Annotated in this window: 42 protein-coding genes (1 of these 42 running past the window's edge); 21 read left to right on the top strand and 21 right to left on the bottom strand. The window is 65.8% G+C overall.

All coding sequences use genetic code 11. The annotated features are described in order from the left end of the window. Window positions 1-249: 249 nt before the first annotated feature. From EER27_RS12790 to EER27_RS12775, 4 genes are read right to left on the bottom strand one after another with little or no spacing between them, the layout of a single operon-like run. Window positions 250-903 (bottom strand): lysogenization protein HflD, encoded by a 654-nt coding sequence (locus EER27_RS12790; RefSeq protein WP_123088490.1) that lies wholly within the window; start codon window positions 901-903, stop codon window positions 250-252. Beyond that, window positions 900-2,030, bottom strand: a complete 1,131-nt coding sequence (gene mnmA / locus EER27_RS12785) for a tRNA 2-thiouridine(34) synthase MnmA (RefSeq protein ID WP_123088489.1) — start codon at window positions 2,028-2,030, stop codon at window positions 900-902. The genes EER27_RS12790 and mnmA overlap by 4 nt, the downstream gene beginning before the upstream one ends. Beyond that, a complete protein-coding gene (locus tag EER27_RS12780) occupies window positions 2,027-2,506 on the bottom strand; it encodes an NUDIX hydrolase (RefSeq protein WP_123088488.1) in 480 nt (159 codons plus the stop codon). The genes mnmA and EER27_RS12780 overlap by 4 nt, the downstream gene beginning before the upstream one ends. A gap of 1 nt (window position 2,507) precedes the next feature. Then, window positions 2,508-3,011 carry a hypothetical protein gene (locus EER27_RS12775; RefSeq protein WP_123088487.1) on the bottom strand — a complete coding sequence of 168 codons (504 nt, stop codon included), beginning with the start codon at window positions 3,009-3,011 and terminating at the stop codon, window positions 2,508-2,510. An 88-nt stretch (window positions 3,012-3,099) separates the two neighbouring features. Between EER27_RS12775 and clpS the strand changes: the two genes are divergently transcribed. Further along, window positions 3,100-3,420, top strand: coding sequence for an ATP-dependent Clp protease adapter ClpS (gene clpS / locus EER27_RS12770; RefSeq protein ID WP_123088486.1), 321 nt, complete (start codon window positions 3,100-3,102; stop codon window positions 3,418-3,420). Between the two features lie 142 nt (window positions 3,421-3,562). Beyond that, window positions 3,563-5,842 (top strand): ATP-dependent Clp protease ATP-binding subunit ClpA, encoded by a 2,280-nt coding sequence (gene clpA, locus EER27_RS12765; RefSeq protein ID WP_123088485.1) that lies wholly within the window; start codon window positions 3,563-3,565, stop codon window positions 5,840-5,842. Between the two features lie 174 nt (window positions 5,843-6,016). Here clpA and infA read toward each other — a convergent pair whose 3' ends face one another. The 4 genes from infA to trxB form a co-directional block, all read right to left on the bottom strand. Further along, window positions 6,017-6,235 carry a translation initiation factor IF-1 gene (gene infA, locus EER27_RS12760; protein WP_031372296.1) on the bottom strand — a complete coding sequence of 73 codons (219 nt, stop codon included), beginning with the start codon at window positions 6,233-6,235 and terminating at the stop codon, window positions 6,017-6,019. Between the two features lie 132 nt (window positions 6,236-6,367). Beyond that, on the bottom strand, window positions 6,368-7,102 hold the full coding sequence (gene aat / locus EER27_RS12755; RefSeq protein WP_123088484.1) for a leucyl/phenylalanyl-tRNA--protein transferase: 735 nt from the start codon (window positions 7,100-7,102) through the stop codon (window positions 6,368-6,370). Then, on the bottom strand, window positions 7,099-8,244 hold the full coding sequence (locus tag EER27_RS12750) for a GNAT family N-acetyltransferase (RefSeq protein WP_123088483.1): 1,146 nt from the start codon (window positions 8,242-8,244) through the stop codon (window positions 7,099-7,101). Before EER27_RS12750 ends, aat begins: the two co-directional genes overlap by 4 nt. Then, complete coding sequence (gene trxB, locus EER27_RS12745; protein ID WP_123088482.1) at window positions 8,244-9,197, bottom strand: thioredoxin-disulfide reductase; 954 nt, start codon at window positions 9,195-9,197, stop codon at window positions 8,244-8,246. Before trxB ends, EER27_RS12750 begins: the two co-directional genes overlap by 1 nt. 232 nt (window positions 9,198-9,429) lie before the next feature. Here trxB and EER27_RS12740 point away from each other — a divergent pair, with 232 nt between their 5' ends. The 6 genes from EER27_RS12740 to EER27_RS17625 all read left to right on the top strand — a co-directional run bounded on the left by EER27_RS12740 (window position 9,430) and on the right by EER27_RS17625 (window position 16,682). Then, window positions 9,430-10,500: an alanine dehydrogenase gene (locus EER27_RS12740; RefSeq protein WP_123088481.1), complete on the top strand. Its 1,071-nt coding sequence runs from the start codon at window positions 9,430-9,432 to the stop codon at window positions 10,498-10,500. A gap of 234 nt (window positions 10,501-10,734) precedes the next feature. After that, complete coding sequence (locus EER27_RS12735; RefSeq protein ID WP_223807317.1) at window positions 10,735-13,116, top strand: DNA translocase FtsK; 2,382 nt, start codon at window positions 10,735-10,737, stop codon at window positions 13,114-13,116. Between the two features lie 116 nt (window positions 13,117-13,232). Further along, window positions 13,233-13,862, top strand: a complete 630-nt coding sequence (lolA, locus tag EER27_RS12730) for an outer membrane lipoprotein periplasmic chaperone LolA (RefSeq protein ID WP_123088479.1) — start codon at window positions 13,233-13,235, stop codon at window positions 13,860-13,862. A 400-nt stretch (window positions 13,863-14,262) separates the two neighbouring features. Next, window positions 14,263-15,561, top strand: a complete 1,299-nt coding sequence (locus tag EER27_RS12725) for a replication-associated recombination protein A (protein WP_223807324.1) — start codon at window positions 14,263-14,265, stop codon at window positions 15,559-15,561. Window positions 15,562-15,628: 67 nt separating this feature from the next. Further along, complete coding sequence (gene crcB / locus EER27_RS12720; RefSeq protein ID WP_123088478.1) at window positions 15,629-16,042, top strand: fluoride efflux transporter CrcB; 414 nt, start codon at window positions 15,629-15,631, stop codon at window positions 16,040-16,042. Between the two features lie 151 nt (window positions 16,043-16,193). Then, on the top strand, window positions 16,194-16,682 hold the full coding sequence (locus EER27_RS17625; protein ID WP_123088477.1) for a DUF4124 domain-containing protein: 489 nt from the start codon (window positions 16,194-16,196) through the stop codon (window positions 16,680-16,682). Window positions 16,683-16,960: 278 nt separating this feature from the next. On the opposite strand, the gene EER27_RS12710 is transcribed toward EER27_RS17625, so the two are convergent. Continuing rightward, the gene (locus EER27_RS12710; RefSeq protein WP_190285784.1) at window positions 16,961-20,512 is read right to left on the bottom strand and encodes a patatin-like phospholipase family protein; all 3,552 of its coding nucleotides are present in this window, start codon (window positions 20,510-20,512) and stop codon (window positions 16,961-16,963) included. A 275-nt stretch (window positions 20,513-20,787) separates the two neighbouring features. Between EER27_RS12710 and ku the strand changes: the two genes are divergently transcribed. Next, window positions 20,788-21,795 (top strand): non-homologous end joining protein Ku, encoded by a 1,008-nt coding sequence (gene ku, locus EER27_RS12705; protein WP_123088475.1) that lies wholly within the window; start codon window positions 20,788-20,790, stop codon window positions 21,793-21,795. An 87-nt stretch (window positions 21,796-21,882) separates the two neighbouring features. After that, window positions 21,883-24,402: a DNA ligase D gene (ligD, locus tag EER27_RS12700; RefSeq protein WP_123088474.1), complete on the top strand. Its 2,520-nt coding sequence runs from the start codon at window positions 21,883-21,885 to the stop codon at window positions 24,400-24,402. 139 nt (window positions 24,403-24,541) lie between these two features. Here the strand turns inward: ligD and EER27_RS12695 are convergent, their stop codons facing one another. The 3 genes from EER27_RS12695 to EER27_RS12685 form a co-directional block, all read right to left on the bottom strand. Next, a complete protein-coding gene (locus tag EER27_RS12695) occupies window positions 24,542-25,183 on the bottom strand; it encodes a glutathione S-transferase family protein (RefSeq protein WP_123088473.1) in 642 nt (213 codons plus the stop codon). A 114-nt stretch (window positions 25,184-25,297) separates the two neighbouring features. Continuing rightward, window positions 25,298-26,665 (bottom strand): PQQ-dependent sugar dehydrogenase, encoded by a 1,368-nt coding sequence (locus EER27_RS12690; RefSeq protein WP_123088472.1) that lies wholly within the window; start codon window positions 26,663-26,665, stop codon window positions 25,298-25,300. Window positions 26,666-26,996: 331 nt separating this feature from the next. Then, the gene (locus EER27_RS12685; protein WP_123088471.1) at window positions 26,997-28,889 is read right to left on the bottom strand and encodes an esterase/lipase family protein; all 1,893 of its coding nucleotides are present in this window, start codon (window positions 28,887-28,889) and stop codon (window positions 26,997-26,999) included. A 351-nt stretch (window positions 28,890-29,240) separates the two neighbouring features. Here EER27_RS12685 and EER27_RS12680 point away from each other — a divergent pair, with 351 nt between their 5' ends. Then, the gene (locus tag EER27_RS12680) at window positions 29,241-29,660 is read left to right on the top strand and encodes a DUF4124 domain-containing protein (RefSeq protein ID WP_223807316.1); all 420 of its coding nucleotides are present in this window, start codon (window positions 29,241-29,243) and stop codon (window positions 29,658-29,660) included. 33 nt (window positions 29,661-29,693) lie between these two features. Here the strand turns inward: EER27_RS12680 and EER27_RS12675 are convergent, their stop codons facing one another. Further along, on the bottom strand, window positions 29,694-32,882 hold the full coding sequence (locus EER27_RS12675) for an ATP-binding protein (RefSeq protein WP_223807315.1): 3,189 nt from the start codon (window positions 32,880-32,882) through the stop codon (window positions 29,694-29,696). A gap of 305 nt (window positions 32,883-33,187) precedes the next feature. On the opposite strand from EER27_RS12675, the gene EER27_RS12670 reads away from it, so the two are divergent. From EER27_RS12670 to EER27_RS12645, 6 genes are all read left to right on the top strand, one after another. Next, window positions 33,188-33,997, top strand: coding sequence for a class I SAM-dependent methyltransferase (locus tag EER27_RS12670; protein WP_317843128.1), 810 nt, complete (start codon window positions 33,188-33,190; stop codon window positions 33,995-33,997). Between the two features lie 117 nt (window positions 33,998-34,114). Then, window positions 34,115-34,534, top strand: a complete 420-nt coding sequence (locus EER27_RS12665) for a hypothetical protein (protein WP_223807313.1) — start codon at window positions 34,115-34,117, stop codon at window positions 34,532-34,534. An 8-nt stretch (window positions 34,535-34,542) separates the two neighbouring features. After that, on the top strand, window positions 34,543-36,024 hold the full coding sequence (locus tag EER27_RS12660; RefSeq protein ID WP_263316935.1) for a DUF7125 family protein: 1,482 nt from the start codon (window positions 34,543-34,545) through the stop codon (window positions 36,022-36,024). An 11-nt stretch (window positions 36,025-36,035) separates the two neighbouring features. After that, on the top strand, window positions 36,036-37,682 hold the full coding sequence (locus EER27_RS12655) for a diguanylate cyclase domain-containing protein (protein WP_123088467.1): 1,647 nt from the start codon (window positions 36,036-36,038) through the stop codon (window positions 37,680-37,682). A gap of 118 nt (window positions 37,683-37,800) precedes the next feature. After that, window positions 37,801-39,063, top strand: coding sequence for a c-type cytochrome (locus EER27_RS12650; protein WP_123088466.1), 1,263 nt, complete (start codon window positions 37,801-37,803; stop codon window positions 39,061-39,063). 144 nt (window positions 39,064-39,207) lie between these two features. Beyond that, window positions 39,208-39,669 (top strand): hypothetical protein, encoded by a 462-nt coding sequence (locus EER27_RS12645; RefSeq protein WP_123088465.1) that lies wholly within the window; start codon window positions 39,208-39,210, stop codon window positions 39,667-39,669. 111 nt (window positions 39,670-39,780) lie between these two features. Here EER27_RS12645 and EER27_RS12640 read toward each other — a convergent pair whose 3' ends face one another. Then, window positions 39,781-49,350, bottom strand: coding sequence for a non-ribosomal peptide synthetase (locus tag EER27_RS12640; RefSeq protein WP_190285783.1), 9,570 nt, complete (start codon window positions 49,348-49,350; stop codon window positions 39,781-39,783). A 468-nt stretch (window positions 49,351-49,818) separates the two neighbouring features. Here EER27_RS12640 and EER27_RS12635 point away from each other — a divergent pair, with 468 nt between their 5' ends. Next, window positions 49,819-50,397, top strand: a complete 579-nt coding sequence (locus EER27_RS12635) for a peroxiredoxin (RefSeq protein WP_123088463.1) — start codon at window positions 49,819-49,821, stop codon at window positions 50,395-50,397. Window positions 50,398-50,416: 19 nt separating this feature from the next. Here the strand turns inward: EER27_RS12635 and EER27_RS12630 are convergent, their stop codons facing one another. From EER27_RS12630 to EER27_RS17150, 7 genes are all read right to left on the bottom strand, one after another. Then, the gene (locus EER27_RS12630; RefSeq protein WP_148041024.1) at window positions 50,417-51,346 is read right to left on the bottom strand and encodes a heme oxygenase-like domain-containing protein; all 930 of its coding nucleotides are present in this window, start codon (window positions 51,344-51,346) and stop codon (window positions 50,417-50,419) included. Beyond that, window positions 51,343-52,824 carry an aldehyde dehydrogenase family protein gene (locus EER27_RS12625; protein ID WP_190285782.1) on the bottom strand — a complete coding sequence of 494 codons (1,482 nt, stop codon included), beginning with the start codon at window positions 52,822-52,824 and terminating at the stop codon, window positions 51,343-51,345. The genes EER27_RS12630 and EER27_RS12625 overlap by 4 nt, the downstream gene beginning before the upstream one ends. Beyond that, on the bottom strand, window positions 52,821-54,317 hold the full coding sequence (locus tag EER27_RS12620; RefSeq protein WP_123088460.1) for an aminotransferase class III-fold pyridoxal phosphate-dependent enzyme: 1,497 nt from the start codon (window positions 54,315-54,317) through the stop codon (window positions 52,821-52,823). Before EER27_RS12620 ends, EER27_RS12625 begins: the two co-directional genes overlap by 4 nt. Further along, on the bottom strand, window positions 54,314-55,318 hold the full coding sequence (locus EER27_RS12615) for an iron-containing redox enzyme family protein (protein WP_123088459.1): 1,005 nt from the start codon (window positions 55,316-55,318) through the stop codon (window positions 54,314-54,316). Before EER27_RS12615 ends, EER27_RS12620 begins: the two co-directional genes overlap by 4 nt. Before the next feature lie 2 nt (window positions 55,319-55,320). Beyond that, window positions 55,321-56,343: a thiaminase II/PqqC family protein gene (locus EER27_RS12610; RefSeq protein WP_123088458.1), complete on the bottom strand. Its 1,023-nt coding sequence runs from the start codon at window positions 56,341-56,343 to the stop codon at window positions 55,321-55,323. Window positions 56,344-56,433: 90 nt separating this feature from the next. After that, a complete protein-coding gene (locus tag EER27_RS12605) occupies window positions 56,434-56,628 on the bottom strand; it encodes a hypothetical protein (RefSeq protein WP_123088457.1) in 195 nt (64 codons plus the stop codon). A gap of 561 nt (window positions 56,629-57,189) precedes the next feature. Beyond that, window positions 57,190-57,330: a hypothetical protein gene (locus EER27_RS17150; RefSeq protein WP_190285781.1), complete on the bottom strand. Its 141-nt coding sequence runs from the start codon at window positions 57,328-57,330 to the stop codon at window positions 57,190-57,192. Window positions 57,331-57,742: 412 nt separating this feature from the next. On the opposite strand from EER27_RS17150, the gene EER27_RS16955 reads away from it, so the two are divergent. From EER27_RS16955 to EER27_RS12590, 3 genes are all read left to right on the top strand, one after another. Beyond that, window positions 57,743-57,991 carry a hypothetical protein gene (locus EER27_RS16955; RefSeq protein WP_148041023.1) on the top strand — a complete coding sequence of 83 codons (249 nt, stop codon included), beginning with the start codon at window positions 57,743-57,745 and terminating at the stop codon, window positions 57,989-57,991. 616 nt (window positions 57,992-58,607) lie between these two features. Next, window positions 58,608-78,002 carry a non-ribosomal peptide synthetase gene (locus EER27_RS12595; RefSeq protein WP_190285780.1) on the top strand — a complete coding sequence of 6,465 codons (19,395 nt, stop codon included), beginning with the start codon at window positions 58,608-58,610 and terminating at the stop codon, window positions 78,000-78,002. After that, window positions 77,999-82,541: the 5' portion of an amino acid adenylation domain-containing protein gene (locus EER27_RS12590; protein ID WP_123088454.1), read on the top strand. It continues 2,786 nt past the right edge of the window; the window shows 4,543 of its 7,329 coding nt (coding positions 1-4,543); the start codon lies at window positions 77,999-78,001; its stop codon lies off the right edge, out of view. Before EER27_RS12595 ends, EER27_RS12590 begins: the two co-directional genes overlap by 4 nt.

Genomic DNA, 82,541 nt, shown 5'->3' with positions numbered 1-82,541 from the left:
CAGGGAGCTCATCTACGTTTCAGACTCGCAGTCTCAGGGCGCAAACAGTCTCTCCCTGCACCGATCCGAGTGCCCCCGGATCACCAGCCCATCGCTGGTGGGTTGAAGATACAAGGGCGCAATAACCGAAGGGCATTGCGCCGGATTCGTGGATGCCGAGGTGGATCTGCGTCGCGCGTCGCATCCGGCGCATTACGCCTTTGGCTAATGCGCCCTACGAGACCCGTGGCAACCGTGCCGTTGAGGAGCTCAGGCCAGGTGGGCGCGCACCGCCGCGTCCATTTCCCGCCTGCGCAGCAGGAAATCCCAGAGGCTGCCGCCGAGCTGGCGCCAGAGCACCGCCGAACGCACTGCCGCCAGCAGCACCGCGCGCACTTCCGCCACGACGCTGGCCTGTCCCAGGTAGTGCGGGTTGCCCTGCACCAGCACGCGAGGGCGCAGGTTGCTGAGGGTCCGGGCGTACAGCGCGCCGAGCGCCGAAAGCACTTCCGGGTGGGTGCTTCCCAGCCGCTGGGCCACCGCTGCCTGCGCCAGGATGCCGGCCTGCACCTGGCCGGCCATGGCGTCGTCGCGCACGAAGCGACGCTCCAGTTGCAGCACCGCCAGCGCCAGCCGCGGCAGTTGCTCGTCGCGGGTCTGTTTGCCGAAGTAGTCCCGAAGCAGCATCAGGCCCGAGCGCAGCGCTTCGGGCGTGCCGTAGATCGCTACCGGCGAATCCGCGTCGATGCAGAACACCGAATCCAGCGCGGTGCCCAGCACGGCCGCGTTGGCCTGGCCGGTATCGGCGATACGGCGCACTTGGGCGAGGGCCTGGACCAGCCCGGCCAACGCCAGCACGCGGTCGGACACCAGGCTGGCGCGAGGGGAGGGAGGCGGGGTTTCGGGGGTGCCGAGTTCGGTCATGCGGAAGCCTTGAGGCGTTGTTCGAGTGCGGCATCGGTGGCGGTGATCACGGCGCCACCAAGGCAGGCGTCGCCGTCGTACAGCACCAGCGACTGGCCCGGGGTGACCGCGCGTTGCGACCGTGAGAATTCCACTTTCAATGTTCCGTCGTCGCCAACCTCGACCTGGCAGGCTTCGTCTGCCTGCCGGTAGCGGGTCTGCGCCGTGCAGGTAAACCGCCGCGCCGGTGGCGAACCGGCCACCCAATGCGCCGCTTCCGTCCACAGAGCCCGGGACTGCAGCCAGGGGCTGTCGATGCCCTGGTCGACGTACAGCACGTTGCGCGCGACATCCTTGCCAACGACGTACCACGGCGCCGGTTCGAAGCCGCGCACGCCACCGATGTTGAGCCCCTCGCGTTGCCCCAGGGTGAAGAAGAACACCCCCGGATGCTCGCCGATGACATGGCCGGCGGGCGTTCGCATCTCGCCAGTTCGCGCGGGCAGGTAGCGCCCGAGGAACTCGCGGAAATCGCGCTCGCCGATGAAGCAGATGCCGGTGGAGTCCTTCTTGGCCGCCGTCGGCAGGCCGGCATCGCGCGCCATCTGGCGTACGTCGGTCTTGATCAGGTCGCCCAGTGGAAACCGGGTGGCCGCCAGCTGGGCCTGGCCGAGCTGGTGGAGGAAGTAGCTCTGGTCCTTGCTGCGGTCCACCGCGCGCAACAGGCGGTGACCGCCGTCGGCGTGCTCGACGCGGGCGTAATGCCCGGTGGCGATGAAGTCCGATCCCAGCGCGTGCGCCGCATCCAGGAAATGCTTGAACTTGATCTCGCGGTTGCACAGCACGTCGGGATTGGGCGTGCGGCCGGCCGCGTACTCGGCGAGAAAGTGCTCGAACACGCCTTTCCAGTACTCGCCCGAAAAATCACGGAAATGGATCGGGATGCCGAGCCGTCCGCTGACGGCCACCGCGTCGCGGCGATCGTCTTCGGACCGGCAGTCGCCGCTGCCGTCATCGGCCCAGTTCTGCATGAACAACCCGGCGATCGGCTCGCCGTCGCGGAGCAGGCGCAGTGCGGCGACCGAGGAATCGACCCCGCCGGACATGCCCACGATCGTGCGGGCGCCGTGGGCGGAGCCGGTGCTCATGCCAGGTGCTGCATCAGGTCCAGCGGCTGGCGTCGACCGGCGAGGAAGTCCGATGCCGTGCGCCACACCAGCGGACTGCGGTGGCGGGCGTGTTCGGCCTGCAGTTCCGACGGGGTCAGCCACAATGCCCGGACGATTCCCTCGTCGAGCGTGCGCGCCGGATCGTGGGCAAGCGGCTCGGCGGCAAAGGCGAAGCGCAGATAGTGCCGACCGCCGCTGCCGTCCGGGTTAACCGGTGCCTTCCATTGGTAGGCGCCGACGAAGGCCGTCAGGCGCACGTCCCAGCCGGTTTCTTCGCGGGTCTCGCGCAAGGCTGCTTCCAGCAGGCTCTCGTCGGGTTCGAGATGGCCCGCGGGCTGGTTCAGCACCAGCCGCCCGCCCACGCGTTCCTCGACCAGCAACAGCCGGCCGGCGTCGACCACGATGGTGGCGACGGTGACGTCGGGTTGCCAGAAGCGGCCTTCGCGGTAGCTCACGTCAGAAATCGTCCTTGCCGCCGGTCAGCGACGCTTCCAGCTTGTCGGCGGTGAACATGGCGTAGTTGATCGCGTCGTCGAGCTCGTCGGCGCTCGCGTCGGCGGCGATCTTGATCACCAGCACCGCCATGTCGTCCTGCTTCACCCAGGAGCCCATCTTTCCCGAGTGGCTCTCTTCGAGCAGCCGGTTGGCGATGTTGGCCGGGAACTGTCCCCCTTCCTGGCGATAGGCGGGGGACCAGATTTCGCGGATCTTGTTCGAACCGTACTCCTCGACCGAGGAGATGACGTACACCAATTGGGTGCGTTCGTCGTCGAGTTCGAAGGTCATCTTGAAGTCGCCGTCCTCGTCGACCTCGTAGTCGTAGTCCAGGCTATCGAGGATGCGCTTGACGCCAGCGTCCGGCGTCGTCGATCGCGCCACGGCGGTTTCGGCCGCCTGCGCATGCACTGCCGGCAAGGACGACAACAACAGCAACGCGAACAACGGGGCTGACAGGCGCATGCACGGGCCTCTGAAAGGACGGGAAGTGCCGTCATTCTGACGTGCCGACCTCGCGGTCGTCCATGGTGGCGCCGGTATAATCGCCGCCATGGCCAAACAGACCGAGCATGAGCACAGCCACGGCGTACTGGTGGAAACCGGGAGACCCGAGATCGCCCGTCCGCCGCTGTATTCGGTGTTGCTGCTCAACGACGATTACACACCGATGGATTTCGTGGTCGAGGTGCTGATGCGCTTCTTCCCGATGACCGCCGAGAAAGCCACCCAGATCATGCTGCACGTCCACACCCGTGGCCGCGGCGTCTGCGGCGTGTTCACCCGCGAGATCGCCGAGTCCAAGGTGGCGCAGGTGAACGAATTTTCAAGGCTGCACCAGCATCCCTTGCTCTGCACGATGGAAAAGGCCTAAAAGTCCATCAGACAACGTCTGAAGGTACAGGAGCGACAGAGCCGGCATTGGGCGTTAAGTTCGAGCGGCGGTGACGCGTCATGGAAAACCCACGGGGCGTCCCCATGTAGGACTGCATTGGCATTCCGGAGGGCTGTCCCCCATGTTCAGCAAGGATCTCGAGTACAGCATCGGCCAGTGCTACAAACGCGCCCGCGAGGCGCGCCACGAGTACATGACGGTCGAACACCTCCTTCTGGCGCTGCTCGACAACCCGTCGGCTGAAAGCGTCCTGAAGGCCTGCGGCGTCGACTCGCCGCGTTTGAGGGGTGACCTCGAGCAGGCAATCGCAACCTCGGTTTCGGTATTGCCCGAGGACGTCGATCGCGATACCCAACCGACGCTGGGCTTCCAGCGCGTCCTGCAACGCGCCGTCTATCACGTTCAATCCTCCGGGAAGAAGGAAGTCAGCGGCGCCAACGTGCTGGTGGCGATTTTCGGCGAGAAGGATTCGCACGCGGTCTACTACTTGAACCAGCAGGACGTCGCTCGCCTGGACGTCGTCAACTACCTCTCGCACGGCATCGCCAAGCAGGGCGACGACGAGCCGCACGAGTCCGGCAGCGACGAAGTCCGCCCGGCCGACAGCGGCGATGGCGAGGGCAAGGCCGACGCACTGGCCGAGTTCGCCGTCAACCTCAACCAACTCGCGCGCGACGGCAAGATCGACCCGCTGGTCGGTCGCGCTGACGAGGTCGAGCGCACCATCCAGGTGCTGTGCCGCAGGCGCAAGAACAACCCGCTGTACGTGGGCGAGGCCGGCGTCGGCAAGACCGCGATCGCCGAAGGCCTGGCCAAGCGCATCGTCGATGGCGAGGTGCCGGACGTGCTGTCCGACGCCACGATCTACGCGCTCGACCTGGGTGCCCTGGTCGCCGGCACCAAGTACCGCGGCGATTTCGAGAAGCGCCTCAAGGCCGTGCTGACGCAGATCCGCAAGCTGCCCGGCGCGGTGCTGTTCATCGATGAGATCCACACCATCATCGGTGCCGGTTCCGCCAGTGGCGGCACGATGGACGCCAGCAACCTGATCAAGCCGGCGTTGGCGTCGGGTGAGCTGCGTTGCATCGGCTCGACCACGTTCCAGGAATACCGCGGCATCTTCGAGAAGGACCGCGCACTGGCACGGCGCTTCCAGAAGATCGACATCGTCGAGCCGACCGTTGGCGAGACCGTCGAGATCCTGCACGGTCTCAAGCCACGCTACGAGGCGCACCACGGGGTGACCTACGCCGACGACGCGCTGCAGGCCGCGGTCGACCTGTCGGTCAAGCACATCGGTGACCGGCTGCTGCCGGACAAGGCGATCGACGTGATCGACGAGGCCGGCGCGCGCCAGCGCCTGCTGCCGGAAGGCATGCGCAAGGCAATGATCGATGTCGAGGAGATCGAGACGATCGTCGCCAAGATGGCGCGCATCCCGACAAAGCAGGTCTCGGCCAGCGACAAGGACGTGCTGCGCAACCTCGAACGCAACCTCAAGATGGTGATCTTCGGCCAGGATCCGGCCATCGACACGCTGACCTCGGCGATCAAGCTCGCCCGTTCCGGGTTGGGCAATCCCGACAAGCCGATCGGCAACTTCCTGTTTGCCGGCCCGACCGGCGTGGGCAAGACCGAGGTGACCAAACAGCTCGCGCTGCAGTTGGGAATCGAGCTGGTGCGTTTCGACATGTCCGAGTACATGGAACCGCATTCGGTCAGCCGCCTGATCGGTGCGCCCCCGGGCTACGTGGGGTTCGACCAGGGCGGCCTGCTGACCGAGAAGATCGTCAAGACGCCGCACTGCGTGCTGCTGCTCGACGAAGTGGAAAAGGCCCATCCGGACATCTTCAACATCCTGCTGCAGGTCATGGACCGCGGTGCGCTGACCGACACCAACGGCCGTGAGGCGAACTTCCGTAATGTCGTGCTGGTGATGACCACCAACGCGGGCGCGGCCCAGGCGGCACGCCGTTCGATCGGTTTCACCAAGCAGGACCACAGCACCGATGCGATGGAGGTGATCCGCAAGGGCTTCAGCCCCGAGTTCCGCAATCGACTGGACGCTGTCGTGCAGTTCCAGGCGTTGGGGTTCGAGCACATCCTGCGCGTGGTCGACAAGTTCCTGATCGAGCTGGAAGCGCAGTTGCACGAGAAGGGCGTGACGCTGTCGGCCACGCCGACCGCGCGCGACTGGCTGGCCCAGCACGGTTTCGATCCCCTGATGGGCGCACGACCGATGGCTCGGGTGATCCAGGAGAAGATCAAGCGTCCGCTCGCCGACGAGCTGCTGTTCGGCAAGCTGGTCGGTGGCGGCCGGGTCGGCGTCGACGTCCAGGACAACGAACTGGTGCTCGACGTGCAGGCCGAACCGGAACGACTGCTGCCGGCGACGGTGTAAGGGCCGCGGACCGATAGCCAGGTGGGCAGGGCGGAATGGGCCGCTCTGCCCGGCGACAGGAGCCGGGTATCGAGGATCTGGCGTCGAGGGGCTGGAATCGAGGATCTGGAATTCAAATCCAGGGAACGCAAAAGGCGGCCATTGGCCGCCTTTCTAATCAATGCGTTACCGCAATTACTTCATGCGGTAGGTGATGCGACCCTTGGTCAGGTCGTAGGGAGTCATCTCAACCTTCACCTTGTCGCCGGTCAGGATGCGGATGTAGTTCTTCCGCATGCGGCCGGAGATATGGGCAATGATCTCGTGCCCGTTTTCGAGGCGTACACGGAACATGGTGTTCGGAAGGGTTTCCGCCACCGTGCCCTCGAACTCGATCACGTCATCTTTTGCCATGTGTTTCCTGAGTGTTGCCAAAAGGCGGCCTTTCCTCGGCCGCGAAGCCGCGCATTGTGCCACGCACCGGGCGGCGGCGCAAAGAGGTTTATCGACGCCACGTACGCCGACGCGACGGCCTCGGCATCACGGTCACGCGAGATCTGCGGCAGGCAGCTCGCCGAACCAGCCGGTCCACGGCCCGATCAGCCCGCCCGGCTTGGCCACCAGCTCGCGCAGATGCGCCAGGAACTTCGAACGGGGCCAGGTCTGGGCGCCCAACGAGAGAAGGTGGCTGTTCTCGACCTGGGCGTCGATCAAGGGCCAGCCCATCGAACGCAGGCGCAGGGCAAGCGCCGCCAGGGCCACCTTGGACCCGCCCGATTCGCCACTGAACATGCTCTCGCCGAAGAACATGTTTCCGATCGCGACGCCGTAGATGCCGCCCACCAGTCGTTCGCCGGCGAACACCTCCACCGAATGCGCGTGGCCGAGGCGGTGCAGCCCGAGGTAGGCCGCGCGCATGTCGTCGGTGATCCAGGTTCCGCGCTGGCCCGGTCGATGTGCGGTAGCGCAGGCGTCGAGCACCTGGGCAAACGCGGTGTCGGCGCAGACGACCCAGTCGCTGTGGCGCAGGCCCCGGCGGAAGCGCGACGACAACCGCACCGCGTCGGTTGGGAACACCGTGCGTGGGTCGGGGCTCCACCACAGGATCGGCTGTCCCTCGGAGAACCAGGGAAACACGCCATGACGATAGGCGTTGAGCAGCCGTGGCGGCGACAGGTCGCCACCCACCGCCAGCAGGCCGTCGGGATCGCGCAAGGCCATCTCGGCCGGTGGGAACGGCGAGTCCGGGTGCGCCGCCAGCCAGGGCACCTTGAGGCTCATGGTGCCGACGCCTCGGCGACCACCGTCTTGAATGGCGTGTGCCTCAGCAGGTTCGTTCGATAGTGCTGCACCGATTCGGCCTCCTGGGTGCACCACTCACGCAGGGCTTCGCGAAACCGAAGGTCGGCGATCCAGTGGCGACTGCGCACCAGCGTCGGCAGGAAGCCGCGCGCCAGCTTGTGCTCGCCTTGGGCTCCCGGCTCGAAACGCGTCAGGCCTTCGCGCAGGCAGTAGTCGATGCCCTGGTAATAACAGGTTTCGAAATGCAGGCCGGGCAGGGATTCACTGCTGCCCCAGTAGCGCCCGTAGAGCGTATCGGCGCCGCGCAGGCACAGCGCGCCGGCGATCGCGACGCCATCGCGCTCGGCCAGCATCAGCACCAGCGCGTGCGGCATCGCGTCGGCCAGGTGTCGCAGGAAGGGCAGCGTCAGCGCCGGGTGGTTGCCGTACTCGGCGAAGGTGCGCAGGTAGAAGCCGTGCATCGCGGCGAGGTCGGCCTGGCTGGCCTGTGTACCGTCGACCACCCGGAACACCACGCCGGCACGCGCGACCTTGGCGCGCTCCTGGCGGATGTTCTTGCGGTGCTTGTGGTCGAGCGCGGCGAGGAAGCCGTCGAAATCCTGCCAGCCGGCGTCGTTGCACCAGTGGTACTGGACATCGATCCGTGCCAGCCAGGTGTCGTCGAAACTGGCCTGTTCGTCGGCTTCGTGGAAGTTGACGTGGGCCGAGGACAGGCTTTCGCGGCCGCACATTCCCGCCACGGCATCGAGCAGGGCGCGACGATGAACCGCGTCGCGCGCGAGCAGGCGCGGGCCGGTCACGGGGGAGTAGGGCACCGCCCCCAGCCATTTCGGAAAGTAGTCCAGCCCGTGCTGGGCGTAGGCGTGCGCCCACGCGTGGTCGAAAACGAACTCGCCGTGCGAGTTCTCCTTGACATAGCCCGGCGCCGCGGCGACCAGCGCGTCGGCGTCCCACAGGGTGAGGTGGTGCGGCGTCCAGCCCCATTCGGGGCGCAGGCACGCGTGCTGCTCCAGGCCGGCCAGGAATGCGTGCGCGACGAACGGGTTGCGACCGTCGTGCAACGCATCCCACTGCGCGGCAGGCACATCGGACAGCGCGCCAACGATGCGCGCCGTGGGCATCAGCCTTCCTTGTCGAGGTACTTCTCTGCGTCCAGCGCGGCCATGCAGCCAAAACCCGCCGATGTGATCGCCTGGCGGTAGACCTGGTCGGCGACGTCGCCTGCGGCGAACACGCCCTGCACCGAGGTCTGCGTGGCGTTGCCGTGCAGGCCGGTCTGGATGGTCAGGTAGCCGTTCTTCATTTCCAGCTGGCCCTCGAACAGGGTGGTGTTCGGGGTGTGGCCGATCGCCACGAACAGGCCGTGGATGTCCACCTCACGGGTCGAGCCGTCCTGCACCGACTTCAGGCGCACGCCGGTCACGCCGGCATCGTTGCCCAGCACCTCGTCGACCTGGTGGTGCCAGATCGCCTCGATCTTGCCGGCCTGGATCTTGGCCTGCAGCTTGTCCTGCATGATCTTCTCGGCGCGCAGGGTGTCGCGTCGGTGCACGAGGTAGACCTTGCGGCAGATGTTGGACAGGTACAGCGCCTCTTCGACCGCGGTATTGCCGCCGCCGATCACCGCCACGTCCTGTTCCTTGTAGAAGAAGCCGTCGCAGGTGGCGCAGGCGGACACGCCGCGGCCCTTGAATGTCTCTTCCGACGGCAGCCCCAGGTACTTGGCGGTCGCGCCGGTGGCGATGATCAGCGCATCGCACGTGTAGTCGCCGTTGTCGCCGCGCAGGCGGAACGGGCGCTGCGATACGTCGGCGGTGTGGATGTGGTCGAACACGGTTTCGGTGTCGAAACGCTCGGCGTGGGCCTGCATGCGCGCCATGAGGTCCGGCCCCATGAGCCCGTGCGCGTCGCCGGGCCAGTTATCGACCTCGGTGGTCGTCATCAGCTGGCCGCCCATCTGCAGGCCGGTGATCACCAGCGGGCGCAGGTTGGCACGCGCGGCGTAGACGGCTGCGGTCCAGCCGGCCGGACCGGAACCGAGGATGACGAGGCGGGAATGCTTGGTTGGGGTCATGGTTATAATCGGGCCCGAAACGGGGCGCGCGGCGTCGCGCGGAACGGGCCAGCGGTGCAGCGCACCCGGGCCCGACGAGCGTCATAGCTTGGCGGCGGCACCCCGGCAAAACAAGGCGCGACATGCTTCACCGTCGTGACGGAGCGTGGTCCCAGTTGCAACAACGCATACAACCTGGCCAGGAGGCGCCGCGATTGCGGCGTTTTTTCTGCGCCGCAACGGAGAGGCAGCAATGCGCATCGGTGTACCGAAGGAAACCAAGACCCTCGAGGGTCGCGTCGCACTGGTTCCGGCCGCGGCCGGCGATCTGGTGAAGCGTGGCCACGAGGTGTGGCTGGAGAAGGACGCAGGCATCAAGTCGGGCTTCAAGGACGAGCAGTACACCCAGCTCGGCGTGAAGATTGCCCCCGACGCGGCCGGGCTGTACGAAAAGGGCGAACTGATCGTCAAGGTCAAGGAGCCGATCGAAGGCGACCTGGCGCTGCTGCGCAAGGACCACCTGCTGTTCTGCTACCTGCACCTGGCCGCCGAGCCGGTGCTGACCCGTCGCCTGCTCGACATCGGCCTGACCGGTGTGGCGTTCGAGACCGTCGAGCTGCCCAACGGCGATCTGCCGTTGCTGGCGCCGATGTCGATCATCGCCGGCAAGATCGGCGTTCAGGTCGGTACCCACCTGCTGCACCAGCCCATGAGCGGCAAGGGCAAGCTGCTGGGTGGCCTGCCGTCGACCGAACGTGGCAAGGTGGTGGTGTTCGGTGCCGGCCAGGCCGGTGGTGCGTCCGCCGCGCTGGCCGCTTCGGGCGGTTCGAACGTGGTGGTGTTCGAGATGCGCCAGGATCGCATGGACCAGATGATGCGCCTGGGCAACAACGTGACCGCGCTCTATCCGTACGCCGACGTCGTGGCACGCGAAGTGGCCTCGGCCGATCTGGTCGTCGGCGCGGTGCTGGTCACCGGCGCCCGCGCGCCGCACGTGCTCAGCCGCGAGATGCTCAAGGGCATGGAAGACGGCAGCGTGGTGGTCGACATCTCGATCGACCAGGGCGGCTGCTTCGAAACCTCCCGCCCGACCACCTGGAAGGAACCGACCTACGTCGAAGAGGGCGTGACCCACTTCTGCGTGACCAACATGCCGGGCGCCGTGCCGCAGACCTCCTCGCAGGCGATCTGCGCGGCGATCCTGCCTTGGGTCAACAAGCTGGCCGGCGACGGCAGCTGGCGCAGCAACCAGGCGCTGGCGCGCGGCATCAACGTCGATGCCGGCAAGCTGGTGCACCCCGCGCTGCTGGACATGAAGGTCTGACCGCGGAATCCGGAAAAGCCGGCTGACAGGCGATGGGGCGGAGCCGTTCGGCGCCGCCCCGTTCCCAACCGGCTGCCGCGGGCTTCAGTGGATGGCGGGTGTGCGGCGGGCCATGGCAGGGGGCAGGGGCGCAATGCGTCCGGTATCCTCCAGCTTCGTCCAGTCGGCCTCATTTGCCCGCTTTTTCACGTATATTCAACGACTAACGGAATCTAGCTAAGGCAGCACATCACGGTGGCGCAAGCGTCCGCAGCAAGCCGCAAGAAAGCAGCGGCCCCCGAAACGAAGCGTCGGCCGGCGGCAGCACCGCCGTCACCGCGGCGCCAGCGGCTGATGCGCGACATCGCGATGATCCTGATCGCGCCGTTGCTGCTTTACCTGCTTGCCAGCCTGGTCACCTATTCGCCCAACGATCCGGGCTGGTCGCAATCGGCTGGCGTTACGGCGGCAATGCACAACGTGGGTGGCCGCGTCGGCGCCTGGATCGCCGACGTGCTGCTGTACCTGTGCGGCTACGTGGCGTTCCTGTTGCCGATCATGCTCGGCGCGATCGCGTGGATCGCGCTGTTCGGCATGGACGCGGACGGCGACGGCGATGCCGACCTCGGGCCGGCGTTGCGCCTGATTGGCATCGTGGGTTTCCTGGTTTCGGCCACCGGCCTGTTGCAATTGCGCATCGGCGTGGTTGCCGATTTCTCCGCTGGCGCCGGCGGCATCCTGGGCCGTCTGGTCGGCCGCTCGCTGTACACCGGCTTCGGCCCGGTCGGCGGCAACCTTTTCCTGCTGGCGTTGCTGCTGATCTCGATCACGCTGGCCACCGGCATTTCCTGGCTGGCGGTGATGGACCGCATCGGCCAGTGGGTGCTCGCGCTGGGTCCGTTGCTCAGCCGGCTGTTCCGGCGCGGCAGCCAGCAGGCCACCGAGTGGCAGCAGGCTCGCGAGCTGCGCCAGGAGCGCGAGGTAGTACGCAAGGTCGACAGCGAGTTGCGCGCCAAGCGCGAGCCGGTGCGCATCGAGGCGCCGCCTCCGGCAGCGGTGGTGATGGAGAAGAGCGAGCGCGCCAAGCGCGAGCAGCAGATCCCGCTGTTCCACGTCGGCGATGGCTCCGGCATCCCGCCGCTGGCCCTGCTCGACGACCCCCGACCGCAGCCGACCGGTCACAGCCCCGAGACGCTGGAAACGCTGTCGCGGCAGATCGAATTCAAGCTCAAGGATTTCCGCATCGACGCGCAGGTGGTCGGGGCCTACCCGGGCCCGGTCATCACCCGTTTCGAACTTGAGCCGGCGCCCGGCATCAAGGTCAGCCAGATCAGCTCGCTCGACAAGGACATCGCCCGTGGCCTGTCGGTCAAGTCGGTGCGCGTGGTCGACGTGATTCCCGGCAAGTCGGTGATCGGCCTAGAAACGCCGAACACCTCGCGCGAGATGATCTTCCTGTCCGAACTGCTGCGCTCGAAGGAGTACGACAAGTCGGCCAGTCCGCTGACCCTGGCGTTGGGCAAGGACATTGCAGGCCGGCCGACCGTCGCCGACCTGGCGCGCATGCCGCATCTTCTGGTGGCGGGCACGACCGGCTCGGGCAAGTCGGTCGCGGTCAACGCGATGGTGCTGAGCCTGCTGTACAAGGCCTCCGCATCGGACCTGCGGATGCTGATGATCGACCCGAAGATGCTGGAGCTCTCGGTCTACCAGGGCATTCCGCACCTGCTGGCGCCGGTGGTCACGGACATGAAGGAGGCCGCCAACGGCCTGCGCTGGTGCGTGGCGGAGATGGAACGCCGCTACAAGCTCATGAGCGCGGTTGGCGTGCGCAACCTGGCCGGCTTCAACAAGAAGATCAAGGATGCGCAGGACGCGGGCCAGCCGATGATGGACCCGCTGTTCAAGCCCAACGCCGAGCTTGGCGAAGCGCCACGCCCCCTGGAACCGCTGCCGTTCATCGTCATCTTCATCGACGAATTCGCCGACATGATGATGATCGTCGGCAAGAAGGTCGAAGAGCTCATCGCCCGCTTGGCGCAGAAGGCCCGCGCCGCCGGCATCCACCTGATCCTGGCCACGCAGCGCCCGTCGGTCGACGTCATCACCGGCCTCATCAAGGCCAACATCCCGACCCGCATTGCATTCCAGGTGTCGAGCAAGATCGACTCGCGCACCATCCTCGACCAGTCCGGTGCAGAAACGCTGCTGGGCCACGGCGACATGCTGTACATGCCGCCGGGCACCTCGATGCCCGAGCGAGTGCACGGTGCGTTCGTGTCGGACGAAGAAGTGCATCGCGTGGTCGAACACCTCAAGCAGGTCGGCGGCGGTCCGGATTACATCGCCGGCGTGCTGGACGAGGTGCAGACCATGGGCGACGGCGTGGTGGTCGGCGCGACCGGCCTGCCCGAATCCGGCGGTGGCGGCGACGAATCCGACCCGCTCTACGACGAGGCCGTGCGCATCGTCACCGAGACACGCCGGGCCTCGATTTCCGGCGTCCAGCGGCGCTTGAAGATCGGTTACAACCGTGCCGCACGTCTGGTCGAGGCGATGGAGGCCGCGGGCGTGGTGACGGCGCCGGAACACAACGGCGATCGCAGCGTGCTCGCGCCACCGCCCCCACGCGATTGACCCGCCGTCCCGACGGCTGAACCGCGTCGGGCTGGCCATGCCTCCGGTGATGTCCGCATGCCGCGCGATTCAGCCTGCGCCTTGCAGACTCGCCACAAACCTTCAGGAGTGACTCCATGATCCGCTTGCGCAAGATCGCGACGTTTTCGACTTTGACGCTGGCGCTGCTGGCCGGCAACGCCCTCGCCGGCGGCCGCGACGACCTCAACACCTTTACCCGTGGCCTGACCGGGCTGGATGGGCAGTTCTCGCAACAGGTGTTCGATGCCAGCGGCAAGCTCAAGGAATCCTCCAGCGGCAAGCTCGCGCTGTCCGCGCCGCGCCTGTTCCGCTGGGAGTACCAGCGCCCGTACCCGCAGCTGATCATCGCCGATGGCCGCAACGTCTGGGTGCACGAGCCCGACCTGCAGCAGGTGACCAAGCGCCCCCAGGGCGCCGAGGAGCAGAACAGCCCGCTGGCGGCGCTGATCGACCCGAGCAAGCTGGATGCACAGTACGTGGTTCGTGATGCCGGCAACGCCAATGGCCTGAACTGGCTCACCCTGGCGCCGAAGGAGGGCGGCGACGCCAGCTTCCGATCCGCGCGTCTCGGGTTCGCCAACGCGTCGCTGGTCAGGATGGACGTGGTGGATGCGCTGGGGCAGCGCACCGAGATCAGCTTCAGCGGCTGGCACCGAAATCCCAGCTTCCCGGCCGGAACCTTCCGTTACACGCCGGCCCGCGGCGTGGACGTGATCGGCGAGTGATCGCGATGCGTTGAGCGGGCGCCGTCTGGCGCCTTGACCCGCGAGCGTGACCCCGCGTGGTCGGGCTGGCGAAACGCTGCCGGGCAACCGGCGGTTTCGGTGACCTGACCAGCCGGAGATCGGTATCGACTGGTCCTGGAGATCCTCCCGTCGACCGGCCCATCGATCCGCTCCTTCACCACCCCTGAACCCCGCTCGGCCCGATGTGCTGGCGCGGAACGCGTTCTTGGGACGGCTTGCCAGCGGGCGGCGTCAGCACCTGCGTGCGCGCTCTTGCTATCGTGTTCCGCCCGATTTCGAGCAACCGCAAGCCGTGCCCAGGCGCCCCCCCGCACCCCCTTCCCAGTCCGACGATCTGCTCGGCGGTGACCGCGACGCCCTGCGGCCGCTGGCCGAACGCATGCGGCCACGCGCGCTGGACGAGATGGTCGGGCAACGCCGGCTGCTGGCGCCCGGGTCGGCGCTGCGGCGCGCGGTGGAATCCGGGCACGTCCATTCCATGATCCTGTGGGGCCCGCCGGGCTGCGGCAAGACCACGCTGGCGTTGCTGCTGGCGCACTACGCCGACGCCGAGTTCCGCGCCATTTCGGCGGTGCTGTCCGGGCTGCCCGAGGTTCGACAAGTGCTGGCCGAGGCCGCGCAGCGCTTTGCCGGGGGCCGCCGCACGGTGTTGTTCGTCGACGAGGTGCACCGGTTCAACAAGGTGCAGCAGGACGCCTTCCTGCCGCACATCGAGCGCGGCACGATCGTGTTCGTCGGCGCCACCACCGAGAACCCGTCGTTCGAGCTCAACTCGGCATTGCTGTCGCGCTGCCGCGTTCACGTGATGGAGGCCGTGTCGCCGTCGGACATTGCTGCCGCACTGCGCAGCGCGCTCGCCGACGATGTCCGCGGCCTGGGCGGACAGGGGCTGACGGTTTCCGACGAGGCACTGGCTCAGATCGGCACTGCCGCCGACGGGGATGTCCGACGTGGCCTGACCCTGCTGGAGATCGCCGCCGAACTTGCCGGCGACGAAGGCGGCGAGGTCACCGAAGCCACGCTGGCGCAGGTGCTGGCGGATCGCACCCGTCGCTTCGACAAGGGTGGAGAGCAGTTCTACGACCAGATTTCGGCGCTGCACAAGTCGGTGCGCAGCTCCAATCCCGATGCCGCGCTGTACTGGTTCGCCCGCATGCTCGATGGCGGCTGCGACCGCTCCTATCTGGCCCGGCGCCTGACCCGCATGGCGGTCGAAGACATCGGCCTGGCCGACCCACGCGCGCAGCAGATGGCGATCGACGCCTGGGAAAGCTACGACCGCCTCGGCAGCCCGGAAGGGGAGCTTGCTCTGGCGCAGTTGGTGATCTACCTGGCGAGCACGGCCAAGTCCAATGCCGCCTACGCGGCGTTCAACGCCGCCCGCCGTGATGTCGACGAGTACGGCACCCAGGACGTGCCGATGCATCTGCGCAACGCGCCGACCAAGTTGATGAAGTCGCTCGGCTACGCCAAGGGCTATCGCTACGACCACGACGCCGAGGGCGGCATCGCGCTCGACCAGACCGGTTTTCCCGATGCCATGGGCGAGCGCGTCTACTACCAGCCTGTCGATCGCGGCCTCGAGATCAAACTCAAGGACAAGCTCGACCGCCTGCGCGAGGCGCGCGATGCCGCTCGCGCAAGTCAAGGCGGCAAGGGCCGAGGGAAGGCAGGATGACGACGCGGCGTTGCCTGCCTGCCGGTGACCGGACGGGCATGGATGCGACCCGCGGAGTCCCTTCGCGATGAACGCTGCCGGCTTCTCGCTGTGGTGGCAGCAGGTGCTGCTGGTGATGGCGGGCGGCGCGCTCGGCGCCGTGGCGCGGCATGCGATAGGCGGCCTGATGCTGCGGCATGTGGGCACGGGGTTTCCCTGGGGCACGCTCGTGGTGAACCTGGTTGGGTCGTTTGCCGCCGGTTTCATCGCGGTCTGGCTGGAAGGGCGCGGCCCGTCCGCACTGTATTGGCGGGCGTTCCTGATCGTGGGCGTGCTTGGCGCGCTGACCACCTATTCGGCACTGATGCTTGAGTGCCTGCTCTTCGCACGGTCCGATCGCAGCAGCCTGATGCTGGGCTATCTCGCGCTGACGCTGGTGGCGGGACTGATGCTGGTGTGGGCCGGCGCGCGACTGGCGGCGGCGTTGCGCGTCACGGGTTGAACCATTGGTATCGGCTCCGCGAGCGGCTTCGCGGACAGACGCCGGTCCGCGCTGGAGTTTTGAGGCAAATTCCTACCTACAGTCGCGGCAACGGCTGATGCCGGACGTTGGACGCCAAAGCTAGAGTGACGTTCCCAAGGAAGGGAACACCATGAAGCGTGCCAAGACTCGCACTCCCACCAGATTTGCAGTTTCCACCACCACGATCGTCCTGCTCATGCTGGGGGCCGATGGCACCGCCCAGCACGTCTACCGGTGCGCCAATCCAAACGGCCACGTCGTCGCGTACCAGAGCACGCCCTGCAGCGCTGGAACGCGGGTGACGCGCACGTGGAGCGCCGTACCCGATCCACCACCCAGTCCGAGCCAGGCCGCCGCTCGGACGCGAGAGCAGCAACGTCGCGCAGCCGAGTCGCGCTACCTGTCGCGGCTGGCTGGTACTGATCGCCGACCAGGCAGGTCCGGCAGGTCGGGCAGTTCAGGCAAGGCAGCCGGCCCAGTGATTCGTGTCAGCGCACGCGGAGGATGCGAGGACGCGCGCCGACGTCGCGACGCGATGCTCTACGACTTGGGCAGTCGGCAGGTCTCCGTGCAGACCAGACGGCTGTTGCACGACCACGTCTATGAGGCCTGCAAGTAGCCGCGCCGGCCCGACGGTTCACCGTGGCGGCGGCGCGCGGCGCAAGTCACCGTAAAAGGCTCGGCCTGCGGCAATGGCGCCGTGGACGCGGGCGTGGCGGTTTCCTGTCGTTCGAGGCGGCTCCCAGTCTGTGATTGGCGGGCGCACTCCCGGCCGTCCTCGCCGCCGTCGTGATCGGCCCGCCAGGTAGGGCACTGTCGTGGGCTCGGCATGCAGCAATGGCCTTGCAGCTTGCAAGCGACTTCAAGCCGCCTAGGTGACTTGAGGTCGTGCCGGCGTCATGTCCCTGCCATCGATTTGGTCGCCGGGCGCGTCTTGGCTGGCGTGGAGGCTGCCTGCGGTTGCGCGAGCGGCGGCACCCAGAGTTCGATGACATCCGGTTTGCCCGAAAACGCCGGGGGCAGGGAAATCGCCTTGGTCCCGGCGAATCCGGGCCACTGGATCAGCCACCGCCTCAGCGCGATCGCGCAGGCAGATCCGCGGCCGCTGTACAGCAACGTCGGCTGGGGCCAGCGGAACGGCGGTGCACGGTTGTTGCGTCGCGCGGTGGCGTCCACGTCCTCGATATCCGGCGCGGCAATGCCCAGGGCACGGATGCCACCCAGCACTTCGTTGGCGTCGCGGCGGGTGGCTTCGTCATGGATCTGTGTGTAGACGGTGGAACGACCGTCGGCGTTCTCGCTGCATTGGCGTACGACGGCGTTCGCGGTGGCTTGCTCGGTAGCTTGCTCGGCGGCCTGCTTCGCAGCATCGCCACCATCGTGCATCGATTCAATTTGTGGGGTGCTGTTGGTTGCCTCACCGCCCGCCACGCTTCCGGGCGCAGGCGCTGGCGCGGACGCGGATGTGGTACCCGCGCTGTGTGTGGACCTGGTTCGCATGGCCGTGCGCAGGGCGCCGGAATCGAACAGCTTCGACACCGAAACGCTCGGCCACAACGCCGCGTAGTCGCGCATCGACCGGTGCCATCGGCTGTCCCCCCGTCGCGTCAGCTTCGACGTTGCCGAACGGCAGCGGTCCTGCTGGAGCTGCGGCACAGCGGCGCAGCGCTGCCAAAGTACCTCGGCCAGGCCCCGGAGGAGTTCGTGGTGTCGGGCGCGCTGGCGGTCGTCCAGTCCCGCCGCAAACAGTTGCAGCTCGGTATCCAGGGCCGGGTCGTACGGCTTGTCCGAGGCGTTGCGGACAATCTGTGCAGCCAGTTCGCGGCTGCCTTCGGCAAACAGCCGCTGCGACTCGATCGACTGCTTCGCCTGCGAATCCCAGACCTGCCAGACCGCCAGCACCAGCGTTGCAGCCGCGCCCAGGCCCACGGTCGATCGGACCACCGTCCCGAACCGATCCCGGCGCGTGCGCAGGCCGCGCTGCTCTTCGGGCGTGATCGCGCCTGTGCCCACCGGTGTTCCTGCATGCGCCCAGTCGGGCAGGGCGGCCAGCAAGTGCACATCGATCGGGTCCGCGATCACACGGCCCAGCTGGTAGTAGCTCTCCCATTGCGCTTCGTCGAAGAACTGGTCGATGGTGCCCTGCTGCGGAAAACCACGGTCGCGGTCGGCGTAGCCGGCGACATCCAGCGGCAACTGGGTATCGCAGCGCGGCTTGATCACCAGCAAGGTGCCATGTCGGGCAGGCTCACCCTTGCGATGGGGCTCGTAGTCGATCGTCGCCAGCAGCAGGTTTTCGGTGCCGGGGCAGGGCAGCACGCTGTCAGGGGTGCCGAAGCGCCCGCGCAGGCGCTCGGAAAGGTGATAACCGTCGATGCTGGCCGGATCGATGAAGCGGATGGTCGCGCCGTAGTCGATGCGCGCCTTGCGCACCAGGTTCTCGACGTCGGCGAACAGGCACTTGGGGTCCGCCCCGCAATCCACCATCACGATCAGTTGCAACTGGCGCTTGAGCAGCGCGTACACGCCGGTGTTGTCGAAATGGCCACCATCGGACACGTACCAGACCGGCGACTTCAGCCCGGGAAAGCGCGCCAGCATCTCCTGCAGCGTCGCGCGGTACTTGCCCAGCCATCGCCACGACCAGTGTATCCGGTCCACGCGGTTGGTCCACCAGTAGCCCAATCGCAAGCCGCTGAGGAACGACAGGATGGCGATGCCGGGTTTGGTCATCGAACCCACCCCCGAGCCCACCGCCGCGCCCGAGATCGCAACCCATTGCGCCAGCGTGGTCCGCTTCAGGCGATCGATGCTGGGGTCCGCGTCCAGGCGCGTTCCGGTCTCGATACCCAGCGAGCTGACCGTCAGGCACACGCCCTTGCGATCGGCGTTGAAGCTGCGCGTACGGTCGTCGATGGTCTGGTTGACGCAGCAGTTGATGAGGTGGATTGGACCGCCGTGCTCGTGCGGTCGGTAGTGGTTCATCGCAATGTCGTCGCCGGGGCTGAGCTGGGTCACCTTGCGCACCCACAGCGTCAGCTCGCGCAGATTGGGGGCCAGCGGCCAGGTCGGGAACCGGCGCTCGTTGGCCTGCGCCGGTTCCTGGGCGAAGTTGCCCACCGAAACGTAGGTACGCGCAAGGCGGGACCGATAGAACAGGTGAAGCGACGCGCGGTTGATCTGCTGAAGGTTCGCGCCGGAGGTGAGCACGTACAGCAGGGTCAGCCCGGCTACCGCCAGCCACACAGCGCCGGGCGCATCGGAGCGGAATACCAGGTACTGCCACAGCGCCAGCCAACCCACCAGCAGCACCAGCAGCGTCAACAGGCCAAACAGGTTGGCCAGAGTCAGCACCGGCAGCCGGATCGCACCGGGCTTCTCACCGCGGGACTGCAGCATCGGCAAGACCACCCGGGCCAGTGTCACCACGATCGCCAGCAAACCGCCCAGGCCGCCGATGCCGACGCCGGCCAACCCCGCCTGCGGCAGCACCACATCGGCCAGGAACCAACCGATGCGGTCAAGCAGGCCGATTGCCGCCAACGCCATCGCATAACCGAGCATGCGCGTGAGATGGCGGGTGAACATCACCCGGTCGCTTCCCTGCGAGCCCGGCGTGGTGTGCCACGCCGCGAACGCCTGCGACGCCGGGATGGCCGCGATGAAGGCCGCCGCGACCAGCCAGCCCGTAACCGCGCCGGCGGTGGCTTGCCGGAAGGCCCACCAGGCGGTCGCCGCCGACATCGCCGCCGCCAGGACGGTGGTCACCAGTCCGGCCTTGCGGCCGGTGTCTTCCTCGTCGCGTATCCACCAATAGCCAAGGGCCGCCACCACCGCGCCCCAGGCCATTGCCAGGCTGCACCAGAACCAGAAGTACGTGGCAATGCCACGCATCACCGGGTGCTGCACCCACACCTGCAGGCTCAAGTGCGGCGCGACGACCACGCACGACGCCAGCGCGAGCAGCACCGCCACTTCGAACTGGGTCGCCAGGAATCCGCGCGCCTGACCGGCCCATGCCTGGAACACGTCGCGCGAACCGGTGGGGATCAGGTAACGACCATTGCTGCGCAACCACCACATCAGCAGCGAGCCGTCGGTGTCGATGCCTTCTTCGATCTGGGCGGGCGTCGCGTGCGGCCCGAACAACCGGCCCAGCATCGCACCGATGTAACCGCCACCCGACACCGTCGACAGGTAGTCGAACTGGTGAAGCACGCGATTCTTGGCAAGCGCGCGGATCACTCCCAGGCAGAACGTGGCGCTGCGGATCCCGCCCCCCGACAGCGCCAGCCCGATCGATGGCGAGTCCTTCGGCAGGCCGACCTGTTCGTGGCGCCGCCGTATCAGCGCGTCTTCCTCGGCACGGCGTCCGTCGAGGGGGGCGGTGTGTTCTGTCGCGCGGGCGGTGTCGTCGACGCCCTGCGGAGTCTGGGTCGCCTTGTCCATGTCGCTCCCCATGCTTCCTTGCCCCATGCCTTTGGTGGCGATCGCGCGGTCCATCCGGAGCGTATGACCGCCCTGATCAAGGCAACGTAAGGGAAGGGATTGGCCCGGACACCCAGGGCCATCCCCGTCAGCGCTATCGCGCCGCCAGGCAGTCCTTCACGCGCGCTACACGCACAAGGCGTCGCGCGACGGTGCGCTCGTCGAGTTTCGACATGCACCTCACGCCTTGCGGCCGATAGTCAGGCCCCATGCAATTGCTGCCACGGGAGCCCGCCATGGCCCGTCCCATCTGGTCCGGCACGCTGTCGTTCGGCCTGCTCAACATCCCCGTGTCGCTGATGTCGGGTGAGCGCCGGACCGACATCTCCTTCCGCATGCTCGACGCGCGCGACAACTCGCCGATCCGCTACGAGCGCGTCAACGCCGAGACCGGCGAAGAGGTGGCGTGGAAGGACATCGTCAAGGCATTCGAGTACGACAAGGGCAGCTACGTCGTCCTCGATCCCGAGGACATCCGCTCGGCGGCACCGCAAAGCCACGACGCGATCGAGGTGGAGGCGTTTGTCGATGCCGACCAGATCGGCCCGCAGTACTTCGAGAAGCCCTACGTCCTCGTCCCGGCCCGGAAGGCGGAGAAGGGCTATGTGCTGTTGCGCGAAGCCTTGGCCTCGACCGGCCGGATCGGCGTGGCCCGGGTGGTCATCCGCACGCGAGAGCACCTGTGTGCAGTAATGCCCCAGGGCGATGCGCTGCTGTTGATGATGATGCGGTACCCACAGGAACTGGTCGACATCGACGAGTACAAGATCCCTTCGGGAAAGCACGGCGACTACCGCATCACCGCCAAGGAGCAGCAGTTCTCCGAGCAGTTGATCGAGACGATGTCGGGAGAGTGGAAGCCCGACAGCTATCGCGACGAGTTCCGCGAACGCCTGCACGACGTCGTAGGCAAGCGCATGAAGGCGCACGGCGTGGTGCGGCACGACGAGGAGGAGTCCGCCAGCCACGAGGATGCGGCGACCAATGTCGTCGACTTCATGTCGTTGCTGCAGCAGAGCATCGCCAGCAAGCGCCGTACGCCATCGCGCAGCGCCACGGCAAAGAAGGGCGCGACGGCGGCACCGGCGAAGAAGGCGGCAGGCAAGACCACGCGAAATCCTGCGGCCACGCCCGCGTCAGCGCGAAAGACCGCAACGAAGAAGGCCGCCGCCACCAAAGCGGTGCGCAAGAAGGCCGCGAAGGCAAAAGGCACGTCAGGGTCGGCGCGACGCAGTGCGGCATGACCCCGTGCCGCAGGACCCGGTGCGGCGTGATCACGCGCCGCGTGATCCGGTTTGCGCCTCACGCCACGGCAGCGGTGGGTCCTCGCCATGACCCTGACCGAGTACCGTCGCAAGCGGCAGTTCGCCAACACCCGTGAACCCGAACCCGGCAAGGCGTTGCCGCCGGGCGAACGCAGCCTTTTTGTCGTCCAGCTCCACCATGCCAGTCGTCGCCACTACGATTTTCGCCTGCAGATCGGCGATGCGCTCAAGTCCTGGGCCGTGCCGAAAGGTCCCAGTTTCGATCCGTCGGTCAAGCGCATGGCGGTCGAGGTCGAGGACCATCCGGTCGAATACGCCAAGTTCGAGGGCGACATCCCGAAGGGCCAGTACGGTGCTGGGCACGTCGCGCTTTTCGATACCGGTGTGTGGTCCACCGACGGCGATCCGGAAACGCAGCTCGCGAAGGGCCACCTGCGCTTCGAGCTGTTCGGCCAGCGGCTCAAGGGCGGTTGGCATCTGGTCCGTTCGGGCAAGTCCGCCCGGCAGCCGCAGTGGTTGCTGATCAAGGACAACGACGCGTGGGCCGGCCCGCACCAGGCGGACGATCTGCTGACGGGCGTGAGCGAGCCGTCGAACGCGGGTTCGCGCACGGCCCGTGCGAAGCGGCCGACCGCGGTGCCGGCAACGCCGTCGCCCCGCGCGCCGCGCAAGCGCGATTGGGCCGGCGCCGCGTCGCGGTTGGCCGGTTCGCGCAAGGCGACGTTGCAGGCCAGGCCGTTCGAGCTGCAGCTGGCCAAACCGGTCGGCGCCCCACCGGGCGGTGACGACTGGGTGCATGAGATCAAGTGGGACGGCTACCGCATGGGTGTCACGCTGGTCGCGGGTCGGGCGCACGTCTGGTCGCGCAACGGGCTGGACTGGACGCGCAAGCTGCCCGAGATCGCCACCGCGCTTGAACGGCTCGGCGTGCGCGACGCCGCGTTCGACGGCGAGCTGATCGCCGGCGGTGGAACCCGGGACGACTTCGGGCGCCTGCAGGCCATCCTGTCCGGACAGAAGCAGGGCGCGCTTCGTTACGTGCTGTTCGATCTACTGCATCTGGAGGGGCAGGCCATCGACGAGTCCCCTCTGACCGAACGCAAGCACCTGCTCGAACGCCTGCTGTCCGGTGCCGGTCCGCACCTGGCCTTCAGCTCGCACATCCCCGGCGATGGCGCCGCCGCTTTCGCGCTGGCAGACACGCAGGCGTTCGAGGGCATCGTGTCGAAACGCGGGGATCGGCCGTACCGGACCGGTCGCAGCGACGACTGGCGCAAGACGCGGCACGTGGCATCGGAAGATTTCGCGGTGGTGGGCTACATGCCGGGAAAAGGGGGGCGAGGTGGGCTGGGATCGCTGTTGTTGGCGCGCTCCGATCCGCGCCACGGTTGGCGCTATGCCGGGCGCGTCGGCTCGGGCTTCAGCGACGCGCAGGTGCGCGACCTGACCGCGCGCATCGGCAAGTCCGGTACCAGCAAGGCCAGCGTCTTGGTGGGCGAGCGCGAGGCACGCGAACTGCGCGGGGCCCGCTGGTTCGCGCCGATGTTCGTGGTCGAAGCGTTCCACCGGGGCATCTCGAGCTCGGGCCTGCTTCGCCAACCGTCCTTGAAGGCGGTGCGGCTGGACCGCGAGGTGGCCGAACTGGTCGAACGAAACCGCGCCAACCGCGATGCCGATGCCGATGCCGAAACAGCCAAACCCGCAGCACGCAGCGAGGCAACCGCCATGCGTCTGAGCAGCCCCGGAAAGATCGTCTATCCCGACCGCGGGTACACCAAGCGCGATGTGGTCGACTACTACACGAAGGTGATCGACTGGCTCTTGCCGGAGATCGTCGGGCGTCCGCTGTCGGTGGTGCGTTGCCCGGACGGTACGGGAAAGGCCTGCTTCTTCCAGAAGCACCACACGGCCGGAATGCAGCGCGTCGATCTGGTGCCATTGAAGGAAGACGCCGGCAACCAGGCCGACTATCTCGTGGTGCGCGACGCCGAGGGCCTGCTGGAGCTGGTGCAGTTCAACGCCGTGGAGTTTCATCCGTGGGGCGCCATGGCCGAGTCGCCCGATGTCGCCAATCGCGTGGTGTTCGATCTTGACCCCGGCAGCGGTGTGGCCTGGGGCGAGGTTCGCGATGCCGCCCGCCACGTGCGCGACCTGCTCGCCGGAGTCGGTTTGCAATCGTTCCTGCGGACCACCGGTGGCAAGGGCCTGCACGTGGTGGTTCCACTTAATCCCGGTTGCGACTGGGTGCTGGTGAAGCGGTTCGCGCACGGCTTCGCCGATGCGCTGGCGCAAGCGGATCCACGACGCTACATCGCCGTGTCCGCGTTGAAACGCCGGCACGGCCGGATCTTCGTCGACTACCTGCGCAACGGTCGCGGGGCCACCAGCATCGCCAGCTACTCCTTGCGTGCCCGGGAGGGGGCGCCGGTGGCGATGCCACTGGATTGGACACAGCTTTCGCGGTTGTCCCGGCCCGACGCCTACACCCTGGGCGACGTGCCCGCACGGCTGAAGCGACGGCGCAAGGACCCGTGGCAAGGCATCGACGAGATCCTGCAGGATCTGTCGCAATGGGCAACGCACTAGGCCGCATCCGGGCCGCCACCGATCATGGACGGCGCATTGGACGCCGCGAGAGTAAGAGGAAATTGAATCCCAGTCGGCACAGCGAGCCGGAGCTTTGCGGCGGAGGTGGCTTCGAGCGCGATTTGCCGACGATGACGATCTATCCCGCCTCGACCCGCGCGCAGTACGCCGCGATGGTCCGCTTCCACGCAGGCCGAGCCAGGCACCGATCCCGATAGGAGGCGACAGCCGGATACCGCGCGATCAAACCCTCGTCCTTGATGCCCGAGAGCACGTGCGCCATCAGGATGTCGGCGATGCTGAAACCTTGTGTCGCGACGAAATCGCGGTCGGCAAACCAGCGCTCCAGGTTCGTCAGTACCCGATTCGCCCAGCCGACCAGGAACTTGCGGTGCTTGCCGCAGCTGCCATCCGCCGTCCAGTCCAGCACCAGCAGACTGAGCAGCGGTGGCTCGACCGAGTTCATCGCGGCGAAGCACCAGCGCATCACCTGCGCCTCGCCGGCGGGGTCGCCGGGGATCAGGCGGCCGGACTTTTTCGCCAGGTAGACGAGGATGGCGGCGGATTCGGACAGCACCACCCCGTCGTCGTCGATCGATGGGATCTGTTCGAAGGGGCTGAGCTGGCGATAGGCCTCGGTGCTCAGGCCGTGTGCGGGGTGGTCCATGCCGACCAGCTCGAACGGCAGCTGCATCTCTTCGAGCGCCCACAGCACGCGCAGGTCGCGGGTGCGGCCTCGCGCGCCGGCGTTGACCTTCGAGAAGCCGTAGAGCTTGAGCATGGTGACGCTCCTTCGTTGACGCTTCCCTGCCGCGGAGCGCACCGACGCTCTGGTGTCAGCAGATCCTGGTTGATCTGGCCGCCGTCAATCGACGCACCGGCGCGATCAGTAGGGTCACCGCGATGCGTCTCCATCGCCGGTCGATGCAGCCGGCGCAGCGGGCGTCACGCGCCACACCACGTTGCCCACGTCGTCCGATACCAGCAGGGCGCCCTTGCCATCGATCGCCACGCCGACCGGTCGACCACGCGCATTGCCTGCGCCGTCGACGAAGTCATCCAGCACGTCCACTGGCGGGCCGGCGGGACGAGACCCGTCGAAGGGAACGAAGATGACCTTGTAGCCGCTGCGCGGTCGTCGGTTCCAGGAGCCGTGCTGGCCGATGAACATGCCGTTGCCGTAGGTTGATGGCAGCAGCCCGCCGCGGTGGAACGCCAATCCCAGCGACGCGGTGTGTGGCCCCAACGCGTAGTCGGGAACGATGGCGCTGGCGACCAGGTCCGGACGCGGCGGCGTAACGCGTGTGTCGACGTGCTGGCCGAAGTAGCTGTAGGGCCAGCCGTAGAACCCGCCATCGCGAACCGACGTCAGGTAGTCGGGCACCAGGTCGCTGCCGATCTCGTCACGCTCGTTGACCACCGTCCACAGCGATGCATCGGCCGGGTTCCACGCCATGCCGTTGGGATTGCGCAAGCCCGACGCGAACACGCGGTAGGTCCCGGCGCGTCGGTCGACCTCCAGGATCGCCGCGCGGTCCACTTCCTCGTCCATGCCGTGCTCGGCGACATTGCTGTTCGAGCCGACCGTCACGTACAGCTTCGTGCCGTCCGGGCTGGCGATGACGTTCTTGGTCCAGTGATGGTTGCGGGGTCCGCCCGGAAGCGGTGTCACCACCGCTGGTGCGGCGTCGATACGCGTCTGGCCGTCGCTGTACGGAAAGCGCACCAGCGCATCGGTGTTGGCGACGTAGAGCTGGCCGTCCACCAGCGCCATGCCGAACGGCGAGTTCAGACCCTGCAAGAAGGTCGATCGGAATTCGGCGCGGCCGTCGCCGTCGACATCGCGCAACAGGGTGATCCGGTTCGCGCTGGGTACGCCGGCGCCTGCGCGCTTCATCACCCTGCCCATGATCTTCGCCCTGAGTCCGCGCTGTTCCACGGGGCGATCAGGCGCGTTGCTTTCGGCGACCAGCACGTCGCCGTTGGGCAGCACGTGCAGCCAGCGCGGATGATCCAGGCCATCGGCAAAAGAACCCACCATCAGCCCTGCGGCGGGCGTCGGCATGACGCCGGCCGGCCAGCCCGTGGCAGGGGCGATGTTCACGGTCGGCAGGACGGTGCGATTGGGCGGCGGCAGCTTGGGATTCGTGCCGGTGCCATCGGCCACCGAGAGCGTTGCGTGCTCGACGCAACCCGACAGTCCCAGGGCCACGGCGATCGCTGCGGTGGAGGACACGAGTGCGGTGCGGTGCAGGAGCTTCATGGCGCTGCGTCCGGTTTCCGATCGATGGGGAAGGCCGGGCTGGCCGAGCCGCCTGTCGTATCGGGTCCGCCGGTGCAGACAGCAACCGGTGGTTGCCCGGACCGTACCGGCACGTCTGTCTACGCAGTGTCGCCGGGGCCTGCGTCGATCCGACGCGCCCGGTGGGGCGTTCAGTGTTGTGAGCACCTTGTCCATGCTGGCGTGTCAGCGCTTGCGCGCCGGTGCCCACCGGTGGCCACGCCCGCCGGGATCACTCGGGGCGTTGCCCACGTGGGAGGAGTCGGCAGCCGGAACGTGACACGCGCATCGTGGCCGCCGCCTGTCGTGCGCGTCAGTGGCCGGCGGCAGCCTGCTGCAAGTGCTCGGTCAGCACACGGCGAAGTTCCAGGATCGCCGCGGGGGTTTCCTGCACGCTGTGCCCGGAATGCACCACCAGCTCGGAGCCGGCGCCGTCCAGGTGCGCGCTGGCGTACGGCACCACGCCGTCGCTGGATTGCAGGAGCGGTACCGCCAGATCGTGCCGTCCGATGATGCTGTGGTAGCGGACACCGTGGGAAATCGGCAGGTCACGGGTCGCTCGGATGAACCGGCTCTTGTCGCTGAGCGTGCGGATACTGTTGAGTGCCACTGCCTGGCCGGTGTCGCCCGAGTCGACCTTGCCCATCTCGTCGATGATGTCCTCGTCCTGCACCAGCAGGTCGACGGGCAGGTGGACCAGCTTGGACACCATCCGACCGACCCAGCCATCGGCAAGCGGTGTGCCGCGGTGCGGCGAGGCCAGGAACACCACACGGCTGACCTGGGGCAGGGGATCGAAGCGGAGGAAGGGCGAGACTTCCTGCGCAAGCGCCCGGCCGTCGGGCGTGCTGTCGAGTTTGCTGGGCCAGAGCGTCCGCCACACATCGTCGCCGCTGGGGGCGACCAGCAGACGGGTGATCACGCCGCCCATGCTGTGCCCGACCAGCACCGCGTCCCGGGAGGCCCGCGCGGTTCCGTTGGGATCGAGCGCGGCGAACGTCTCGCGGATGCGCTGCTCGATGATGCGTCGGTTGTAGGGAACCGGCAGGTTGGTCGGGTAGTAGACCTGCCAGATCTGGTAGCCCTCGCGCAGTCGCGTGTCGCCCATGATCTCGTTGGCCAGGTTGACCCAGGCCTCGGGGCTGCTGGCCAGGCCATGCAGCAGGACCAGGACGCGGCGGTTGGGGTCGTAGGGTTGCATCAGCAGCACTTCGGCCTTGGAGCGCCCGCCAGGGCGACCGGCCAGCGAGCGCAGGGATTGCCTTGCATAGCCCGACCGCGCCAGCCACAGTCCGTACGGCGCCGTGAAATCGGCCGCCAGCGGGTAGTCCTTGCCCTCGACGCTTACCCGCTCGTTGCGCAGCGGATCCATGACCTCCAGCCACGCCTGTCTGTCGGTGCCGGCCGGCACCGCATCCGCGGATGCCACGTGGCGGGGAAACTTCAGCACCACAGTCACCGGCAGGTACCCGGGCGTGGCGTAGGACGCATCGGCGGCGGCGGCGGGAAGCACCGCCACGAACGCCGAGCCCAGGCCATCGCGCCGGTACTGCGAGCGGATGCCCTTGAAGCCCAGGGTCGGCGAGGGCAACAGCTCGGTCGCCACCACATCGCCGCGTGGATCTGCCGTGCGCGACAGATCGACGCCGATGCGCCAGCCGGCGCGTTCGACGTGGGTGGGTGGGGCGGCGCCGGTAGCCGGCTGTTGGGCGTACTGCGCGAACATCGCGCTGACGACGCGTCGCGTGGCCAGTTCGTAGATGAATTGCACGCGCGTCTGGCGCTGCTCGAATGCCCGCTCGCCGGGGCTGCGCCCCGTCAGGAACAGATAGGCATAGGCGTGACGCGCGGCGGTGAGAAGGGCATCGAAGCCGGCGTCGGTCAGCATCACGCCTTCGTCGCGGCCCTCGCGCGCGGCATCGGATTTCATCCACATCTCGGCCAGGGTTGCCAGCCGCCGTTCGAGTGGCAGCGCGTCGGTGCGCTCCAACTGCTCCACGCACTGTGCGAACTGCTGCTCGCAGGCATCGGCATGCAGCCCGATCACCCCCAGGCTTTCGCGCGCATCCGCGCTGAGATCGCCCTTGTCGCGATACGCACGCGCCTGGGCCGGTGCATCGGCATCGCGGGACTGGCTGACGCGCACCATCGCGCAGCCGCTGGAGAACAGCAGCAGCAACACGATGGCTGCCAGCCGCGGCAGCACGCCGCGGCGATTGGACCGGAACGGTGGAGGTACGGCGCGTCGTGTCGTTGGCATGGGCAAGGGTTCGCGATGGCGCCGCGGTACCTGGGCACAGGGCCCGGCGAGGCGGAGCGGGAAATTCGGGGCGAATCGATCGGCGCACACGGTACCGCATGCGCGCGTTCGGGGCCGTCGCGTGCACGGTGGCGCGTGGTCACTCGACACTCTTTCGCCGAGGCGAGCAGGCCCAGCGAACGTGCGGTGCGCGTGCACTGCGTGAACCGAACCCAAAGTCCGACAGCATGAGTGTCTTGCCGGCACTTCGGCCCGAGCGCGACAATCGCGCATCGACCGCCAGGACAGGAGGCCCTTGTGATCCGTTTCGTTGCCGTTGTGCTGATGTTGCTGCCTGCTGCTGCCAGTGCCCAGCAGGTCCACAAGTGTGTTGCCGCCAACGGTGCCACCAGCTATCAGAACGAGCCCTGTGCACCTACCGATCAGGTCGCCCGTTCCTGGATGGCCAAGTCCGATCCGATGCCCAGGTACGACGAACGACCGCGCGAATACGTCCCCCGCAATTACGACGCGGACAGTCGATACGCAAGTCGTTACGCAAGCACCGGTGGGCAGGCGCAAGGCGTGGCAGCGGTCATCCAGCAGGAGGAGCAGCCGTCGCGGTGCGGATTCTGGCGCGCCGAGCGCGATCGACGGCTTTACCAGAACCCTTCCGCCCAGGTGTCTCCCCGGACGCGCCACTGGCTGCACGAGCAGGTGTACCAGGCCTGCAAGTGATCGCAGCAGGCAATCTGCGCGACGCCATCGCGATCACGTGACAAACGCCCCGTGATGGGCGCCCATTGTTGCGGCGTGCTCGCCGGTGGTGACAGGTTGGTTGCTGGCGAGCGTGAAGCGGATCGTCGCTCCCTCGTCGATCGCGCCGGTCGCCCAGATGCGGCCCCGGTGACGGGAGATGACGCGATGGACCGTGGTCAGTCCGATGCCGGTGCCCTGGAACTGCGCTTCCGAATGCAGGCGCTGGAACGGCGCGAAGAGTTTCTGCGCGTCGGCCATGTCGAAGCCGGCTCCGTTGTCGCGAATGAAGAACGCAGATTCGACGCCCTGTCGCTCCACGCCGATCTCGATGCGCGCCCGGTCCCGCTTGGAGGTGAACTTCCAGGCGTTGCCGATGAGGTTCTCCAAGGCGATCTCGAGCAGGCGTGAATCGCCGCGCGTCGTCATTCCCTCAGCGATGTTCACATCGACCACCCGTTGCGGATCGTGCCTTCGCAGGTTCGACACAACCTTTTTCGCCAATTGGGTCATGTCGACGGCGTCATCGGCCAGCTCGACGTTCGAGACACGCGACAGGCTGAGCAGGTCATTGATGATCTCGCCCATCCGCCGGGTGGCATCGCACACGTGGCGCAGGCAATCCTGGGCGTCGGCGGGAAGCTCTGGTGCGTACTCGTCCAGGAGAATCTTGCTGAAGCCGTCGATCGCACGCAGCGGGCCGCGAAGGTCGTGGGAAACCGAGTAGCTGAAGGCTTCCAGTTCCTCGTTCTTGCGCTCGATGTCCTGCAGCAGCGCGGCACGTGTCTCGGCCAGGACCCGGGCGGTTTCCGTCGCGGCCCGGCGCACCCGCGCCAGCTCGAGATGGGTGCCCACCCGGCCGATCAGTTCGCGCGCAGAAAAGGGTTTGACCAGGTAATCGTCGGCACCCGTTTCCAGGCCCGCGACGATGGCTTCCTCGCCAGCCCGCGCCGACAGCAGCACCACCGGGACGGTCGACGTGCGCAGATCGTCGCGCAGCGCCCTGAGCAGGGAAACGCCGTCCATGCGCGGCATCATGACGTCGCTCAGCACCAGGTCCGGCGGCTGTCGCAGCGCGCTCGACAACGCCTCCACGCCGTCCACGACCGCCTCGACTTCCCACCGGGGTGACAACAGGCGCACGAGGTAGTCGCGCATGTCGGCGTTGTCATCGGCCACCAGCAGTCGCGCGCGATCTGTGCGCCCGCTGCCGGCTTGCGCAGGCGACGTCGCCGGTGCGGCGGCGTCCTCCGACGGAGGTTCGCCGATCCAATTTGTCGCTTCCAGAAGGTCCGATGTCGCCACGGTGTTGAACGTCAGGTGGTCGCCCGCGGTGATCTGGTCGACCGGAAGGTGCGCTGCCCCGCGGGGTACCGAAACGGTGAAGGTGCTTCCCTTCCCCAGGACGCTGCGTGCGTGGATCACGCCGCCGTGCTGCCTGACCAGCTCCTGGACCAGCGCAAGGCCGATCCCGGTACCTTCGAAGCTGCGACCTCGCGCGCCCTCGATGCGGTGGAACCGTTCGAAGATCCTGGGCATCTCATCGGCCGGGATACCTGTGCCGGTGTCGGTAACGGTCAGGATGGCATCGATGTCGGTCACCTGGAGTCGCACCACGATCTCGCCCGCGAACGTGAACTTGAACGCGTTGGAGATCAGGTTGAGCACGATCTTTTCCCACTGGGACCGATCGACGTAGATGGGCTCGGGCAGGTGCGCGCAGTCGACCACCAGCTTCAGGCCCACCGACTCCACCAGCGACTGGAACGAGCTGGCCAGCCCGGCGGTCAGCATCGACAGGTCGGTGGGCTCGAATGACGAAGTCAGCCGCCCGGCTTCGATCCGCGAGAAGTCCAGCAGGCTGTTGACCAAACGTAGCAACCGCAATGCGTTGCGATGCACGGACGCGAGCGCCTCGCCCTGCAGGGTCTTCGTCGGATCGCCCAGGGCGTCGGCGACCGGGCTGAGGATGAGTGTCAACGGTGTCCTGAACTCGTGGCTGACGTTGTTGAAGAACACGGTCTTCGCGCGATCCAGTTCGGCGAGTTTTTCGGCGCGTTCGCGCTGCTCCTCGTACGCCCGGGCATTGGATACCGCGGCAGCGACATGATTGGCGATCAGCTCGAAGAAGCGTCGGTACGCGTCATCGAAGATCCGCCGCGGGCTGATCGCCAGGACGAGTACGCCCGCGGGCACGGATGAGCCTGGCCGCGCAATCGGAACCAGCATCGCCTGTTGTGGTGCTTCTCCCCAGGGCGCCGATGGCAGGCTGTCGAACCGCTGCGCGAGGTCGATCAGCAGTATCGGTTGCCCGCTGCGGATGACTTCCATCAACGGCCAGGTGGCCGCGTCGAACTCCACCATCGGGACACAGGCAGGACCGGCCACTGTCCCCGGCTCCAGCCCCGCGCGTCCGGCGAGGTCCAGGCGATTGCCGGCGCGATTGAGCAGGTAGACGAGTCCGAAGGGTACGTCCCGCGCGTTGTCGGCCAGTACGTCCGCACAGCGTTGGGCGGCTTCCTCGGCGCTGCGCGCTTCGATGGTCATCTCGCGCAGCGCTTTCATGCGCCGCTCGCTCAGTACGCGTGCCGTGGTTTCGGTGCAGGCGTTGAAGATGCCGACGGGTTGGCCCGACTCGTCCCGAATCGGGCTGTAGGAGAAGGTGAAGTAAGTCTCCTCGAGATAGCCGTAGCGCAGCATCAGCAGGAACAGGTCTTCCGACCAGGTGGGTTCGCCGGTCTCCAGGACCTGGTCCATCATCGGGCCGATGACGTCCCAGATCTCTTCCCAGCACGCCTGACCGGAGGCGCCGAGAAACTGCGGATGCTTGGTTGCGCCCAGCATCGGGCGATACGCGTCGTTGTAGAACATCCAGCGTTCCGGTCCCCACCACAGAACGATCGGATGCCGCGACCCCAGGCAGATGCTGACGGCAGTGCGAAGGCTCTGCGGCCAGACTTCGATCGGACCCAGCGGCGTACTGGCCCAATCCCGATCACGAATGAGCGCGGCCATCTCGCTCGTCCCGGCAAACAACCGGGCAGCCAGACTCGGGCTTGGCGCGAACGTTCCCTCGTCGCTCATGTTCCCCTCCGTCCCTGCGAGCGCCAGAAACAAACAGGACATCCATGCACTGCGTCGAACTCGGGCGCAGTCGGTAGTCACCATACGCCCGGGCCATGCGCAAGTCAGCCCGGTCGGCATCGACGGGCCACGGGTGGGCGAAGCCGGGGGGCCGGAACGTGGCCCGCCCCACCGGATAGGGCGCATCTGGTGGGACGACCCGCCAGCGATGAGCGCGCCGTCGCGCGCCGCATCGGGTTGTCGCGGTGGCCGCCCGGATGCAGTAGCGCTGCACCATCTCGCCTGAGTCAAGCCCCGCGCCCGCTTGACTTAAAGTCGACTTGAAGTTGCACAGTACGGTCACCGCCACTTCAGCACCCGCCGCAGGAGAATCCATGGACATGACGAAGACCACCGACGACGAGCAGGCCCGACTGTGGAGGGGCGTGGCCGGGCAGGCCTGGGTCGAGGCGCAGGAGACGCTCGACCGGATGTTCCAGCCACTGGAAGACTTGCTGGTTGGCGCCGTCCCTGTCGGGTCCGCACACCGGGTACTCGATGTCGGCTGCGGCACGGGAAGTACCACACTGGCGATCGCCCGGCGACTCGGTGCCGGTGGCCACTGCACCGGCATCGACATCTCCGATCCGATGATCGCCATGGCCCGCACCCGCGCGGCGCGCGAGGGCGCCCTGGCGCGTTTCATCCGCGCCGATGCGCAGACCCATGCCTTCGAGCCATTCGGCTTCGACACGATCATCTCGCGCCTTGGGGTGATGTTCTTCGAGGATTCCGTCGCGGCCTTCGCCAACCTGCGGCGTGCGGCAGTGGACGGTGCCGAACTGCGGTTCGTGGCGTGGCGGGGGGCCGCGGAGAATCCGTTCATGACCACCGCCGAACGCGCCGCTGCGCACCTGCTGCCAAACCTGCCAGCGCGTCCCTCCAATGGGCCAGGACAATTCGCCTTCGCCGATCCGGACAACATCCACCACGTCCTCGAACACGGCGGCTGGGCCGACATCGATATCCGGCCCATCGACAGCGCCTGTGCGTTTCCCGAGCGCGAACTGGTGCGCTACCTGACGCGGCTCGGCCCCATCGGCCGGGTGCTACCCGACGTGGATGCGCAGACCCGCGCGCGGGTTGTCGAAACCGTCCGCGCGGCCTTCGAACCCTATGTGCATGGCGCGGCGGTCCGCTTCGATGCCGCGTGCTGGATGGTGAGTGCGCGGGCGCCGGTGTCGTCATCGGCCTGAATTGCTGAAGCAATGCTTCACCTGTTCCGGCCGGGTGCCCTACGGAACCCTTCGGCACCGGAAATCCCGAGGGCGTACTATCGAATCATCCGTAACCAACGACCAGTGGCGGATCCAGTGGAGAACGAAGAAGGCCAACGGATTGCCGTTGCTCTCGCGCATGGAGCACAGACTGCCGCGCAAGTCGCCGACACCATGGTCGCGACATGGCAGGAGGTCGACGCTGTCCTGAGTCCCGTCATCGGGCAGCGGGGCGTTGCCATGCTCTACAAACGCAGTTTGTTCCTGATTGGATCTGCTCACCCCTGGTTGGCGGGCATGCATCAAGGGGTTCAGCCGACCGTCGACCTGGAGGCGCTGAAATCCGCCTTCGCGCAACAAAGCAGCGCCAATGCCGCCACCGCTGGCGGCGACTTTCTGCAGACGTTCTACGAGTTGCTGACCAGTCTGGTCGGTCCATCGCTCACTGAGCGATTGCTTCGTCCCGTATGGGCCCACTTTCCAAGCGGCCCGCCCGCGCAGGACACCTCGCCATGACCACCAAAGTGACCATCAACCGCCTGTCCACCGGCGTGCCGGGCCTGGACGAAGTGTTGGGGGGTGGGTTGCCTGAATTCTCGTTCAATCTCATCGCGGGACCGCCAGGTTGCGGCAAGACCACGCTGGCGCACCAGATGATGTTCGCACTGGCGACGCCGGAGCGTCCGGCGCTCTATTTCACGGTGCTGGGCGAGCCGCCCCTGAAGATGCTGCGTTACCAGCAGCAGTTCGACTTTTTCGACAGCGAACTGGTCAATCGATCGGTCCATTTCATCAACCTGTCCGACGATGCCTCGGCGGGCGATCTGGACCAGGTGCTGCACCGTATCGTCGCCGAGGTGCAGAAGCACCATCCTGCGCTCGTCTTCGTGGACTCGTTCCGCGCTGTGGTGCACGCGAACAGGGGGGAGGGCAACCTGCAGCAGTTCGTCCAGCAGCTCGGGATGCTGATGACGAGCTGGCAGGCCACGACCTTCCTGATCGGCGAGTACCTCACAGCAACGGAGACCGACACCGAGGCCAACCCGGTCCTGACCGTGGCTGACGGACTGATCTGGCTGCGACAGAGCGTCCAGCGCAACTCCATGGTCCGCAAGATGGAGATCATGAAGATGCGCGGCCAGCCGACGCTGCCCGGGCTGCACACGTTCCGCATCAACAGTACCGGCCTTGAGGTGTTCGCACCCGCACGCGCAGTGCTTCCAATGCACTCCGGATCGAATGCGGAATCGCTCGGCCCGCGTCTGCTGATGGGCGTTCCGCGCCTGGACGACATGATGGGCGGTGGCTTGCCGCGCGGTTACTCGATTCTCGTGGCCGGACCTTCTGGTTCGGGCAAGAGCATCCTGGCCGCGGCGTTCCTGGCCGAGGGCGCACGTTGCGGCGAGACCGGCGTCATTGCGGTCTTTGAGCAGCGTCCCAGCCGATCGCGCAATCGCGTGCTCACCGAATTGATCGAAAGCGGCCGCGTGGGCCTGGTGGACAGTCGCGCTCCCGACCTCTCGATCGACGAAATCGTACAACTGCTGATCCACGAGATTCGCCGCCTGGATGCAAGCCGTGTGGTCATCGATTCGCTGTCGGCGTTCGAACTTGCCTTGGCACCGACGTTCAGGGAGGACTTCCGTGAGTCGCTGTTGCGTTTGGTCACCGCCCTGACCGGCGCTGGCGTGACCGTCCTGATGACATCCGAGCTGGAAGATCGTTACACCGACTTGCGCTTCAGTCCGTACGGCACGGCGTTCCTTACCGACGCGATCATCGTGCAGCGCTATATTGAGGTCGACAGTCGGCTGAGGCGCGTCATGGCAGTGGTCAAGGTGCGGGCCAGCGCGCATTCGGACGAGTTGCGCGAGTTCAGCATCGACGATCACGGCATCCACATTGGCGAGATGCTTCCCGACCAGGAAGGGCTGCTCGGAGGCAGGCCAACCAACAAGCGCGCTTCGGTTCGCCCCCTCCCGGTCGCCGGTGCTGACGATGGATGAGTCCAGCCACCATGAATAGAACCTCTAACGGCAAAGAGAGCGCGGCGACGAAAGCCGCGCGCGAACTTGCTCAGTTGCGGCAGCAAGCCGAACAGGCACGCTCAGCGCTGGCGCGCCTTCACCAGGATGTGATCGACGCCGAGAATAGCCTGGACAGCAACCAGTCGACCCAACTGCTCGAGGCCAACGAGCAGCTGACACTTGCCGCGCTGCATGCCCAGGGCGAGGCCGAGGCTGCCTCGCGGGCGCTAGACGAATTGTCGCAATCCGCCCAGGTGGACGGGCTGACCGGGCTGCCCAATCGCGTGCTGCTGCTCGACCGGTTTGCGGGCGCCATCGCCTTTGCCAAGCGTCACGGCACCCGGATTGCCCTGCTGTTCCTGGATCTCAACAAATTCAAGCAGATCAACGACACCCTCGGCCACGCGGTCGGTGATGAGGTGCTCAAACTGGCGGCGAAACGGTTTTCTGCCCTGGTTCGCGAAGAGGATACGGTCTGCCGTTATGGGGGCGACGAGTTCCTGATCCTGCTCACCGAGGTGTCCCACGCATCCGACTCGACCCTGGTCGCCGACAAGGTGATCGCAGCCCTCGCTGTCCCCAGCCGCGTGGGCGATCACGTGCTGCGCCTCACCGCGAGCATCGGCATCAGCGTTTACCCGGACGATGGCGAAGATGCCCAGACGCTCATCGACCATGCGGACGCCGCCATGTACCGCGCCAAACGGCTCGGGCTCGGCGGTTTCGTGTTTCACGGCGAAGAACCCCCAAGCGCGCGAAGCGTGCAGTTGCCGGCATTGGCGTCGCTGCAGCGTCCGTTTACGCATTACGAATCTGCTTCGGCCGAACACGAGCAGCACCACATGCAGCTGCGGGAAGCGAACGGCGAACTGGTGCTGGCCGCACTCAGCGCCCAGGAATTGCTTGCCGCAGCAGAACTGGCGCAGCAGAAGCAGAAGGAATTCCTGGCCGTGGTCGCGCACGAACTGCGCAACCCGTTGACGCCCATTCGCATTGCGGCCGAGATGCTGGGCCTGGTTGGCGCGGACGAAATGCCGCGCTATCAGGCCATCATCGAACAGGAGGTCGAGCACATGGCGCGCCTGGTGAGCGACCTGCTTGACGTCTCGCGCGCGAATACCGGCAAACTGAGGCTCGAACGCCAGGTGGTCGACTTGGCCAGCATCATCGACGAGGCAGTCGGTGCGTGCCGGCCGGCGATGGACACGCGCATGCAACGCTTCAGCGTCCAGGTGCCCCCGCGTGCTCTTGAAGTGGACGGAGACCCGGTCCGCCTGGCGCAGATCCTCAGGAACCTGCTCGATAACGCATCCAAATACACGCAGAAGGGTGGCGAGATCGGGCTTTCGGTCACGGTGGAAGGCGATGCCATCGCGGTGACCGTGTCCGACAGCGGGATTGGGATTACCGCCGACGCCCTGCGCAAGGTCTTCGAGCCATTTGTGCAGGAGCCACACGCCATTGGCTTCAGCGGAGCGGGTTTGGGCATCGGGCTCACGGTGGTGCGCGAGTTGGCCGAATCGCATGGCGGCGCCGTGGTCGCGCACAGTGCCGGCACCGGACTGGGCAGCAAGTTCGTCGTCACGCTGCCTTTGGTTGCACCCAAGCCGCCATCCAGATCGCGTCGAAGGAAGTAGAAGCAATGCGCGGGTGACCAGCTATCCGACGTGGATGCATAGGGAAGCTGACGGGCAGCACGCCACTCGTCACGTGGCGATAACAGATCGATTGGTGGCTTCTCGCCAGCGTCACGACATGCGGCAGAGCATTCAGGTCCACCACGGCTCATCCAGGTCTTGGTTGGAGAGCGCCATGTCGACGCCAAGACATTCTGTTCTGGCCATCGAAATTCTGGCCGCGACAGCCATCATTGGCCTGTTGAGCGGCTGCGGGAATGTCGTCGCCGACGATCGCAGCGCATCCGCCGCCGAGCGCGCGCAAGACCAATCCTTGTCGCCATCTCTCATCGCTGAAGGTCAGCGCATCTTTCGCTTTGACACCTTCGGTGACGAGCAGGTCTGGACCGACAAGCTGCGACTGCACGAGGTGATCGAAAAGAACGTCGATCCCACGACTGCGCTTTCAGTGGGTCTCAAGGTCGATTCCGAAGTACTGCCACCGGGCATCCTCGAGAAGGTGGATCTCAAGAGCCCGGCAACCACCGTCGCGTTGCTCAAGATGAACGCCATCGTGGGTGTGCAAGCTACCGTGGACGCGAACGATCACATCACCAAGCTCGGCGTGACGTGCGCGCTGTGCCATTCCACCGTCGACGATTCGGTGATGCCAGGCATCGGCCGCCGCCTGGACGGCTGGCCGAACCGCGATCTCAACGTCGGCGCGATCATTGCGTTGTCGCCAGCGCTTCCCGCAGACAAGAAGGCGATCTACAACGGGTGGGGCAAGGGCAAGTACGACCCGCGATTCAACATCGACGGCAAGAACACGCCGCTCGTGCTGCCGCCGGCGTACGGCCTGGCGAAGATCAAGAACGAGACCTACACTGCGGAAGGACCGATCTCGTACTGGAATGCCTATGTCGCTGTCACACAGATGGGCGGCCAGGGCAACTTCTCTGATCCGCGGCTCGGCATCGACATCAAACACTCTCCGGATCTGGTGACCTCCAAGTTGCCGGCGCTGCGTGCCTACCAGCACAGCCTGGCTTCACCGCCGCCACCGGCAGGCAGCTTCGACACTGCCGCTGCGACCCGGGGCAGGGCAGTGTTTGGTCGCCACTGCATGAGCTGTCACGTCGGAGCGAACGGCACCGACAACAACGGTGGCAAGTTGCATGCGCCGGAAGAAACCGGCATGGATGGCGCATACGCCTCGCGTACGACCAGCAACGCGTATCGCACGACGCCGTTGCGTGGCCTATGGCAGCACCCGCCGTACTTCCACGATGGCAGCGCCGCCACGCTTTCCGACGTGGTGACGCACTACAACCAGGCGCGCCAACTGCAGTTGAAGGCTGACCAGCAACGAGACCTCGTTGAGTACCTGAAATCACTCTAGCCTCAACGTGTTTGTGACGGCTGCGTCATTGGATGCTTAACGCTTCCATTGACAAGCCTGCGCAATTCACGCCCCCATCCGCGCAGCACACCTACTGTCGAGTGACCGATGCGGATTGGCGTCGGCCCCACAGGAGTAACCAGCATGAAAGATGTCAAAAAAGACCACAGCGTCGGTGCAGGCACCGGTGCAGTTGCGGGCGCGATCGCTGGCGCGGCAGTTGGTGCCGCCGGCGGTCCAGTTGGTAGCGCGGTCGGCGCAGTCGTCGGTGGCGTGATGGGTGCCAAGGCCGGTGATTCGATCGCAGAAGCGGTCAACCCGACCGAGTACACCACCCACTTCCAGGGTGAATACAAGAAGCTTCCGACGTACGTGGCCGGTCGCGAATGGAACGACTACGAGCCAGCCTACAAGTACGGCTATGACACCTACGGCCAGTACAGAGGCAAGACCTTCGACACCGTCGAAAGCGACCTGCAACGCAAGTGGGATGAAACCCGCTACGCCTCACGACTTCCGTGGGACGAGGCCAAGCACGCAGTGCGTGAGGGTTGGCATTACATCGAGCGCGCGATGCCGGGTGATGCCGATCGCGACGGTCGTTAAGAAAGCCAGAATCCAAGGGAGTGTGTTACTGCGGGGCCGCATGCGCGGCCCCGCTTTTGTTTGCCGGGGTTGAGCTTGCTGGCGGCGAACCAGCGTCTGCCCGTCTGCTGTCTAGGCGTCGCAGATCTCGCGATGCGTCGGTGGCGACCTGTCGCTGGCGGCTCGCGGAGGGACAGCACGATTGCGAATCCTCCATCCAACATACTTCTGCAGAAGCTCATCCGTGATCGAGGGGCATCGGGAACCCTCGCTCATAAGTTGCTCGACGGCGTTTCCAAGCTTCACTTCACCTTGAGTCGTCGAGACGCCGGGTTCGGTTGCGAGGTCTGCCGGCATGATCGACGCAATGTTCTTCGTGGATGTGCTTTCGGCGCATATGTCCAGCCATTCCCGATAGGAAACCGTTTTCATCGAGGCATCCATCGACAACATGCCGTCGGTGAGTTGCTTCAGCATGAAGGTGCGTGGATTCATCAGGTTGAGGCTTTTACCGATGACGTCGTCACGCAACGAAAGATCCACGATGCACTCGCTCATGTAATCCACGGGCAGCGAGTTCAGGCTGGCATCGACGTCTGGCACGCATCCATGCTGCAGGCATGCGTCCATGAACAGGCTCCAGGTATCAATGGGGTTGCTGGCACCGTCCCTGGTTGATCCCGAAATATGCGTTGGCCGGTAGACGGTGAAGGGTATTCCCCGTGAACCGCCGATGCGCAGGATCTTCTCGGCCACCCATTTGCTCTGGGCGTAACCGGACGCCAAGCCTTGCCAACACTCGAACAGCTCTTCCTCGGTACTGACAATTTCCTGCAATGCGTCGATGGGCGGGATCGTGCTCATCGTCGAGATGTAGTGCACATGCTTGAGCTTTCCGGAGCTTGCCAGCCGGAGAACTTCCTGGGTACCCAGGACATTGGATGCTTTCAACGTTTCGTACGTGTGCAGGGAATTGACCCAGGCGCCGTTGTGATAGATGACATCCATCAGCTCGGCCATGTCGGCAAACCGAGCTGGACTGAGGCCCAGCAGCGGCCTCGATAGATCCCCCGGCACGATGACGACGCGATTGCGGTCGTAATCGCCAAGCCCCAGCGATGCCAGGCTGGCTTCAAGCCTGCTCCGTCCTTTTTCCGCGCTGGCGCAGCGAATCAGACAATGCACGATCGCATCCGTCTTCTTCAGCAGGGATGACAACAAGAACACACCCAGAAATCCGGATGCGCCCGTAAGCAGGACATGCTTCGGCTTGGCTTGCGGCAGGAATGGCTGTGCCGCGTTGATGGTCGGATCCAGCTGCAACTCGGCGTTCAGATCAAGAACGCGAGGCAACGACGCGGACGCGGGCAGCAGGAGTTGGGCCATGTCCTTCAGTACCGGGTACCTGAAGATGTCGCGTACTGCCGCGTCCACGTTGAGCGCTTGGCGCACGCTGGCGATCAGGTGTACGGCGATGAGCGAATGTCCTCCAAGGTCGAAGAAGTGGTCGTTGCGGCCGACGCGTTCGATGCCGAGCAACGCCTGCCAGAGACGTGCCAGCGTGGTTTCGATCTCGCCCCGGGGCGCCTCGAAGGCGCGGCGGACGAAGGCGTCGCCATCGGGTGCGGGGAGCGCTTTGCGATCGAGCTTGCCGTGGGTGCTGAGCGGGAGAACGTCGAGAGCGACGAACGCTGCCGGAATCATGTAGTCCGGCAGGCGCGGGGCCAGGTGTGTTCGCAGTACGCCCGCCAGGTCGTCTCGCGCTGCGGCTTCGTCGGCCGGGACGACATAGGCCACGAGACGTGGCTCGCCGGAAACGTCTTCGCGAGCGAGGACCACGCACTCGCGCACCGCCGAATGCTCGGCCAGGCGGGCTTCAATCTCACCCAGTTCGATACGGAACCCACGAAGCTTGACCTGGTGGTCGTTGCGGCCGAGGAACACGAGGTTGCCATCCGGCAAGTAGCGCGCCAGATCGCCGCTGCGGTACATGCGCGCATCGGGATGCGGGCTGAAGGGATCGGCGAGAAAACGCTCGGCGGTCAGGTCGGGACGATTCAGGTACCCACGTGCGACGCCGGCACCACCGATGTACAACTCGCCCACCGCACCCAGCGGTACGGGTTGCCCATGGTCATCGAGCAGATAGAGGCGCGTGTTGGCGATCGGGCGGCCAATGGGGATGGAATCGCGTTCGCCCATCTTCCTGGGACTGGTCCATGCGGTCGCACAGACGGTGATCTCCGTCGGCCCATAGGCATTGATCACAGTCGCTCGCTCGCTCAACGTCCGCACCAGCGACGGGCTGGGAGCCTCGCCTCCCAACATCACCATGGGGCGCGTCGTGAGCTGCGGCAGGTCCGCGTGGCCGTGCAGGAACGCTGGCGGCAAGATCGTGTGAGTGATGGCATGCCGCGCCATGTAGGCCATGAACGCCGGTGCTGTCTGACGTTCTGCCTGCGTAGGCAGGAACAAGCTGGCGCCGGAGCACAACGCCATGACCACCTCAAAGACGCTGGCATCGAAGCCGAGCGAGGCGAACTGCGCCACGCGGCTTTGCGGGGAGATCTGAAACTGAGCCATCTGCGCGAAGGCCAGGTGGACCACGTTTCGATGCTCGACCATGACGCCCTTGGGCGTGCCGGTCGAACCGGACGTGTAGATGACATACGCGATGTGGTGAGAGGTGAGACCCAAGACCTGGGGATCGGAGTCGGGGTGCTCGGACCACGCCGGGTGGTTGGCTAGAAGATCCACAACGTTCAAGGATTCGAGCGCGGCTTCGCCCATGGCCTCGCGGCCTGCGGCATCACTCAGCACGAGGACGGGGGCCGCGTCGGTGAGGATCTGGGTGAGCCGTGCCGAGGAGTAGGCCGGATCGAACGGCACGTAAGCGCCGCCGGCTTTGAGGATGGCCAGCAGGCCGACGACCATGGCGAAGCTTCGCTCGGCACACAAGGCGATGCGGTCGTCGGGTTTGACGCCCAGCTCGACCAGGTAATGGGCCAGCCGGTTGGCTTGCGCGTTGAGCTGGCCGTAGGTCAGCGAGCCGTCGTCATGGACCAACGCGGTGGCATCAGGGCAACGCTGCACCTGCTGCTCGAACAACCCGTGGAGGCACAACTGCGTCGGATACGCCAACTCCGTCTGGTTCCAGGACTCCAGCAGCAGCGTGCGTTCGTCGGCGGCAAGCAGGTCGATCTGCGCCACCGGCTGCTGCACATCCGCCACCATCGCCTGAAGTACCGCGACCAGGTAATCGCGATGGCGCTCGACGGTGGTCGCATCGAACAACGCCGTCGCGTAGTTGAATCCACCCTGGATGGTGCCGTCCTTCTCGCTGAAGAACAGTTCCATGTCGAACTTGACCCATTCGAACGTGTACGGCTCCGGTTCCACCTGCAATCCGGGCAGATCGAGCACGCCTTCATCGTTGCTTTGCCAGGCGAACAGCACCTGGAACAGCGGTGTGTGATCGAGTCGTCGTGGCAGCTTCAGCGCTTCCACCACCTGCTCGAAAGGCAGGTCCTGGTGGGTCTGTGCATCCAGGGCGGTCTGCCGGACGCGGGCGAGCAGATCGGTCACGCGCGGTCCATCGGACAAGTCGATCCGCAGGGGCAGGGTATTGACGAAGAAACCGATGAGCGGCTCGACCTCGTGACGGCTACGGCCGGCCGTGGGCGTGCCGATGACCAGGTCGTCCTGGCCGGCCAAACGCGACAGGACCACGCTCCAGGCGGCGAGCAAGGTCATGAAGACGGTGGTGCCATGCTGCTGGCCGAGACGCTTCACGCCTTGGACAAGCTCGGCATCGAGCATCACCGGAAGGAACGCCGCGTCGAAGGACTGCTGCGGCGGCCGCGGCCGGTCGACGGGCAGAGCCAGTAGCGTCGGCGCATCGGCCAGCCTACGGCGCCAATAGTCGGCCTGTACCTGCAAACGCTCGCCGGCCAGCCACTGGCGCTGCCAGGCGGCGTAGTCGGGATACTGGATCGCCAGCGGCGAAAGGGGATCGGGACGCTCCTGGCTGTAGGCAGCGTAGAGGGCGCTGAGTTCGTCGACGAGGACACCGAGCGACCAGCCGTCGGAGACGATGTGGTGCATGGTGAGCAGGAAGACATGCTCCTGCTCGTCAAGGCGAATCAGACTCGCGCGGATCAGCGGGCCTTGGCTGAGATCGAAGGTGGTACCAATCTCTTCGGCGATCATGCGCGCCAGGACGGGCGATGCATGGGCGATCCCGCGCACGTCGTGCTCGATCAGCGGGAGGCTGGCGTCGGCCGGCAACAGTTTGACGTGAGGCTGGCCGTTCACCGAGACAAAGACGGTGCGCAGGCCTTCGTGCCGGGCGAACAAACGATCAAGGCTGCGGCGCAGCACGCTGGCATCCAGTGCACCGCGCAGACGCAGCGCCAGCGGGACGTGGTAGTTGGCGCTGGCGCCGTCGAGCTGGGCGAGGAACCACAGCCGTTGTTGAGCGAAGGAAAGCGGCAGCATGCCGTCGCGTGGAATCGAGGAGATGGCCTGCAACGCCGCGGCACTTCCGTGCGCCAGGTGCGCGGCGACGGTGGTTGCCAGCTCAGCAAGGATGGGCTGGGCGAACAAGGCGGCCAATGGCAGCTCGATGCTGAAGGTTCGGGTCACCCGGCTCAGCAAACGCACGGCGACAAGCGAATGCCCTCCCAGTTCAAAGAAGTGGTCATGGCGACCGACGCGCTCCACGCCGAGCAACTCTTGCCAGAGCTGGGCCAGTATGGTTTCGGTCTCGCCTTGAGGCGGGTCGTAGGTACGGCGAACGTACGCGTCGCCGTCCGGCACGGGCAGCGCATTGCGATCGAGCTTGCCGTTGGGGGTGATGGGAAGTACGTCCAGCATGACGAAGGCAGCCGGGACCATGTACTCCGGCAGGCGCATGCTTAGATGGCTTCGCAGCACAAGGGCCAGGTCGTCGCGTGATGCCACGCCGCCGACCTGGACAACATAGGCGACGAGGCGTGGCTCGCCTGGAACGTGCTCGCGGGCGAGCACGGCGCATTCGAGCACGCTCGGGTGATCGGACAGCTGGGCCTCGATCTCTCCCAGCTCGATACGGAAACCGCGCAGTTTGACCTGGTGATCGTTGCGGCCGAGGAATTCGAGGTTTCCGTCGGGCAGGTAACGGGCGAGATCGCCGGTGCGGTACATGCGCGCATCGGGGTGTGTACTGAACGGGTCAGTGAGGAAACGCTCGGCGGTGAGCTCGGGGCGATTGAGATAGCCGCGGGCGATGCCTGTGCCGCCGATGTGAAGCTCGCCGGCTGCGCCGAAGGGAACCGGCTGGCCATGGCCATCCAGCAGATAGGCGCGCGAGTTGGCGATCGGTCGGCCAATCGGCACATGAGTTGGCGCGTCCTGGATTCCGTCGCCGAGGACGAATGCGGTAACGACGTGCGTTTCGGTCGGACCGTAATGATTGTGAAGGCGGCAGTCCGGCAATTTCTGGAAGAAGCGTTTGATCTGCGGCGTCAAACGCAATTGCTCGCCTGCGACGATGACGTCGCGAAGCCCACGGCGCAGCTGATCCATCTGCGCGTCGCCGATGTCGTCGATCACCTCGGCCAGGCTCTGGGCAGCGATGTAGGGCAGATGGATTCGCTGGATGTTCTGCGTGCAGATCGTCTGGATGAGCTTCGCGAAATTCAGCCGTACCTGCGAATCGATCAGTACCAGTGACCCACCCGCGCACAGGGCGCAGAAGATTTCCTGGAACGCCACGTCGAAGCCCAACGCCGCAAACTGCAAGGTCCGTTGCGCCGGCCCCGCATGGGAAATCTGCCAGCCAATCAAGTTGACCAGCGGGCCATGCGACATGGCGACGCCCTTCGGAACGCCGGTCGAACCGGAGGTGTAGATGACGTAGGCGAGGTGCTCCGGAGTCAGGCCCAGTGGTTGTGGGTTGGAATGGGTTGCCGAGGAGTCGGCGCTGAGGCTTGCAAAGGCATCCAGGTCGAGCGTCTGCTGCCGGGCGGTGGCTGTTTCGCCCAGCGCACGGCGACCGACGGCATCGCTGAGAACGATCGCCGGTGCCGCATCGCCGAGTACCTGGGCCAGACGCTCGGTCGGATAGGTCGGATCCAGCGGCACGTAGGCCGCGCCGGCCTTCAGGACCGCCAGCAGGCCGATCACCATGGCGAAGCTGCGCTCGACGCACAACGCGACGCGGTCGTCGGGTCTGACCCCGACGTCGATCAGGTGATGGGCCAGCCGGTTGGCTTGCGCATTGAGCTGGGCATAGGAGAGCGACTGATCCTCGTGAACCAATGCAATGGCGTCTGGGCAACGCTGAACCTGCTGCTCGAACAGTTGATGGATGCACAGCTCGCTTGGATACACAGCGTCCGTCTGGTTCAAGGACTCAAGCAGCGAAGTGCGTTCGGCCGAAGCAAGCATCTCGATCTGCATTACCGGCGGCTGGACCTCCGCCGCCATCGCGTCCAGCACGGCGATCAGATAGCCGCGGTGGCGTTCCATCGTGGCCGCATCGAACAACGCCGTCGCATAGCCCAGCGTGCCAACGACGGTCTCTTCCGTCTCGTGCAGATGAAGTTCCAGGTCAAACCGGATCGCATCGAACGGCATCTGCGGCTCAACGCGCAGGCCGGGGAAGTCGAACAGCCCTTCCTCGTTGCTCTGCCAAGCGAACAGGACCTGGAACAAGGGCGTGTGATCCAGTCGCCGTGAGGGGCGTGCGATCTCCACCACTTGCTCGAAAGGCAGGTCCTGGTGCTCCTGGGCGGCCAGTGCGACATCGCGCACGCGTGTCAGTAGTTCGGCAACGCTGGGCTGGCCAGAAAGATCGATGCGCAACGGCAAGGCATTGACGAAGAACCCGATCAAGGGCTCGATCTCGCGCCGACTGCGATTGGCCGACGGCGTGCCGATCACCAGATCGTCCTGGCCGGACAGGCGTGCCAGCACCGTCGCCCAGGCCGCCATGAGGGTCATGAACAAGGTCGTGCCGTGGCGTTGACTCAGTCGCTTCAGGCGCTGCGTCAAGGCGACATCGAGCTGCACCGGCAGTGCGGCGGCGGCAAAGGACTGTTGCGGCGGACGCGGGCGATCGGTGGGCAGTGCCAGGACAGTAGGTGCCTCGGCCAGCGTGCGGCGCCAGAAATCGGCCTGGGGCTGCAGCCGTTCGCCGACGAGCCATGTCTGTTCCCAGGCGGCGTAGTCGGGATACTGGACGGCCAAAGGCGGAAGCGGATCGGGTTGGTGCTGGCAGAAGGCGGTGTACAAGGCGCTGAGTTCCCGCGCCAACAGGCTCATCGACCAGCCATCGCAGACGATGTGATGCTGGGTGATCACGAAGACATGCTCGCGATCGGCCAAGCGGATCAGGCGAGCGCGGATCAACGGGCCGTGGGCGAGGTCGAATGACGTCTGGGCGTCCTTGGCCGTGAGCTGCGCCAATGCGGTGGCGACGTCGGTCGCGTCGCGCAGGTCGTGCTCGATCAAGGGCAGGCCCGCATCAGCCGCAAGCAAGGCCACCTGCGGCTCTCCGTCAACCGCTCGAAAGACAGTACGCAGGCCCTCGTGACGGGCGAACAGGCGATCAAGACTGCGCCGCAGCGCCGCGGTGTCCAGCGGCCCATGCAGACGCAGCACCAAGGGCATGTTGTAGCTCGTGCTGACTCCATCGAGCTGGGCTAGGAACCACAGTCGTTGCTGGGCGAACGACAACGGCAACGCGTCTTCGCGTGAAACCGGGACGATCGGCGGCAAAGCGAGTACGCGCGCGTCCGTGCAACGGGAAGCGATCGCCGTCGCCAGCTCGGCCAGGGTGGGGCGAGCGAACAAGGTCGCCAGGGGTAGCGCGATATCGAAAGCCTCGCCCACGCGGCTGAGCAGACGCACCGCGACAAGCGAATGGCCGCCCATTTCGAAGAAGTGGTCGTGGCGGCCGACGCGTTCGATACCGAGCAGCGCTTGCCAGTGTTGGGCCAGCACGGTCTCGATCTCGCCTTGAGGCGCCTCAAAGGCGCGGCGGACGAAGGCCTCGCCATCGGGTGCGGGCAGCGCCGTGCGATCGAGCTTGCCGTTGGGAGTAAGGGGGAGTGCATCCAGTGCGACGAACGCCGCCGGGAGCATGTAGTCGGGCAGGCGCGTGCCCAGGTGTGTTCGCAGTACGCCCGCCAGGTCGTCTCGCGCTGCGGCATCGTCGGTCGGGACGATGTAAGCAACGAGCCGTGGCTCGCCGGGAACGTCTTCGCGAGCGAGTACGACGGATTCGCGCACTGCCGGATGCTCGGCCAGGCGAGCTTCGATCTCACCCAATTCAATACGGAAGCCGCGCAGCTTGACCTGGTGATCGTTGCGGCCGAGGAATACGAGGTTGCCATCCGGCAGGTACCGAGCCAGATCGCCGGTGCGGTACATGCGCGCACCCGGGTGCGGGCTGAAGGGATCGGTGACAAAACGCTCGGCGGTCAGGTCGGGACGATTCAGATAGCCGCGTGCGACGCCGGCACCTCCGATGTAGAGCTCGCCAACAGCGCCCAGCGGAACCGGCTGAGCCTGGTCATCGAGCAGGTAGATCCGTGTGTTGGCGATCGGTCGCCCGATCGGGACGCAGTCGAGTTCGTCCACGGCCGCCGGGCTGGTCCATGCGGTCGCACAGACCGTAATCTCGGTCGGCCCATAGGCATTGATCACAGTCGCTTGCGAGGCCAATGTTCGGACCAATGCGGGGCTGGGTGCCTCGCCGCCAAGGATGAGGACGGGCTGCGTGGTCAGCGTGTACGTATGCCCTTGCAGGAATGCGGGCGGCAGGAGCGCATGGGTGATGGCATGGCGGGTCAGGTACGCCATCAATGCCGGGCCGGTTTGACGATCCGCCGGCGCAGGCAGGTACAAGGCGGCGCCGGAGGTCAACGCCATCACCAGTTCAAAGACGCTGGCATCGAAGCCGAGCGAAGCGAACTGCACCACACGACTCTGCGGCGAAATCTGGAAGCGGGCGATGTGTGTGTGTGCCAGATGCACCACATTTCGATGCTCGACCATGACGCCCTTCGGCGTTCCGGTAGAACCGGACGTGTAGATGACGTAGGCGAGGTGGTGAGAGGCGAGGCCCGATACCTGGGGATCGCAGTCGGGTTGTCCGGACCACGAAGGCAGGTCGATCAGAAGATCCAGCACGATCATGGATTCGAGCGCCGCCTCCCCCAGGGCATTGCGTCCGGCGGCATCGCTGAGCAGCAGGACTGGGGCTGCGTCGGCGAGTACCTGCGCAAGGCGCGCGGAGGAGTAGGTCGGATCGAATGGCACATAGGCACCACCGGCCTTGAGGATGGCCAACAGGCCGACGACCATCGCAATGCCGCGCTCGACGCACAGTGCCACGCGGTCGTCTGGTTTCACCCCCAGCTCGATGAGGTGATGGGCCAGCCGGTTGGCCTGAGCATTGAGCTGGGCGTAGGAGAGGGACTGGTCTTCATGGACCAGCGCGATCGCATCAGGAGAACGTTGCGCCTGCCGTTCCATCAACTGGTGGAGGCACAACTCGCTGGGGTATCTGGATTCGGTCTGGTTCCAGGACTCCAGCAGCAGCGTGCGTTCGTCGGCAGCGAGCAGGCTGGGCTGCTCGGTGAGGTCGGTGGCCAACGCGTCGTGCGCCTGGATCTCAACGGTCGTCATGCCGTGAGCATCGGAGGTGTGATTCATTTCGTCTCGTCCTGAGGAGTCGCCATCGGAGTGCTTTGCGCATCGGATCCACGAAGGGTGCGATGAAGCTCGGAGACCTCTTGGCGTTGGGTTCCGTCCCGTTCGTTTCCGACTTGGAAAGTCAGAAGAGAGGGCAATGGCAGCCCCCACTCGGCGGGCGATCATACAGGCGCAGGAATACGGTCAGCTCCAGGACCATGTCGTTCTGGAAGCAAGTTCATTTTTTCGAATTGCCGGATCATGAAAGCAGTCCGAGCATGCTTCCGCGTAGCAAGAAGCATCCATTCGATCCGCGCCCAGGACAGTGTCATCACATGTCTGGAACGATGACTGCGCCGATGTCTTCGACGCATCAAAGCCTTCTACAATCGAACCATCGTCACTGCCGCCTGGGCGGCATCGGTTCCGGGTCTTTTGATTGGGCTCGGCGTGAAACTTCGAACGTTCTTGATCTCTGGGCCATCCAACATGCCTACCGTCAACGACCTGCTAAACCTTCCCGACGATCTGCCGTTGCCCGTGGACGACGGTGCGTGCGATCACCTGACCGGCATGCGCATCCCATCCATCGCACTGCCTGCGACGGACGGAACGAGCGTTGATCTGTCGGTGCTGCGCGGACGGAACGTGGTGTTCGCCTACCCGCGTACTGGACAGCCCGGGGTTCCCCCGCTGATCGCGAACTGGAACGAAGTGCCCGGTGCGCGCGGCTGCACGCCGCAGTCGTGCGGCTATCGGGATCTCTCGGCAGAATTCTCGGCGGTTGGATGCGGAATCTTCGGGCTCAGCACGCAGACCACCGAATATCAACGCGAAATGGTCGCGCGACTGGCGCTACCGTTCCCCGTGCTCAGCGATGCGAAGCTGGAACTCGTGCATGCGCTCTCGCTCCCGACCTTCCAGGCCGCGGGAGCGGTCCTGATGAAGCGAATGGCTTGGGTCATCGAAGACGGCCGCATCGTGAAGGTGTGGTATCCCGTCTTTCCACCCGACGAGAACGCCGCGCAGGTGCTGGGCTGGCTGACGGCACACTACGATCGCGCCTGAAACGGCTGGTCCGCCCCGATCATTCCTCGGCGATGGCCGACAGGTCGTCGAAGATCGCGCGAAACGCCGCCGCCGCTCCGCGGGCACCCCGGAGCGCCGATCGCACCCCTTCGGCATCGGGGCATCCACGGCTCCGTACGAGTCGTTCGAGCGCGATCTCCGCGTGTCCCAACTTGCAGTCGAGCCGGGCATGCTGACACACCGCATCGAACGCCGGCGTTGCGAACGGGTACAACGCTGCGAAGCGCTCGAACTGATGCACGAGTTGTTCTTCGCCGCGAACGGTCGACGGGGCGTGGAAGATCCCGTAGCACCCCAGGTACGCCATGGTGTCTGACGAGATGTCCACCATGTAGTCGATCAGGCGTCGCGTGGAACGCAGCGGACCATGCACAACGGCGCCGTCTCGGGCGAGGCCGCACTTGGCGAACCCTTTGAGCAGGATGGCGGCGTGGCCGAACTCCTCGCGGTAGTGCCGTTCCAGCAAGTCCCGGACTTCGGGATCGCCACAACGCTCTGCCGCGATCAGGTTGTGATGGTCTGCGCCGACGGTGCGGTGGTAGAGCTGGGCCAGGAACTGCATGACCTGGGTTCGCGATGCCTGACCGCGATGAAATGCATCCCAGAAGGGCGAGCGGAAGATGCCTTCGACCCAGTAGTCACAGATGGCGAAGAGCGTGGCCAGGAACGCGTCGGCGGTCCGCGGGTGAGGATCGAGCGTGGCCAGCAAGTCTTCCGCCGCGAGCGTCTGCAGGACCCTCGAGTGCGCCGATGGCATTTCTTCGCGCTGCACGATGCCCTGTTCGAGGGCCGCAAGCAGCCCGGACAACGTCGGCACACCAGGGCCGCTCAGGTGTATGACGGATTCGGGAGCTTCCAGGCGCAGCTGGCTGCTGGTGTGAGTCCACCGCACGTGCGGCGAGAGCATCAGTACCGCCGTCCCGCTCACGAAGCGCTTCCTGTACCCAGTCGGGGGAGTGCGAGGCCCGAAACGCGGACGCAGATCGTCTTGACCTCCGTGTACTGCTCCAAGCTCCATTTCCCACCCACACGGCCTATGCCGCTCTCCCGGCGCCCGCCGAACGGCGCGCGGATGTCACGGATGACCGGTGAGTTCACTCCCACGACGCCGCATCGAAGATGGCGCGCCAACGCGAGCCCGCGGGAACTGTCAGCAGACCAGATGGTGGCCGACAATCCGTAGTTCGTGTCGTTTGCGAGCGAAACCGCTTCTTCGTCGTCGCGGAAGGGGAATATGGCTGCCACGGGTCCGAAGACTTCTTCTTGTGCGATCTCCATCCCCGTATCCACGTCAGTCAACACGATGGGCGTCATGTAGTGCCCATGGGACAGCCCGGTGGGTCGCTGCCCGCCGCAGACCAACGTCGCGCCTTCGCCAACCGCCCGCTCTACGCTGGTACGCACGTGCTGCAGGTGCGCGGCGTCGATCAAGGGGCCCATCTCGGTACGCGGATCACGCGGATCCCCCACGCGGATCGCGCGAACCCGTTCGGCGAAGCGGCTGAGGAATTCGTTCTGAAGGCGCTCGTGGACCAGAATGCGCGAACCGGCCGTGCAGACCTCACCGTTGCTGGAGAACGCCGACAGCAAGGCGCCATCGACCGCGGCGTCGAGGTCGGCGTCAGCGAGCACGATCGTGGGCGACTTACCGCCCAGTTCGAAGATGTTCCTGCGGTGTATCGGCGCCCACCTCGAGATCGTCTTCGCCGTCTCGGTGCCACCGACAAAACATAGGCCGTCCACGCCTCCGGCGAATGCCAGCGCTTCGCCAGTGGGTTGTCCGCGGCCATGGATCACGTTGATCACGCCTGGAGGGAACTCGGCGGCTGCGAACAGTTTCGCAAGCAGGGACAGCGTTACCGGGGCGCGCTCGGAGCTCTTGAGGACCACCGTGTTGCCTACGGCGAGGGCGGCGGCCACGTTCATCGTCGCGACGGCCAGGGGCGCATTCCAAGGAGCGAGCACCGCTATCACGCCCAAGGGTTCGCGCTGGACGAGGTGAAAATAGGCGCCGTCCATGGGGATGCATTCCCCCGACATGCGCACGGCTTCTTCGGCGAAGAAGCGCAGGTGAGCGACCGCTCGCGGGAGGTGTCCCTGCGTGGTCATCTTCAAGGTCATGCCGGTGTCGGCCGTCTCGGCCTTCGCGAACGTCTCGAGATTCTCTTCCAGCAGGTCGGCGACCAGCCGGAGCTTGGAGGCCCGTTCCTGGACCGGGAGCATCGACCAGCTTCCATCGTCGAAGGCGCGACGGGCCGCGGCTACAGCCTTTGCCACCACTCCGGCGTCGGCCTCGGGTGCAAGGCCCAGCAGCTGCTCTGTCGCCGGATCGTAGGCGGCAATCTGCGGACCTCTCTCCGGGCTTTCGAGCGAACCATCCACGAGTTGGGCAAGGCGTTCGCTCACAAGGCATCTCCTTCCTTCTCCGCTTCCTCCACCCGGTCCACGGGTACGGAGCAACCCGCCACCAGCCGGAAACGGCTAGGGCAGGTCGGATCGGGACAGGTCGTGCCACAGCGCTCGGAAGACACCGTTGAGGGCAGTTCCGCTGGAGCGCGGAAGGAGGGAAGCTCCCGGACTCGCGCAAACGCCCGCTCGAAGCCGCCAATTGCCTCGTCCAGTAGAGGGCCATCGTGTGCGATCGACAGCCAGCCGTGACTCATGTGGCAGTCGACGCCCTCGAGCAACAGCGCTCGGCGCAAGGTGGCGTAGTCCGCCGCGCGCTCTCGAAGCAAGCGTATGGCCGCGGTACCGGGACTGATCGGGTCTCCTGCGTCGAGCGCACCGATGAGCAGATGAAAGATGGAGCTCTGGTGGATGGCGCGAACGTCTAGGTCCGCCGCTTCAGCGGCAGCGTTGATTCCCGCGACCAGGGTGCAGGTGACCCGCTCGGCCGTGGCTTGCGTCGTTCCGTCTGCGACGAGATCAAGCGTGGCAAGCGCGGCGGCGGCGCTGAGCGGGAAGCCGTTGAAGGTGCCCGCATGCACGACATGGACGGGCTCGTTCACCGCCGAAAGTCCGCCCGAAACGACCGAAAGAACCTCCCGTCTGCCGCCAACGAGGCCGCCGGGCATTCCACCCGCGGCAATCTTCGCAAGCACCGTAAGATCGGGGCGCACGCCTGCGAGTGCTTGCACGCCGCCTGGCGCATAGCGAAAGCCACTGATCACCTCGTCGAAGATGAGCAAGGCGCCGTGCAGGTCGGCAATGCGGCGAAGCGTTGCGAGGTACTGCGTAGACCAAGGCAGTGAACCCGCACTGCCTCCACCGGGTTCGAGAATGATCGCGGCTACGTCGCGTTCGGCGAGTTCATCCAACACGGCTCCCGTGTCGAGAGGCGGGACCAAGGTGATGAATTCATCGACACCGGGGTTCAGCCCGCTCTGCTTCTTTGGCAGCGCATGCGCCAATGCCTCGTCGTGCCACCCATGAAAGTGGCCGTCTACTCTCACGATCCGCGGGCGTCCGGTCCAGGCGCGGGCTACCCGGAGTGCCAACAGCGTGGCTTCGGTACCTGACGCGGTGAAGCGGATGTACTCGCAGGACGGCACCAGTTCCCGGATGCGCTCGGCCCACGCGTACTGCATCACGTGAGCGCCACCGAGATGCTGTCCCAGTTGCATCTGCTTCGCGACAGCTTCGACAACGGCTGGATGCGCATTTCCCAGCATCAGGGAACCATGGCCCATCCACAAATCGATGTAACGCCTCCCGGCGACGTCCCACTTCTCGCCGCCGCTACCGCGCGCAAACACGACAGGGAAGGGCGACATGCGCCAGCTGTGGTGGGCCACACCGCCGGCCAGTACGGGCTCGGCCTCTTCTCGTGGGCCGGCGCGCCGAAGCCCAGCGGTGTAGTCCGCTTCAATTCTGGCCTCGATCTCGGCCTGCCGTGTCACGCAGGCACTCCGGCCACCATGGGGCGACGGAGCGCGAAGTCCTCCTGTCTCCCGTACCAGTCCTGGATTCCCTCGAAGAAGAGCACGAAGTTCTCCGCGACGGTCTGCATCGCCAGACTCGCCCGTGCCCGCTCCGGTGGCGAGATGCCCTCGCGGCAGAGCAACGTGAAGGTTGTCTCCTCATGATGGAGGTCGACGTCGATTCGCGCATGCCGACGAAAGGCCTCGAACATCGGTGTCGCGAACGGATACAGGCGACTCAGAGTCCCATAGAACTCGTCCAGCGCTTCGATGGAAGGCTCGACGATGCCCGGTTGCATCACCGCAAAGGCGGCGGTGTAGGGGACCTCTCCCTCGATGGCGAGCTCCGCCAGGTTGTTGATCAGCGCCTGCGTGTGAGGCAGCGGCGGAGCGACCAGGATCGACGAGCGGTCGAGCCCGGAACGCTTGAGGCCCTCGAGAAAGATGACGCCGTGATCCATTTCCTGGATGTAGTGGCGCGCGATGGCCTCACGCAGATTCCGCTTGTTGCGCGTGTGCGCAATGCCGAGCGGCATGTAGAAGTTAGCTGCATCCACGAAGTGATAGAACTCGACGCCCCATCCCAGCACCTGGGCACGATTGAAGCGACCCGCGAGAAGGTCCTCCCAGAACGGCTGCTCGAAGACGCTTCGCGCCCAGAAGCGGGCTTCGCGCAGCATGGCTTCAACGGTGTCTGCGCCGTCCGAACTCTCTATTGCTGCATCGAGGTCGAGGAGCACCGCATCGTTCGCCAAAGTGACCAGGAGCGGCTCGAGTGCAGAGCCGTCCACGCCCTGCCGCGCTGCGAGCTCGGAAGGACATCCCTGCTCGCGCAGCCCCTCGAGGATGCGGGCATGCGCCTGTGGTTCGGATACCTGGAACCGGTACTCGTCTTCCCGAGTCAACATCACAAGCGTGTTCGCCTCCACGGAAACTCTGCAATGTGGCGATAGCAACGTGCGCCGGCGCATGAGCGACATGGTCAGATCTCCGCTCCGCGGTAGATCCGCGGTGCTGTGAGCGGTAGCGAGGAGGGGGCGGCGTAGTGCCGAAGGATGTCGCTCGACCACATCTCCAAGGTCTCGAACAGGCCGTAGGCACTCTGCACCGCTTGGCGGGCGCGCTCTCGGGAAATGCTTGAGAAGCAGTTGGCCGCATTCTCGACCACGGTGTCGTGGCCGTAGTCCTCATCGAGCGACACATGCTCGGCCATCGGCGTCACGGCGGCCCGATCCGGGGTGTCGTAGCGCATCGCCACATGATCAAAAAATGACCTGGCTGCTGCGCGATCGGCTCCCGTGGACTCGAGGAAACCCGAGCATGCCGCGTAACGCAGCGGATCTCGTCGGGCTGCAGCACGCATCCAGTGCAGAACTGCTCGCGTGCTTGGCAAGGGTTGTCCAACCTGCCGTTGCTCTGCGCCCACACCCAGCGCATCCAGCGTGCGCGTGAAGAAATGGAAGTGATCCCATTCTTCGGCGAAGTGGTGAGCGAAGACCGAGCGCAGCTTTGTGTTCTCGCTGCATGCCGTGGCCATCGGCAGTCGATCGAGCACACCTTCGATGAACCAATAGCTTTCGACCGCCCAGCCCACAAAGATGCGCCGATCCAGTGTCCCTTCGACCAGGCCACGCCAGAGGTCATGACTGAACAGTCGCGCCTTCCATGGCCCATACAGCGATCTACACAGATGAGCGAACTCGGACGGGTCCATCAATGAGTCGGCAGGGGATTCATTGCTGATCACACCCGCGGCCGAGAGATGCGCAAGCACGGTGTTGAGGCCGTCCATTGGAACGGCTACAAGCTTGCTCACGTCGGCAAGCGGGCGCACGCCGTTCAGGAGATTGAGCGCTTGTGCGAGCGGCCGCGACTCAAGGCCGGATAAGGTGAAGACCTCGTCCTCGATCTCGATCTCCACCTTGCGTTCGTCAGCGATACGCACAATGGCGTCCGCGCGCAAAACAGGGCAATCGGACAACACTACGTGCGGCTGCGGCTGCATAAGCGTCCCTTCCGTAGGAACTGCAGGCGAGACACTCCCTACCCGCACGTCGTGCAGGCAGGGAGGACACAAAGCGCTACGTTCGTTTCCTTACTTGACGATGACGCCCAGAACCGGAATCACACCAGGGCGGCGGTTCTTGCTGACTTGAACCGTGATTTCCGTGTTGAGAGTGGGCGCATCGGCCTCGACTACTCGTACGTTGCCGGCGGTCCCCTTGGGGACGTGAATGACTACTTCGTTCTCTTTCAAGGGCTTCCGGATGGTTTCGGCTTTCGTTTCCATGTGATCGGACTCCTTCCTTGGGGCACCCAGCAGTCGCAGACCGCATGTGCCCATGCAGCTGAAGTGGATGGTAGGAACTTCCCTTTGAGACTCTGAAGAAAGTCTCGCGGCGTATTTATCGGTGTGCCGCCATCACGTCAAGCTGGCAGAACGCGCAGCCACGTCATGCTTTCATGTCTTCGTATCGAAACGTTCACGCGTTGATTACGCAGCTTATGGATGGCCAAACTTCATGACGCGATGAACTGGTGTGGCTGGATGCGTCACAACCGGTAGAGCAGGGGGCACACCCATGTCGGCGCCGCCTGCTGATGTTGGCAAGCGCAAGCAAACCCGGCATGCGATCTTCCTGGCGGATTGGATCCGGTGATGTCGTAGTGCAGGTGACTTGCGACGATCGAGTCCGCTGCACATGGCGGGGGAATTGCGGCCGCGCCGCATGCATTCTGGAGAAGATGCTGCGCATCGTTGCCGCGCATCAAGACGTCGTACGACTACGAGAACTGGCGGTTCCGCGCAAAGCGCTTTGCGTGCTACGGGTCGGCCCGGATCGTTGTTCGGTCAACTGTCACTATCGCCAGTTTCGACACTCGCGGACAAGGCGATACGGTCCGACGCCGTGTTGCCGGCGACTACCGCGGCGCTGTCGATGTCATGCGCTTTTAGAAGAGGCTCGGCATGACTGATGTCGATGGTGCTCATCGAGAATTCTTGTCGACCGACACGGAGTCGCTGCAGATCACAGTGTTCCAACATTGCGGTCTGGTCTCTGATGCCGCGCGGTGCCACGATCTCTTCGCACTTGCTCTCAGCGATGTGCATCAACGCGCTTGGCTCACCGTGGCAAAGCGCGCTTCGCTAAGCAATGCGAAGTCGAGTGAGTGCACCTCATTGATGAACGCAGAAGTTGAACGTCGAAAAAGTTTGACGAGTTGCACGAACTCAAACCTTCGCCGTTTCGTGTAACAAGAGTTCAATGTATAGATGCGTAGTCTCGCTACAGAAGTAGAGAGAGTTGTTGTCTCAACGACGTGAAGTTCGACTTCAAGGATGGAGTTCATGCAGCAGGAAGCTGTCGTTGTTTCTCGGGCCGAAGTGGCCGCCACACCTCTACGTGGCAACAGATTCCACCAATGTGATCGGCCTGGTGATGTCGACCGGCGTTGTCGGCGCGTTCGCGGGTTCGATGCTGGTTGCGGCTTCCATCAATCAAGCGCGCCTGATGTTGTGGTCATTGATCTGCGACGCGATCCAATCCGCGTTGCGGCTTGTTCGTGAGCGCTCTGGCTTTGGCCAGTCGCACGTTGCGGCAGTTGGAGATCCTGGTGCCCGAGCGATCGGATTGATCGGGACTACCTGTTAGGTACGGCAGCGCATTCGCCAGATTCCGCCCGCTCTCACGCGTGGGTGGTGGGTAGTAGCGCGCCGTGTCTGGCTCGAACCATCGACAAGGAAGGTCTCACGCCTATGAGCACCGAAGTTCTGCATCCGTTGAGTTCGCCCCAGCAAGCAGTGCTGGATCAACCGCCCGCTCTGAAATCGCCTAGCTAGGCGCGCTCGACCTCGATCGCTTCGAGGCCGTCATCAAGCATGTTCTCCACACCAACGACGCCTTACGCATCGTTCTGGAGCGGAGCGAAAGCGATCGCATGCAGTGATTGCGGACGACGTTGGATCGTGGTTGCACCGGCTCGATCTCTGCCTCTTGGACGACGCGGAACAGGCGTTGATCCACAAGAGATCTTTCGCACGCCATCTGATTTGTAGCGCTGATGCAGGCGGAGTTGGTTACTCGTCTGCAGCAACACCCACGCTGACGCCGAGCGAGGGTTCGACCTCATCGAGATGTCCTACATCCCACGCGACGACACAGTTCCAACAACGGCCTGTCCTGGATGGAGTTTGCGCAGCGATGCCGCAGACGGCCGACGACTGTTGCCAGACGCCTGGGCGGTTGGGATAACCAAAAGGATTTTGGAATGAACAAGTACGAAGCCAGCCCCGAAGAAATCTCGTCGAACGCGCCGAGCTGCATCCACGAGTTGTTCGAGCGTCAGGCCGCGGCGACGCCGCAGGCCATCGCCTTGGAGCACGAGGGTCGGCAGCTGAGCTATCAGGAGCTCAACGAGCGCGCCAACCGACTAGCTCACCATCTTCGCGACCTCGGCGTCGGCCAGGACGAGCGCGTGGGCATCTGTCTGCAGCGCAACGTCGACATGGTGGTGGCGATCCTCGCGGTGCTTAAAGCCGGTGGGGCATACGTGCCGCTCGACCCGGCGTACCCGCGCGAGCGACTGGCGTACATGCTTAACGACAGCCAGCCGCGCGTGGTGCTCACGCAAGTCGACCTGGCAGTTGCACGCGATATCGGAGCCGGAGCGAAGGTTCTGGAACTCGATGGTCCTCAGCGGCCTTGGGAGGCGTTGTCGGCTGACAACCTCGCGGTAGCCAATCTCGGTCTCACGTCGAGCCATCTGGCCTATGTGATCTACACGTCCGGTTCCACCGGCCAGCCGAAGGGCGTGATGATCGAGCACGCCAACGCGGTCAACTTCATTCACTGGGCGCGGCAGTCGTTCTCGGTGGAAGAGTTGCAGCACACACTGTTCTCGACCTCGTTGAACTTCGACCTGGCCGTCTTCGAATGCTTCGCACCCTTGAGCTGCGGCGGCTGCGTGCATCTGATCGACAACATTCTCGCGCTCGCTACGCGGGCGTTGCCGGTGTCATTGATCAACACGGTGCCGTCGGCCCTGCAGGCGATCGTGAGTCAGCAAGCCGTGCCACCGAGCGTGCTCGTCATCAATGTCGCGGGTGAGCCGCTGAAGCGTCAGCTGGTGGAGGAAGTGTTCGAGACGACCGCGGTTGCCAACGTCTGCAATCTCTACGGCCCCTCGGAGACCACGACGTACTCCACCTGGATCCGCATGGCCCGCGCCGACGGATTCGACCCATCGATCGGGCGGCCGGTAGCCAACACCACGATCCATCTGCTCGATGAACTCGGCCAACTGGTGTCTCGCGGCGAGATCGGCGAGATCTTCATCGGCGGCGCTGGCGTAGCCCGCGGCTATCTGAATCAACCGGAGTTGACCCGCGAACGCTTCGTGGCCGATCCGTTCGCGGCGGAACCCTCGTCGCGCCTGTACAAGACCGGTGACCTGGGCCGCTGGCGTGCGGATGGCACGCTGGAATACGTCGGCCGCAACGATCATCAGGTGAAGATCCGCGGTTTCCGCATCGAGCTGGGCGAGATCGAAGCCAAGCTGCTGGGGCAGCCCGCTGTGCGCGAAGCGCTCGTGCTGGCGCGGGAAGACGTACCGGGCGAGAAGTACCTGGCCGCCTATGTGGTCGGCGCAACGGACGCTGAACTCGACCCGCAGGCCTTGCGCGACGCGCTCGCGCAAACGTTGCCGGACTACATGGTGCCAGCCGCGTGGGTGCTTCTGCCGACCTTGCCATTGACACCGAACGGCAAGGTCGATCGCAACGCCTTGCCTGCGCCCGCGGCGTCTGGCATCCCGCAGCGCGCTTACGAGCCCCCGCAAGGGGACACCGAAAGCACGCTGGCGCAGATCTGGAGCGAGCTGCTACGCGTCGAGCGTATCGGCCGGAACGACCACTTCTTCGAGATCGGCGGTCATTCGCTGCTGGCCGCGCAGATGGGTTCGCGGGTGCGCCAGCGGCTGGGCCTGGAGGTGGCGCTGTCCAGCCTCTTTGCGCACCCGGTGCTTCATGACCTCGCCACGGCTTTGGCCGAGCAAACGCAATCCGGGAGACTGCCCGCGCTCGTATCGGGCAAGCGTTCGGGAGTCTTGCCGCTGTCGTTCGCGCAGCAGCGCCTGTGGTTCATCTCGCGCATGGGAACGCAGGCCAGTGCCGCCTATATCCTTTCGTACGCGCTGAGCCTACGCGGATCGCTGGATGAGGCCGCGTTGCAGGCTGCGTTGGATCGTATCGTGCAGCGTCACGAAGCGCTGCGCACGCACTTCGCGCTGGTGGACGGCCAGCCGGCGCAATCCATCGTCGAAGCGGCCACCTTTGCGCTCACACGACAGGATTTGACCGTTGATGGTCGGCCGCGTGCGGACGCGGTCGACGACTGGCGCCGCATCGAGGCCAGTACGCCGTTCGACCTCGCGCAAGGGCCGCTGATCCGTGGGCGCCTGCTGCGCCTGGATGCGCAAGAGCATGTGTTGCTGCTGACGATGCACCACATCGTCTCCGACGGCTGGTCTCTGGATGTTCTGGCGCGCGAACTCGGCGCGTTGTATCGCGGCTATGCGGTGGAGGGCGTGGCTCTCGCGACCGACCCGCTGCCGGGGCTGCCCGTGCAGTACGCCGATTACGCGGTGTGGCAGCGCGATTGGCTCAGCGGTGAAGTGCAACAGCAGCAACTGGCCTACTGGCGCGCGCAACTCGCCAACGCGCCGACGCTGGTCAGCTTGCCGACCGACAAGCCGCGCCCCGCGGTGCAGGACTACAAGGGCCAGTGCCTGCCGATCGAGTTCGATCGCGAGTTGACAGCGGCGCTGAAGGCGCTGTCGCGGCGTCATGGCGCGACCTTGTACATGACGCTGCTCGCGGCGTGGGGCGCCGTGGTGACGCGCCTGGCGGGACAAGACGAGGTGGTGATCGGCACGCCGATCGCCAATCGCAGCTGCGTCGAAGTGGAGCCGCTGATCGGATTCTTCGTCAACACCTTGGCGTTGCGCCTGGATTTCAGCGATCGCCCGAGCGTGTCGCAGTTGCTTTCGCAAGTTCGCGAGCGCGCGTTGCAGGCACAAAGCCATCAGGACGTGCCGTTCGAACAGGTGGTGGAAGCGCTCAATCCGCAGCGCACGATGGCGCACAGTCCCATCTTCCAGCTCATGTTCGCCTGGCAGAACGTGCCGCAGACGGCGTTCGAACTGGACGGCCTTGGCGTGGAACAGCTTGCGCCCCAGGCGACTGACGCCAAGTTCGACCTGACCCTGGAGCTGCAGGAAGCCCAGGAACGCATCGTCGGTACGTTGAACTTCGCGAGCGCCTTGTTCGAGCCCGCGACGATGCAGCGTCACCTCGGCTATCTGGAGGCGGTGCTACGCGGCATGGTGCGCGACGACGCGCAAGCGGTGGATGCGATTGCGATCGTCGGCGAGGCGGAGCGTCGCCAGGTTGTGACGACGTGGAACGACACTGCCCGTGCGTACCCGCAGGGTCTGTACGTGCATGAGCTGTTCGAACGGCAGGTGGCGCGGACGCCGCAGGCCGTGGCGATCGAATACGAAGGCCAGCGCCTGAGCTATCAGGCGCTGGACGAGGGCGCAAACCGCTTGGCGCATCAACTGCGTGCGCTGGGTGTCGATGCCGAAGAGCGGGTGGCTCTGTGCCTACGGCGCGGACCGGACCTGGTGATGGCGATGCTGGCCGTGCTGAAGGCCGGTGGTGCCTATGTGCCGCTGGATCCGACATCGCCACCGGAGCGGCTGCGCGACATGCTCGGCGACAGCGCGCCCCGCGTCGTGCTGACCCAGGCCGATCTGACGTTTAGCGGGAATCTGTCGGGCGACTGGACCGTGATCGAGGTGGACGCTGCGCAGCGCCCATGGGATGCGCAGCCGGCCACCGCGGTGCCCGTTTGCGAGGCAACTGCGGACCCGAGTCACCTGGCCTACGTGATCTACACCTCCGGTTCGACCGGACGCCCGAATGGCGTGATGGTGGAGCACCGGCATCTGGCCAATCTGATCGGCTGGCACGGCGAGACGTTCCCGCTCGCCCCGGGCGAACGCAGCTCGAGCACGGCTGGCGTCGCCTTCGACGCCTGCACGTGGGAGGTGTGGCCCGCGCTGTGCCAGGGCGCGACGCTGGCGTTGCCACCTTCGGCATCGGCGGGTGATCCGTCGGCGTTGTTGTCGTGGTGGGAAGGACAGGACCTGCAGACCAGCTTCCTGGTGACCGCGCTGGCCGACACGGCCTTGGCGCGAGGGCAGGGCAAGCGCCAAGGCCTGCGCACGCTGCTGACCGGCGGCGATCGTTTGAGTCGCTTGCCGACGGCGGACCTGCCGTTCGCGTTGGTGAACAACTACGGCCCCACCGAAGCGACGGTGGTGGCGACATCGGGCCTGACTCGTCACGACGACGCCGTCATCCACATCGGTCGGCCGATCGCGAACACCCAGATCTACCTGCTGGACCGTCACGGCCAGCCGGTGCCGGCGGGCGCACCGGGCGAGATCCACATCGGCGGCGCACAGGTGGCGCGCGGCTATCTGAATCGTCCGGAGCTCACCGCCGAACGTTTCGTCGAAGACCCGTTCGCGACGCAGCCCGATGCGCGGATGTACAAGACCGGCGATCTGGGCCGCTGGCGATCGGACGGCACGATCGAGTACCTCGGACGCAACGACCATCAGGTGAAGATCCGCGGCTTGCGTATCGAGCCGGGCGAGATCGAAGCGCAGCTGGCCAGCCAACCCGGCGTGCGTGAGGTCGCGGTGTTGGCGCGCGAGGATGCACCCGGTGAAGTGCGCCTGGTGGCCTACATCGTGTCCGCGGACGATACGAAGCCCGAAGCGCACGTCCTGCGCGAAGCATTGGCGCAGGTGTTGCCCGATTACATGGTGCCGGCGGCCTACGTGGTGCTGGAGGCGCTGCCGCTGACGCCAAACGGCAAGCTCGATCGCAAGGCACTGCCGGCGCCCGATGGCGCGGCGTTCGCGCAACGCGTCTACGAGGCACCGCAAGGCGAGGTCGAGACCACGCTGGCGCAGATCTGGAGCGAGCTGCTGCGCGTGGAGAAGGTGGGGCGTCATGACAACTTCTTCGAACTCGGCGGGCACTCGCTTCTGGCGGTGCAACTGATGGAACGCCTGCGGCGCGACGGTCTGCAGGCCGACATCAGTGCTCTGTTCTCGCGACCGACGCTGGCTGCGCTGGCGCAAGGCGTGGAACAGGCCTCACGTGCTGGTCGGCACCCAGTGACGGTGCCGGCCAATGCCATCCCGCCGGGCTGCGAGGCGATCACGCCGCAGATGCTGCCACTGATCGATCTGGATGCGGCGCAGATCGCGCGCATCGTCGATGCAGTGCCTGGCGGTGCTGCCAACGTACAAGACATCTATCCGCTGGCTCCGCTGCAGGAAGGCATCCTGTTCCACCACCTGCTGCAGCAGGACCGCGATCCCTACTTGCTGTCGATTACCCTGGGCTTCGATGCGCGCGCGCAGCTCGACGACTTCGTGCAGGCCCTGCAGCAGGTCATCGACCGCCACGACGTCCTGCGCACCGCGGTGCTGTGGGAGGGCCTGGACGCGCCGGTCCAGGTGGTGTGGCGCGAGGCACGACTCGACGTGCAGACGCTGGAACTCGACGAGAACGACGTCGCAGCCGCACTGGATCGTCACGACGGTGCGCGCCGAATCGACCTGCAGCAGGCGCCGCTGATCCGCGGCCTTGCCGCATTCGATCGGCGCGGCCAGCGCTGGCTGCTGCGCCTGGTCCATCACCACATGGTGCTTGATCACACCGCGCTGGACGTGTCGCTGCACGAGATCGGCCTGATCCTGTCCGATCGTGCGCAGGAACTGCCGGATCCGGTGCCGTTCCGCAACTTCGTGGTCCAGGCGCGGGAAAGCGTGAGCGCGCAAGAGCACGAGGCGTTCTTCCGCGAGATGCTCGGCGATGTGGACGAGCCGACCGCGCCGTTCGGATTGCTGCAAGTACACGGTGGCGGTGAGAACGCGCACGAAGCCGAGCTGATGCTGCCGTCAGCACTGTCGCAGCGTCTGCGGCATCAGGCTCGCGCTCTGGGCGTGAGCGCGGCCAGCTTGTTCCACTGGGCCTGGGCACAGGTGCTGGCCAAGACCACCGGTCGCGACGACGTGGTGTTCGGCACGGTGCTGTTCGGCCGTCTACAAGGCGGTGCCGGCACCGATCGCGCAGTGGGGCTCTTCATCAACACGCTGCCGATGCGCGTGCGCCTGGGCGACATCGGTCTGCAGGACGGCATTCGCCAGACCCACGCCACACTGTCGGGACTGGTCGGACATGAGCACGCCTCGCTGGCACTGGCGCAGCGCTGCAGCGCGCTGCCCGCAAGCACGCCGTTGTTCACCGCCATGCTGAACTATCGCCACAGCGCCGATGAACAGGATTCGTGGGAATGGGTGCCTGGCGCGTCCCTCGTGTCCGTGCAGGAGCGTTCCAGCTATCCCATCGACCTGTCGGTGGACGACTTTGGCGATGGCTTCAAGTTGACCGCGCAGGCGGTAGCACCGGTCGAGCCGCAGCGGGTGTGCGCGTACATGCACAACGCCCTGGAGCATCTGGCCCTGACGCTGGAGCGCGCACCGCAGACTCCGTCCTGGCAGATCAACGTGCTGGGCGAGGCCGAGCGCCATCAGGTACTGGTGGCCTGGAACGACAAACCGCATAGCGCGCCGAATGCCGATGTCTGCATCCACGAGCTGTTCGAGCGTCAGGCAGTAGCCGCACCGCATGCCATCGCGGTGGAGCAGGGCGATGAGCGGCTGAGCTACCAGGAACTCAACGAGCGCGCCAACCGGCTGGCCCGCCATCTGCGCGAGCTGGGCGTCGTTCCGGAGGAGCGCGTGGCGATCTGCCTGCAGCGCAGCGCGGAGATGCTGGTAGCGATCCTCGCCGTTCTCAAAGCCGGTGGCGCTTACGTGCCGCTGGATCCTTCGTATCCGCAGGAACGCCTGGACTACATGCTGCAAGACAGCCAGCCGCGGGTGCTGCTCACCCAGGCCGGGTTGGAGGTCGCACGCAAGCTGGCCTCCGTCATGACGGTGGTGGACCTGGATGGTCCGCAACGCCCCTGGGAGTCGCTGCCGGCCGCCAATCTCGCCACGGCAGATCTCGGCCTGGCCGGCGACCGTCTCGCCTACGTGATCTACACCTCCGGTTCTACCGGCCAGCCCAAGGGCGTCGCGGTCGAACACGGGCCGCTGTGCCGCCGCATCCAGGCACTGACCAAGCGTTACGGTTTCCTGTCCACGGACCGGATACTGCAGTTCACCTCGATCAATTTCGATGTGTCGATCGAAGAGATCATGGGCGCGCTGACCATCGGCGCAACCCTTGTGCTGCGAACCCAGGAATGGCAGAGCGGCGCCGTGCAGTTCTGGAAGCTGTGCGCCGAATCACGCATCACGGTTGCGGAACTACCGACCAAGTTCTGGCAGTACGTCACGGCCGATCGTGCTGTCGCAATGCCGGACAACGTGCGCATCGTGGTCATCGGCAGCGAGGCTGTCGAGGCCAAGGCGATACAGGACTGGGTTGCCCGCGGCGGCCACAGGCCACGCCTTTTCAACGCCTATGGCCCTACCGAGGCCGTCATCACGGCGACCGTGCAGGAGGTCACGTCTGGCGACGACGTGCACATCGGACAGCCGATGGCCGATATCGCGATCTACCTGCTGGATCGCCGCGGCCAGCCGGTGCCGATGGGAATTCCAGGCGAGATCCACCTCGGTGGCACCGGCCTGGCGCGCGGCTATCTCAACCGACCGGAGTTGACGCGCGAGCGCTTCGTTGCCGATCCGTTCGCGATGCGGGCCGGTGCGCGCATGTACAAGACCGGCGACCTGGGGCGCTGGCTGCCGGGCGGGACGCTGGAGTACCTGGGCCGCAACGACGAGCAGGTCAAGATCCGCGGCTTCCGCATCGAGCTGGGCGAAATCGAGGTGCAGCTCCGTCGACAGCCGGGCATCCGCGAGGCGGTGGTACTGGCCCGCGCGGACGCACCGGGCGAGCAGCGGCTGGTGGCCTATCTCGTGGCGGAGCCGAACGCCGAACTCGATCCGCAGGCCTCGCGTCAGGCCCTGGCACAGACGCTGCCGGACCATATGGTGCCGGCGGCGTACGTGGTGCTGGACGCGCTCCCGCTGATGCCGAACGGAAAAGTCGACCGCCGTTCGTTGCCAGCACCCGACGGGGAGGCATTCGCGCAGCGCGCTTATGAAGCGCCGCAAGGCGAAGTGGAAATGGTACTGGCGCAGATCTGGAGCGAACTGCTGCGCGTGGAGAAGGTCGGGCGCAACGACAACTTCTTCGAACTCGGAGGTCATTCGCTGCTGGCCGTGCAACTGATGGAGCGTCTGCGGCGCGAAGGATTGCACGCCGATATCCGCGCCCTGTTCGCCAAGCCCACACTGGCCGTGCTGGCGCAAGCCGTTCAAGAAGCCCAGCGTGCCGGTTGGCGCGGTGTGACCGTGCCTGCCAACGGGATCCCGCAGGGCTGCGAGGCGATCACGCCGAAGATGCTGCCGCTGGTGAGCCTGGATCCGGCGCAAATCGCTCGCATCGTGGCCGCCGTTCCGGGCGGCGCGGCCAACGTGCAGGACATCTATCCGCTCGCTCCGCTGCAGGACGGCATCCTGTTCCACCATCTCTTGCAGACCCGCGGCGACCCCTACCTGCTGTCGACCCTGCTGTCGTTCGAGTCTCGCGCAGGTCTGGACGAGTTCGTGCAGGCCTTGCAGCAAGTCGTCGATCGTCACGACGTGCTGCGCACTGCGGTGCACTGGGAAGGCTTGCCCGAACCGGTGCAGGTCGTATGGCGACAGGCGCGGCTCGATGTGGACACGCTTGAGCTGGCCGACGGCGACGCAGCCGCGCGGCTGGCCGAGCTGGCCGATCCGCGCTACGCGCGAATGGACGTGCGCCAGGCGCCGTTGATGCGAGGCACCGCGGCGTTCGACCAAGGCAGCCAGCGCTGGCTGTTGCTGCTTCTGCAGCATCACCTCGCGATGGACCATGTGGCCGTCGAGTTGATCTACGAGGAGATCGGCCTCATCCGCACCGGCCGTTCGGACCATCTGGCGGAGCCGGTGCCGTTCCGCAACTTCGTGGCGCAGACGCGGTTGGGTGTGAGCGCGCAGGAGCACGAAGCCTTCTTCCGCCAGATGCTGGGCGATGTCGACGAGCCGACCGCACCGTTCGGAATGCTGGAAGTGCATGGCGACGGCGAGAACGTGCACGAGGCCGAGCTGGCACTGCCACGCACCTTGTCGAAACGCCTGCGTCATCAGGCCCGGGCCTTGGGCGTGAGCACGGCCAGCCTGTTCCATTGGGCCTGGGCACAGGTGCTGGCGAAGGCCACCGGTCGCGAGGACGTGGTGTTCGGCACGGTGCTGTTCGGACGCCTGCAAGGCGGTGCGGGCGCTGACCGTGCAGCGGGCTTGTTCATGAACTCCTTGCCGATGCGCGTGCACCTGGGCGAGCTCAGCGTGCAGGACGGCATCCGCCAGACCCACGCCACGCTGTCGGGCCTGGTCGGCCACGAGCACGCGCCGCTGGCGCTCGCCCAACGCTGCAGCGCGCTGGCGGCGAACACGCCGTTGTTCTCGGCCTTGTTGAACTATCGCCACACGACGCCGGCCGGCGACACCACGCCGGATTGGGCGCACGGCGTGGAGATGCTGTCGGTGCGCGAACGCACCAATTACTCGTTCACGCTGTCGGTGGACGACCTGGGCGAGGACTTCGAACTCAGGGCGCAGATCGAGGAGCCGGTCGAGCCGCAGCGAGTGTGCGCGTACATGCACAACGCGCTGGATCGCCTGGTCGAGGCGCTGGAACACGCACCGCAGACGCCCTCCTGGCAGATCGAGGTGCTCGGCGAAGGCGAGCGTCAGCAAATGCTGGGGCAGTGGAACGCGACCGAACGCGCGTATCCGCAAGTCTGCGTGCACACGCAGTTCGAGGCACAGGCGGCACGCACGCCCAAAGCCGTGGCGTTGCGCTTCGAAGACCAAGCACTGACCTACGCGCAGCTCAATGCCAAGGCCGATCGACTGGCGCACTACCTGCTCGATGCGGGCGTCACGCTCGGCGCGCGCGTGGGCATCTACCTGTCGCGTTCGCCCGAGCTGCTGATCGCCGTGCTGGGCGCGCTCAAGGCAGGTGCTGCGTACGTCCCGCTGGAGCCGAAGCTGCCGAAGGAGCGCCTGGGCTACATGGTGCAGGACGCCGGGATCGGCTGGGCCCTGCTGGAAGCAGGGACGATCGACGAGCTGCCGTTGCAGGGCGTTGACGTGGTGCTGATGGACGGCGCGGCCAGCGACGACCACTGGCTGGAGGACTACGCGCAAGGTGATCTGCCAAGTGTGGCGCTGTTCGATGTGGCCTACGTGATGTACACCTCCGGTTCGACCGGCCAGCCCAAGGGCGTGATGGTCGAGCACGGCGGGCTGAGCAACTATCTGGCGCATGCGGTGGCGTCGTATCTGCCGGGCCTGGCCGGCTCGGTGGTGAGCTCGCCGCTGTGCTTCGACGCCACCCTGACGACGCTGCTGCCACCGCTGCTGGCGGGCAAGCCGGTGTGGTTGCTGCCCGACGAGACGCATACGCAGACGTTGGCGCGGTTGTCGGAGCGCTTGTTCGCGCCCGGCGAGGGCTGGCTGTTCAAGATCACGCCGGCGCATCTGGAGGCCTTGTCGTACCTGGAGCGCGACGTCGCTGCGGGTGACGCACCGCACTGCATCGTGGTCGGCGGTGAGCAACTGCCGTCGGCAACGCTGCGTCGCTGGAAGGGCGAACTGCTGCCGCAAGCCAGCTTCGTCAACGAGTACGGCCCGACCGAGACGGTGGTTGGCTGCAGCGTGTGGACGCTGGCAACGCAAGAAGAGCCGGCGCAGCTGGCCGGCTCGGCAGCCACGCCGATCGGGCGCCCGATCGGCAACACCCGGTTGTACGTGCTCGGTGCGAACCAGCAGTTGCAGCCGATCGGTAGCGTGGGCGAGCTCTACATCGGTGGCGCGGGTGTCGCGCGCGGCTATTTGAACCGACCGGAGCTGACCGAGGAGCGCTTCATCGCCAATCCGTTCGGCCCGGGCCGGCTGTACAAGACCGGCGACCTGGTGCGCTACCTGGGCGAGGGCGATCTGGAGTTCCTCGGCCGCATCGACCATCAAGTGAAGATCCGCGGCTTCCGCATCGAGCTGGGCGAGATCGAAGCCGAGCTCCTGCGCCAACCCGGCGTGCGCGAAGCGGCCGTGCTGGCACGCGAGGACGAGCCGGGCGACAAGCGGCTGGTCGCATACCTGGTTGCCGCGGCAGATGGCGCCTCACCCAATGCACATGCCCTGCGCGAAGCCTTGGCGCAGACCTTGCCGGACTACATGGTGCCGGCGGCCTACATGGTGCTGGAGGCACTGCCACTGACCGGCAACGGCAAGATCGACCGCCGCGCGTTGCCGGCTCCCGGTGGCTCGGCCTCGACGCAGCGCGACTATGTCGCGCCGCAAGGTCCGCTGGAGACCGCGCTGGCAGGAATCTGGAGCGAGATTCTGCAAGTCGAGCGAGTGGGGCGGTACGCCAGCTTCTTCGAGCTCGGCGGGCAATCGTTGCTGGTGGTGCGGATGATCTCCCGCGTGCGCCAGACCCTGGGGCTGAACCTGGCCTTGTCGAGCGTGTTTGCCCATCCGGTGCTGCACGACTTCGCGAGTGTGGCGAGCCAGACGCAAACCGAAGCGTTGCCCGCGCTCGTGCCCGTCGCGCGTCCGGACGACATGCCCCTGTCGTTCGCGCAGCAACGCTTGTGGCTGGCCGCGCAGTTCGGCGAGGACGCGAGCGCCGCCTATCACATGCCCATTGGCCTGCGGCTACGCGGCCGACTGGACCAGCCGGCGTTGCAGGCGGCGCTGGATCGCATCGTGCTGCGTCACGAGGCGTTGCGCACCCACTTCGAGCTTGTCGACGACCAGCCGGTGCAGCGCATCAGTGCCGCGGCGCCATTCGAACTGACATACCAGGATCTGCACCTCGACGCCGACGACCGTGACGCCGCGATCGAATACTGGAGCGGGTTGGAGGCGCGCGAGCCCTTCGATCTCAACCGCGGTCCGCTGTTCCGTGGCCGCCTGCTGCGGTTGGACGAGCAGGACCATGTGCTGCTGTTGACGCTGCACCACATCGTCTCCGACGGCTGGTCGCTCGGCGTGCTGGCCGACGAGCTCAGCGCGCTCTACCGCGGCTATGCGATCGAAGGCGTGGCACATTCGCGCGACCCTTTGCCACCGCTCCCGGTGCAGTACGCGGACTACGCCTTGTGGCAACGGCAATGTCTGGATGCCTCCACGCAGGAGCACCTGCTCGCGTACTGGCGTGGCCAACTCGCTGGCAGCCCGCAACTGTCGACGTTGCCGACCGATCATCCGCGTCCGCCGACCAAGGGATTCGTCGGCGGCATGGTCCACGCGCAGATACCGCAAGCGACGACCGTCGCCCTCAACGAGCTGGCCGCGAGCCATTCCAGCACCTTGTTCATGGTGCTGATGGCCGCCTTCAACGTCGTGCTATCGCGCTACAACGGGCAGTCCGATCTCAACGTCGGCACCGTGGTGGCCAATCGCAGCCGTGCCGAAGTCGAGCCGCTGATCGGTTTGTTCCTCGACACGCAGGCGATACGCACCCGGCTCGACCCGGCCCAGAGCTTCGAATCGCTGCTGCAGCAGGTGCGCGCCACCCTGATCCAGGCCTACCTGCATCAGGATCTGCCGTTCGACAAACTCCTGGAAGAACTCAAGCCGGTGCGTCTCCCCGGCGTGCCGCCCGTGTTCCAGGTCATGGTGCAGATGCAGAGCGTGCCCGATCCGGTCGTGCACCTGCCCGAACTGAGCCTGGAGGAACTGCCGCTGACCGAGCACACGGTCAAGTTCGATCTCACGCTGTACGTGAACGAACGCGACGGCGCGATCGACGTGGCCTACGAGTACGACGCTGCCTTGTTCGAAGCCTCAACCATCGAGCGCCTGGCCGCACGCTTCGCGCGGTTGCTCGATGCCGTTGCGGTCGCGCCAGAAACACGCATCGATGAGTTGGGCATGCCGGAAGCCTTGCCCGGAATCAAGCACGAGATCATGGCGGTGCAAGACAACGGAGCGCGCCGCGGTTTGTCGCCGCAACAGCAGCGGCTGTGGTCCGCCGACGCTTCCGAAGCCGGACGCGTCGACGATGCCGCGCCGACGTATCACAACCTTCCCTTGTTGCTGGAGTTCGAAGGCGCGGTGTCGTTCGCGCATCTGGAAGCGGCGCTGAACGTCGTGATCGAACGCCATGATGCGTTGCGTACGCGCTTCGTCGATGACGGCCCGTCCGTCTGGCAGAACGTGGATCCCCACATGCCGCTGCCGCTGGCACAGTTCGAGCTTGACGGCGGACAAACGCTGCTGGCGTGCGCTTTGGCCGAGGTGGAACGGCCATTCCGGATCGACCGGGACCGGCTCATTCGCGCCACGCTGCTGCGCGACGCGGATGCCCGCGCGTGGCTGTGCATCGTCGTCCATCGCATCGTGGCCGACCGCCGCTCCTTGCAGTTGCTCGCGCAGGAACTGGTGACCGCGTATGCGGCGCTCGTGGCAGGGCAGACACCGGCGTTGCCGATGCTTCCGCTGAGCTTCGGCGACCATGTGCGCTGGCAATCGACGCTCGGGGTCGACACGCTCGAGCCTTTGTCGATGTTCTGGAAGCAGCAGTTGCGTGGCCGCCTGGCAGTACTGGAACTGCCGTCGAACCGGCCGCGCTCGGCGCTGCAAAGGTTCATTGCCGGCCGTCACGGCTTCGCCATCGATGCCGGACTGCGCGAGCGCCTGCAAGGCTTCGCGCAAGACCGTGCGCTGGCAATCGAGGACACGTTGCTTGCCGGCTTCGTGGCCTTGCTCAGGCGCTATACGCGGCACGATGAAATCGTCATCGGCAGTAGCGTTGCGGGTCGAGATCCGTCCGGACTGGACGGCGTGGTGGGTTCGCTGTCCAACCTGCTGCCGCTGCGCACCATCGTGCCCGCGGAATGCGATTTCGAAACGTTGTTGACGGACGTGTCGCGCACGCTCAAGCGCGCCGTGCAGCATGGCGACATACCGTTCGACCTGCTGACGGATCAGCTCGATCTCGAGCAGGAAGCGAGCCGCTCGGCGCTGTTCGACGTCGTGTTCGAGTACGACGCGCAGGCAGGGCAAGTCGTGCGCAGCGGCGATATCGTGGCCCGGCCGGTGGAAACCAACCTGGGCCACGGCAAGTACGATCTGCACCTGTGCGTGTACCCGCACGATGGCGGCTTCGAAGCGCGGCTGGTCTACAACGCCGAGCTCTTCGACGATTGGTTGATGACGCAGATGATGGGACACTTCGCGCGCTTGTTGCATGAAATGACCGAGCGTCCGAAGCAACTTGTCGATGAGTCGCCGCTGCTCGACGCTACCGAACAAACGCGCTTGTGCGTGGACTGGAACGCGACCGAACGCGCGTATCCGCAAGTCTGCGTGCACACGCAGTTCGAGGCACAGGCGGCACGCACGCCCGAAGCCGTGGCGTTGCGCTTCGAAGACCAAGCACTGACCTACGCGCAGCTCAATGCCAAGGCCGATCGACTGGCGCACTACCTGCTCGATGCGGGCGTCACGCTCGGCGCGCGCGTGGGCATCTACCTGTCGCGTTCGCCCGAGCTGCTGATCGCCGTGCTGGGCGCGCTCAAGGCAGGTGCTGCGTACGTCCCGCTGGAGCCGAAGCTGCCGAAGGAGCGCCTGGGCTACATGGTGCAGGACGCCGGGATCGGCTGGGCCCTGCTGGAAGCAGGGACGATCGACGAGCTGCCGTTGCAGGGCGTCGACGTGGTGCTGATGGACGGCGCGGCCAGCGACGACAACTGGCTGGAGGACTACGCGCAAGGCGATCTACCAAGTGTGGCGCTGTCCGATGTGGCCTACGTGATGTACACCTCCGGTTCGACCGGCCAGCCCAAGGGCGTGATGGTCGAGCACGGCGGACTGAGCAACTACGTGGCGCACGCGGTGGCGTCGTATCTGCCGGGCCTGGCCGGCTCGGTGGTGAGCTCGCCCCTGTGCTTCGACGCCACCCTGACGACCCTGCTGCCACCGCTGCTGGCGGGCAAGCCGGTGTGGTTGCTGCCCGACGAGACGCATACGCAGACGCTGGCGCGGTTGTCGGAGCGGCTGTTCGCGCCGGGCGAGGGCTGGCTGTTCAAGATCACGCCGGCGCATCTGGAGGCCTTGTCGTACCTGGAGCGCGACGTCGCTTCGGGCCAAGCACCGCACTGCATCGTGGTCGGTGGCGAGCAACTGCCGTCGGCAACGTTGCGACGCTGGAAGGGCGAACTGCTGCCGCAGGCGAGCTTCATCAACGAGTACGGCCCGACCGAAACCGTGGTCGGCTGCAGCGTGTGGACGCTGGCAACGCAAGAAGAGCTGGCGCAGCTGGCCGGCTCGGCAGCCACGCCGATCGGGCGCCCGATCGGCAACACCCGGTTGTACGTGCTCGGTGCGAACCAGCAGCTGCAGCCGATCGGTAGCGTGGGCGAGCTCTACATCGGTGGCGCCGGTGTCGCTCGCGGCTACTTGAACCGACCGGAGCTGACCGAGGAACGCTTCATCGCCAATCCGTTCGGCCCGGGCCGGCTGTACAAGACCGGCGATCTGGTGCGCTACCTGGGCGAGGGCGATCTGGAGTTCCTCGGCCGCATCGACCATCAAGTGAAGATCCGCGGCTTCCGCATCGAGTTGGGCGAGATCGAAGCCGAGCTCCTGCGCCAACCCGGCGTGCGCGAAGCGGCCGTGCTGGCGCGCGAGGACGAGCCGGGCGACAAGCGGCTGGTCGCATACCTGGTTGCCGCTGCCGATGGCGCCGCACCCAATGCACATGGCCTGCGCGAAGCCTTGGCGCAGACCTTGCCGGACTACATGGTGCCGGCGGCCTACATGGTGCTGGAGGCGCTGCCACTGACCGGCAACGGCAAGATCGACCGCCGCGCGTTGCCGGCTCCAGGAGATGTGGCGTTCGCACAGCGCGACTTCGAAGCTCCGCAGGGCGCGGTCGAGACCATGCTGGCCGCGATCTGGAGCGAGCTGCTGGGCGTCGAGCAGGTGGGGCGGCACGACAACTTCTTCGAGCTCGGCGGTCATTCGTTGCTGGCTGTGCGCTTGATGGGCAGCCTGCGGCGCGAACAGCTGCATGTCGATATCCGAGCCTTGTTCGCTCAGCCGACGCTGGCCGGACTGGCGGTAGCGGTGGAGAACGCAAGACGCACCGGCTCTGGCGACGTGACGGTGCCCGCCAATGGCATCCCGTCGGGTTGCGAAGCGATCACCCCGCAGATGCTGACGCTGGTCGATCTCGATCCGGCGCAGGTCGCGCGCATCGTCGACGCCGTGCCCGGCGGCGCGGCCAACGTGCAGGACATCTATCCGCTGGCTCCGTTGCAGGAAGGCATCCTGTTCCATCACCTGATGCAAGCGCAGGGCGACGCGTATCTGTTGTCGACCACCTTGTCGTTCGACTCGCGCGCACGCCTGGACGGCTTCATGCGTGCGCTGCAGCAGGTCATCGACCGCCATGACGTCTTGCGTACCGCTGTGCTGTGGGAGGGCTTGACCGAACCGGTACAGGTAGTGTGGCGCGAGGCCCGATTCGAAGTGGGAACGCCGAACCTGCCTGAAGGCGATGTGGCGACCCGATTGGCTGAGTTGGCCGATCCGCTGCACACCCGGATGGACGTGCACCAAGCGCCGTTGATGCGCGGCCACGTCGCGTTTGACGAACGCGGCGAGCGCTGGCTGCTGCAACTGGTGCATCACCACCTGGTGCTGGATCACACCGCGCTGGACGTGCTGTTGCACGAGATCGGCCTGATCGTGACCGACCGGGCGCAGGAACTGCCGGAGCCGGTGCCGTTCCGCAACTTCGTGGCGCAGGCGCGGCTAGGTGTGAGCGCGCAGGAGCACGAAGCCTTCTTCAGCCAGATGCTCGGCGATGTGGACGAGCCGACGGCGCCGTTCGGCATGCTGAAGGTGCAGGGCGAGGGCGAGAACGTACAGGAAGCGCAGCTGCCACTCCCGCGTGCGTTGTCGCAACGTTTGCGCCATCAGGCCCGCACCTTGGGCGTGAGCACGGCGAGCCTGTTCCATTGGGCTTGGGCACAGGTGTTGGCCAAGACCACCGGGCGCGACGACGTGGTGCTAGGCACGGTGCTGTTCGGCCGACTCCAGGGCGGTGCGGGCGCAGAACGCGCGATGGGCTTGTTCATCAACACCTTGCCGATGCGCGTACGACTGGGCGAGATCGGCGTGCAGGACGGCATCCGCCAAACTCACGCCACGCTGTCGGGCCTGCTCGGCCATGAGCACGCCTCCCTGGCCCTGGCCCAGCGCTGCAGCGACTTGCCGGCGAGCACGCCCTTGTTCTCGGCGGTGATGAACTATCGTCACAGCATCGAAGCCGGCGACGAAGCCGACACACCGGCCTGGGCGCAGGGCGTGGAAGTGCTGTCGGCTGTCGAGCGCACGAACCACGTGCCGTTCATCCTGGCGGTGGACGACCTCGGCGAAGACTTCGAGTTGAAGGCGCTGATCGAGCGCCCGATCGACCCGCATCGGATGTGCACGTATATGCACCGCGCGCTCGAATGCCTGGTCGAGGCACTGGAGCACGCGCCGCAGACGCCGTCCTGGCAGATCGAAGTGCTGGGCCAGGCCGAGCGTCATCAAGTGTTGGTGGCGTGGAACGACACGCAACAGAACTGGCCGCATCCGGACGACTGCATCCACGAGCTGTTCGAGCGACAGGCGCAGGCCACGCCGCAGGCCATCGCGCTGGAGCAGGGCGATGAGCGGCTGAGTTACCAGGAACTCAACGAGCGCGCCAACCGCTTGGCGCGCCATCTGCACGTGCTTGGCGTGAAGCCGGACGACAAGGTGGCGATCTGCCTGCAGCGCAGCGTGGAGATGGTGGTCGCGATGCTGGCGGTGTTCAAGGCAGGCGGTGCCTACGTGCCGCTGGATCCGTCGTACCCGCAGGCACGGTTGGACTACATGTTGCGTGACAGTCGGCCGCGAGTCCTGGTGACCACGGCCGCGCTGCAGGATCAACTGCCGGCCAGTCCCATCCTCTGGCGCACGCCGGTGGTGGACATGACCGAGGCCGCGCAGTGGCAACAGCTTCCGCACGACAACCTCGAACCGGGAACGCTGGGCCTGAATCCATCGCATCTGGCCTACGTCATCTACACCTCGGGTTCGACCGGTGTACCCAAGGGCGTCATGGCCACGCATCGCGGCCTGTGCAACCTGGCGCAGGCGCAGATCGCCGGCTTTGGCGTCGAACGCGACAGCCGCGTGGTGCAGTTCGCCTCCTTCAGCTTCGACGCGTGCGTCTCGGAGGTGGTGATGGCGCTGTTGTCCGGCGCCAGCCTGCATCTGCCGCCGCCCGGCGTGCTGGCCGGAGTCGAACTCGTGGAGTGGCTAGATGCAAACCGCATCACCCATGCCACGCTGCCGCCGGCGTTGATGGTGAGCTTGCCCGCCGATGCCGCGCTACCGCAGTTGCATACGCTGATTCTGGCGGGCGAGGCGACCAGCGCTGCGCAGGTGCAGCGGTGGGCTCCGGGCCGGCGACTGATCAATGCCTATGGCCCGACCGAAGCCACGGTATGCGCCAGCATGCACGACTGCGACGCGGCCGCGACCACCGCGCCGCCGATCGGCAAGCCGATCGCCAACGGCCGGCTCTACATCCTCGACGCCCACGGTCGGCCTGCGCCAATCGGCGTGGCCGGCGAGTTGCACATCGCCGGCGTGCAGGTCGCCCGTGGCTACCTCAACAAACCCGAGATCACCGAGGAGCGATTCGTCTCCGATCCATTCGTCGAAAATTCCGACGAGCGCATGTACCGCACCGGCGATCTGGCCCGTTGGCGTCCCGACGGCACGATCGACTTCCTCGGTCGCAACGACCACCAGATCAAGGTCCGCGGCTACCGCATCGAGTTGGGCGAGATCGAGGCCAAGCTCCTCGCTCAACCCGGCGTCCGCGAAGCCTTGGTGCTGGCACGGGAAGACGCTTCGGGCGACAAGCAGCTGGTCGCCTATGTCGCAGACGCCGCAGACGCGGAACTCGACGCGCAGGCCTTGCGCCGCGCGCTCGCCCAAGCGTTGCCGGACTACATGGTGCCGGCCGCGTGGGTGGTGTTGCATACCTTGCCGGTGACGCCCAACGGCAAGATCGATCGCAAGGCCTTGCCGCTGCCCATGACGGCCGGCCTGATCCAGAACGCCTATGAAGCGCCGGAGGGAGAGACCGAAACCGCGCTGGCGCAAATCTGGAGCGAGCTGCTCGGCATCGAACGCATCGGCCGCCAGGAACACTTCTTCGAACTGGGCGGGCACTCGTTGCTGGCGACCCGCTTGATTTCGAGAGTCCGCAGCGAGTGGGACATAGAAATTTCCCTGGTGACGGTCTTCTCGAATCCTCGTCTCTCGGAATTCTCCGAAGCCATCGTCGACTGCCAACTTTCGCAATTCGATGCCGACGACATCGAATCGATCGTTGCCCAGCACAGAGGTCTGGTTGAATGAACAATGCAACTCTGAAGAACATGACGCTCGCCGAGCGCGAGGCAGTGCTTCAGGCGGCCAAGGCCGCCCGCACGAAGACGAAGCCTTCGGCGCGCCCAACGGGCATTCCGGTGCGTACGGCCGCACGCCAGCATTGGCCGCTGTCGTTCGCTCAACAGCGCCTGTGGTTCATCGCGCAGATGTGGCCCACCGCGCACTCGCTCTCGTTCGGCTTGAGCTTGCGCGGACCGCTGGACAAAGAGGCGCTGCAGGCAGCATTGGATCGCATCGTGCAGCGTCACGAAGCGCTGCGCACGCGTTTCGAAGTGGCGAACGATCAACCGGTGCAGTGCATCGCCGAAACAGCGGGCTTCACCCTGCTGCATCACGATCTGGCTGACGGACACGAGACGGTTGATCACTGGCAGCGCATCGAGGCCAACACGCCGATCGACCTCGAGCACGGGCCGATGATCCGCGGTCGGTTGTTGCGCCTGGACGAACAGGATCACGTGCTGCTGCTGGCGATGCACCACATCGTCTCCGACGGCTGGTCCATGGGCATATTGGCCAGCGAGCTCGATGAGTTGTATCGGGCCTACGCGGTGCAGGGGCTGTCGCCGACCATCGATCCGCTGCCGGCGCTGCCGATCCAGTACGCGGACTACGCCGTGTGGCAGCGCGATTGGCTTACCGATGAGGTGCAGCAGCGGCAAGCGGCATTCTGGCGCGAGCAACTGGCCGGCGCGCCGGCACTTGTCAGCCTGCAGACCGACCGGCCGCGTCCGCCCGTGCAGGACTATCGCGGCGAGATCCTGCCGATCGTGTTCGATCGCGAGTTGACTGCCGGACTCAAGGCACTGTCGCAGCGTCACGGCACGACCTTGTACATGACCCTGCTGGCGGCGTGGGGCGCGCTGGTAGGGCGGCTGGCGGGACAGGACCAGGTCGTGATTGGTTCGCCGGTGGCCAATCGCACGCGCCAGGAAATGGAGCCGCTGATCGGTTTCTTCGTCAACACTCTCGCGCTGCACCTGGACTTGAGCGATCAACCCAGCGTGGCGCAGTTGCTGGGTCAGGTGCGCGAGCGCGTGCTGCAGGCGCAGAGTCACCAGGACCTGCCGTTCGAGCAGGTAGTGGAAGCACTGAAGCCGGAGCGCACGCTGGCGCATACGCCGATCTTCCAGCTCACCTTCGCCTGGCAGAACACGCCCGATGAGAGCCTGGCCTTGGATGGCCTGAGCCTGCAGGTTCTGCCGTCGAACAACGGCGAGCACAACGCCCAGTACGACCTGGAGTTGGATCTGCACGAAACCCAGGCGGGAATCGCCGGCACGCTGGGTTTTGCGAGTGCTCTGTACGACCGGACCACGATGGAACGCTATCGCGACTACCTGGAAGCGCTGCTGCGCGGCATGGTGGACAACGATGCGCAGGCGATCGATGGCATCCAGATCCTGAGCTTGGCGGAACGGCAGCAGGTACTGACGGCGTGGAACGCGACGCAGCGCGATTATCCGCAGGACGGCTGCGTGCACGAACTGTTCGAGCGACAAGTCGCTGCGGCACCGCAAGCGGTGGCGATCGAGTTCGAAGGTCAAAGCCTGAGCTACGGCGAGTTGAACGAGCAGGCCAATCGTCTGGCGCATCAGCTGATCGCACAGGGCGTGCGCGCCGAGACCCGGGTGGCGGTGGTGATGGCGCGCGGCCCGGGCCTGGTAACGGCATGGCTCGCGGTGCTGAAAGCCGGCGGCGCCTATGTGGCGATGGATCCAGCTTACCCGCAGGAACGCCTGGCCTTCATGCTGGACGACAGTCGCCCGCGCGTCGTTCTCACCCAGGCGTCCTTGCAAGACCAGCTTCCGTCGTGCAGAGCGTTGATGACCGCCAGTGTGCTGGTCCTGGACGAGCCGACCTGGCTACAGCGACCCACCACGAATCCAGAACGCGGGTCGACGGAACTGCAAACCAGTCACCTGGCCTACGTGATCTACACCTCCGGTTCGACCGGACGCCCGAACGGCGTGATGGTGGAGCACCGGCATCTGGCCAATCTGATCGGCTGGCACGGCGAGACGTTCCCGCTCGCGCCGGGCGAACGCAGCTCGAGCACGGCTGGCGTCGCGTTCGACGCCTGCACGTGGGAGGTGTGGCCCGCGCTATGCCAGGGCGCGACGCTGGCGTTGCCACCTTCGGCATCGGCGGGTGATCCGTCGGCGTTGTTGTCGTGGTGGGAAGCGCAGGACCTGCAGACCAGCTTCCTGGTGACCGCGCTGGCCGACACGGCCTTGGCGCGAGGGCACGGCAAGCGTCAAGGCCTGCGCACGCTGCTGACCGGCGGCGATCGTTTGAGTCGCTTGCCGACGGCGGACCTGCCGTTCGCGTTGGTGAACAACTACGGCCCGACCGAAGCGACGGTGGTGGCGACATCGGGCCTGACTCGTCACGACGACGCCGTCATCCACATCGGTCGGCCGATCGCGAACACCCAGATCTACCTGCTGGACCGTCACGGCCAGCCGGTACCGGCGGGCGCACCGGGCGAGATCCACATCGGCGGCGCACAGGTGGCGCGCGGCTATCTGAATCGTCCGGAGCTGACGCGCGAACGGTTCGTCGAGGACCCGTTCGCGACGCAGCCCGATGCGCGGATGTACAAGACCGGCGATCTGGGCCGCTGGCGATCGGACGGCACGATCGAGTACCTCGGACGCAACGACCATCAGGTGAAGATCCGCGGCTTGCGTATCGAGCCGGGCGAGATCGAAGCGCAGCTGGCCAGCCAACCCGGCGTGCGTGAGGTCGCGGTGTTGGCGCGCGAAGATGCGCCCGGTGAGGTGCGTCTGGTGGCCTACATCGTGTCCGCGGACGATACGAAGCCCGAAGCGCACGTCCTGCGCGAAGCATTGGCGCAGGTGCTGCCCGATTACATGGTGCCGGCGGCCTACGTGGTGCTGGAGGCGCTGCCGCTGACGCCAAACGGCAAGCTCGACCGCAAGGCATTGCCGGCGCCCGATGGCGCGGCGTTCGCGCAACGCGTCTACGAGGCACCGCAAGGCGAGGTCGAGACCACGCTGGCGCAGGTCTGGAGCGAGCTGCTGCGCGTGGAGAAGGTGGGGCGTCATGACAGCTTCTTCGATCTGGGCGGACACTCGCTGCTGACCGTGCAGTTGATGTCGCGGGTGCGCCAGCGTCTCGGCGTGGAGATGGCGGTGTCCAGCCTTTTCTCGCATCCCGTGCTGCACGAATTTGCTGCTCAGGCGGGCCAGGCGCCATCCAGTGCGCAGCCCGCGCTCATGCCCGCGGTGCGGCCGCAACACCTGCCGCTGTCGTTCGCGCAACAGCGGTTGTGGTTCATCGCGCAGATGGGCACCGAGGCCAGCACCGCCTATCACATGCCCGGTGGCCTGCGTTTGCGCGGCCCGCTGGACCAGGCGGCGCTGCAAGCAGCGCTGAATCGCATCGTGCAGCGTCATGAAGCCTTGCGTACCCATTTCGAACTGGTGGATGGCCAGCCGGCGCAGCGCGTCGACGAGGCCGCAAGCTTCGCTTTGATCCACCACGATCTCAGCAACGACCCTCTATCGCCGGAAGACGCCATCGTTCATTGGCAGCGCATCGAAGCCGATGCGCCGTTCGATCTGGCCGATGGCCCGCTGATTCGTGGCCGACTATTGCGCCTCGGCGAACACGATCACGTGCTGCTTCTGACCATGCATCACATCGTGTTCGACGGCTGGTCCCTGGGAGTGCTGACCGGCGAGCTCGCCGAGCTGTACCGCGCGTACACGGTGCAGGGCCTGTCGCCGCTGACCGATCCGCTGTCGCCGTTGCCGATCCAGTACGCGGACTACGCCGTGTGGCAGCGCGACTGGCTCACGGGCGCGGTGCAGGAGCAGCAACTGGCGTTCTGGCGCGAGCAGCTGGCAACCTCACCCGCGTTGGTCAACCTGCAGACCGACAAGCCGCGTCCTCCGGTGCAGGACTATCGTGGAGACAGCCTGCCGATCGAGTTGGATGCGCAGCTCACCGCATCGCTCAAAGCCTTGTCGCAACGCCACGGCACGACGCTGTTCATGACCTTGCTGGCGGCCTGGGGCGCGTTGGTGGCGCGATTGGCGGATCAGGACGAAGTGGTGATCGGCACGCCGGTCGCCAATCGCACACGCGCCGAGGTCGAGCCGCTGATCGGGTTCTTCGTCAACACGTTGGCGATACGTCTGGATGTCAGCAAGCGCCCCAGCGTGGCCGAGTTCCTGGCCCAGGTGCGCGAAGCCGTGCTGCAGGCGCAGAACCATCAGGACCTGCCGTTCGAGCAAGTGGTCGAAGCGCTCAAGCCCAAGCGCACGCGAGCGCACAGCCCCATATTCCAGCTCATGTTCACGTTGCAGAACGCCTCGCAGACGGCGTTCGAACTGGATGGGCTGAGCCTGGAGGAGCTGCCGGTTCCGCCGGCCAACGCCAAGTTCGACCTCACCCTGGAGTGGCAGGAGGCGCAGGATCGTCTCGCCGGCAGTCTGTGCTTTGCGACCACCTTGTTTGAACCGGACACGATGCAGC

The organism is Montanilutibacter psychrotolerans, assembly GCF_003719825.1.
GTDB lineage: Bacteria > Pseudomonadota > Gammaproteobacteria > Xanthomonadales > Xanthomonadaceae > Montanilutibacter > Montanilutibacter psychrotolerans.
Note: the sequence above shows the minus strand (reverse complement) of the source record. Positions and strands in the feature narration are given on the sequence as shown.

Bases quoted from the DNA above. Each gene is read 5' to 3' on its own strand.
- EER27_RS12790 (WP_123088490.1), bottom strand. From the start codon at position 903: ATGACCGAACTCGGCACCCCCGAAACCCCGCCTCCCTCCCCTCGCGCC.
- mnmA (WP_123088489.1), bottom strand. From the start codon at position 2,030: ATGAGCACCGGCTCCGCCCACGGCGCCCGCACGATCGTGGGCATGTCC.
- EER27_RS12775 (WP_123088487.1), bottom strand. From the start codon at position 3,011: ATGCGCCTGTCAGCCCCGTTGTTCGCGTTGCTGTTGTTGTCGTCCTTG.
- clpS (WP_123088486.1), top strand. From the start codon at position 3,100: ATGGCCAAACAGACCGAGCATGAGCACAGCCACGGCGTACTGGTGGAA.
- clpA (WP_123088485.1), top strand. From the start codon at position 3,563: ATGTTCAGCAAGGATCTCGAGTACAGCATCGGCCAGTGCTACAAACGC.
- infA (WP_031372296.1), bottom strand. From the start codon at position 6,235: ATGGCAAAAGATGACGTGATCGAGTTCGAGGGCACGGTGGCGGAAACC.
- aat (WP_123088484.1), bottom strand. From the start codon at position 7,102: ATGAGCCTCAAGGTGCCCTGGCTGGCGGCGCACCCGGACTCGCCGTTC.
- EER27_RS12750 (WP_123088483.1), bottom strand. From the start codon at position 8,244: ATGCCCACGGCGCGCATCGTTGGCGCGCTGTCCGATGTGCCTGCCGCG.
- trxB (WP_123088482.1), bottom strand. From the start codon at position 9,197: ATGACCCCAACCAAGCATTCCCGCCTCGTCATCCTCGGTTCCGGTCCG.
- EER27_RS12740 (WP_123088481.1), top strand. From the start codon at position 9,430: ATGCGCATCGGTGTACCGAAGGAAACCAAGACCCTCGAGGGTCGCGTC.
- lolA (WP_123088479.1), top strand. From the start codon at position 13,233: ATGATCCGCTTGCGCAAGATCGCGACGTTTTCGACTTTGACGCTGGCG.
- EER27_RS12725 (WP_223807324.1), top strand. From the start codon at position 14,263: ATGCGGCCACGCGCGCTGGACGAGATGGTCGGGCAACGCCGGCTGCTG.
- crcB (WP_123088478.1), top strand. From the start codon at position 15,629: ATGAACGCTGCCGGCTTCTCGCTGTGGTGGCAGCAGGTGCTGCTGGTG.
- EER27_RS17625 (WP_123088477.1), top strand. From the start codon at position 16,194: ATGAAGCGTGCCAAGACTCGCACTCCCACCAGATTTGCAGTTTCCACC.
- EER27_RS12710 (WP_190285784.1), bottom strand. From the start codon at position 20,512: ATGGACAAGGCGACCCAGACTCCGCAGGGCGTCGACGACACCGCCCGC.
- ku (WP_123088475.1), top strand. From the start codon at position 20,788: ATGGCCCGTCCCATCTGGTCCGGCACGCTGTCGTTCGGCCTGCTCAAC.
- ligD (WP_123088474.1), top strand. From the start codon at position 21,883: ATGACCCTGACCGAGTACCGTCGCAAGCGGCAGTTCGCCAACACCCGT.
- EER27_RS12695 (WP_123088473.1), bottom strand. From the start codon at position 25,183: ATGCTCAAGCTCTACGGCTTCTCGAAGGTCAACGCCGGCGCGCGAGGC.
- EER27_RS12690 (WP_123088472.1), bottom strand. From the start codon at position 26,665: ATGAAGCTCCTGCACCGCACCGCACTCGTGTCCTCCACCGCAGCGATC.
- EER27_RS12675 (WP_223807315.1), bottom strand. From the start codon at position 32,882: ATGCCGACCGGGCTGACTTGCGCATGGCCCGGGCGTATGGTGACTACC.
- EER27_RS12655 (WP_123088467.1), top strand. From the start codon at position 36,036: ATGAATAGAACCTCTAACGGCAAAGAGAGCGCGGCGACGAAAGCCGCG.
- EER27_RS12650 (WP_123088466.1), top strand. From the start codon at position 37,801: ATGCGGCAGAGCATTCAGGTCCACCACGGCTCATCCAGGTCTTGGTTG.
- EER27_RS12645 (WP_123088465.1), top strand. From the start codon at position 39,208: ATGAAAGATGTCAAAAAAGACCACAGCGTCGGTGCAGGCACCGGTGCA.
- EER27_RS12640 (WP_190285783.1), bottom strand. From the start codon at position 49,350: ATGAATCACACCTCCGATGCTCACGGCATGACGACCGTTGAGATCCAG.
- EER27_RS12635 (WP_123088463.1), top strand. From the start codon at position 49,819: ATGCCTACCGTCAACGACCTGCTAAACCTTCCCGACGATCTGCCGTTG.
- EER27_RS12615 (WP_123088459.1), bottom strand. From the start codon at position 55,318: ATGTCGCTCATGCGCCGGCGCACGTTGCTATCGCCACATTGCAGAGTT.
- EER27_RS12610 (WP_123088458.1), bottom strand. From the start codon at position 56,343: ATGCAGCCGCAGCCGCACGTAGTGTTGTCCGATTGCCCTGTTTTGCGC.
- EER27_RS12605 (WP_123088457.1), bottom strand. From the start codon at position 56,628: ATGGAAACGAAAGCCGAAACCATCCGGAAGCCCTTGAAAGAGAACGAA.
- EER27_RS17150 (WP_190285781.1), bottom strand. From the start codon at position 57,330: ATGAGCACCATCGACATCAGTCATGCCGAGCCTCTTCTAAAAGCGCAT.
- EER27_RS12595 (WP_190285780.1), top strand. From the start codon at position 58,608: ATGAACAAGTACGAAGCCAGCCCCGAAGAAATCTCGTCGAACGCGCCG.